This window comes from Ktedonospora formicarum, assembly GCF_016587355.1.
Lineage (GTDB): Bacteria > Chloroflexota > Ktedonobacteria > Ktedonobacterales > Ktedonobacteraceae > Ktedonobacter > Ktedonobacter formicarum.
The window spans coordinates 288,358-396,070 of the sequence record NZ_BNJF01000006.1 but is presented as its reverse complement, the minus strand read 5'-3'; the positions used below and the strand labels follow the sequence as shown (position 1 = coordinate 396,070).

At 51.7% G+C, this 107,713-nt stretch carries 98 protein-coding genes and 5 pseudogenes (1 of these 103 cut by a window edge); 49 read left to right on the top strand and 54 right to left on the bottom strand.

Translation table 11 applies throughout. From position 1 onward, the window contains the following. Positions 1-191 precede the first annotated feature (191 nt). The gene (locus K3T82_RS39835; protein ID WP_220199044.1) at positions 192-1,034 is read left to right on the top strand and encodes an MBL fold metallo-hydrolase; all 843 of its coding nucleotides are present in this window, start codon (positions 192-194) and stop codon (positions 1,032-1,034) included. A 154-nt stretch (positions 1,035-1,188) separates the two neighbouring features. Here the strand turns inward: K3T82_RS39835 and K3T82_RS39830 are convergent, their stop codons facing one another. After that, on the bottom strand, positions 1,189-2,211 hold the full coding sequence (locus K3T82_RS39830) for an NAD(P)H-dependent flavin oxidoreductase (RefSeq protein ID WP_220199043.1): 1,023 nt from the start codon (positions 2,209-2,211) through the stop codon (positions 1,189-1,191). A 505-nt stretch (positions 2,212-2,716) separates the two neighbouring features. Here K3T82_RS39830 and K3T82_RS39825 point away from each other — a divergent pair. Both K3T82_RS39825 and K3T82_RS39820 read left to right on the top strand, forming a co-directional pair. Then, positions 2,717-2,941, top strand: coding sequence for a hypothetical protein (locus K3T82_RS39825; protein ID WP_220199042.1), 225 nt, complete (start codon positions 2,717-2,719; stop codon positions 2,939-2,941). Positions 2,942-3,661: 720 nt separating this feature from the next. Continuing rightward, positions 3,662-4,399, top strand: a complete 738-nt coding sequence (locus K3T82_RS39820; protein WP_220199041.1) for an SDR family NAD(P)-dependent oxidoreductase — start codon at positions 3,662-3,664, stop codon at positions 4,397-4,399. Here K3T82_RS39820 and K3T82_RS50525 read toward each other — a convergent pair. Next, positions 4,353-4,796, bottom strand: a pseudogene (locus K3T82_RS50525) (zinc ribbon domain-containing protein); the annotation flags it as partial. The gene K3T82_RS39820 and the pseudogene K3T82_RS50525 sit on opposite strands and share 47 nt — an antisense overlap. Positions 4,797-5,532: 736 nt before the next feature. On the opposite strand from K3T82_RS50525, the gene K3T82_RS39805 reads away from it, so the two are divergent. The 4 genes and pseudogenes from K3T82_RS39805 to K3T82_RS49450 all read left to right on the top strand — a co-directional run. After that, the gene (locus K3T82_RS39805) at positions 5,533-5,847 is read left to right on the top strand and encodes a PadR family transcriptional regulator (protein WP_220199038.1); all 315 of its coding nucleotides are present in this window, start codon (positions 5,533-5,535) and stop codon (positions 5,845-5,847) included. A gap of 433 nt (positions 5,848-6,280) precedes the next feature. After that, a complete protein-coding gene (locus tag K3T82_RS39800) occupies positions 6,281-7,030 on the top strand; it encodes a hypothetical protein (RefSeq protein WP_220199037.1) in 750 nt (249 codons plus the stop codon). A gap of 1,238 nt (positions 7,031-8,268) precedes the next feature. Continuing rightward, complete coding sequence (locus K3T82_RS39795; RefSeq protein WP_220199036.1) at positions 8,269-8,496, top strand: hypothetical protein; 228 nt, start codon at positions 8,269-8,271, stop codon at positions 8,494-8,496. A 361-nt stretch (positions 8,497-8,857) separates the two neighbouring features. Beyond that, positions 8,858-9,100: pseudogene (locus tag K3T82_RS49450) on the top strand (helix-turn-helix domain-containing protein); the annotation flags it as partial. Positions 9,101-9,701: 601 nt separating this feature from the next. Here the strand turns inward: K3T82_RS49450 and K3T82_RS48535 are convergent. The 3 genes from K3T82_RS48535 to K3T82_RS39780 all read right to left on the bottom strand — a co-directional run bounded on the left by K3T82_RS48535 (position 9,702) and on the right by K3T82_RS39780 (position 11,276). Then, entirely contained in the window at positions 9,702-10,166 is a 465-nt protein-coding gene (locus K3T82_RS48535) for a DUF998 domain-containing protein (RefSeq protein ID WP_236031849.1), read from the bottom strand. Then, a complete protein-coding gene (locus tag K3T82_RS48530) occupies positions 10,142-10,381 on the bottom strand; it encodes a hypothetical protein (RefSeq protein WP_236031850.1) in 240 nt (79 codons plus the stop codon). The genes K3T82_RS48535 and K3T82_RS48530 overlap by 25 nt, the downstream gene beginning before the upstream one ends. A 298-nt stretch (positions 10,382-10,679) precedes the next feature. Further along, on the bottom strand, positions 10,680-11,276 hold the full coding sequence (locus K3T82_RS39780; RefSeq protein ID WP_220199034.1) for a class I SAM-dependent methyltransferase: 597 nt from the start codon (positions 11,274-11,276) through the stop codon (positions 10,680-10,682). A gap of 181 nt (positions 11,277-11,457) precedes the next feature. Here K3T82_RS39780 and K3T82_RS39775 point away from each other — a divergent pair, with 181 nt between their 5' ends. Further along, on the top strand, positions 11,458-12,039 hold the full coding sequence (locus tag K3T82_RS39775) for a TetR/AcrR family transcriptional regulator (protein WP_220199033.1): 582 nt from the start codon (positions 11,458-11,460) through the stop codon (positions 12,037-12,039). Between the two features lie 369 nt (positions 12,040-12,408). Here the strand turns inward: K3T82_RS39775 and K3T82_RS39770 are convergent, their stop codons facing one another. Continuing rightward, on the bottom strand, positions 12,409-13,698 hold the full coding sequence (locus tag K3T82_RS39770; protein ID WP_220199032.1) for an MDR family MFS transporter: 1,290 nt from the start codon (positions 13,696-13,698) through the stop codon (positions 12,409-12,411). 43 nt (positions 13,699-13,741) lie between these two features. Between K3T82_RS39770 and K3T82_RS50520 the strand changes: the two genes are divergently transcribed. The 3 genes from K3T82_RS50520 to K3T82_RS39755 all read left to right on the top strand — a co-directional run bounded on the left by K3T82_RS50520 (position 13,742) and on the right by K3T82_RS39755 (position 15,811). Then, complete coding sequence (locus K3T82_RS50520; protein WP_420799396.1) at positions 13,742-13,963, top strand: zinc ribbon domain-containing protein; 222 nt, start codon at positions 13,742-13,744, stop codon at positions 13,961-13,963. A gap of 487 nt (positions 13,964-14,450) precedes the next feature. Then, the gene (locus K3T82_RS39760; RefSeq protein ID WP_220199030.1) at positions 14,451-15,413 is read left to right on the top strand and encodes an MFS transporter; all 963 of its coding nucleotides are present in this window, start codon (positions 14,451-14,453) and stop codon (positions 15,411-15,413) included. Next, entirely contained in the window at positions 15,338-15,811 is a 474-nt protein-coding gene (locus K3T82_RS39755; RefSeq protein ID WP_220199029.1) for an MFS transporter, read from the top strand. Before K3T82_RS39760 ends, K3T82_RS39755 begins: the two co-directional genes overlap by 76 nt. Before the next feature lie 181 nt (positions 15,812-15,992). On the opposite strand, the gene K3T82_RS39750 is transcribed toward K3T82_RS39755, so the two are convergent. The 4 genes from K3T82_RS39750 to K3T82_RS39735 form a co-directional block, all read right to left on the bottom strand. Next, positions 15,993-17,075, bottom strand: coding sequence for a protein kinase family protein (locus tag K3T82_RS39750; RefSeq protein WP_220199028.1), 1,083 nt, complete (start codon positions 17,073-17,075; stop codon positions 15,993-15,995). Between the two features lie 203 nt (positions 17,076-17,278). Beyond that, a complete protein-coding gene (locus K3T82_RS39745) occupies positions 17,279-17,839 on the bottom strand; it encodes an IS630 family transposase (protein ID WP_220197484.1) in 561 nt (186 codons plus the stop codon). Continuing rightward, positions 17,815-18,339 carry a helix-turn-helix domain-containing protein gene (locus K3T82_RS39740; RefSeq protein ID WP_220197992.1) on the bottom strand — a complete coding sequence of 175 codons (525 nt, stop codon included), beginning with the start codon at positions 18,337-18,339 and terminating at the stop codon, positions 17,815-17,817. The genes K3T82_RS39745 and K3T82_RS39740 overlap by 25 nt, the downstream gene beginning before the upstream one ends. Positions 18,340-18,414: 75 nt before the next feature. Further along, on the bottom strand, positions 18,415-19,242 hold the full coding sequence (locus K3T82_RS39735; RefSeq protein WP_220199027.1) for an alpha/beta fold hydrolase: 828 nt from the start codon (positions 19,240-19,242) through the stop codon (positions 18,415-18,417). 281 nt (positions 19,243-19,523) lie between these two features. Between K3T82_RS39735 and K3T82_RS39730 the strand changes: the two genes are divergently transcribed. The 4 genes from K3T82_RS39730 to K3T82_RS49445 all read left to right on the top strand — a co-directional run bounded on the left by K3T82_RS39730 (position 19,524) and on the right by K3T82_RS49445 (position 22,984). Continuing rightward, the gene (locus K3T82_RS39730) at positions 19,524-20,651 is read left to right on the top strand and encodes an RNA-guided endonuclease InsQ/TnpB family protein (protein WP_220199026.1); all 1,128 of its coding nucleotides are present in this window, start codon (positions 19,524-19,526) and stop codon (positions 20,649-20,651) included. A gap of 144 nt (positions 20,652-20,795) precedes the next feature. Beyond that, positions 20,796-21,047, top strand: coding sequence for a hypothetical protein (locus K3T82_RS39725; RefSeq protein ID WP_220199025.1), 252 nt, complete (start codon positions 20,796-20,798; stop codon positions 21,045-21,047). 420 nt (positions 21,048-21,467) lie between these two features. Further along, positions 21,468-21,887, top strand: a complete 420-nt coding sequence (locus tag K3T82_RS39720) for a hypothetical protein (RefSeq protein WP_220199024.1) — start codon at positions 21,468-21,470, stop codon at positions 21,885-21,887. A 974-nt stretch (positions 21,888-22,861) separates the two neighbouring features. Next, positions 22,862-22,984 carry a hypothetical protein gene (locus K3T82_RS49445; protein WP_268886725.1) on the top strand — a complete coding sequence of 41 codons (123 nt, stop codon included), beginning with the start codon at positions 22,862-22,864 and terminating at the stop codon, positions 22,982-22,984. 268 nt (positions 22,985-23,252) lie between these two features. Here K3T82_RS49445 and K3T82_RS39715 read toward each other — a convergent pair whose 3' ends face one another. The 10 genes from K3T82_RS39715 to K3T82_RS39675 form a co-directional block, all read right to left on the bottom strand. Then, positions 23,253-24,542 (bottom strand): hypothetical protein, encoded by a 1,290-nt coding sequence (locus K3T82_RS39715; RefSeq protein ID WP_220199023.1) that lies wholly within the window; start codon positions 24,540-24,542, stop codon positions 23,253-23,255. 38 nt (positions 24,543-24,580) lie between these two features. Further along, positions 24,581-25,222, bottom strand: coding sequence for a response regulator (locus K3T82_RS39710; protein ID WP_220199022.1), 642 nt, complete (start codon positions 25,220-25,222; stop codon positions 24,581-24,583). 4 nt (positions 25,223-25,226) lie between these two features. Further along, positions 25,227-27,359, bottom strand: coding sequence for a GAF domain-containing sensor histidine kinase (locus tag K3T82_RS39705; RefSeq protein WP_220199021.1), 2,133 nt, complete (start codon positions 27,357-27,359; stop codon positions 25,227-25,229). A 129-nt stretch (positions 27,360-27,488) separates the two neighbouring features. Further along, positions 27,489-28,148 carry an MFS transporter gene (locus K3T82_RS39700; RefSeq protein ID WP_220199020.1) on the bottom strand — a complete coding sequence of 220 codons (660 nt, stop codon included), beginning with the start codon at positions 28,146-28,148 and terminating at the stop codon, positions 27,489-27,491. Positions 28,149-28,194: 46 nt separating this feature from the next. Next, on the bottom strand, positions 28,195-28,353 hold the full coding sequence (locus K3T82_RS48525; RefSeq protein ID WP_236031839.1) for a hypothetical protein: 159 nt from the start codon (positions 28,351-28,353) through the stop codon (positions 28,195-28,197). An 11-nt stretch (positions 28,354-28,364) separates the two neighbouring features. Beyond that, on the bottom strand, positions 28,365-28,859 hold the full coding sequence (locus K3T82_RS39695; RefSeq protein ID WP_236031838.1) for a hypothetical protein: 495 nt from the start codon (positions 28,857-28,859) through the stop codon (positions 28,365-28,367). Next, complete coding sequence (locus K3T82_RS39690; protein WP_236031837.1) at positions 28,832-29,809, bottom strand: WD40 repeat domain-containing protein; 978 nt, start codon at positions 29,807-29,809, stop codon at positions 28,832-28,834. Before K3T82_RS39690 ends, K3T82_RS39695 begins: the two co-directional genes overlap by 28 nt. Continuing rightward, complete coding sequence (locus K3T82_RS39685; RefSeq protein ID WP_220199018.1) at positions 29,748-30,050, bottom strand: WD40 repeat domain-containing protein; 303 nt, start codon at positions 30,048-30,050, stop codon at positions 29,748-29,750. The genes K3T82_RS39690 and K3T82_RS39685 overlap by 62 nt, the downstream gene beginning before the upstream one ends. A gap of 285 nt (positions 30,051-30,335) precedes the next feature. Then, positions 30,336-30,908, bottom strand: a complete 573-nt coding sequence (locus K3T82_RS39680) for a hypothetical protein (protein ID WP_220199017.1) — start codon at positions 30,906-30,908, stop codon at positions 30,336-30,338. A gap of 217 nt (positions 30,909-31,125) precedes the next feature. Then, positions 31,126-32,343 carry a WD40 domain-containing protein gene (locus tag K3T82_RS39675; protein WP_220199016.1) on the bottom strand — a complete coding sequence of 406 codons (1,218 nt, stop codon included), beginning with the start codon at positions 32,341-32,343 and terminating at the stop codon, positions 31,126-31,128. A 209-nt stretch (positions 32,344-32,552) separates the two neighbouring features. Between K3T82_RS39675 and K3T82_RS39670 the strand changes: the two genes are divergently transcribed. Next, entirely contained in the window at positions 32,553-35,177 is a 2,625-nt protein-coding gene (locus K3T82_RS39670; protein WP_220199015.1) for a tetratricopeptide repeat protein, read from the top strand. A gap of 52 nt (positions 35,178-35,229) precedes the next feature. Here the strand turns inward: K3T82_RS39670 and K3T82_RS39665 are convergent, their stop codons facing one another. From K3T82_RS39665 to K3T82_RS39645, 5 genes are all read right to left on the bottom strand, one after another. Continuing rightward, positions 35,230-38,511 (bottom strand): type 2 lanthipeptide synthetase LanM family protein, encoded by a 3,282-nt coding sequence (locus K3T82_RS39665; protein ID WP_220199014.1) that lies wholly within the window; start codon positions 38,509-38,511, stop codon positions 35,230-35,232. A gap of 98 nt (positions 38,512-38,609) precedes the next feature. Next, complete coding sequence (locus tag K3T82_RS39660; protein WP_220199013.1) at positions 38,610-38,819, bottom strand: mersacidin/lichenicidin family type 2 lantibiotic; 210 nt, start codon at positions 38,817-38,819, stop codon at positions 38,610-38,612. A gap of 57 nt (positions 38,820-38,876) precedes the next feature. Beyond that, a complete protein-coding gene (locus K3T82_RS39655; RefSeq protein ID WP_220199012.1) occupies positions 38,877-39,092 on the bottom strand; it encodes a mersacidin/lichenicidin family type 2 lantibiotic in 216 nt (71 codons plus the stop codon). A gap of 153 nt (positions 39,093-39,245) precedes the next feature. Then, the gene (locus K3T82_RS39650) at positions 39,246-41,399 is read right to left on the bottom strand and encodes a peptidase domain-containing ABC transporter (protein ID WP_220199011.1); all 2,154 of its coding nucleotides are present in this window, start codon (positions 41,397-41,399) and stop codon (positions 39,246-39,248) included. A gap of 41 nt (positions 41,400-41,440) precedes the next feature. Next, positions 41,441-42,004: a hypothetical protein gene (locus K3T82_RS39645; RefSeq protein WP_220199010.1), complete on the bottom strand. Its 564-nt coding sequence runs from the start codon at positions 42,002-42,004 to the stop codon at positions 41,441-41,443. A 163-nt stretch (positions 42,005-42,167) separates the two neighbouring features. On the opposite strand from K3T82_RS39645, the gene K3T82_RS39640 reads away from it, so the two are divergent. Further along, complete coding sequence (locus K3T82_RS39640) at positions 42,168-42,410, top strand: hypothetical protein (protein WP_220199009.1); 243 nt, start codon at positions 42,168-42,170, stop codon at positions 42,408-42,410. 523 nt (positions 42,411-42,933) lie between these two features. Here K3T82_RS39640 and K3T82_RS39635 read toward each other — a convergent pair. Next, entirely contained in the window at positions 42,934-43,971 is a 1,038-nt protein-coding gene (locus tag K3T82_RS39635; protein WP_220199008.1) for a 1-aminocyclopropane-1-carboxylate deaminase/D-cysteine desulfhydrase, read from the bottom strand. Between the two features lie 953 nt (positions 43,972-44,924). Between K3T82_RS39635 and K3T82_RS39630 the strand changes: the two genes are divergently transcribed. Further along, the gene (locus K3T82_RS39630) at positions 44,925-46,085 is read left to right on the top strand and encodes an MFS transporter (RefSeq protein ID WP_220199007.1); all 1,161 of its coding nucleotides are present in this window, start codon (positions 44,925-44,927) and stop codon (positions 46,083-46,085) included. Positions 46,086-46,836: 751 nt separating this feature from the next. Here the strand turns inward: K3T82_RS39630 and K3T82_RS39625 are convergent. The 4 genes from K3T82_RS39625 to K3T82_RS39610 form a co-directional block, all read right to left on the bottom strand. Beyond that, positions 46,837-47,049, bottom strand: a complete 213-nt coding sequence (locus K3T82_RS39625; protein ID WP_220199006.1) for a hypothetical protein — start codon at positions 47,047-47,049, stop codon at positions 46,837-46,839. A 462-nt stretch (positions 47,050-47,511) separates the two neighbouring features. Continuing rightward, positions 47,512-48,414: a GNAT family N-acetyltransferase gene (locus K3T82_RS39620; protein WP_220199005.1), complete on the bottom strand. Its 903-nt coding sequence runs from the start codon at positions 48,412-48,414 to the stop codon at positions 47,512-47,514. A 1,239-nt stretch (positions 48,415-49,653) separates the two neighbouring features. Then, positions 49,654-50,184, bottom strand: coding sequence for a class I SAM-dependent methyltransferase (locus tag K3T82_RS39615; protein WP_220199004.1), 531 nt, complete (start codon positions 50,182-50,184; stop codon positions 49,654-49,656). Further along, on the bottom strand, positions 50,181-50,807 hold the full coding sequence (locus tag K3T82_RS39610; RefSeq protein ID WP_220199003.1) for a hypothetical protein: 627 nt from the start codon (positions 50,805-50,807) through the stop codon (positions 50,181-50,183). The genes K3T82_RS39615 and K3T82_RS39610 overlap by 4 nt, the downstream gene beginning before the upstream one ends. 311 nt (positions 50,808-51,118) lie before the next feature. Between K3T82_RS39610 and K3T82_RS39605 the strand changes: the two are divergent. From K3T82_RS39605 to K3T82_RS39595, 3 genes and pseudogenes are all read left to right on the top strand, one after another. Continuing rightward, positions 51,119-51,730, top strand: a pseudogene (locus tag K3T82_RS39605) (Tn3 family transposase); the annotation flags it as partial. 44 nt (positions 51,731-51,774) lie between these two features. Further along, positions 51,775-52,359, top strand: a complete 585-nt coding sequence (locus K3T82_RS39600; RefSeq protein ID WP_220199002.1) for an IS607 family transposase — start codon at positions 51,775-51,777, stop codon at positions 52,357-52,359. Beyond that, positions 52,350-53,552 carry an RNA-guided endonuclease InsQ/TnpB family protein gene (locus K3T82_RS39595; protein ID WP_220199001.1) on the top strand — a complete coding sequence of 401 codons (1,203 nt, stop codon included), beginning with the start codon at positions 52,350-52,352 and terminating at the stop codon, positions 53,550-53,552. The genes K3T82_RS39600 and K3T82_RS39595 overlap by 10 nt, the downstream gene beginning before the upstream one ends. Before the next feature lie 290 nt (positions 53,553-53,842). On the opposite strand, the gene K3T82_RS39590 is transcribed toward K3T82_RS39595, so the two are convergent. After that, a complete protein-coding gene (locus K3T82_RS39590) occupies positions 53,843-54,769 on the bottom strand; it encodes an aminoglycoside phosphotransferase family protein (RefSeq protein WP_220199000.1) in 927 nt (308 codons plus the stop codon). A gap of 506 nt (positions 54,770-55,275) precedes the next feature. Here K3T82_RS39590 and K3T82_RS50515 point away from each other — a divergent pair. From K3T82_RS50515 to K3T82_RS39540, 9 genes and pseudogenes are all read left to right on the top strand, one after another. After that, positions 55,276-55,842 (top strand): annotated as a pseudogene (locus K3T82_RS50515) (recombinase family protein). Between the two features lie 151 nt (positions 55,843-55,993). Next, positions 55,994-56,344: a transposase gene (locus K3T82_RS48520; RefSeq protein WP_236031835.1), complete on the top strand. Its 351-nt coding sequence runs from the start codon at positions 55,994-55,996 to the stop codon at positions 56,342-56,344. A 1,076-nt stretch (positions 56,345-57,420) separates the two neighbouring features. Beyond that, positions 57,421-58,122: a reverse transcriptase/maturase family protein gene (locus K3T82_RS39575; protein ID WP_236031834.1), complete on the top strand. Its 702-nt coding sequence runs from the start codon at positions 57,421-57,423 to the stop codon at positions 58,120-58,122. Between the two features lie 132 nt (positions 58,123-58,254). After that, positions 58,255-58,455, top strand: a complete 201-nt coding sequence (locus tag K3T82_RS39570) for a hypothetical protein (RefSeq protein WP_220196565.1) — start codon at positions 58,255-58,257, stop codon at positions 58,453-58,455. Then, entirely contained in the window at positions 58,452-60,125 is a 1,674-nt protein-coding gene (locus K3T82_RS48515; RefSeq protein WP_236031833.1) for a recombinase family protein, read from the top strand. The genes K3T82_RS39570 and K3T82_RS48515 overlap by 4 nt, the downstream gene beginning before the upstream one ends. A 145-nt stretch (positions 60,126-60,270) precedes the next feature. Next, a complete protein-coding gene (locus K3T82_RS39555; RefSeq protein ID WP_338001104.1) occupies positions 60,271-61,287 on the top strand; it encodes a group II intron reverse transcriptase/maturase in 1,017 nt (338 codons plus the stop codon). Between the two features lie 184 nt (positions 61,288-61,471). Further along, a complete protein-coding gene (locus K3T82_RS39550; RefSeq protein ID WP_307811339.1) occupies positions 61,472-62,797 on the top strand; it encodes a reverse transcriptase domain-containing protein in 1,326 nt (441 codons plus the stop codon). 435 nt (positions 62,798-63,232) lie between these two features. Next, positions 63,233-63,454: a hypothetical protein gene (locus K3T82_RS39545; RefSeq protein WP_220198998.1), complete on the top strand. Its 222-nt coding sequence runs from the start codon at positions 63,233-63,235 to the stop codon at positions 63,452-63,454. A gap of 649 nt (positions 63,455-64,103) precedes the next feature. Next, positions 64,104-64,571 (top strand): SixA phosphatase family protein, encoded by a 468-nt coding sequence (locus K3T82_RS39540; RefSeq protein ID WP_220198997.1) that lies wholly within the window; start codon positions 64,104-64,106, stop codon positions 64,569-64,571. 20 nt (positions 64,572-64,591) lie between these two features. On the opposite strand, the gene K3T82_RS49440 is transcribed toward K3T82_RS39540, so the two are convergent. Both K3T82_RS49440 and K3T82_RS39535 read right to left on the bottom strand, forming a co-directional pair. Next, the gene (locus K3T82_RS49440) at positions 64,592-64,726 is read right to left on the bottom strand and encodes a hypothetical protein (protein ID WP_268886724.1); all 135 of its coding nucleotides are present in this window, start codon (positions 64,724-64,726) and stop codon (positions 64,592-64,594) included. Between the two features lie 299 nt (positions 64,727-65,025). Next, positions 65,026-65,589, bottom strand: a complete 564-nt coding sequence (locus K3T82_RS39535; RefSeq protein WP_220198996.1) for a hypothetical protein — start codon at positions 65,587-65,589, stop codon at positions 65,026-65,028. A gap of 381 nt (positions 65,590-65,970) precedes the next feature. Between K3T82_RS39535 and K3T82_RS39530 the strand changes: the two genes are divergently transcribed. Next, a complete protein-coding gene (locus tag K3T82_RS39530; protein WP_220198995.1) occupies positions 65,971-67,431 on the top strand; it encodes a serine/threonine protein kinase in 1,461 nt (486 codons plus the stop codon). A 59-nt stretch (positions 67,432-67,490) separates the two neighbouring features. Here K3T82_RS39530 and K3T82_RS39525 read toward each other — a convergent pair whose 3' ends face one another. Beyond that, positions 67,491-67,910, bottom strand: coding sequence for a hypothetical protein (locus tag K3T82_RS39525; protein WP_220199051.1), 420 nt, complete (start codon positions 67,908-67,910; stop codon positions 67,491-67,493). An 18-nt stretch (positions 67,911-67,928) separates the two neighbouring features. Here K3T82_RS39525 and K3T82_RS39520 point away from each other — a divergent pair, with 18 nt between their 5' ends. After that, positions 67,929-68,138 carry a WD40 repeat domain-containing protein gene (locus K3T82_RS39520; protein ID WP_236031831.1) on the top strand — a complete coding sequence of 70 codons (210 nt, stop codon included), beginning with the start codon at positions 67,929-67,931 and terminating at the stop codon, positions 68,136-68,138. 1,105 nt (positions 68,139-69,243) lie between these two features. On the opposite strand, the gene K3T82_RS49435 is transcribed toward K3T82_RS39520, so the two are convergent. Then, positions 69,244-69,558, bottom strand: a complete 315-nt coding sequence (locus K3T82_RS49435; RefSeq protein WP_268886723.1) for a transposase — start codon at positions 69,556-69,558, stop codon at positions 69,244-69,246. Further along, the gene (locus tag K3T82_RS39510; protein WP_220198992.1) at positions 69,461-70,423 is read right to left on the bottom strand and encodes an RNA-guided endonuclease InsQ/TnpB family protein; all 963 of its coding nucleotides are present in this window, start codon (positions 70,421-70,423) and stop codon (positions 69,461-69,463) included. The genes K3T82_RS49435 and K3T82_RS39510 overlap by 98 nt, the downstream gene beginning before the upstream one ends. A 299-nt stretch (positions 70,424-70,722) precedes the next feature. On the opposite strand from K3T82_RS39510, the gene K3T82_RS39505 reads away from it, so the two are divergent. Both K3T82_RS39505 and K3T82_RS39500 read left to right on the top strand, forming a co-directional pair. Next, positions 70,723-71,028 carry a hypothetical protein gene (locus K3T82_RS39505; RefSeq protein ID WP_220198991.1) on the top strand — a complete coding sequence of 102 codons (306 nt, stop codon included), beginning with the start codon at positions 70,723-70,725 and terminating at the stop codon, positions 71,026-71,028. Between the two features lie 102 nt (positions 71,029-71,130). Continuing rightward, positions 71,131-72,785, top strand: a pseudogene (locus tag K3T82_RS39500) (nuclease/transposase family protein). Positions 72,786-72,990: 205 nt separating this feature from the next. Here K3T82_RS39500 and K3T82_RS39495 read toward each other — a convergent pair. Continuing rightward, positions 72,991-73,578, bottom strand: coding sequence for a TetR/AcrR family transcriptional regulator (locus K3T82_RS39495; RefSeq protein WP_220198990.1), 588 nt, complete (start codon positions 73,576-73,578; stop codon positions 72,991-72,993). A gap of 164 nt (positions 73,579-73,742) precedes the next feature. Here K3T82_RS39495 and K3T82_RS39490 point away from each other — a divergent pair, with 164 nt between their 5' ends. The 3 genes from K3T82_RS39490 to K3T82_RS39480 all read left to right on the top strand — a co-directional run bounded on the left by K3T82_RS39490 (position 73,743) and on the right by K3T82_RS39480 (position 76,192). Further along, entirely contained in the window at positions 73,743-74,570 is an 828-nt protein-coding gene (locus K3T82_RS39490) for an SDR family oxidoreductase (RefSeq protein ID WP_220198989.1), read from the top strand. A 93-nt stretch (positions 74,571-74,663) separates the two neighbouring features. Then, the gene (locus K3T82_RS39485) at positions 74,664-75,578 is read left to right on the top strand and encodes an NADP-dependent oxidoreductase (protein WP_220198988.1); all 915 of its coding nucleotides are present in this window, start codon (positions 74,664-74,666) and stop codon (positions 75,576-75,578) included. Between the two features lie 281 nt (positions 75,579-75,859). Beyond that, complete coding sequence (locus tag K3T82_RS39480) at positions 75,860-76,192, top strand: hypothetical protein (protein WP_220198987.1); 333 nt, start codon at positions 75,860-75,862, stop codon at positions 76,190-76,192. Here K3T82_RS39480 and K3T82_RS39475 read toward each other — a convergent pair. Both K3T82_RS39475 and K3T82_RS39470 read right to left on the bottom strand, forming a co-directional pair. After that, a complete protein-coding gene (locus tag K3T82_RS39475; RefSeq protein WP_220198986.1) occupies positions 76,137-76,532 on the bottom strand; it encodes a hypothetical protein in 396 nt (131 codons plus the stop codon). The genes K3T82_RS39480 and K3T82_RS39475 overlap by 56 nt on opposite strands. A gap of 504 nt (positions 76,533-77,036) precedes the next feature. After that, entirely contained in the window at positions 77,037-78,014 is a 978-nt protein-coding gene (locus tag K3T82_RS39470; protein ID WP_220198985.1) for a WD40 repeat domain-containing protein, read from the bottom strand. Positions 78,015-78,863: 849 nt separating this feature from the next. Between K3T82_RS39470 and K3T82_RS39465 the strand changes: the two genes are divergently transcribed. Then, positions 78,864-79,349: a VOC family protein gene (locus tag K3T82_RS39465; protein WP_220198984.1), complete on the top strand. Its 486-nt coding sequence runs from the start codon at positions 78,864-78,866 to the stop codon at positions 79,347-79,349. Positions 79,350-79,371: 22 nt separating this feature from the next. Here K3T82_RS39465 and K3T82_RS39460 read toward each other — a convergent pair whose 3' ends face one another. Next, positions 79,372-79,746 (bottom strand): IS110 family transposase, encoded by a 375-nt coding sequence (locus tag K3T82_RS39460; protein ID WP_220198983.1) that lies wholly within the window; start codon positions 79,744-79,746, stop codon positions 79,372-79,374. Between the two features lie 161 nt (positions 79,747-79,907). Then, the gene (locus tag K3T82_RS39455; RefSeq protein ID WP_220198982.1) at positions 79,908-80,492 is read right to left on the bottom strand and encodes a hypothetical protein; all 585 of its coding nucleotides are present in this window, start codon (positions 80,490-80,492) and stop codon (positions 79,908-79,910) included. A 528-nt stretch (positions 80,493-81,020) separates the two neighbouring features. Between K3T82_RS39455 and K3T82_RS39450 the strand changes: the two genes are divergently transcribed. The 3 genes from K3T82_RS39450 (at position 81,021) to K3T82_RS50940 (ending at position 82,565) form a co-directional block, all read left to right on the top strand. Next, positions 81,021-81,689: a hypothetical protein gene (locus K3T82_RS39450; RefSeq protein ID WP_220198981.1), complete on the top strand. Its 669-nt coding sequence runs from the start codon at positions 81,021-81,023 to the stop codon at positions 81,687-81,689. Between the two features lie 235 nt (positions 81,690-81,924). Further along, positions 81,925-82,182: a transposase gene (locus K3T82_RS48510; protein WP_307811338.1), complete on the top strand. Its 258-nt coding sequence runs from the start codon at positions 81,925-81,927 to the stop codon at positions 82,180-82,182. After that, entirely contained in the window at positions 82,179-82,565 is a 387-nt protein-coding gene (locus tag K3T82_RS50940) for a hypothetical protein (protein ID WP_476630042.1), read from the top strand. Before K3T82_RS48510 ends, K3T82_RS50940 begins: the two co-directional genes overlap by 4 nt. A 38-nt stretch (positions 82,566-82,603) precedes the next feature. Here K3T82_RS50940 and K3T82_RS39440 read toward each other — a convergent pair whose 3' ends face one another. The 3 genes from K3T82_RS39440 to K3T82_RS39430 all read right to left on the bottom strand — a co-directional run bounded on the left by K3T82_RS39440 (position 82,604) and on the right by K3T82_RS39430 (position 89,049). Then, positions 82,604-85,900 carry a lantibiotic dehydratase gene (locus tag K3T82_RS39440; protein ID WP_220198980.1) on the bottom strand — a complete coding sequence of 1,099 codons (3,297 nt, stop codon included), beginning with the start codon at positions 85,898-85,900 and terminating at the stop codon, positions 82,604-82,606. A 38-nt stretch (positions 85,901-85,938) separates the two neighbouring features. Then, positions 85,939-87,243: a zinc metalloprotease gene (locus tag K3T82_RS39435; RefSeq protein ID WP_220198979.1), complete on the bottom strand. Its 1,305-nt coding sequence runs from the start codon at positions 87,241-87,243 to the stop codon at positions 85,939-85,941. A 132-nt stretch (positions 87,244-87,375) separates the two neighbouring features. Then, on the bottom strand, positions 87,376-89,049 hold the full coding sequence (locus K3T82_RS39430) for an XRE family transcriptional regulator (protein WP_220198978.1): 1,674 nt from the start codon (positions 89,047-89,049) through the stop codon (positions 87,376-87,378). Positions 89,050-89,205: 156 nt separating this feature from the next. Between K3T82_RS39430 and K3T82_RS39425 the strand changes: the two genes are divergently transcribed. After that, positions 89,206-90,342, top strand: a complete 1,137-nt coding sequence (locus K3T82_RS39425; RefSeq protein ID WP_220198977.1) for an RNA-guided endonuclease InsQ/TnpB family protein — start codon at positions 89,206-89,208, stop codon at positions 90,340-90,342. Between the two features lie 149 nt (positions 90,343-90,491). On the opposite strand, the gene K3T82_RS39420 is transcribed toward K3T82_RS39425, so the two are convergent. Beyond that, on the bottom strand, positions 90,492-90,716 hold the full coding sequence (locus tag K3T82_RS39420) for a hypothetical protein (protein WP_220198976.1): 225 nt from the start codon (positions 90,714-90,716) through the stop codon (positions 90,492-90,494). Between the two features lie 207 nt (positions 90,717-90,923). Between K3T82_RS39420 and K3T82_RS39415 the strand changes: the two genes are divergently transcribed. The 6 genes from K3T82_RS39415 (at position 90,924) to K3T82_RS39390 (ending at position 100,004) form a co-directional block, all read left to right on the top strand. Continuing rightward, the gene (locus K3T82_RS39415) at positions 90,924-93,053 is read left to right on the top strand and encodes a TOMM precursor leader peptide-binding protein (RefSeq protein ID WP_220198975.1); all 2,130 of its coding nucleotides are present in this window, start codon (positions 90,924-90,926) and stop codon (positions 93,051-93,053) included. 119 nt (positions 93,054-93,172) lie between these two features. Then, positions 93,173-95,170 (top strand): TOMM precursor leader peptide-binding protein, encoded by a 1,998-nt coding sequence (locus K3T82_RS39410; RefSeq protein WP_220198974.1) that lies wholly within the window; start codon positions 93,173-93,175, stop codon positions 95,168-95,170. Positions 95,171-95,190: 20 nt separating this feature from the next. Continuing rightward, positions 95,191-96,846, top strand: a complete 1,656-nt coding sequence (locus K3T82_RS39405) for a SagB/ThcOx family dehydrogenase (RefSeq protein ID WP_220198973.1) — start codon at positions 95,191-95,193, stop codon at positions 96,844-96,846. 141 nt (positions 96,847-96,987) lie between these two features. Next, positions 96,988-97,272 carry a hypothetical protein gene (locus tag K3T82_RS39400; RefSeq protein WP_220198972.1) on the top strand — a complete coding sequence of 95 codons (285 nt, stop codon included), beginning with the start codon at positions 96,988-96,990 and terminating at the stop codon, positions 97,270-97,272. 421 nt (positions 97,273-97,693) lie between these two features. Next, a complete protein-coding gene (locus tag K3T82_RS39395) occupies positions 97,694-97,879 on the top strand; it encodes a hypothetical protein (RefSeq protein ID WP_220198971.1) in 186 nt (61 codons plus the stop codon). A 124-nt stretch (positions 97,880-98,003) separates the two neighbouring features. After that, positions 98,004-100,004 (top strand): TOMM precursor leader peptide-binding protein, encoded by a 2,001-nt coding sequence (locus tag K3T82_RS39390; RefSeq protein WP_220198970.1) that lies wholly within the window; start codon positions 98,004-98,006, stop codon positions 100,002-100,004. Positions 100,005-100,352: 348 nt separating this feature from the next. On the opposite strand, the gene K3T82_RS39385 is transcribed toward K3T82_RS39390, so the two are convergent. From K3T82_RS39385 to K3T82_RS39355, 7 genes are all read right to left on the bottom strand, one after another. After that, complete coding sequence (locus K3T82_RS39385; protein WP_220198969.1) at positions 100,353-102,920, bottom strand: tetratricopeptide repeat protein; 2,568 nt, start codon at positions 102,918-102,920, stop codon at positions 100,353-100,355. A 182-nt stretch (positions 102,921-103,102) separates the two neighbouring features. Further along, complete coding sequence (locus K3T82_RS39380; protein ID WP_220198968.1) at positions 103,103-103,468, bottom strand: RNA-guided endonuclease InsQ/TnpB family protein; 366 nt, start codon at positions 103,466-103,468, stop codon at positions 103,103-103,105. A gap of 56 nt (positions 103,469-103,524) precedes the next feature. Continuing rightward, the gene (locus K3T82_RS39375) at positions 103,525-103,740 is read right to left on the bottom strand and encodes a transposase (protein WP_220198967.1); all 216 of its coding nucleotides are present in this window, start codon (positions 103,738-103,740) and stop codon (positions 103,525-103,527) included. 105 nt (positions 103,741-103,845) lie between these two features. Next, complete coding sequence (locus K3T82_RS39370) at positions 103,846-104,319, bottom strand: helix-turn-helix domain-containing protein (RefSeq protein ID WP_220198966.1); 474 nt, start codon at positions 104,317-104,319, stop codon at positions 103,846-103,848. Between the two features lie 258 nt (positions 104,320-104,577). Beyond that, the gene (locus K3T82_RS50510; RefSeq protein WP_220198965.1) at positions 104,578-104,817 is read right to left on the bottom strand and encodes a transposase; all 240 of its coding nucleotides are present in this window, start codon (positions 104,815-104,817) and stop codon (positions 104,578-104,580) included. Then, the gene (locus K3T82_RS39360; protein ID WP_220198964.1) at positions 104,727-105,278 is read right to left on the bottom strand and encodes a transposase family protein; all 552 of its coding nucleotides are present in this window, start codon (positions 105,276-105,278) and stop codon (positions 104,727-104,729) included. The genes K3T82_RS50510 and K3T82_RS39360 overlap by 91 nt, the downstream gene beginning before the upstream one ends. A gap of 139 nt (positions 105,279-105,417) precedes the next feature. Next, complete coding sequence (locus tag K3T82_RS39355) at positions 105,418-105,687, bottom strand: hypothetical protein (protein WP_220198963.1); 270 nt, start codon at positions 105,685-105,687, stop codon at positions 105,418-105,420. 334 nt (positions 105,688-106,021) lie between these two features. Between K3T82_RS39355 and K3T82_RS39350 the strand changes: the two genes are divergently transcribed. Next, a complete protein-coding gene (locus tag K3T82_RS39350; RefSeq protein ID WP_220198962.1) occupies positions 106,022-106,204 on the top strand; it encodes a hypothetical protein in 183 nt (60 codons plus the stop codon). Positions 106,205-107,105: 901 nt separating this feature from the next. On the opposite strand, the gene K3T82_RS39345 is transcribed toward K3T82_RS39350, so the two are convergent. Both K3T82_RS39345 and K3T82_RS39340 read right to left on the bottom strand, forming a co-directional pair. After that, positions 107,106-107,498: a hypothetical protein gene (locus tag K3T82_RS39345; RefSeq protein ID WP_220198961.1), complete on the bottom strand. Its 393-nt coding sequence runs from the start codon at positions 107,496-107,498 to the stop codon at positions 107,106-107,108. Between the two features lie 18 nt (positions 107,499-107,516). After that, positions 107,517-107,713: the end of a CdiA C-terminal domain-containing protein gene (locus K3T82_RS39340; RefSeq protein ID WP_220198960.1), read on the bottom strand. The gene runs 2,524 nt beyond the window's last position; only the last 197 of its 2,721 coding nucleotides appear in the window; its start codon lies off the right edge, out of view — the gene reads right to left on this strand; its stop codon occupies positions 107,517-107,519.

Genomic DNA, 107,713 nt, shown 5'->3' with positions numbered 1-107,713 from the left:
GTGACGCCTGTGGAGCAGGTGTTAGACGAGCGAAAGGCTTGCTGTCTGCACTGAAGCAGGAACCGAACACGAAATATGGCTCGTCCATGTTTGGGTAAGTTTCGGAGAACGGTGGCTCTATATCCAATGGCACGGATAATTCCTGGACTGCAACGGCCCTTGCCATTGGATGTGAGAAAAGAGGAGCTCATATGCCGACTCGCCGACCTCCGTTGAGCTACGATGTCTTCGTCTCGCCGGAAAAGCCGTTCGCCGCTCCGCTGCCCCGGTTCGGCGATACGCCGGCCTGGGATCCCACAACATCGACATTGATCTTCGGTGCCCGCGAAGCTGTTCTTGTGGACGCGCTCATGACCATGCGCGAGGCTACAGCGCTCGCCAATTGGGTAGCGCTGCACGATCGCCAGCTTACCACGATCTACATCACGCATGGCCACTGCGACCACTGGCTTGGCCTGCCCGTGTTGCTCGATCACTTCCCACATGCGCGTGTGGTAGCCACCGCCGGAACGATAAAGCAGATGCACAGAGGAGAGCAGAAAAACTCTTTCCTCGCGCGTTTTCTCGGTCAGATCGCCGACAGGACCGTGCAGGTCGAACCACTCAATGTAACCTCATTCGAACTCGAGTGGCGGCTCCTCCAAGTGATTGAAACCGGACACACCGACACCGTGGACACCACCTCGCTGTATGTGCCGGACCTGGGCCTGATCGTCTCAGGCGATGTTGTCTATAACCATTGCCACATGTACGTCAGCGCGACGACTGCCGCTATTCGGGCTGAATGGATTGGCGCCATTGACAAGCTGGCCGAGCTTCACCCTGCCGCCGTCGTCACCGGTCACAAGGATCCAACCTGCGGCAATCCGCCCTCGGTCCTGGCCGAGTCCCGCGGCTACCTCGAATACTACGGACAGCTACGCGAGGCAACCCTACCTGACCGTGAGCTGTTCGATGCCATGGTGAGCCGCTATCCCGACTGGGTCGGCCGCCAGGAGTTTCTGATACTCGGCCTTTCCAGAGCCACCGGCTGACAATGGCCGGCAGGGGTTGCCTAAACGGCAGGGTCCCCCTGCCGCTCGGCTTCAGAACCGTACGTGACCCATTAGGGGCATCCGGCTTGCATAACGATCTATCGATGCATTTGTAGCGAATGAGCTCACCATGTGTGAAACAGATCCAACCAAGCTATCCGCTGGAAGAACTCAAGATACCCATGAGCCTGTGCTCAATGATCTGCCTTGCCTCTTCCATCATCTCATGCACAATCTCACCAGCGGGTTTGATCTCCTTGATTAATCCGACACTCTCCCCAGCGATAAGAGCCATTTCCTCGAAGTCGCCAGTCGCATCGGGAGTGGGTGGAAGGGAAGAGAACTTCGGAAGCGGTACAGGCTTGCCTGCAAGGATCGTCTGCCCGATGAGCTCGATTGGTTCGGGAGGATAGACGACCTCCTGCTCTCGCATGATCCACTCATTGACCACACGATTGCGAATGACCCGCGTCGACTGATGAGGCCACTCGGGACCAAAGATAGTCGTGCGAACAGTATCGGAGGCTTGGGCCTCAACGATCCGCCGTTTGTACTCGTCGTGTGCATACGCTTCCCGGCTCGCCACCAGACGTGTCCCTACCCAGACCGCCTCTGCACCCAGCGCGAGCGCCGCAACCACTCCTCGCCCATCCGCTATGCCTCCTGCCGCAATGACGGGAACGGGAGCGATGGCATCCACGACGGCAGGGACAAGCGAGAGAACCGCCCCAGTGCTGCGATTGTGTCCCCCGGCTTCCGTCCCCTGCACGACCACCGCATCGACGCCGCAACGGACCGCCTCTTGTGCCTGCTGGAGCGAACCGACCTGCATCCATACCTTCACGCCTGCAGCTTGAAGGCGGCGGATGAACGCCTCAGGAGGATCGTTCCAGAAGAAGCTGATCACCGGGACCCACTCCTCAAGACAGACCTCCAGTTGCGCCTCCTCGGTGAACTGCGTGATGAGGTTCACGCCGAATGGTCTTGCGGTCATGGATCGGGTTTGTCGAATGAGTTCACGTAATCGATCAGGAGGGACCAGTGCTGCGCCAAGCGTGCCCATGCCTCCTGCATTCGAAACCGCGGCCACCAGCTCAGGTGTCGCCACAAAGCCCATTCCAGCACCAATACATGGAACCTCAAGTCCATACGCTTCAGTTAAGCGTGTCCGTAACATCTTTTGCTCCTTCTCTTGTTATTTTCCTACTTCCTTTGGCTCAACCGCTTATGTTATTCTTCCCTCTTTGGCATGATGCTGGCTCTGCCTTGGTGAAACGCTCTCTTTCGAGCTTACGCTCTCCGCAAAGGTGGGCCGTGGTCACCTTCAAGCGGTAGCTGAGGCAAAACGTATGGCAAAATCATTTTGACAATCCGCACCAGCCTTCACTGAGAGAGCTAGAAGTTATCTCAGGTAGTGCGTGAGCACCACATCCTCTCCTGTTATGCCCAAGCGCTCGTGAGACGGCCAACACCGCCTCAAGGTCTACGGAACCCACAGGCAACCGGCCAGAGGCGGGAGGCAAGGGGCGCCCTGAGAGCTGTTGGTAGCGTGCCTGTGCATAACGGCGACGATGGGCGTGGATATCCAGATGTGACGGCAACCTGGGAAAGATCCGCTCCTCACCAGTGCGCCCCTGCACTATTGCTTGTATCTGGCTCTCTTTCACAGCAAGGACCGGGACATGGCGCGTTTTCCCTCCTTTTCCACGCCACACCCACACCTGGATGCCTCAATCAGGCAGGATGATAACATCCGACACCCGAACCTCTCGCGCCTCTCTGCGCCGCAGTCCCGTGGCATCCAAAAACGTAAAAAGGCTGCCAGTTGGCGGGTTGGAATGACGCCACACGCTGCTCGGACTGGCGTGAACGGCGAATCGCCTCCCGCCGGCGCGCTGGCAGGGTGACCTGTTGCGCCAGTGTTGGCGTTGAGAAGAAGAGGCGTAACGCACTTCGTTCGGTGGCAAGTGTCCATGGGCTATAGCCCTTTTCGACACGTTCGCGCAGGTAGGCACACGCCAGTTCCTCTGTACGCCGATTGATGTCCTGTAAGTGACTGAGATGATACCTGGACAGTGAGCATGAGACTCACACCGCCTTTGCACTCCATTATTCGTACCGGAAGCGCTGAGCGACACGAGAGGATCTGTCTTACTTCGATGGGTGTATCTCATGGGTCTTTTACAGCTGGTAAAAGACTTACGACATGAACAGTTGCCCACCGATATGAGCAGTTCGGTTCATGACTGCAAGCACAGCCGCTTCAAATGCGGATCAGGCTCAATCATTTCTGTCAATTCACTGCGGTGTTGTTACGTTTTTGCTTGTCCTACGCGTGTAAATCTTGAGATGAAGCTGACGGAATCTCGTCCTTTCTTTTGCTGCGAGGCGATACTCGCAGCAGTAAGGGAACTGGTGGAATGCGGATAGAGGGAGCAACGTACCCACAGAATAATCACCAAATCCCAACAGCTTCATCTCAAAATTTACAACAGAAAAGGGATCATGCTGCTCAGTCACAACAGAAAACTTATCGGGGCTGGCAAGATCATGAGTGGCTGTGCCTAACATATGTGCTGGCGCATGACTTCACTGCCAGTAACTGGCAGTGAAGAGAGGAAACCACTATGAACAAGCTTGACGGAAAAATTGCCCTCATTACAGGCGGCACGAGCGGTATTGGCAAGGCCACGGCGGAGCAGTTTGTGCATGAAGGTGCATACGTCTTTATCACAGGGCGCCGCGATATGGCGTTGGCCGCTACAGTAAAGGAAATCGGAAGCCATGTAATCGGCGTCCAAGCAGACGTGTCGAACCTTGGCGATCTTGATCGCCTCTTCGCACAAATTCAGCGGGAGAAGGGCAAGCTCGATATCGTCTTCGCGAATGCTGGCATCACCCCCCTTGCCCCTTTGGGCAAGATAACGGAGGAGCACTATGACACGCTTTTCACCATCAATGTGAAAGGGGTGCTTTTCACGGTTCAGAAGGCACTTCCGCTGATGCCGGATGGCGCCTCTATCATCCTGAATGCGTCCGTCGTCGCCAGTGTGGGGTTGGAAGAGCACAGCGTGTATGCTGCCACAAAAGCCGCCGTGCGTTCGTTTGCGAGGACATGGACAACGGACTTAAAGGATCGGCACATTCGCGTGAACGCAGTGAGCCCAGGGCCTATCGACACGCCCTGGTGGCATACCAGAGCAACGGATGAGCAAGGCTTAAAAAGATGGTCCGAGCGTGTTCCGCTCGGCAGACCTGGAACAGCCAATGAAATCGCCAAGGCCGTGGTGTTTCTCGCATCCGATGACAGTAGTTACATCACGGGAGCAGAATTGTTTGTGGATGGCGGTTTTGCACAAGTGTAGGCCATGAAGAACGCAGGTGTAAATCTTGATCGGCATTGAGGTGATACCCACAGCAGCGACAGTGAAACACCGCTTGCGAACGCCGATTGTTTCGCGCTTGATGCCCACAGCGCGAGCAGGTTTGCGAGGTATGACGCGGATCGACACGCGCGACCACGATCCCACGCTCCTGCGCTTTGTAGGCAATGAAGCCGTACACCTGCGCAAAGGACCAGGAATGCAGTTTGCGTTGCCCTTCGCCTTTGCGATGTTGAACGCCTTCTCGAAGATTGGTCAAATTCTCAAGGACAATCGTTGCTCCTGGGGTCGTGCTCTGCACGATGCGTTTGGAGAGCACATGATCGCAGTCCCTGCGGAATCGCAACGCGCGACCAGACATCTTAAAAAGATGTCGTTTCGCACTTTTTGTTCCTTTGGACTGAAGCCTACAACGGAGACGAAACCGGCGACGCTCAACCTCTTTCTAGTGACGGGTGCCAAGAAACTGCTGGGTGGAGGTGACTGCAGGACGGATGAGTCCCAGGTCCACCCCGATCACGTCCTGATGGCGCTCAACCACGGGCTCAGAGACACTCGCCACCACATGCAACCACCACGTCCCGTTGCGGGACACCAGGTCTGCGGTGGCCGCTTGGCACACATGGTAGCGCTCGCTGAAGTGAGGAATGGTAAAGGAGAGGCTCATCCTGCCTTGCGTGGTGGAGAGACGAACCGTCTGAGTCTCCCAGTTGAGCGAGTAGGTATGAACGTTGTGCCGGATCGCACATGCTAGAGAGCAAGGGCAGCGAACAGGTTTGAAGATGGGAATGGGTTTTCCCTGGTTCTGATCTCTAGCAACGCTCTTGTGGTAGGAGGCGTCTCTCTTGGACTTCCAGGTCCAGGAAAGGGGCCAAAAATGTCTCGAACTCTTGGGATGCGTTTTTGCTCCTATTTTTACCCGATCAAATGTCATCATTTTGAAAAACGAGTTTTAACACGCTGTGACACTCGTGTCTTCTCGAGGAAGCACACAGAACACGATTGTTGCGCACTTGAGGACATTGACACGCCGTCCCCTTTCCTGTACAGTACGTCTTACGACATGTCAATAAGTGACATGTCGTAAGACGTACTGTTATGAGGAGGAACACGATATGGGAATGCCCGACCTTGGGCGCTTTTCGGATCCATCCATTCTGATTTTAGCCAGCATGGCTGGAAGGAAAAAGCATGGCTACGCCATCATGGAAGATATCGAAACCATGGCTCGTGTCCGACTAGGAACCGGAACGTTGTATGGAGCTATTGCGCGACTAGAGGAGTCTGGCTTGATTGAGGTGCTTCCCTCGGAGGAACGCGGACGGCGTCCCTATCGTTTGACAACGGCTAGAGTAGCCTTCCTACGCGAACAACTCACCAATATGGAGACCTTTGCCGCGCTTGGCTTGCGGAGATTGGCAACGCAATGACCATCTACAAGCTGCTGCTTCATCTGTATCCACGGGCCTGGCGAGTTCGCTATGAAGAAGAGTTTCTCGTCGTCTTGGCATCTCATCCTTTTCCTGCATTTGAGGGAATCGATGTCATTCGAGGGCTCTTGATGCTCATCTTCATCCGTCCCTTGGGACAACATCTCTGCCTCTGTCTGAACGAATTCCGCTGGTCCCCGTCGAAAGCGCACATGCGCTCTGGGTCATCTTCGGCTATACACTCGTTTTCGTCATCGCTACCCTTGTACCGACCTGGAAACGCGATGTGAAGGAATAAGGGAGAGCAAAGACAATCATACCACGGATGATCTTCAAGAAACGGGTGAGGGGAAAGAAGCATGTCGAGCGAATAGACCGTCAATAACTGCTTTCCCTTCATGTTGAGCGTATTCCTGGAAGGAGGATACCTTTTATGAACCGACTGCGTACCACAACGATCATCGTCTTTTGCGCCTACATTGGCGCGGTCTGCGCCGGGCTAGCCCTTGGGAAAATGGTTGAATACGATGACTTCACGAATCTTCTGCGGCACAACCCTCAGGTAAGTGGCTCCTATTGGACGCTCGGTGTAGGTGCGTTCACTGCACTCCTGGCGGTGCTTCTTGCTGGTGTGCCTCTCGTCTTTGCCGCAGCACGCTCTGCTCTTGCGACAAAACGCTGGCGCCGGCTGGCCCTTTTTGCCGTGCCGCCTCTCTCCCTGATTCTCTGGATTGGCGCTGGCGCTCTCACCGTCTCCCTCACACCTGGGGACTTTGTGTCGAAGCCGCTCCTGCTGCGTCTGGTGGTTGGTGGGGTCTTCGTCGGAGGGTTTGGACTGGCGACCATTGCCAGCGCTACAGCGATCTCCATCGCGGTCATCCGCAGCCCCATCAGCGAAACGTTCTTCCGCTTTGCTCGCATTCCTGCACTCATCACCACCCTGGCGATGGTGGTAATGGTGGGGGCAACCTTTGTTTGGGGGCTCGCGACCAGGGCGGCTGATCCGCAGCTTTTCACCGAAGACAACGGCCTTCTCGCGAGCAATACGACGGTTTCCTGGATTCTGATTCTGGCACTGATGGCGATTGCCACGACGGTTGCTATTATTGCGCTCATTTGGGGCAGCCGAGACGACGCTGGAGTTACCACCACCCAGGCCAGTACTGGTCAGACCGTGAGCTAACGCCTTGTGCTGGGAACAGCAACATCCAGAACTTGTGCAGCATATTTAGACAAGATGATGAAAAAGTGCGATGCGCCACGTAACTGATGCTGAGTTTCATGTAAAATGTCACTAGAGGCTGATGGAGATGTTGTGTACGTGTTGAGATGAAGCTGATGGAATTGAGTCCTTGCTTCTGTTGAGAGATGGTGCTCTCATGCGTCAAGAGCATTGATGAAATGAGGATGAAGAGAACAAATCATCCACAGAACAATCACCAAGATTCCAGCCTTTTCATCTCAACGTTTACAAGCGAGACAAACAGCCTCTATCGATCATACGTGATCTGAGCCGAATCTTTGAGCAAAGGGCGAATGTGCTGCCAATCATGGGCTGGTTCCCGGCGTTGATACCGTTGTTTGGGCATGAACGCTCCTTTCGGATACACCAGACACAACGACAGAAAAAGATCCGCTGATGAAACTCTTCCTACAGAGTAGCTTCCTTCTGTGGCAAGTGTCCATGGGCTATAGCCCTTTTCGACACGTTCGCGCAGGTAGGCACACGCCAATTCCTTTGTACGCCGATCGATGTCCTGTAAGTGACTGAGATGATAGCGTATACGTACCCAGTTGAGAAACTGCAGCGCGCTTTGGCCTCTCCCCGACTCTCTCCAATTGCCATCAGACAGTCAAAACGTTCCAGAGCTTCTTTGATCAGGCTTTTTCGATGCGCACGTCCCATGATGATTCCTTCCTTTCCACAAGGACATGGGTAGAGCCATGCACGCCCGACACCAATCGGTAGTCGGTTCAGTTGTTGTGCGTATGACGTTGCCTGCAAAGCCAGGCGAAGTGCCTACAAGACCTCGTGTCTGCATGTGGTGAGACTGGAGCTTTTGCCATCTAAACAGTCACGCCACACGGCATATATGCTCACCACGCGAGTGACGCATGGTGAGCATGAGGCTCGCACCATCCAGGTACGGCCACGCCTCACCAGTGTAGGTCGACGCATCGTGCATTGAGCACTCCCATGGAGCGCAACTGTCGAGGCATGAACCTGATAGTTGCACTCCATGGGAGTGCTCTGCAACAACAGCTGAACAGGAGGGAATATACATGAAAAAGAGGCAATAATGGGCATTGCATACATTGTGGCATCAATGGCAAGGTTATATGTACACCCCATTTCCGCCGTATTGAGGGCGTCGAAAATGGGAACCAGTTCAGAAAGGATGATCAGGGATTCACGGTATTTTGGCCTTCTTCTACGCGGCAAGAATGCAACACGCCGAACTGATAATGAACGAGTGTCGGCATCCATCAGGTAGATGCGACGATGCCTGGCTGGTCCGTTCACAGTTCGGCTTCTCCCATTTCTTCTACTGGGGCATGCCGGAGGTGCGTGATCCAGCACGCCAAGGCTACGCGCTACGCACTATCGACGGAGGCCAACTGCGACAAAAAGGCTCGGTGGAGCGATAGCCATAGGCTTGATGCGTCCGGTGAACAGGGCCAGTACATCCGCTGTATCCCACGCAGATCGAACGTACGCGAGAGCCCGACAGCTCCTAAAAACTGCAGAGTTAGCAACAGGCGTAGGAGCGCGGAGGCACTGCCTGCCAGCGGAAGGCGTGGTGGCTCCGATGGCAGGCAGTGCCTCCGCGCCTCCGAGGCCTTTGTTCCAAGCTTCACCACACTCCGCCGCCGGAGGCCCCTGTTTTTCACTCATGGGGAGGAAGGCGGCGCTCCTTTGGGGTTGGAGGGTGGGGATAGTTCCGATTTCTTCCTCTTGCAAAAGAAGAACATTCTATGAGCACGGTCAAACGCACCCTATCAGTATCGTTGCTACCCTACGAACGAACAGAAACAGCAACTCGCCCGCACCTTTGGCTGCTGTCGATATGTCTACAACTGGGCACTTGCGTTGCGCCAACAAACCTATCAACAGTCTGGGGGAGTTTGCCGTTATCCGAAACTGACCCAAATAAGGACAAGCCATATCTGGTGTTCGGTTCCTGCTTCAACGAACAACCTGCCTGGTTTCCCAGGTCTTACAGGATCTCCACAGGCGTACATTCCGACGTAACTCGCCGTACTTGCAATAAGTATAGCAGATGAGTCAAGGGCCTTAAATGTCTACAAATGGCAAGAAATGTTCATAGTTCAAGAAGCTAGGATCACCCCTATAAGGTGTTGGACGCACAGATAACTGTGCTCCGACACCAGGAACCTACCGCCTTTCTCTCCGAGGTGTCCTGTGGCCCACTGCAACAGAGCGTGCGACATCTCATACGAGCCTATACCAACTTCTTCGAAGGGCGCACCGCTCTCCCCACCTTCAAAAAGCGACACGGACCGCAATCAGCCACCGATACCCACACAGCCTTTTCCTACCAGGATGGAGCCCTCCGACTGGCCAAGGTGGACGCACCTCTTCAGATCCGCTGGTCACGCCCGCTTCCAGATGGGGCAGACCCCTCCAGCGTGACGGTCTCCAGAGATCAAACGGGCCGCTATTTTGTGGTGGTGCTGGTCGAGGAAGATCTGGATCCGTTGCCCAAGAAAGAGACGCACATCGGTCTTGATCTCGGCCTCACAACGATGGTCGTCACCTCCGACGGACAGACCTTCGCCAACCCCAGGTATGCCGCACGCGATAACCTCTCGCTGAGTTCTAACAGACGCATCTATTCGATAAACACGCGTGGGAAAGATCTGCTCATCAGGCGGATCGCCAGCAGAGCGATCCAAATGCCGCCGCCAATGATACCAATCCGTTCAATGAGTCCTGTTGGTCCCCCGTCTAACAATTTGGCGGTGAGGACGAAGGCAACATAAGAGGCAGCGACCAGCAGACCAGTAGCAACCGAATACCAGGACCAGCCTCGCCTTTCGAGCGCCGCATCACGCCGTGCCAGCACGAAGCAAGCCGCAATCAGCGAAGTGAACTGAAGCAGACCAAAGAGGATATGAATGGCTCCGTGAATGGTTAGCGCGCTCGACGCTCCTGGTGGGTAACCTAGCGCCGGGTCGGGAAGAATAGGTCCGGTGACGATGAAGGTGAGACCATAGATGCCGAGCAGGATGGGTCCCCAGGTGGAACCACGTCCTGTACGCAGGAGCAACCTCATCCCGATGGCAAAAGCGAGCAGGAGCGCTCCAGTGAAGATGTAGTTGGTACTTTGGATCCACCCACCATCCCCAGTTCGAGGTTGCTGTCGGGAACTATCCAGGCGTTGTAGCCAGGGCGTATGGCCCCAAGGATGAGAATGACAACACTGTTGAGCAACGGAGCAATGACACCGCAAGCCAGCAGCAGTCTCATCGCCGCTGACTGCTCTCCAGTACTTTGTGCTGAGGTTTCCATGTGTTTTTCTCCTTTGACGTAAGATGAGGGAATCATGATCGTGTGTTCCTTTCATAATTGCTTTGGTGAACAGGCTCCTCCTGTGAAAGTCGCGATCAGGGGAAAGCCAGACCAACTTCCGAGAGAGGTGAGCACAAGACGTAATCACACGTTTGTTCCATGCACGTCCACGCTGTGTGTGAAAAGGCGCAACATACATCAAGCATTTCCGAAAATCCAGACAACAAACAGCCCACGACCAGCACTCCTCTACCAACCACTTGCAGTGCCAAAGAGTCATGGAAGAAATCGGCGTCAATCATCTGCTTGCACGCGTCCCGATGGTGATACGCACAAAGCGCGCAACAGGGCCTGGCTGCGCCTCTACATCCAGACCCGCCTGTTCAAAAAGCACACGCATCTGCGTTGCACTATGCACACGTGGAATCAGCCATGCAAGCCAGGTGGATAAACTGAAATCAGCGAGAAGAAAGGAGCCACCAGGTCTCAACACTCGGGCAACCTCACGTAGGCCGGCAGCCTGATCCCGCCAGTGATGAAAAGAGATGGTCGAGAGCGCTAGATCGACCGATGCGTCATCCAGTGGTAATGCCTCACCGGCACCCATGGAGAAGCGCGCCTCTGGTGTGAGCTGGCGTGCGACTTCCAGCATTTTGTGCGCTGGATCGACCCCCAAAAGGTGTGCCTCCGGCCAAGAGTCATGCACTTTCCGCAAGAGTCTCCCGCTCCCACAGCCAATATCCAGCACACTCGCCGGTTTGAAGCGACTGGCGGCTTGATGTAATACGGCAGAGTGAACCGGATCAAACAGGCGTTGCTGCATCCAGGAACGTTCGTACGTCGATCCCCAGCGCTCGAAGAGTTCAACATCAAGTGTATGGTGCTTGCTTTTCATGTTCTATTTTTCTTCTTTCTACTTCTCTGTTCAAATTTGAGGAACAGCATGTTTGCTACCAAATATGCTATTCTCTAGAGAGATTACAAGGTAGGGTTCTCCCCAGCAAGTACAAAGGAGGGAAACCGTTCTCTACCGAACAGCCAGCCATGATTGTTCGTCAAGGAAAGAGGTGACATCCGTGAAACAGCAGAAAGCCGATCGTCGTTCCCAACGCACGTATCGCCTGGTGAGTTCTGCCTTTGCAGAACTCATGGTTGAAAAACCCTACGATGAGATTCTGGTGCAGGATATTTTGGATCGGGCAGACATTGGTCGTACCACCTTCTATGCCCATTATTTCGATAAAGAGGATGTTCTCAACACTATCATAGAACAGGAGCTGGAGCGGCTCACTCACCCGATTACCCATGCAACAGCAAGGCAACGGGTCGTGCCCAGCCTGGAGCTGTTTGAGCATGTATACCACTCTCAGAATCGACAGTTTCTGGCACTGATGCGAAGCCGTGCGGGCGAGCCCTTGTGGGAATCCTTGCAGGCAGCACTCTGCCGAGCGATTGAATCGGCCCTCTCCACCCTCTATGCAGAAAGACGTTCGCCGCCGATCCCTCTGCCAGTGGTCTCTGAGTACCTAGCCGGGTCCTTGCTCACCTTGCTCAAATGGTGGATCGAGGCTTCTATGCCCTACCCACCAGAACAGATGGAAAGCATTTTCCAACAACTGGCGCTGCCAGGCGTGTGGGCCATGCTCAAGGAAAAGTGAGCAGAATTTGGCAAACACGCCTGAGCCCTCCTCTAGGTGAGTCTCAGGCCTTTTGTAATGCTACAAGCTATCATTGATGATCATGGGAAAGCGGAAAAGTAACTCACGGAGGACCGAAGCACCACCTTTTATTTGCGATGCGCATCACGTTTATCTAACAATCACTCGTTCGCCAACTCCAGTTTAGGCTGCAATCGTCAGACCTGCCGCCAGCCTCTCTGCGCAAGAGGGATAGTGCTTTAGAGGGGAGATGCAAAAAAAGAGGAAGGGCAGATATCTTTAGAGATACCTGCCTTCATATGTTGCTTCATTAGCGGCGATGATGCTAGCGGATTGGGAAATATTCCTGAACTTTTTCCTCTACTACGGCTAATCCATCCGCCCGCCACTCACCTCTTCCAGGGGTCCTTCTACCGGGAGGAGCGGTTGCGCGCTCAGGGCCAGGTGTGCCTTGTGTGTACGGCGCGCAAATCCCATGATGAAGTAGCCTACTGCGACAAAGAGGCCGATGGCAAAGCAGCACTGCCAGAAGATGACCGAACCCAGGTGTTGCAGCGCGTAGCCACCCAGCACAGGCCCGATGACAAGCGCCGTGGCTCGTACCGTTTGGTAGATGCCCTGGTAGGTGCCACGCAGGTGCTTTGGCGCGATTTCCGCGATCAGGGCATTGGAGACGGGGTAGAAGAGGATTTCGCCGAGGGTCCAGATCAGGACGCCAATGAGATAACCGAGATAGGAATGCCACCAGCTAAAGACGCTCATGCCAAGCCCCAGGCAGAGCGCGGCAACGGCGATAGAGGTATTGGGCGAGCGCCGATTGAAGAAGGCCGTGAGGGGCAGGCTCACCACGACCACCAGCACCGCATTGAGCGCCATTACCGTACCATAAGCCAGGGGATTAAGCCCATGAGCCTGCATGTCAAGCGGCATAGCGGTGGCATGCTGGAAGTAGACCGCATCGAAGAGCAATCCCAGCAAGGCATATCCCCAGAGCCAGAGATCGGACAGGGCGTGGCGCAGGCGCTCAGGTTCCTCTGGATCGTCCCCGACTTTCGCTTTACGTGGAAGGCGCGTCTCCGGCAAGCCGAACCAGATCATGATACTGAAACAGAGCGTCGTCACCGCATCCCCCAGGAAAAGAAGAAAATAGGAGATAGGAGCCAGCAGACCAGCGATAACAGGACCAACAGCCGACCCGATGTTGTTCGCCCAGTAGCGCAAGCTATAGGCCTGCGTCAGCTTTTCGCGCGGCGTCATATCCGCGATCGCCGCCGAGGTCGCGGGTCGCGCCAGGTCGCTAAACAATTCGTAGAAGATGGCGAAAGCAATAATCAGGGGCAGGTTTGTAGCGAAACTCAGGGCCAGCATCAGGCCAGCGGACGCAAAGAGGCTGATGAGCATGGTCATACGGCGGCCCAGGGTATCAGCCATCATGCCTCCACACACCCCTGCCGCCAGCGAACCCAGGCCCATCAACGAGACCACCAGCGTCGCTTCGCTTATCGAGAAGTGACGCGCGGAGGTCAGATAGAGCGCGAAGAAGGGCATAACAAAATTTCCCGCACGATTAATAAAGGAGCCAGCGACCAGAAACCAGAAAGGGCGCGAGAATTGAAGATTTTTAAAGTAGTTTATGCAACGATTTAAAGGGGATTGCACAGCAGGTCCTTCCATAAATAAGTCAGGTCAAATACATTAATAAATGGCACAGCTTCAGTGTATAATCCCCAGGGATAGGCCGTCAAGGTTGAGAGGGCGGGTTACTCACGCCAGAAGAATTAGGAAGGTGAAGGGCATCAGTGTGGTGAAGGTAGACCCTTGCCACACCTGCCAGACCTGCTCGCGTTGTGGACATCAGGCGCGCAAGAAGCGTCGTTCTCAAAGCCTCTTCTTCTGTCCGTGCCTGTGGATTCAGAAGGCTTGAGATTCAAAGTGTTGTGGTTCAGGAAAAGTGGGTTCCCCAGGACGATCGAGATAGCTACAGTGAGTGAACCAGCCACAAGCATCCTGGGCAGTAAGTAATGGTCTCTTTGGCTTCAGCAATCGCTTGTTGAAGGGACTCCTGTGTGCAAGCACTTTTGCGGCGCAAGCAGGTTTTCAATGTGGGCAATGACATTTGACAGATGGGAAACTCCTGTGTTAAGCTCCAAGCATCGTTTCAAATAGCTAACAACAAGGATTGTAATGCAGCCATGATGAAACTACTTCACCTCTCCCTAACCTACTCTATACACACCCTTGCTCACTCTACCGGTGTGTTCGCGCCGCATGCGGCGCGAATCGAGGAGTAAGCAGAGAGGCAAGCTCTCCCCATTGAGATCTCTCCCCTCTTTTTCGCACCGCACCCCTCTTGAGATACGCTTGAACCAATTTCGCATCTCAACGCGGATGTCGCGTGTGAAAGGATTTCTATGTTTCCCCACTTTTCCAAACGCCTGCGCACCTTCCCAAAGCGCGCACTGCTCATCAATCGCAACTACACCTTGTTGTGGCTTGGTGGGACGATCTCGCTGATTGGCGATGTGCTGTTCACGATGATGCTCATCTTATGGGTCGGGACGCTGCTCGAGAACCAGAGCGCGGCTCCCCTTGCTGTCAGCGGCGTGGTGCTGGCAGCCGCACTCCCGGCCCTCCTGATTGGCCCATTCGCTGGCGTGTTCGTGGACCGCTGGCCCAAACAACGGACGATGCGCATTATGGATGCACTGCGGGCGGTGCTGGTGTGCTCCCTTTTGCCGATAAGTCTCCCGCTCCCGCTGCCACTCGCTCTTAGGCTCACCATCATGTATCTTGTGGTGGCAGCCGTTAGTGGTCTGAGTCAGTTCTTCACTCCGGCAGCCAAGGCGATCCTCAAAGAGGTGGTCCCAGAGGAGCGGCTGACCCGCGCTTCGGCGCTGACCGTCGGGGCTGGCGTGTTCAGCTGGGCTATCGGGTCTACCTGTGCCGGCATCTGCTACGTCTCATTGGGAGCCGGGTGGGCGATTGCCTTGAATGCTGCCTCGTTTGCCTGTTCCTGGGTGTTGGTCGGGCGCATGCGCGTCTCTGCTGCGGCAGAAAGGCGCGCGTCAGCCCACCCCACATCACTGCGGCGCGTCCTGACGGAACTGCGCGAGGGGTTGCGCTTCATCGGGGGCCAGCTCCAGCTCCGCACGCTTCTGCTTACCGAGAGCCTGTTTGCCTTTGGATGGGGCATTGTGAGCGTCCTGGCCTTCTTCTACATCACCCAGAATATTCATGTGCCCGTGAGCCTGTTTGGCCTCTTCAGCGCTGTACCAGCCATTGGGGCATCCTGGGAACCTTGCTCGTTGATCGTGCGGCGGGAAAATTTGGAGCAACCAGCGTCTATGCTCGCGCGCTTCTCTTCGCTGGGGTGATGATCGTTGTCTCAACCGTCCCGAATCAGGCGATCATTGACCTGGTGGGTTTCACGCTCATTGGTATTGCCACGATGCAGGCAGAGGTGCTGGTTGGACCCCTGGTCCTCTTTGCCACGCCAGAGCAGATGGTGGGCCGCGTCTTCTCCACCTTGGGAACCGTCACGACCCTCTCATCATTGCTCGCCACGTTCCTCAGCGGGTTTGTGGGTAGTACGCTGCTGCAAGGGATCGTCGTCCATCTGCCCACAGGTGAACTGAACGCGATCAACCTGCTTCATATCGGGGCTGGAGTTCTCATCTTTGTGGCAGGACTGCACGCCTCTTGCCAGTTCAGAACACTTCACGAGCGTACTCAGAGGCACAGGAAGGCAGATCACCACCCAGGCACAGAGTGAAGCATCTTGGCAGGAGATCTTGTAACACAAAAGCGCCAGACCCACGATATCCCCTCACCCCAGCCAACTTGAGAAAATCGGCGCGGGGTGAGGGACGTTTCCACGGACGCTCCTCGACATTCCGACTCAGATGGGAGGAAATCGGGGACATATTGCGCGACCTGCCACCACCCTTTCACCATCAAGGATGCACACGTTGGATTTCATCGGCTGGGAAAGGTACCGTTCGGCTTTCCCCGTGCAATTTCCAATACACGTCGTTCATGATGGCTGCGATCGGTGCGTAGCGTTTGATGGTCGCCGCAATTGAAGGTGGTATGTTGATAGGATCGGCGCCCTCAGCATATCGGCGGATATATTCGTTGCGGACGCTGGCACTACGCGCATCCGTGTAGACCATGACCAGCCAGTTGACCAGTTGTGTGAGAGTGTAGCACTCGTCATGACGCATGTGGAGACCGAGAAAGGCCACCTCAACCTCAGAAAGTTCGAAGCGCGGGGATGTGGCTAGGCCGAAGTCGGCAAAATAGAGATGCCGACCGTCGGTGAGAATATTGTGGAAATGTGTGTCAAAATGCAGCAACCCCATCGCCTTCATAACCGCTATCCCCGTTTGCAAGCCTCGCTCCACGCTGGCGATGGCTCGCTCAATCGCCTCACCACCAAGAGCAACCTGTGCTGTGAGCCATTGCTGGAGGTTCTGCGGGATGTATTCGAGAAACAGCACGACCTGGGCCGATGCTCGCGCAATCGCCTCAAGCCGCTCGCGCACCGCTGGGGAACCGTCCCAATATGCAACCATACGCTCTATTTCTGCTTGCTCATCAGACATTGGCGCTTGCGTCGGAGATGGCCCTGGCATCACGCGCCAGTGATACAGCAGCGGGAAGCACTCGCATTGCCTTCCAAGCACCTCGTTGGTCGTCATTACATGTGTGGCCAGTTCCCGCCACGCGCCAAATCCGGTCGATCCTACGCCGTACTGGTAGAACGGAGGAAGATGGAACAGATTTGCTGTGGACAGGCTATTTTCCGGAAGTCGTTCCCGATCGGTGAGGGGAATACTCTTGGCAAAAACAGGCGTGCCCTCGATGTCCAACAAGACCGATGTTCCACCGATACCCGACCCGATACGCTGCGCTGATGCCACGAGGAGACAAAGCCGACGATCGCTCAAGAGGGCCAACGAAGTGGAAACGATCATAGACCGAGCAAGGCGCGCCTCATAAGCCATGTCCCGGAGATCGGATGAATGTGTTGCCAATTTTCCTCCTCTTTCCAACTGATAGTAGCGCGATTATATCATACACAGTGATGCGATCTCCTTGGGCATGAGCAGCAGCGTGAGGACTGGGTTCACGGCAGAGGAATTGAACCAGACCGATGCACAAACACACAAGACGAACTATCTCATGAGGAGTACGGCGATGATGGAAATGTCCACGCTGCTTGCTCTTCTAAGTACACTCAACTAACTTTTTGGGCATTGGAACCAATCACTGACAGCATTTTTTCCGGGCACTGGTTAAAGCGGTCGAAGCAATCTTGGGCCGCCGTCAGCAGTGCCTGCTTGGTCTCAAACAATTCACAATGGGTAACTTCGCGACGAAAATGCCGCCAGAGCATTTCAATAGGATTGAGCCAGGGGCTATAGGTTGGCAGATAGAGCAAGATGAGCCGTCCAGCTGCCGCTCGCACAACTTCTTCCACTTCATCATCCTCATGCGTACCAGCATTATCCCAGGCGACATACATGGTTCCAGTTGGATGCTTCTCAACCAGGACTTCCAGCAACTGAGCAATCTCCTTTCGGCGCTTGCGACGCTGAAACTGGACCACCGTTTCACCCGTATGATAGTTCACAGCTCCAATGCCATAATACTTGTCCGGCTGCTTGGGCGTTGGGATCATGACCTGCCGTCCTTTTCGGCTCCACATCGCACGCAACGTTGGAAACCAACTGAGATTGAACTCGTCGGCATAATAAAAGACGTCTCCCTCTTTTAGACCGTCACGCGCCTCTTCGATCGTCTTTTTTTTTCCAGATACTCTGGATCAGGGCTACTTACTTTGTGTTGAGGACGCGAGAGCACGACCTCTCCGGCTTTGAGCACCTGACGCACGGTTTCGATGGACGCTCGAATGCCTGTTTGTTCTGCCATGTAATCGGCGAGCCGTTGCAATGTCCACATCGAATATGGCTGATCTAAGCTGCGGGGCCGACGCCGGACTGCTGCCAAGACCTGCTCTTTGTACGCTTGCGTGATCTTTGGCGGAGGACCAGGCATTGGTCGATCTTTCAACCCTTCAATTCCTTCCGCCATCCAACGTTTGAGCCAGTTGCGGACCGTTTGGGTCGCTTCCCGCACAATGGGAGCAATGACCGACACTCTCAGTTGCTGTTCTCCGGCGAGCAAGATGATTTGAGCCCGGGTACGCAGTCGCGGGTCTTTTGTCGTTCGGTACAGTTTCTCTAACGCTTCCAACTCTTCTGTTGTCAGGGACGGTATCTCCAGGGGCGCTCGCATGGATCCCTCCATTTTTTCTGACAGTTTACCTCATTTCACAAAACATTGCTTGATTGTACTTAGATGGCCTAGAACTTAGTGCAACTGCATAGATTCCTGTACTCGATCCAGCCATTCGCCTACCAAGGCATTGAAAAGCGGAGGTTGCTCAATCGGCAAATTATGGCCGGCGCGGTCCAGAACAGCGAACGTTGCGCGAGGATAGTTTTCCAGAATGCGCCACGCATCCTGGTATCCTACCGAGGCATCCTGCCGCCCTAAGAGCAGCACGGAAGGTTTAGTGAAAGGCTGTGGTAATGTGTCAACATTGAACGAATAGTCAACGCGTTGCCTGATCTTCATAAGAAACGGCTGATCAGCAATGCTTGCCCCGCTGAGCACCTCGTCTTGAAAGCGTTGCCAAGTGGAGTCATCCTGCACGACGGATACCGAGTCAAATTCTTCCGCGTCGGCTGGGGTGAGCGTTGACAATAACTGGGGATTTTTGACAATGACTGTCCGTGAGGGAACAGTTCGTCGGGAGCGGTCGGCAATAATCCCCGGACAAATGAGAGCCATCCCTTCAATGAAGTCAAACTTGCGGAGCAGGACTCCACGGGCAAGATATCCTCCATACGAATATCCGACAAGAAGAAAACGTTGTTCAGGAAGAACTGTATCGATAAAATCGATGACGACATCGAGCATGTCATCACTACTTTTGATCGCCTCTTTGCCGGGCGTTTGTCCCATACCTGGCAGGTCAAGGTAGATGCGTTGCCATCCATGAAGTTTCTCGAAAAGAGGTTCCATGCAGCCTTCCATCTGACGGTGATCACAAGAAAAACCATGGAGTAAAATGATAGGAGTCCCTGTTCCATAGGATTCATAGAAGAGAGGGCTATCGCGAACGATGCATTCCATGGATGAAAAATTCCTTTCTACGTTCATCTCTTGCGGCTTCGGATCGCATAGCGGCAAGCGAATTTCTCTCAGTATACGTTGCTGAAAGCATTGGCACAAGAAAAAAAGTATGCTCATAGCATCGTTCGCCAGCGTTTTTCTCCCTCTTTACAGAACGCCAAGCGAGAAAGCCCTGCTCATTGATGGCAGGGATGAATCGCCGCCCTTGTGTCTGTGTGTTTCCAGCTTCTGTCTGCTGAAAAAGAAGGGAACCAGAGAAGAGAAAGAGGAGCAAGGGCGCTATGCTGATCTATGAATACAAACTCGATGGGAAGCAGGCACAATTCACCGCCATTGAGGAGGCGATTCGCGTTGTGCAGTTCATTCGCAACAAGTGTCTTCGTCTGTGGATGGATCATCGCGCCACGAAGCATGACTTGCAGTGCTATTGCGCCATCCTTGCCAAAGAGTTCTCCTTTGCTGCTCGTCTCAATTCCCAAGCACGCCAAGCCAGTGCTGATCGCGCATGGTTCGCTATTGCTCGCTTTTATGAGAACTGCACACAGAAGAAACCAGGGAAGAAAGGGTTCCCGCGCTTTCAACATGACAACCGAAGCATGGAGTATAAGACCACAGGATGGAAGCTTGAACCCGATGGCAGACACATCACCTTCACCGATGGATGTGGCATTGGTCGCCTTCGTCTTGTGGGAACACGTGAGATTGAAACCTTTCCTGTGAAGCAGATCAAACGCGTCCGTCTCATCAGACGCGCCGATGGCTACTATGTGCAGTTTGCCGTACACGCAGAGAGGCACATAGAGCATGCCCCCACTGGCAAACAGATTGGCATTGATGTAGGGCTCAAGGCATTCTCTACGGACTCTGAAGGAGCAACCGTCGAGAATCCCCGCCAGTATCGCAAAGCTGAGAAACGTCTCAAACGGTTGCAACGCCGTCTCTGCAAGAAGCAGAAGAAGAGTAAGAATCGCCAGAAAGCCCGTCAAGCCGTCGCCAGAGCGCATTTGAAAGTGCAAAGGCAGCGCGAAGATTTTGCCCGCAAGCAGGCAAACGCGCTCGTCAGGTCTCACGACCTGATCGCCTTTGAAGACGTGCAGATCCGCAACATGGTACGCAATAGGCGCCTTGCCAAGAGTCTCCACGATGCAGGGTGGGGACGGTTTCTCTTGTGGGTACGCTACTACGCTGCCTTGCATCACGTTCCAGTGATTGCCGTCTCACCCCACTTCACAAGTCAAGACTGTTCAGCGTGCGGCACACGGGTAAAGAAAACATTGAGCGTGCGTACCCACATCTGCACCAGTTGCGGCATGGTGCTCGACAGGGATCACAATGCTGCCATCAACATCTTGCAAAAAGCGCTCAGTACCGTCGGGCAGACGGGAACTGATGCACCGCTGCGTGCATGAAACGCTTCTGGACAGGAGGGCCGCTACAGGGTCTCAGCCATGCGATCCTGCAAGCCACCTGGATGAAGGAAGAATCCCCTGTGCTTGAGCCAGGGGAGTGTCAATCTCAGAACAGAGGGAACAATGAGATCGGAGAAGGGAACAATGAGCATTGATCTTGAAGTTGGGATATTTATAGACCGTGCAGATGATGAAGATGACCCCTATGGCTTTTATGCTCACTATGAGCAGGAATTTCATGCCATCAATACCTTCCTGCGCTCAATCGGACTTTCTGTACATCATGAACCACGATCCCTTGCTGATGGAGGGCCAGGGTTTCATCGCAGTGCAAAAACAGAGTTGCGTGCATTCAAGGACATTGTCTGGGATATTGCAAACAAAACCAGTTTGTAGCTCCCTCATCTCGCCACACTCAGCATAGAAGATGCCATCTACCTCCCTCTCCTCTTTGAGGACGTTCTTGCATTTGCTGACCGCCCTCTTGGCTCTTCCTATCAATTATTTGCGGAATGCCGCCTGCTCGCAAAACTCCTGGGTATCTATGATGATATTGAATATGCGACCAACACGAGTGAGCGCGATCCTCTCGTTCTCCTGATAGAGCAGAGGTTAGATCTGACCGAGAAGGAAACAAGCATTCCCTTCTCACTACTCAAAAGCCAGATGCTCCATTGGTATCCTCTGCTCGCAGAAAATCCCTGGTCCGTGACTGGAACTGGTGGCTGTATGCATCTCTACGAAGCCGTAAAATTCTCAATCAAGCAGAATGCCGCTGTCGTCATACATTAGCGTCTTATCAGTACACTTGCACGTATGCAGCGTGAAGCCGAACGCCAACAACGGGCAAAGTTGCGCCAGCAGCAACAAGCCCTGGCCCAGGCTGCCAAAGCAGCTGCACAAGCACAGAAAGCATACGAGAAAGCTGCAAACTTAGAAGCAAAAGAAAGAGCCAAACTCTACGAGCAATCTCGCCTGGCCGAGGTACATCTGCAAAATGAACGCCTGGAAGAGACCATTACCTCACTTCAGAACCTATTGAAAGATACGCTTTCTCTTGATACCGCTATTGATCTGCAGAGCCTCAAACAGCCCTTCAATGAACCAGCCTTTCAGCCAGGCAATTTGGCCAGTATTGAGCCACCACCACCACCTCCCTTTTTCCCACCTGAACCACGTGGTTTGCAAAAAAATGTCCCAGGTGCCAAAGAGAGACATGCGCAAGAGGTCTTATGACTACAAGAAAGATACAGAAATCAAATCGCGGAGCATGCAGAACGCGAACAACGGCGCTAGTATTCTCTGGCAGGAGCCAGATCCGATCATGAGAAGAAGATGGATGCGCAACGATGCAAAGTTGAGGAACAGCATACAGAAATCGATGCATTCCAACGGGTCTCAATAGCGGCACACCATACGGCGACTTACGCCGAGCACTTGAGCGACACCAGGAATTGTCAGCAGGGGCTGTAGTTCACCTGGGCCGTGGGTAACGGCTTCTGCATACTGGCAACCTCCGTAAAAAGAAGTAACTATTCGATATCTCCTCTATGTATTTGAGCTGTCTTCAGAAGCTCCTTCCGCCATTTTGATTGCACTACTCATGAGTTGAAAGCCCAATGTATGGGCTTGATATGTAATTTATTATTGTCCAATACCCCTGAAGAATGTTTTGTAGTGCTTTCGCTGGAGCGTTCTGATAGAAATGTTTGCTAGCGTCTCGCTAGCAGCAATTAGAAATCAGGGATAGCATAAGAAAGGAAGGTACAATGCATCATTTTGCGGCTATGAAGGGCGTTTGTCGTCTCGTAGTATTGAGTACGGTGGTGGCAATGTTCTTCGTTGTTGGTATATCGTTACCAGCGTCAGCTACGAGTAAAGATGCAAAGCAAGGAGGGCCTCAATTCAACCCCAATTGGCAATCCATCAGTCCGCAGCCACAGCCAACTAGGTGGACGCTAGGCTCTTCAGATTGGCGGCTCCTCAACCCACAACCATTACCTCCCAGACGGGTTTTAGGCTCTTCAGATTGGCGGCTCCTCAACCCACAACCATTACCCCCAGACGGGTTTTAGGCTCTTCAGATTGGCGGCTCCTCAACCCACAACCATTACCTCCCAGACGGGTTTTAGGCTCTTCAGATTGGGAATCATATTGGCGGCAACGCTTCCCAAATTGGCAATTACACCCTTCGCAGGAACAAATGAAGAATGCGATTTGGCGCTCTTCATCCCCTGGTTATAGCGGCCCTTATGGTTGGGGCGGCCCAGGCACGACGTGTCCTCCTGGTGCCTATTGTTAATGCCAACACTGCTGGATACAACCCAGCATAAGTATCGTCGGCACAGGCGCTCAATTCAGAAAAGCCTCATGTGCCTGTGAGACATATGAGGCTTTTCAATTGGTTAACTTTCAAGCATTTTCTTTACTTTACCGCTTCTCAAGAGAGCCACTGCCAACTCATAGGTCCGTCGACAAAATGGACAAGCGCTTGCAGTTTTTTTGGCGCCAAACTCTCCCGAGAGCAATGGTTGAGGCGTTTCCAAACCGTTGGTTTGATAAGAAACCATATCGAAGAAAGAAAAATGGAATTGCCTCTTTTCAAGAATCCTTGTTCCTCGTCTCTGGTTGTTCAACGTGACGAGACAATTGCTCAATGCCCAGCTTCGGCGCGCACAACCACAGCGAGACATGCGCTGGCTGCATTGTCTCGTTGACCACTGCCAATACGTGCTCACCTAACTGCTCCAAATCAACTTCGTTGTGCAAGGTGGAGGCAAAGGTCGCCAGGGCCTTCTGCGCGTCATATTTGCGCCGGTAGAAGCGCCGGTCGATGACGTTCTGAATCCGGTGACGTAAGGGTTGGAAAAGAGCCGCAATCGCCATGGTAGAAAGCACAATGCTGACTGGCTGCGAGCTTTGCCTGGCGATGAGCCCGACCAGGCTCTCCAGACCGATCGTCAGGCCAATATAGAGCGCTGCCAGTATACCAGTGAGCAAACCGTAGACCAGGGTGCGATTGATGATGAGATCAATATCGAACAGTCGGTCGCGCAGAATGGCAATGCCAAGAAAGATGGGGATCAACATCAGCGCCAGATCGGCGCTACCTCCACCCACCAGGTTCCCCGCGACCTGCGAATTGAGCACGGCTGGTGGCAGGATAAAGACGAGCACGCGCGAGAGGATAAAAATGAGCATAGCCAGGACAAAGCCAAAAACCAGCCATTTGGTCTGCTGACGCTCTCGAAATGTTGAAACGCGACGATACCGGTAGACCTGCGCGATGATTGTGGTCAGAAGGAAGAGCAAAATCAAGGTCCCCAGAGGGCCACTATTGAGGTCGGGATCAGCGGTCATCACGCACCAGTACAACACGCTCAACAACGTGGGCCAGATCGTCCAGCGCGGCACAAAGCGCCCAGAGGGGAAGAGATAAAAGAACACAAGGAATGTGGTCTGACCCACGAGAAACGGCACGAAAACAATCAGATTCCAGACCAGGGAGCTTGAGGTGAAATCTGACTGAAAGCCATCCACAGCTCCGCCAAAGGTGAGCAGCGTCAGCGAGCCAAAGTACGCCATGCGATCATGGGAGCGCCGCCAGAAGAGCAGCGCGGCCATAGCCAGATAGAGGCCGATGCACAGGCCATTCATGCCGATGACCAGCGTTAGATAGAGCGCCTGCGAAAAGCCCAGGATGTGCAGTTCGCGGACGACGCCCGGCGTGAGAAAGGTTGACGCGATGGCAGCAGGCGCCGCCAGCACATTGAGCACGACAATCAGCAGGGCCAGGCTCACCCAGACCAACCGGGCAGCCAGCAGCCATTTCCCGCGCAGGTACGTTTTCGTGGCCAGATCTGCTTCACTATGGTTCTGTTGAATTTCCATCTGATTTGATCTCCCGTTTCTTCCCTGGTACATCAAAATTACAGACCAGCATCCTTTGCGCGTAGAATTGCCTGGGCGCGATCGGCTACCTGGAGTTTGCTGATGATATTGGAAACGTGGTTGCGCACACTTTTGGGACTCACAACCAAGCGCTCAGCAATCTCAGCATTTTTGCAACCCTGGGCCAGTAAGGCCAGGATCTCGCGCTCACGCTGGCTCAACTCGGGAAAAACAGGCGCGAGATGGGCGGGCTGTAACGTCGAGAAATAGCTGGCCAGTCTGGCGGCAATCGTCGGACTGAAGATGGCGTCGCCATTGCCCACCGCTCGGATCGCTCGCACCATATCCTCATGGCGGGCTCCCTTGAGCAGATAGCCGTACGCGCCCGCTCGCATCGCGGCAAAGACCAGATGATCGTCCTCAAACATCGTAACCACCAGGACACGAATCTGGGGGCTGCTCTGCGTCATCTGCCGGGTCGCGTCAACTCCCCCTATGCCCGGCATATGCACATCCATGAGCACCACATCAGGCTGGAGCTCGGCCGACAGATGGATCGCCTCCTCGCCATTCGTCGCTTCCCCCACGCATTCCATGTCTGGCTGAGCGTCCAGGAGCGCGCGAACTCCATCGCGAAAGAGCTGGTGGTCGTCTACAATGAGTACCGTTAATGCATCCATTTCTTCACTCCTTGGCACCCGCGCCTGTCTCAGCGCCGCGCACTTCCAAGGGGAGATGCGCGATAATCGCCGTTCCACAGGGCTGTATCTGTTTCAAGATAAACGAGCCTCCCAGCTCCTCCGCCCGCTCGCGCATTGAGATCAGGCCAACGCCAGTCGCGTGTGCCGCGTCCAGACCCACGCCATCGTCCTCGATCTCGATTTGCAGGCTTACATCGGCCAGGAGACGCACCCGGCAGGTGTGGGCGTGAGCATGGCGCAGCACATTCGTCACCGCTTCCTGCACGATGCGATACGCCGCAACCTCAACGGCAGCGGGTAGATGAGGCAGAGCGGGAGGCATTTCCACCGTCACCTTGAGCGCCTGCCCTTCGCCCCCAAGCCGGGCCGCGTACTCGCGGACTGCCCCTGAGAGGCCCAGTTCATCCAGCGCGGGAGGGCGGAGATTGTAGACCAGACGCCGTATATCCGCGATGATGAGCTCAATTTCGGACTCCAGCTGCCTCAGCAAACCATCGGTCACGACAGGATCGCGCTGATAGAGGGTGCGCACCAGACCCACCTTGAGCATGACCGCACTCAACATAGGCCCCAGACCATCGTGCAGATCGCGCCTCAACCGGCGCCTCTCCTCTTCTCGCGCAGATACCAACTTTTCCCGCGAACGCTGCAAGTCTCGGGTCAGATCCTGTAAATCGCTGGTCAGGCGCACCGTGCGGACCGCGACCCCGATTTGCAGAGTCAGATCATCCAGGAGGCGCACATCGGCGGGTGTGAGTGCGTCATCGTGTCGGCGAGGCGCGATCAGCAGTGTTCCCACCGGCTCGCTCTGATAGGTCAGGGGCAGGCGGAGCGTTCCCTGAACGGGCAGAGGGCCGATGGAGGCCGCCAGGGTAGCAACGGCTCCTTCTTTCACTTCAATGGCGGCATATGAAAGCTTGAGCGCCTCCTGGATCGTCGCTACAATCGCAGGCAGGACAGCATTAGCGTCCAGTGTCGCCTTGAGGCGCTGTCCCAGGCTGGCCAACACCACGTACGGCTCATCGCGCAGGCCATAGAGCAGTCGGTTCGCGCTCCGCTGAAGCCACCCGCGCAGGGGTTGAAACAGCACAGCTATCAGGCCGGTAGCGAGAAGCTCAATCAGCAGATTCCCACTGATACGAAAGAGCGTGCCCAGATAGCCAACCACCAGTACGTAGAAGCCAACAACGCACCCGGTTAGCGTGCCATAGACCAGGGTGCGATTGATGATGAGATCAATATCGAACAGTCGGTCGCGCAGAATGGCAATACCAAGAAAGATGGGGATCAACATCAGCGCCAGATCGGCGCTACCTCCACCCACCAGGTTCCCCGCGACCTGCGAATTGAGCACGGCTGGTGGCAGGATAAAGACGAGCACGCGCGAGAGGATAAAAATGAGCATAGCCAGGACAAAGCCAAAAACCAGCCATTTGGTCTGCTGACGCTCTCGAAATGTCGAAACGCGACGATACCGGTAGACCTGCGCGATGATTGTGGTTAGAAGGAAGGGCAAAATCAAGGTCCCCAGAGGGCCACTATTGAGGTCGGGATCAGCGGTCATCACGCACCAGTACAACACGCTCAACAACGTGGGCCAGATCGTCCAGCGCGGCACAAAGCGCCCAGAGGGGAAGAGATAAAAGAACACAAGGAATGTGGTCTGACCCACGAGAAACGGCACGAAAACAATCAGATTCCAGACCAGGGAGCTTGAGGTGAAATCTGACTGAAAGCCACCCACAGCTCCGCCAAAGGTGAGCAGCGTCAGCGAGCCAAAGTACGCCATGCGATCATGGGAGCGCCGCCAGAAGAGCAGCGCGGCCATAGCCAGATAGAGGCCGATGCACAGGCCATTCATGCCGATGACCAGCGTTAGATAGAGCGCCTGCGAAAAGCCCAGGATGTGCAGTTCGCGGACGACGCCCGGCGTGAGAAAGGTTGACGCGATGGCAGCAGGCACCGCCAGCACATTGAGCACAACAATCAGCAGGGCCAGGCTCACCCAGACCAACCTGGCAACCAGCAGCCATTTCCCGCGCAAATACGTTTCGGGTGGCTTATTCAGGCCAGTGCTCGTATTACTCATATCTGTCTTTCTCTGGCTTCGATTCATCGCTGAGTGTCTCCTTCCCTCTGCTCATCAAAACGTTAATACTCAGCTATTCTATCCGATAGGAGATACCTGTACAAGAAGCACAGGTATCTCCTCAGATCCACCAGGAACAGCCCCTCCCACGTCTGCTCAGGCACGCACCTCCACAGGGGAGCTGACCGGAGCTGTCTGGTTGCTGCTATCCTGCTGCGGTGTAAGCAGGTTGAGCCCAAACCCGGCCAGCGCGACCATGCCAACGACGGCAGGAAGGCTGGACAGAGCTTCGGGGAAGAACGGGATCATGCTTGCGGCACTGAGCACTAGGGTGGCCACCATCGTCCAACCGATCCAGCGGGGGAAGACGCGAGCGCGCAGCGAGGCAATAGCGAGCAGAAGAATGCCCAGCACCTGACCGACCATGCTGACCGCGAAGAATGGTATCCACGTCGCCGGGGGATTAGCCATGATTTCCGGCGCTATCTGGTGATCGGCTAGAAACGGAATAAAGGTGATTGAAGTGAAAGGGACCATAATACCCTGGAACAGGGTGACATAGAAAAGAAACAGAAAGCCGAGCAGGCCGACAACGCCCGCTCGCTTTGCCTGACGGAGATACATGCCCGGGAGTCCAACTAAGAGGAATATGGAGCCAAGGATGGTCACGACACTAAAGGTCATGGACAACGGGCTGATCAGTGTCTGGAGATCGGTGCCCGAGGCAAACGCGCTCAGAATATAGCCGACCGCCGAAAGCACAGCACCTGCAAGCAGAGCGATTCCGCTCAGACGATACGAAGTAGTAGTTGACATGAGAAATTTCCTCCTTCAAGAGATTGATCAAACAGCGGGAGATGGCTTAGGCACGCGCCTCCGCACTGGCGCTGGTCGTTGAGGGCTGCGTGGCTTCGCCCCGTTGAGGCTGGAGCAAAGCCAGGCCAAAGCCAACAAGAGCGCCGCACGCGATAACAGGCGTAAGATTTTCCAGCATGGGAGGGAAGAACGGCAGAAAGCTCAATATGCCTGCAATCAGAGTAGCAAGAAGCAGCCAAGCAATCCAGCGTGGAAAGACCCTGGCGCGCAGTGTGGCAATAGCCAGCAGAAGAACCCCAGAGTCTGTCCTATCACACTGACCATAAAGAAGGGCTCCATCGCAGGCGGAGGGGTGGTGGCCAAAGCCTGTATGGCAGAATTGGAGCTGCTGGCCATGAACGGGACAATTGTGATCGAGGTGAAAGGAATCAGAACGCCTTGCATCAGCATGACATACGAGACGCCCAGAAAGCCGAGCAGCCCCAGGACGCCTGCCTGTTTCGCCTGGCGGGCGTATACCCCTGGTAGCCCAAGCAGAACCAATACCGCGCCAATAAAACCAATGATGCTGCTCACCAGAAACAGCGAGCCGGTCAGTGTCTTAATATCTGTATCGCTGCCAAACGACTGAGTCACGTAGTAAACGACCGAAAGAATACCGCCACTGAGCAAGGCAATCCCGCTCAGGCGGTACGAAGTGTTTGATGACATGAGAAATTCCCTCCTTCAAGAGATTGATCGAAAACGTGATGGAGGTTGAGGCTTGCGTGACCTGCGCACCCCATCGCTCCTGCCTGTAACTGTAGCAGGTTAGGCGTCCCATGGTCGTCTGACAATGTCCTCAAAAATGTCCCAACTTTTTCGGGACACTTCTTGGGACGCTCCTGTTTGCTGGAGAGAATGTGCAAGTGGGGTCTGCAATATACTGACCTGCCGAGGCCGCTAGATGCAATATACTTGCCGTCAGGAGACCAGGATACGCAAACAGCGCCGCCCGTCATGGCGTCAGGATAGGTGGTGATGATTCTTCCGGTTATGGCGTTCCAGACCTGCGCTGTGTCATCGGCGCTGCCAGAGACAATGCGTTTGCCGTCAGGCGCCCATGAAAGAGAAAATACCCCGGCTGAATGCCCTCGATACACGGTAATGGGGGTTCCCAGGCTGGCATGCCAGATGCGCACGACAGGATCCTTGTCGCTAGTAGCAGCTGCAATGGAGGTCCCATCAGGCGACCATGTCACAGACTCCACCTTGTCCTGAGCCTGGTAGACCAGGAGATGGTTTCCGGTGGTAGCATCCCAGATCTGCAAAGTCTTATCCTCACTTCCTGAGGCGAGGCGTGTCCCATCAGGCGACCAGGCAACAGTGTATACCTGATCTTTATGACCATGGTATGTATATATCACATGCCCGGTTGTGGCATCCCAGACCTGAATTGTTTTGTCAGAGCTCGCGGAAGCGATATATTTATCGTCGGGGGACCAAGCTATTGCGCGAAGGGAACCAGTGTGACCACGATAAACTAGCAGTGTGTTACCGGTGCTGGCATCCCAGACCAGCACGGCATTATCCTTACCTGCTGAAGCAATACGTGTTCCATTATGTGACCAAGCGACTGCTTGCAGCGGACCACTTATTTGTTTCTCTGACTGTGAATACATGTTTGCCAGTAGTGGCATCCCAGACCTGAACAGTCCCGTCGTCACTTGCCGAGGCAATTCGCTTGCTATCAGGCGACCAGCTCACGCTCCACACCTCCTTACTTTGCCCATGATAGACATAAACAGGCTTTGGTTCTGTAGAACCGGGAGCATTGCCAGATGGTGTACATGCAACAATTGCACTGACAAAGAAACAACCCAGTAAAACGAGTAAATAGTAAGAAGCAAGCTGGTAACGCATACATCTTTCTCCGAGAAATCAGCTATTGTTGTTGTGGATTCGATAAAAAACGCCCATTGGCGGAAATTTTTATGGGCGCTTTGGTCTGAACTATATTGGGGTAGAAGATCCAAATTTCGCCACTTTGACGTATTATTTGCCTAAAAATGGTACTCAAACAAAATTTTTCCGAGAAATCGATCATTTTCTGAGTTCACCTAAAAAAGGTACGGTTATACGTCAAGAGTGGCGAAGTTATGGTCATTTTGACAAGGTCTTTGCGACCTGAAACGTTTGAGGTGCGTACTATTGGGCATCCTCAATCAATTCCTGGCGCGTTTGCTCATTCAAAAAACCCGCCAGCGGAAGCATATGGGTATAGCGGCTCATCTGGACAGCCAGCAAGACCATTCCCTGAATAACAGGAACGTGTCGCTTCATCCCCTCCTCAACAGAAAGTCCGAAAACAGCAGGCCGATACAAAAGGAAGCCTTCGACCAAATGTCTTGGCTGATAAAAACGTGTAGCGTACGCGCTGTTTCCGCCATACCAATCTGTGCTTAGTTCTTTGATATTGTCCCAGGGTGTGTAGACCTTATACCCAAGGCCATACAGGATCACCCCCTGCGAAGAGGTTACCAGACACACGCGCCGAAAACCAAGAAAGACGAGAATCCCAAGAGAGGCCAGAATAGCTGCCCCAACAAGCAGCACTGCGCGTGACGCTCTATCGATAGAAGCCATACGCAAAGAGAGCACAAGGAAGAGTATGCCCAAGCCAAGACCAAGGGCAAGCACAAACAGGTGCATAACCAGCCATATCCTGTTCTGCCGATACACTTTTTGTGGGACCAATGCTGAGGAATCAGTTCGAACCATTTTGTGTCTCCTTTATGTTCATAATTTTCCTCTGAGACCAGATTGACAAAGAGCGGGCTTTTCTCGGTGAAAAAACGCTGACAGTGTACAAGCTCAATGGTGGGGGGGGGATGAGCACACACCGTCGCTGCCTCCAGATCTTTCCGTTGCCGCCTCCAGGTCCTTCCGGGTCTGGAGGCAGTCATCTCTGTACAATACCTGCTTCGAAGAATGAAGCTTATTCGGGTTTCCAGACGTGGACTGTGTGGTCAGCGCTGGCAGAGGCGATATATTGGCTATCAGGAGACCAGGTGACCGCGTACACATAATCAGTATGGGCCGTGTAGGCGTAGACATGGCTCTTGTTTGGGTCCCAGACCTGGACCGTTTTGTCATAACTGGCAGAGGCAATGCGCTTGCCGTCAGGAGACCAGGCAATACTGCTGATGCTCCCTTTCTGCTGACTAAAAACGGTGCTTGTTTGACCTGTGAGCGCGTTCCAGATGCGAACTATCTGGTCATCGCCGCCTGAGGCGATCTGCTTGCCATCGGGAGACCAGGCGAGTGCGTAGACACGACCACTGTGTCCTTTATAGGTCTGTGCGAGACTCCCGTTCGAGGCATTCCAGATCTGAACGGTGCCATCATAACTGGCGGAGGCAAGACGCTTCCCATCGGGCGACCAGGCAATACTGGTGACATAGTTGGTGTGTCCCTGGTAGGTGCGAATGGGGTCACCTGTGAGCGCGTTCCAGATCTGGACCGTTTTATCATAGCCTGCAGAGGCGATGGAGTTTCCATCAGGAGACCAGGCAATGGAGAGGATCGCATCTTTATGGCCTTTATACGACATGACCCTCTCTCCACTGGTCGCGTTGAGCACGTCAACAGTGTCACTGCTCCCTCCACTGGCGACATACTTACTGTCAGGCGACCAGGCCACGGCGTTCACGATCGCAGAGTCCTGAAAACGTGCCTGTTTCTTCCCTGTTTCCGCGTTCCAGATTTGCACACTCTCATCATTGAGGCCACCAGAAGAGGCAATGAGCTTCCCGTTAGGAGACCAGGCAACCTGCCAGACGACTGAGGTATGCCCGCTATAGGTATACGCTTTGATGTCTGGAAGGTGGGGAACCGCAGGCGCATTGCTCTTCGATGTTGTGCTATTGCTCTGCTGAAGACGCGGGAGAACGAACACAAAGAGACTCCCTCCGATGATTGCCAGCAGGAGAAGGATCGTGATAATGAGGCCCGTTCGAGAGCGCTTGCGTACTATTCCAGGGGTATTCGTCGATGGGACAGTGTTGTATCCTGCATAGGCTTGTGGCGCGACACCAGAGCCGTTGTGGGGCTCTGGTGTCGGATGATATGGCTGACCACAGCGAGAGCAGAAGGTGGCGTTTGGAGCCAGAGCGGTTCCACAGGTGGCACATACACGCCCAGATGTTTGAATCATGACCCCTATCCTTTCAATGTCTGTCTGTCGTTTTGGTTGCTTGCGAATGATCACGTATGATGAATGGCAGCGTGCGAGAAACTCTTCACAAGAGGAAGTATGGCAGAGAAATTTGCTCAACAAGTATAGCAACTATGTGGCGTTTATAAGGCAAGAGTGTAGCAAAGACCGGTTGGCGTAAAGATGCCCAAAGAGGAAGGACACCGCACATGGCAGATGCGAAAACGAGGGTCACATCCACGAAGAAGCGTGCTGAGAAAGCAATGCCCAATCACCAATTAAAGGAGGCACGCCAGATGCGTGGTTGGTCCCAACAATATGTCGCGAACCAGATTGGCGCTGACTACTATTACCTGAGTCGTTGGGAGCGCGGCACCGCTTCGCCAAGTCCTTACTACCGGCAGAAACTCTGCGAACTTTTCGAAAAAAACGCCTATGAATTGGGATTCCTGCAAGAGAAACCTGTTGGAGAGGGGCTCGAAGGGGCCGTCGAGTCTGGAACGCTTCACCCCGCCCGAACGGAAGATATGCTGTATTCCTTCGTATTGCCTGCTACAGGTGAGCCCCTGGGTCGGGAGGACATGCTTGCTTCGCTGACAGCACAGCTCTGTTTGGAACCCGCACAGCGAATGTGTGCCCTCTATGGACTTCCTGGTGTCGGGAAAACGACGTTGGCGGCGGCCCTCTTCACGCAAAGCAGGATTCTCGATCATTTTCGCGATGGCTTTCTGTGGGCAAACGTGGGGACACAGCCCAACCCTCTTGCTGTCTTTAGTCGCTGGGGCCGTCTTCTGGGTATTTCGGATGCCGAGGCTGCAAGGTTCACAAGTATTGAAGCATGGTCACAGGCATTACATCTGGCGATTGGGAGTCGTCGTCTGCTGATTGTGCTTGACGATGTTTGGCGAAGCGAAGACGCGTTGGTCTTCAAAATCGCTGGAGCACATTGTGCATATGTCGTGACCACGCGCTTCTCAACGGTCGCACTTCAGGTCGCAGGAACGGGTGCGGTAGCCGTGCCAGAGTTGCCGGAGTCGGTGAGCCTGTCTTTGTTGGAGCGCCTGGTTCCGAGCCTGGTCGCCTGTGAACCGCAGGCTGCCCACAAGCTTATACGTTCAGTGGGTGGATTACCACTTGCTCTGACACTGGTGGGGAAATATTTGCAGGTAGAGATGCATAGTGGTCAGCCACGCCGCCTCTTTACCGCGCTGGCGCGTTTGCACACAGCCGAGGAGCGGCTGCGCTTAAGTGCTCCCCAGGCGCTCTACGAACGTTCTCCATCCGTATCGCACAATGAGCCCATTACCTTGCAGTCCATTCTCGCGGTGAGCGATCATCTTTTGCCTGCCGAGGCGCAAGAGACTCTGCGCGCGCTCGCGGTCTTTCCGGCGAAACCCGATACCTTTTCAGAGGAGGCTGCGCTTGAGGTGAGTCGCACGTCAACCAGCACGCTCGATATCTTGAGCGATATGGGGTTGATAGAGAGTGTCGGCATTGGGCGCTATACATTGCACCAGGTCATAGCGGATTACGCGCGTGTCCATCAGCGGTCACAGATTCCATACGCTCGCCTGGTTGCCTACTTTCTTCAGTTGGTGACTGCCCAGGAGACCGACTATGAACGTATGGAAGTAGAAAGCAACAACGTCCTGGCGGCTCTGGAGGCTGCGACCACGTTGGGCTTGCACGCGGACTTTATACAGCTGACACATGCGAGTATGCGCTTCTGGGTTGAACGCGGATTGTACGCGCTTGCCATGACGCACCTGGAAAAAGCCAGAGAGTTTGCCGAACGTGAACAGGAGACGTCGACGCTTCTCCGTATCCTCCTACACCTGGGAAATGTCGCCTTGAAGCAAGGGAAGTATGATCAGGCCTCTCAGCAGCTGCAACAGGGGCTGGTATTGATGCAGGGAGATGAGGATTGGGAGCTCACCTGTGACATGCAAATACTCCTGGGGCGCACGGCACTCTTTCAATGTCAGTACCAGTCTGCCGATGCGTATTTGCAGCAAGGAGTTGCACTTGCGCGTCAGCATGGTGATACGCAACGACTTGGTGCAGTATTAAAATCATTAGGGGCCGGGGCAAATGAGCAGGGCCAATATGCGTTGGCCGAAACTTACTTCAAAGAGAGCCTGGACCTGGTTCGTCAGGGGCAGGATGTTGTGTTGCTGATTGAATTGTTGACGTGTATGGGGCAGAATGCAAGCTTTCAGGGAGACTACGCGCAGGCAGAAGTCTCCTGGCAAGAGGCGCTTGTGCTTGCACGTACGATTGGATATCGGCATGCACTCTCGATCTTGTTAGGCAATTTAGGTGCGACAGCTATGGAACTGGGGCACTATGCGCAGGCGGAAGCCTATTTACGAGAAGCTCTGGCAAACTCACGCCAGATGGAAAATCGAGAGTTTGCCTGCGCTGATCTGGGGAATTTAGGGGCCGTGTTTCTGGAACAGGAAGAGTATAGCCAGGCCTATCGCTCTCTTGAGGAAGCGCTGGATCTGACGCGTCAGACAAAGAATATCTGGCTGCTCTGCGGGGTACTCAATTATTGGGGCGAGCTGCATCTTCGCTGTCCGAGCCTGGATATCAACATTGCGGAGATTGCATTTGGGGAGGTCTATGAACTCGCATCGGTCGGCTTGCAGGACTATAAGGCCGAGGCGCTCTTTGGCCTGGGACGCGTGGCCTTGCGTCAGGGAAATGTCTCTGACGCTCGTAGACTGGGTCAGGAGAGCCTTGCTATTCTTGACGTTATCGGCAATCGCACACGGACGAAAGTTGCTGAGTGGCTCAAGACACTACCAGCTCAAGAGACCGAGATCGAATAATGCCTCTGCCACTATTTGATCTCGATCTCTTGTGTGCACAAAACAGATGCGATCAGGAATTTTGAGGCGGCATCAACAGAAGAACCGAGGGGACCCGCTCAGGCTGAGCCAGGCGCAACAGTTCATAGCCTATGCCAGCTATACCAATCATGAATCCCGGCGTTTCGACCGCTAATGGGGTCCCACTCATCCAACCCTGGCGCTCTATACTCTCAAGGAGCATCGCTGTAAAGTGTTCCAAATGATGCTGATAAGAGGGTTTATGCAGCAAGGTTGCTCCCATCAGCAAAACCTCCAGGTTACCTAGATCACCATGACAAAGAGAGTGACTCAAACCGAAACCAGAACGTATAGTTGTCTCTACTGCACTTTCTATCTCTTGGTACATTTGGGTATCCTGGAAATGTCGCAGCGAATGCAAACGCGCCAGGCCAATACCTGCCGCCCCATGACACCAGGCGGTCATAAAGATATCCGCTGAACTTGCATTATCGTCTGTGCTATCGGTTGTATCGACTGTATTCCATTGACGCAAATCTGGCCAATTCTGCTTCTCCTCTGAGAACAGATGACGCTCATACTCCATAGCCTCTCTAGCCAGGTCACAAAAACGCGCTTCTCTAGTAGCGGTTGAGAGTGCGAACAGGCTATAAGCGATACCTGCCGCTCCATGCGCGAAACCGGTGAGCGGCTGCGGCATGGTCTTTGTACTCCATCCCTTTCCTCCCGGCATCATTTGTGCATGTGTTCCTAAGTGTTCACCACATTGTCGGGCCATTGAGAGCAACTGTGCAGATGGCGCAACTGCATACAGACTCAGGAGAGCGAGAATATAGCCCGCGGCTCCCCCAATGATATCAAATGTCTGATCTTGTGCGATATAGGGCGATAAAGCAGCCACTATCTCTTCTGCCTCACGGAAGAATGTCTCATCATTCCATATCTTTCCTACATGCGCATAGAGATAGACTGGCACACCCAGGCCCTCGAAGACCCCTATCCCTTTTTGTGTGAACGCCTGCATCTGCCGCTTTACCTGGAGTTGAAAGGTGGCAAGCCCGGCTCTGGCTACCGTGGTATAACGTGGCTCCTGCGTCAGGGCACCCAGGTAGGCAAGGAAGAGAACAATCCCTGCGGTTCCACTGTATAAACTCATATCAGCCGGCACAAGGCGCCATTCACGTTCTTGAATGGCGTTCACACCTAACCAGCTTGCACATCCATTATGAAAAAGCGCTTTCTCGCAAAGCCAGTCGCCAGCAGCGCGAGCGCCTGCCATGAGTCGCTCCATCGAGGCGGGGATCGCTGAAGACATCAGTTGTAAGTGTTGCCCTATCGCTGACGTTGAACCCAGTGCAGCAGTTGCAAAAGAGGACTTAATAATCCAGCATTGCTTTTCCAGATCTTGCTCATCCATTCCACACAGGCAACGTTGTACCGTTTCACTGCTTGGTTCCGCAAAAAATGCGGGGATGATTTTTCCACTACTTGTCAGTAAATCACGTGAACCAGGAGAGGTTGTAAAGTAAGGAATGTCGCCCTGACGCAGATCTTCCCTTTCAGCTTCAATGACACGCAAGAGGTCAGGAGCCTGCTCCACGCCTATCCATAAACGATCAAGAAGGCGCTCTCGGTCAAGCGCGTCTCGCAAGACATCAGGGTGAAAGCTCTCTCGGGCAAGCAAGCTATATATTCTGGTCGGACGCAGGACACAACGAATCTCATCATGGAGGAAGCGCGGCAATTGTTCATGAAGGAGCGCCTCTCGTTGCCTCTGTAACAAGCAGTACATAGAGCGAAAACCGAAGAGAACGCTTTCACAATAATCCTGTACGATAACATCGCGGTGGTGCAACTGCGGCAGATTATGTGCCGTGTTCAGGGGCAAATGCTCGTGCACAATCCGCATCTGATCAGTTTCCAGATCTTTCCAGGCCGGTAAAGGCGTTGGAGAGAACTGCCCCGCCTGCCCACCCAGCCCACTCACATCCACTCCTGCCCGCCCATTGGCAGACCAGAGACGATAAGGTAGCAAACCAATACGATAGACTGAGTACCCTATCGCCTGTAAACCTGCATAGTCTGGATGCGAGGAATCATCATCTTCAACACGTGGATGAAACAAGGCTTCCAGATCAATAAGGACGGGATGCTCTCCCGCTGCAATAAGATTCTCCGCATGAAAATCTGTCGCCTCCAGGGCATAGAGAAGTGCCAGGTAGGCCCCCTGACGCTGATAGAAGCGCTCAACTTGATCGCTCGAAAGGCAGGTTTGCGCTTCAATATACTCGACCCAGCCGTATGTTCCTCGATCAAGCACTTTATGTGTGCGAAAACCAAGCTCATAGCCTTGCTCATTCAGCCAGTTCAAAAGTTCCTGAAAGTGTTGATCGACCGCGAGCGATTTCGGCTTATAGACCAGTCGTAAGCCAGAATGAAAGGAGAGCACACGAACGCTGCGTCCACCGCGATGCGTATCTCCCACGCCTGCCTCTATCCCTGTGAGAACACCCGGATTATGACCGGGAGCAAAAGTACATTGGATCAGGCTCCAATCGGCGCAGAGGCGCTCTAAAAACTCCAGTTCGCAGGTTAGCCAGCGCTCAATTGTTATCGATAACTGACGTGCGAGGACACTATACTCTTGCAAAATGGGCCAGATACCGTCCTCCTGGCGTAGCTGTGTGATAAAATGCTGGAACCGCTCCTGCGCCGTTTCACCCACAAGCCTGCCCTCAATACGAGCCACATGCAGTTCAAGAACAAGGGTCCGGCTCACTTGCGGGAAGAGAAGCTTTGGGAGATGCGCGAACAGAAGAGGCACGATGGTCGTCGGATCAAAAGGCACTACCCGGTAACGACGGACCAGCTCACCCACGCCCTGCTCTAGCCTCTTCAGGCCAGGTTGGAGAAGGGCGTGAAGCACGCCAACGAACAACGTATCGCCCATGGATCCCTTCACATCCTCAAGGGGCAAGGCAGCCTCGCAAAATGGCTCACGTTCGTCAAAAGCCTTACGTAAAGCCTCAAGCCAGGGCGGCGAAGAGGAGAGACGTGTCTGAAGCGATTCTGGCGTCTCAGCGAGAAGAGCGAGTAAGTCTTCTTCGCTTAAGCCATCAAGCGCCAATCGATCTGCAAAGAACGTTCCTGCTTGGAAAGGAACTTGCTCCTGCCAGCGTGCTAGTTTCCACCGAGCTTTCTCAGATATAGGAACAGAGGCAAGTGAGGCTCGAGCAGGAAGGCGCTCATTCAATGTAAGCGCGTGATACCATGAAGCAGTATTCCACTCATAACGCGTGTGCTGCACCTTGGATGAAGTAGTCTCTCTCGTCATATGAGTCTCTCCAAAAACGCAGTGAGGCCAGAGCCACTGGATACGCTCCTGTATCCCTACCAGCAAAGGTTGGGGATACAGGAACCACAAGGAGCGGGTTAAGCTACAGTACAACTATTAGAGCACAAATCTGTGCAGCCTGCTGTACAGCTATCCGTCTCGTTTCGCGCTCCACCAACGACATATAAAAGTTCTTCATCAGTCAGTTCCAGATCACCTACCGGGTTTTCTGGGAAAGCCATTCCCTTTCTCTGAAGATTCTGGCGATACGCCTCGTCCTTCCAGGTGCGTACGATGTCGATGTTCATGTTTTTTACCTTACTTTTGGCGCATCAAAACATTTCCGAACAAGTGTTACTCATCAACTAACCACACATGCCGATGTTAGTGGCAGTGCGGGCAGTACAAATGAGAGTGCATGCATTGGTCGAGTTATCCATACCGCCCAGCACAAAAGTCAATTCGTCTTCCGTAAGCTCTAGCTCACCAATGGGATTGGCCGTGAGTTGGGTTGGTAACTGCTGTTGCAGCATTGCGCGATACTCTTCGTCTTTCCAGGCACGTACGATGTCGATGTTCATTGAAACTTTCCTTTCTGTATGAAAAACAGTAACAATCTATGGCAATGGTTGGTAAAAAGCCTCTGACTTTTCAGCCAATCCAATGTGCCGCTACATTAGTGAGAAACCTCAAGCAATTTCGTCTCTCCTTGCGCCTCCCTGGCCATCCCCAATTCACCTCACCAGCTGACTCTCTACCAGGCGAGCATAATACCCATCCTGAGCCAGCAATTCGGTATGCGTTCCCCTCTCCACGATAGTGCCCTGGTCCAATACTAGAATCAGATCGGCACGTTGTATCGTGCTGAGGCGATGAGCAATAATAACCTGCGTACAAGCCAGGGTATGAAGGTTGTGTTCCACTTCTCTTTCTGTCAGGACATCTAGCTGACTTGTCGCCTCGTCGAGCAGTAGAATGGAGGGGCAATGAGCCAGAGCACGTGCGAGTGCCAGACGCTGGCGTTGCCCGCCTGAGAGCATACTTCCTCCCTCTGAGACAAAGGTGTCATACCCCATAGGCATATTTGTAATATCTGCATGGATGGCGGCCAGAAGCGCGCTTCTCCTGATATTTTCAAGGTCAAGGGTAGGATCATGAAAGGCAATATTCTGGCGTATCGTACCGCTAAAAATACTTGCCTCCTGTATCACGATGCCGAATTGGCGGCGAACTTCTCTATAGTTCAAATCTTGCAAAGGAAGACCGTCGTAGGTAATCTGTCCTTGCGAAGGGATATAGAGACCAAGCAATAATCTTCCCAGTGTACTCTTCCCTGAGCCCGTGCGACCTACAATGGCGACCTTTTGACCGGGCTGGATCACGACTGTGATATGTTTGAGAACGAGGGGTGACTGCTGATCATAGCGAAAGCTCACATTATGAAGCGCGATTTCTCCGCGCAAACGTGGCGGCTTGCCCATTCGTGCAACCTCCTGTTCCGAATCAGCCTCCATGACATCAGTGATGCGCTCAAGATGAGCAAACACCGTCTGAAGTTGTTGCCCGGTACTAACCAGCGAGGAAAGAGGTGTCAGCACAGCCACTCCCAGGGCGTTAAGCGCCAGCATAGTGCCAATCTCCATGGAACCAGCCAGCACCTGAGCAATGCCAATCCCAAGCAGCATCAATGGAGCTAACATACGAATGGTAAAGAGCGAGCTCTCCACGAAAGCAGCCATGATACGACGGCGAGCGCTCAGATTGAGATGTTCAAAAAACAAGTTGGACCAGCGCTCCAGGGCGGATGTCTCCGCGCCTGCTGACTTCACAGTTGCAATTCCATACAACACCTCAGTTATATATCCCTGAGCTTTGCCTTGCGCCAACAATTCTCTTCCCGCCATCCGTTGCTGGACACGATGAGTACTCCACAGCAAACTTATTTGTACAAGTCCAAGTATCAGCACCAACCCGCCAAAGAGAGGTGCCTGCCAGAAGAGCAGGGCCAGGTAAACAAGAATAAGTAATCCATCAAGCAATGAAGACACAAACTGCGTACTCAGTGTTTCGCGAATGATACTATGACTCCCAAGGCGTACGAGTATATCGCCACTGGATCTCAGATGAAAGAAACGCAATGGTAATGATAATAGGTGTTCAACAAAAGATAACATCATTTGAGCATCAACGCGTGTTTGAAGATATACCAGTAATAATGAACGCAAGAATACTGTGAACCATTGTGCCAATACCAGTAGCAGCATACCTAAAGCTACTAATCCGATGACATTCACCATATGAAAGGGAATAAGTTGATCTACAGCAATTTTTGTCAATACAGGAACACTCAAGCCAAAGAGTTGAAGCAGCAAGGAAGTAGCAAGAATTTGTACCAGTGTTCCAGGGGCACATACAAGGTAGCGTTTGATATAGGAACGTATATCAATCTGAGCAGAAGCATGATGCGTTCTAAATTGTGTTCCAGGCTCAAAGAGCAAAACTACCCCTGTAAACCCGCGTGTGAACTCTGTCTGTGAGAGGTGACGCCGTCCAAACGCAGGGTCAATAACGGTGATTTGCGTTTTTGTCCAATGCTCAAGCACCAGAAAGTGATTGAATTCCCAATGCACAATAGCTGGCAGTTGAGCAAAGGGCATGTCCTTTAGTTCCAAAGAGACTGCGCGCACACGTAAGCCGTAGTTACGCGCAGCCTTCACGATACTTAACGCCGACAGACCATCACGTCCTATAGCGCAGCGTTCGCGGATTTGACTCACACTGACAAGCTGCCCATAATAACCGAGAATCATTGCCAGACAGGCCACACCACACTCTACGCTGTTCATTTGTAGCACCTGCGGAACGCGTCTTCTTCGCAATGGCCACATATCTCGCTCTCCTTTACTTGCTTTTTGAGTTCCACCCACCCTCATTGGAGCCAACCAAATCCGGGAAAGAGGGAAAGAAGCCGCCGCGAACCTACATAAATCTGGGCCTGAACCATACTTCCACCATAGAGGCGCGATGGTAACTCTTGTACTGGTCGTACCTGTACAACCACAACCGGGCCAACGATCAGTGAGCTTTGCGTTCCGGTCAATTGATACCTTTGCCTTACATCCACGGGGCTTTCTGCCTGGGACCCCACCTTAATGACCGTTCCCGCTATCGAGATTTGCTCTTCTGCTACCATACGGAATTGAACACTGGCTCCAACCTGCACAGGTGAGGACATAGAGCGAGGTAGAAAAAGAAGCACGTTACTCTTTTCGGGCCATACAACCTGATGTTCTACAACCCCAGAACAGTTTGTATATATTGGAACAGCAATACCCCATGCCAGCGACAGACCCACCAGGATCAAGCCTAACAGGAGCCAGAAAAGCGCAAAACTGGGAGGAGCCATCAAGCGAAGAAGCACATCCTTTTCGCGTCGCACACTATAGTTTTCAAGTGCGGCCTGGCGAAAAAAGGTGCGGCGTTCTTCAGACATAGTATTGACACCTTTCCAGAAACTTCTTTTCATAGCGACTTTATTTCTTAACAAGCATGGGTAAAGCATACAAGAAACCGGGCAGGTGGGGTATAGCAAAGATGAGGCAGGTATAAGGCAAACGTTGACTTGTGAGAGCGCTTCCTCTTCAGAGGAAGTGAACTTGCCTCACTTTCTTGGATCTTCCGCGAAGCCGGTGCTGGATGCCTTTAACGAGAGTCATGGTCGTCTCACCCGTCGCAGGGTGTTTGTGCATGCAGTCCCCACTGAGCTACAGGTGCTTGAAGACTGGCAAGGAACCGTAAGGTCCGCTGAGCAGAGACCGCAACCACTTCTGGAAGTCGACATGAGGCGAGGACACTGTGCATTCTGGCAACAAAAGCGTCGCGCCAGGAGCTTCAGTTGAACGGCTCATCCACTGCTCTGGACGCCGTTTGGGCAGAGATGGCAAGGTTTATCAGGGTGAATGGGAGAAGAAACCGTATACAGCCTGAAGAACATGAAGGGAAACGACTAGACAAATGGGGGTTTTCACGAGTTCCTCCTGACAGCAACTCCTCAAGGAACTACGGGCAGGAGGAACTCGTGAAAGAAAGCTTTATGTACATGAACGCTAAGTAGCAATCTCATCACACAGTCGGTTTTGACATAACTCAACTGCGCTTGCCACATTCTCAGATACCACACATCTGAAGGACTATCTTTTACTCGCATTTTACAATATGCGAGCATAGGGAAACATACACTAAGATCGTATTGAATGCCGAAGCGTGGGCAGAGCACACATTTGGGCTGGTGCATTTGCGAGATATGCGGCGGACGAGGCGCGCTCTTCAGGTACGGTGAGAGTGCTTGTACTTTTCTTAATGAGACAGGTGTTTCGCAGGAGACACAGGTCGCATTCCAAGAGATCCAGGCCTTCATTTTTCCTAAGAGTGAATATCGACACCACGTTTCTTGAGATGTCTACCTAGTTCGTCGGCATAAGCAAAGAGAACTGGGGCTCCGCCCGAATGTAACAAAAGAATCTGCTGCTCAGCCGACCACCGTCCTGCGGCTTGATGAGCCAGAAAACCTGCCATCATTTTACCTGAGTAGACGGGATCAAGGAGAATGCCCTCGGTTTGCCCCATCAGCAGAAGAGCATCTAAGCACTCTTCTGTAGGATCGCCATATTCACGACCGATAAACTCATCGTGAATCTCGAATTCACCACGTGAGCATCCTGGATCACAATGAAGCAAAGAACAGAGCGCTTTCCACCATGTTTCCAGCTTTTCGTAACAGGATGCCCGCTGTTGATTGACGCTGATGCCAATGAGAGGACAGGTAATACCTTGTTCTCGTAGAGAGAGAAGTAAGGCTGTAAAGATGCCACCAGTTCCAAAGGGGGTATAGATTGCATCTACCCGGAGCTCTTGTTCTTCCATCTGACGAACAACCTCAAGCCCACAACGGATATACCCAAGGCAGCTATGTGGAGTTGTTCCACTGACAGGGATGACATAGGGTTTTCTCCCCTGAGCACGTAGTGACTGGCAGACGTTCTGAACATGTGGCTCCAGATCCCAATGATTGAATGTCTCAACGAGATGGACATGGGCACCCATCAAGTAGACCGTCAGGAGATTGCCCTGCAACTGCTGATACTGATCACGGCTCAGAATCACGACGCAATCCATGCCAACCTTGCGAGCGGCCGCCGTCGTTAATCGCGCATGGTTGCTTTGTGAGCTGCCGCAGGTCACAAGAGTGTCAGTGCTTTGCGCAAGTGCACGTGCCACTTCGTATTCTAATTTACGTGGCTTGTCTCCCCCAAATGTGAGATCGGTCAAATCGTCCCGTTTGATGTAGAGGCGTGGACCAAGCTTTGCACTCAGCGATGGTAATGCTTGGAGTGGTGTGGGCAAACGCGTTAGAGGAATTCGGGGATAGCTCTCCAGGGCTTTTGCAAGAGATTGGTTCATATTTTTCTCCTGTTCTTTGGCACTATCACATTCTCGACGTTTCTCCTTGTAGTGGTTCTTCTATGGAAGAGGAAATGCCCATGAAACCAGCATTATACTGCCCTCATTGTCAGGAGCAAGTACATGCGACAATCATCCCTACAGAAAATGTGGAAGTCCCCAGGGTAAAACATTCTCTCAGCTCAATAGTGGTTGATAGCCCCGTGATGATTAACATGTTGGTCGTTCTATTCTTTCTCACCTTAAGAGAAACCAAATTTACGCCACAAGTATATCATTTTGAGTGTTCTATCCAAACAAGCAGGTTTCTCTTTTTAGTTCTAGCTTTGAGCCTCTATGCTTCCTATGGTATGAATGAGAGCGAGATTGTATAGATCCGCAACATTACCTGCCCTTGCTGAAGCAACAACAAGGAGCATTTGACTATGCATGGCTGGCCATCTAGATTGCCGAACATCTGCCTCGAGAGCTTATAGGTGACGCCTGTGCAGAGCGTGATGGTGGGATGCGTGCGCCACACCTCTCCCAGTGAATAGTGCGAGGTACGATCTCGCTTTCTTCTTTCCTTGGCTTTCACCATGGCTCTATCTGGGCGATGCCGTGCTGGTTCATTGAGCCCGCACGCTATCCAATCTCAGTAAATCGGCAGACTGTCCCTACCAGCTCACAGGTGCTGGAACTTCATCGTAATCACATAATGCTTCCTGATGTTATTGTGCTCTTTCGAGAGCACGCTGGAGATGAATAGTGCGTTTGTTTTTGTGTTTTGAGCCCGATCCTCCCAGGTTAAACGTGAAATATGTGGTGCGCATGGCAATCACTCCTTTCCTGAAAGGAGTCACGATCTCAGAGAAGAGGAATCGCTTCCTCTAGATGCGGAGAAAATGATGGACAAGAAGCGAGAGAAAGATACGATAAAGAGCCCTCCTTGGCTTTACATACGGACGCTTGGCATGATAGTACTCGTTGGTATCAATCTGCGGACGGCACTTCTGGCTGTCCCACCCATCGTACCATTACTCAGCCACGATCTTCATCTTACCTACACTCAGACAGGCCTGCTGACTTCGCTGCCGACGCTTGTCATGGGCGTCTCCTCATTGCCAATAGGATTGCTTATCGGAAGATGGGGAGGGCGTATCATGGTCGCATTTGGTCTCCTGCTGGTCGCACTTGGTGCTTGTTTGCGTGCTCTTTGGCCTGCCATCCTTCCGCTCTATTTCTTTACAGCGCTTCTTAGTTTGGGGAGTGCCTGTTCACAGACTGCGATCCCCGCGCTGATCCGCCAATGGTTCTCGACCCAGATTGGCTTGGCTACCGCGCTCTATAGCGACGGGCTGGTCATCGGAGAGACATTGGGGGCAATGCTCACAATCCCGGTGATGCTCAACTGGTTTGTCCGTGACTCATGGGCCAGCACCTTTGTGTTTTGGAGCATCCCTGTCGTGATCGCCCTCGCCCTCTGGCTGTGGCTGGTTCCGGCAAATATAGTCAACCAGAGGAGAGTGACCTTCAAACAGGCAGAACCCACTCCTCATAAGCCATCTCATCGATTTGGTTCTATCAATCCCTGGGTGCTTGGCTTGTTAGTTGGGGGAGCACAGCTCATCTACTTTGGGACAAACGCATGGATCGCTTCCTACAATCAGGCGGTCCATGCTCCAGGCCTTACATGGCTTGCACTTGGTATCTTAAATGCAGCACAGCTCCCTGCCAGTTTGCTTGCGACCCTGCTTGCACACAAGCTGGTAGGACGGAAACTCCCTTTCATTATCTGCGCATTGCTTTGCCTGATCGCACTGGTATGTTGGATATGGACACCAATCGTTCTCGAGCCTCTCTGGGCTGCGATCATTGGAGGCACAACAATCATCCTCTACACACTATCCATTGCTTTACCCGCGCTTCTGGCGAAACAGGAGGAAGTTGCACTCTGGACAGGTACCATGCTGACGGTAGGCTATCTCTTCTCGTTTCTGGGCTCATTCATCGGAGGCTGGCTCTGGGATATGGTTCATATTCCGGCGATTGCATTTCTTCCGTTGGCTCTTGCATCAGGAGTCATCCTCGTATTAGGTGTGCTTTTGCCCATACAGAGATCTCCCACCGCATAAAGTCTTTTACCGAGTTGGAGGTGATAGTCGTAAGTTGCGGGTTAAAAGAAATGACTCTGCTAAAACGAGAATGGTCATTTACTTGTTATCGAAGCAACTACAGCGTTTTCACACTATTATATTCAGCCATGTCATTTTCCTTAGAAATCTTCTTCCTCGGCCCAAAGAGGATACATAATCAGAAATACTGCTGGACTGGTTATATATCGCATAAACGATGCATTCTTAACTCCAGTGAAATTTCTACATTTCCAAACTGGACAAAAACGGGTGAATCTCATGTTATGGGTATCAGAGCCATTTGGCCTTTTCTTCTTTTTCGGTCGGCGATGACGGGTTTGCTCTGCGGCAAGTTTTTATGCGCTGGATCACCTCCTCCCCACACACGGGTGCGCCAAGTTTTTTTGCGCGAGTCAGAGCCCAGGCAACAAGCCACGACCAGGAATGGCTGATGTGGCCTTCCCAGAGTCCTCCCTCTCAAATCTGCGGAGGATTGACAAGGGATAAAATCTCGAACAAACGCACAGGGCAAACGCTCAGATGGCCTCAACAACGAAGAGGTTCCGAGAATGAGAAGGGAAAACGGAAGAGGAACAGATCAACAAAACGCGAGCGGACTCTCGACGTGCATGCGCCTGACTGGCGTATACAATGTCGAGAGTCCACCCACACTCCTGTTGCACAGTGCCTTGTTCAGCCGGAGACGGAGAGACTCGGCGCGATGCCGAGCGCCCTCCACTGTTTCAGGAGGTCAGATCCGGAACACGAAGCCCCGCTTACGCATCGCCGCCGCCAGAGCATTGGCCTGCTCCGGCTGTTCCTCGAACAGCACCTGAGACCTCTTATCGGCGTCATCGATGGGCAGCTTCATCAGCTCATCGGCCTGCTCCTCTACCGTGAGAGGAAACAGCTCTTGTGCGCGGTCACGCTCCTTGTTGATCATGTCCCGCCATGAATCACTCATCGCGATCTTTCCCCTTCGATTGGATGGGCATGACACTGAGCAATCGGTGGTCTCTCCTTCACAATGCCTGTGGGAGGGCACGTTGAAGGGGGTTCATCTTGTGAGAGGCATGACCACTGTCCTCTTTTGGTCTACCAGTGTCCTCCGCGAGGTCTCAACGATCAAGACACACGAGAGAACCAGCGGGAATGAACCACAACCCGGTCACCCTGGAGCCTGCATGCAAACCGCAAACTCACTTCCTTCGATGGTGACAACCGAAATACTCGTACGCTTAGTATAGAAGGACTATTGGACGAAAGCAAGCTCGAACCTTCCTGGTGCGCTCACCGTTTGCAAAAAAACTTGCCGCACCCCCCACACACCGGTCGATGACGAAAGGACGAACAAAATAGATCGCCTGTAAAGCACAAGATTGTATGAGCAGAATCTGATGATTTACAGGCTCTCTCTTCTATAAGCCTACAAGTGAGCAGGATCCCCTTCGATTACTTGATAGTAATCGCATGTTCTAATAGTACGGAAGCCACAAGATTCGTAGAGTCCGAGAGCATGAGCGTTCTTTGTCTCTACATCAAGAGCGATGTCAGACCAGCGTTCTTCAAGAAGCAAATCAACGATTGCTAGGAGCATTTGCCGACCGTAACCCTGCCCACGATAGGAAGGGAGGACACCAAAGGTCACGATATCGATCTTCTCACCAAAGCTGACAGTTCTGAGTGTCCCAATTGGCAACCCATCAAGCAGACCGATATAAAAATGTTGGTTATCCGCTGCAATAGCCTCCTTGACCCAGATTTGTATCGCCTCTTCAGATGCCCCAAATGCCTGTGAAACGAGATGGGCGAGGATTGGAACTTCAGTAGCTTCTGCGCGCCGGAGCTGTATCTGCTGTCCTTGTGACGATTGGGGGCATTTGATGTGAGCAGGATCAAGCACCATGCGATGTTCTGAAAAACGATATTCTCCCCTGTTTGCCGAGGCAAACGCTTTGCCGGAGGATAAGGCACCATCACAAACCAGCAGGAGGCCGCTCGCACCTCTCCGTCGCCAGACAGCCCTCGCTGCCTCAAATAGAGTCGTTCCTACCCCCTTACGCCTGTGATCTGGATGGACCATACCAAAGACCTCGATCTCTGAGTCAGGTCGGAGGTGTTGGAGGTAGGCGAAGCCAGAGAGGGTGTCACCCTGATAATGGAGTAACAGTGCTGGTTTGTTTCCTGATGGTGCAACCATCTCTTCCAGGGAAGCGAGAAAGTCCACCCCTTCATACAGGCGATAATCCTCAATCAGTCTGGCTATGTTCGCTCGATCACTTGCTGTAACCTCTGTTGTAATTTCACCTGTTACACTCTGTTGATTCATATTTTCTTCCTTCGCATTTTTAACGAATAAAGGCATAGCGCATCGAAGCACATAGCTTTGCCTCTGCTGTGCTATGTCGCGATTACTTGTTGGGGGTATCGAGAAGTGTGTGCAGTGTTGTTCATGCATATGCACGACCGACACATATCACTCAGGGTATCTCTGCTGAAGCGATTCTGCATTGAGCGTGATGTGGCACAAGGGAGGATAGGTATCCATTCCCTTATGAGGACAAGAAGTGGGAAGATGCCTTAAGAGAGTTGTACTGAGCTGTTAGCAGAAGAGGCACACAACTTGAAAATAGGGGGGTGTTTTCACTTTCCTTTGCTCCTCTTGTTGGAAGAAACGATGCTTGCATAGATTATATATAACATAGAGTATACCCAAAAGCAAGAGTGATCCAATGGGCTTCAAGGCCGTTGCAACGTCCCATCTGACACCCACGGCGTGCAAAAGAAGGAAAAGAGTTTTTGTCGGAGGCACCTTGCCCCCGACAAATGGCTACGTCCTTTGCAATTCTGCTCTGCTCATTTTGCCGATGGCTCTATTGTAGTACGAAATTTTTCCTGGCCTCTGTCTCACGCAAAAAACCTTGCCGCATCCCACGAGAAGCCTGGGTTGAACGTCCTAGCGTGAGTCTGTTCATCTCTCAGTCAAGAGGCAGACAATTCTGATGGTCGCACACCGTCGTACATCCCACTCTGGCATGCTTCAGGCGCAGGGGCTTGAGGCTTTAAAACAGGGAATTGCTTTCTCTCAGAGAGAAACAATCTCATGAAGGCCTCCACAAAAACGCATCAACGTCATTGCATTATTGTAAAGAAAAATACGCTTTCCCTGGGAGCTGTGATGCTAAGAGCGTGTTTTGGAAATAAGATAAAGCATCTTGGAAAGCTACTTTCGCTCATTTCACAACACACGCTCTGTCTACCATTCGAATACCTGATCCAAAAATTGCTCACGTTCTTTCTGCTTTGACGAGACTCAAAATCGTAAAAAATGGGAAGTGATAGCCGTTATCCGAAACTGACCCAAAGAGGGACAAGCCATATCTAGCGTTCGGTTCCTGCTTCAACGAACAACCTGCCTGGATCTACCAGGTCTTACAGGATCTCCACAGGCGCCCCTTCCGGTGTCACTCACCGTACAAGGAGCAATTCTCGCAGAAACGAGGGACGAACGCAAGAGCAACAGATGTCAACGGAAAGGGAGACTTGTCCACTCTTCAAGAAACTTGTTTTAACCCTCCGGAATTACTGTCTCTTCTCGGCGCTTGAAGCTGCCTTCAGGAGTCGGCACGTCTACCAGTTGCTGTAACTGAAATCCTGCGGAGATACTAGCGGCCAAATAGTCTTCCAGTGTCCGGTGATAAAAGTGAACCTTCACCCCCTCTTCTCTCATGCCTCGATACGGAAATGTCTGACCAGAAGCCGCAAAGTAATCAGTGAAATAGCCTCGCAGCATTAAGGAATACGGGTTGTTCATGAAAAGCACGAGGCGGCCTGCCTGTTTAAGTGCTGAGTGAAGAGTGGCAAGAAAGCCTCGGTAATCGTAGACATCATTGAAAACAAAAAAGCTTGCGATCAGATCAAAGTGGTCCTGATAGGCAGGCAGCGGTTGGCAAAGATCAGCCACCTGATAGGTTATGTTGCCACTCGGATCTTTGGCGCGGGCCATTTCAACCAGCCGTGGTGCAATATCTATGCCAGTCACATGGGCACCCCGACGCGCCAGGGCGCGTGAAAGATTGCTCTCTTCACTCTCGCTCATGCCATCGGTTCATAGGTGTTCCCTGTATTGCGAAAACGCACTTGCAGTCCATCAACACTCACCACAAGATCAGGATGGTAGGCATCGCCTGAGAAGGTCAGCGTTACGGGTGCAAGATCTGCTCCTGATCCAAGCAGGCGTGGCCCTAGGAGCAGATGGGTGTGCTCTGCATCTCCTCCTGGCACCTCAAAGATATACACCTTCCCTTTGAGATTGATTGCTGTGAAATGGGTTGGGATCGATGTATCGCGCTCGTGCCCCACAAAATGATCGATCTGGGTAGTGCGCGGCCGACCGTACTGGAGATCATCTTTAAGTGTTATGCCCCGCTCCATCAGGAATTGCGTGCCGATGGCGAGGAGAAGCGCGCAGAGCATTCCTATCCCTATCAATAATGGCCAGGAGCCGCGTTGCTTTCGCACGTTCGCGTGCGAGGGGAAAGCGGCCCGATGTTGCCAGGGAGGAACGTCGACCGCTGACAACGGTCGCGACCTGATCTTTGTCAGTTGAGACGCACGCGCGACCTGTACCTTCCCTGCTTTCTGTGTCACGCTCACGGAGTGACGGCGAATGACCAGGCTTCGAGGCGCGAGACGAGTTTCCCCTTCGATGGTGACAGGCATGGCAGCCCTCCTTCAATCTGTAAGGCACAACAAAACAAGGATAGAAATAAAAGGGTCTGAAGGATGAGAACCATGAGATGTGTGATCTAGGAGAAGCATACCTGATCCAGAGGAGTGGAGACAACCCAATTATCCACGAACTTTTCCAAGTGGGTGTGGAGAGGTTGTGGATAATTCAAGAAGGAAAAAACGCAATCGCCATGGTTAGATCTGTGCGTTCGACGTGACGTTTCTGGTTGCTTTTAGCGAAATGTGATTGGAGCTGATGAAGAAACACCTATCAGTCAGTTGGCGATCAAGGGGCGCTCAATGCCCTCATCGCCTCCCCTGTACGAGCGAAATACATAATTGAACATTGGGAAGAAATGCAACGTGTCGCTTCTTCCATTCGTCATGGGTCAGTCTTGGCCTCACTGCTCATGCGTCGGCTGCGTGTCTACAGTCGGCAAAACCGGCTTGCCACGGCACTCACCGAACTGGGGAAGCTGGAACGGACCTGTTTTCTGCTCGACTACTTCCAGGATGAAGCTCTTCGTCGTCGGATTCTAGTTGGACTCAATAAGGGTGAGGCGCTTCACTCACTGGCACGCCAGCTCTTCTCTGGCAAAAATGGAGAACTGTGGGATCGAGCGTTTGAAGACCAGATGCATCGGGCGAACTGCTTGCATCTGATTATGGCGGCCATCGCGGCCTGGAATGTGGTGTACCTTTCCCAGGCCGTCGAGGAACTGAAAAAGCAGGGCGAGGTCATTCCTGAAGAATATCTTCCCCATATCACACCATTGGGATGGGAACATATTAACCTCATCGGGCAATACAGCTTTACGCATCAATCAGGTCGTTCGCTGGACAGTCTGCGCCCGCTACGCTTGCCAGAGTTAGAAGAGCAAGAAAAACGTGTGATAAACGTTCGTAAGAAATAACGCCATATATTGACAAATAATGTCATATATAACACAATCGTTTCATGAAGTTAAGTCAATATGCGAAACAACAAGGCATTAGTTACCGAACGGCGTTTCGTTGGTGGCAAGCTGGGCAAATCAAGGGCTATCAAGCTCCTTCTGGGACCATTATTGTCGCTGCTGAAGAGCCAGCAACTCAGGCTGAAAAGACAGCCATTTATGCCCGTGTTTCGGCCAGAGAGCGTCAAGATAATCTCGAACGACAGGTTGAACGACTGAGTTCCTATTGTGCTGCAAAAGGCTATCAGGTGGCTATTGTTGCAAAAGAGATTGCATCTGGTGTGAATGATACACGCCCCAAGTTGCTCGCTCTTTTAAAGGACACAAGCATCACACGTATTGTGGTTGAGCATAAAGATCGCCTGACGCGCTTTGGAGCCAACTATATTCTTGCCTTGCTTGAAACGCAAGGACGTTCCATTGAAATTACAAATCTGGCTGATGATGACAAGGAGGATTTGATGGCTGATTTGACGGCCATCTTGTATTCATTTACCGCCCGGATGTATGGGCAACGACGTGCCAAACACAAAACCGAGAAGTTGGTCAAGGAATTGGAAGAAAAGGATGTAGAAGGATGCAACTAGTCGAACGGCATTGTATCCATCAGAGCGATGACCGTTATGCGGCTCTTGATAGAGCGTCCTTTGCATCCAAGAATCTCTACAATCTGGCAAATTATCATATGCGCCAGGCATTTATTCAGACAGGCGTCTACCTGGGATATGCTAACGTCTACCATCTGGTCAAACATACCGAAGCATATCAGGCCTTGCCGCGTAAAGTGAGCAATGATGTGCTTCGCTTGCTGGATAAGAACTGGAAAGCTTTTCGCAAAGGGCTTGCTGCGTGGTTTGATGACCCCAAGAAGTTTCTAGGACGCCCTAAGCTTCCCAAGTACAAAGACAAACAAAAAGGGCGCAATATCCTCATTTATGATCTTCAGGCTATCAGTAAAAAAGCACTCAAGAAAGGGATGGTAGCTCCTTCACAATTGGGTATTGAGATTCCAACGACACATCCCAAGGTCAAGCAGGTGCGTATTGCCCCTCGCACTGGCTTGTATGTGGTAGAGATTGTCTATGACTACGAACCACAGCAAGCGAACGTTGATCCTCTGTTTGTGGCGGGTATTGATATAGGATTGAACAATTTGGCCACGCTAACTTCAAACAAAGCAGGCTTTGAGCCTGTGCTTGTTAACGGGCGTCCCTTGAAAAATATCAACCACTATTACAACAAACAGCGATCACGCCTGCAAAGCCATCTGAGCAAATATGACCGTTTCAATTCTCCACGACTGGAATGTTTGACGAGTAAACGTACTCGCAAAATCGATCACTACCTGCATACCCAGAGTCATCGCATTATCGAGCGATTAATCTGGGAAGGTATTGGAACGTTGATCATTGGCAAAAATGATAGGTGGAAGCAAGAGATCAATATTGGGAAACGTAATAACCAACAGTTTGTGCAGATTCCTTTTGCTCGTTTTATCCACATGCTGACCTACAAAGCAGAGATGGTAGGGATACATGTCATTTGGCAGGAAGAAAGCCACACCAGCAAGTGCAGCTTTCTTGACCTGGAACCCATCTGCCATCATGAGTGCTATGTGGGCAAGCGCATTAAGCGTGGCTTATTCCGTACCAGTACAGGCAAACGGATCAATGCGGATGTAAACGGAAGTCTCAATATTATCCGAAAAGCAATCCCTAATTCCTTCGGGCAGGGGATAGAGGGCGTGGCAGTCCGTCCTGTGGGTGCCCCCACATACTGAGCAATGAATGTCAATGTTTAGGTGAACTGTATCCACAAAAGTGGAGATGCTTGAGACTTCCGAGACATAAAGGCACGTGAGGGAGGCCCCGCTCTCCAGTTCTTTCATGAACTGGAGAGCGGGGGCAAGCGTCTCACAAACCGTTCGTTTGATGAGACATCTCTCGCGTGAACAACACTCCTGATATTTCTGCCGTTGCGCGGTTCACGGCACGGGCAGTGATGCATGCACTGCAAATCATGCAGAATCGGACGCTCGGAAACAGGGGCGTAATGGGAGAGCGCCCAGCATCAAACGGTGAGACGCGAAAGAATTTCTGCACATCGAAGTACCCCCTGTGGGTTCATGCTCAACTGGTTATGCGACATCATACTCCACGCGTTGCGCACACTTTGTGCCAATCCCCATCCGCGTATGCGCGCTCGTTCCATTCCCAGTTCCTCGCTCAGTTGAGCAACGCGCCGGGCAAGCATCTGCTCCAGGTCGGGCACGAGAAGGATGCGAGGCAGAGGGTTAAACAACGAGGCCGCCACCTCATACCCGGGATCACCAACTACCCCCTTAGGATCAATAGCCAACCATGTATCACCTGAACGTAAGATATTATAGTGGTGCAGATCGCCGTGTAGCAGCATGGTTTGAGGAGCCGAAGCGCTTAATGTCGCGAAGAGATCCATCGCCTCGTCGACCAGGCGCGGCGGAAACGGACCATAGCCACCAGCATAGGACGCTCGGAGCTGCGTCAGGTCTTGCCCCAATTGCTCAACGGTCGGGAAGGTGTGCTCCCTGGGTACCGGTCGCCAGAGTTGACGCATAATTCCAGCCAGAATGGATGTAGCTTGCACATCCTGTTCTGGTACCAGTGACTCAAGCATGGTTCCCGGTTGCAAACGCTCCAGCACCATGACCTTTTTCTCCTCGTCACACTCTAGCAGACGAGCGATGCCTCGCCCATTGAAGATGCGCAATGCGGCCAGCCCATGCTCAAATTCATCGGAAAACGCGGATGTCTTCAGGATGACTGGCGTGCCATCCGCACAGATTGCTGGTGCCACATAGTGCAACGAGAGATTCTCAAACGGGGACAAAAGCGTGAGTTGCCAACGCTGGGCGTATTCCTCCAATAAAGAAGGGAGGCATTGAAACCAGGCATTGGCCGCCTCTGTGCCGTAGACCTCGCGCATAAAGTGAAGAAAATCTTCAGGCAGGTGAAACATCAAAAATGCTTCCTTTCGCACGTGCATATGATTGAGATGATGGAGAGCTCAAGAAGTGGCGCGATGCGAAGAAGGGATGACCTGTGCCCAAAAAGAGGAAAAAATGGGGAGAGCTTGTCTGTGCTCTTACTCCTCGCAGTGCGCCGCATGCGGCGCGAACACACCCGCAGGATGAGCAAGGACGTTCTTAATGGAGGTGAGTTGGAGGGAGTGTGAACGTTTCATCATTGCTTCATCGATATCCTTGCTGCTTGCTTTTTGAACAGATACGTAAATCTTACCACAGGACGTTTCTGTCCGTCAAGCGCCGTTTTCTTCGATCCACAGGGCATCTCACAATCGACCGGTTTTCTGCGACTTCCTGTTCTGTTTTTCTGGTATGAGGACACATCACATCAGCGAGCATGATGGAAAGCATTGACCAGTCGCAAAAAAACGTATCATAATCTCGCGTCTCAGTTTTTTGCTTTTGAGATGAGTAAGTGAGATTAACAGCAGAGTTTTGAATGAAGATTGGTTATATTCATGTCTCAAAGCACGAGCAGAACGAGTCCTTGCAGAATGATGCCCTCCAAGAGGCGGAATGTGAAAAGTGCTTTCGCGATGTGATGACTGGGTAAAATTTGAGCGCAAGGGACTCGATGAAGCGCTCGCCTATGTTCGACCGGGCGATACTCTTGTGGTTTGGAAGCTGGATCACCTGGGACGCTCCCTCAAGGATCTCATTAAGACATTGGATTTCCTCCAAGAGCGTGGAGTCGATTTTATCAGCTTGACCGAGAAGATTGATACGACCACACCGGGCAGCAAGCTCATTTTTCATTTGATGGGAGCATTAGCCGAGTTTGAACGTGATCTGATCCGTGAGAGAACCAACGCTGGATTGGCTGCGGCCCGTGCCAGAGGGCGTCAGGCCGCGAAAAACGTCTGATGGGAGGGTGGCATTGGCTCGACATCTCTACTAGGACTCGAAGCACTCGATTCATGGAATCTGTTCAATGCTTGAGATCTCTCGTGCCACCTTCTTCCGCTATGTGAAGGGAACCAAGAAAACGCCAGGACCGCAGGCGTAACGGGAAGGTTTAGACCCTCTTTTTACTCACTAGTTCCTTAGCGGGGAAATGGCGGGGAAAATATGTCGGGACCCCATCTACAGGTGACGTCATTGAGAACCCGAAGCAGTATCGCAAGGCTGAGAAGAGATGAGCAAAGGCTCAACAGGCTTTGTCCAGAAAGAAGAAGGGTTCAAAGAGACGTAAGAAGGCAGTTCAACAGGTGGCTCGTTTGCATCGCAAAGTGCGGAACCAGCGCAATGATTCTCTCCATCAGTGGTCACGCTGCTTGGTAAATACCTACGAAACGGTTGTCTTTGAGGGTATTGTGCCTGCCAACCTATCTAAACGAGTACAACCAAAGAAGGATGAGGAGACTGGCAAATATCTTCCAAACGGAGCTCGTGCAAAATCTGGCTTCAATACGTCGATCCTCGATGCTGGTTGGAGTCAATTCATCATATTCTGTGAGTACAAAGCAGAAGACGCTGGTACTCAAGTCGTGTTCGTTAATCCTAAATAGATGAGCCAAATATGCAGTAGTTGTGGAACCGTTCGTAAGAAGACGCTTGCGGAGCGTTGGCATTCGGGCGAATGCGGATTTACGCCCGTAACAGGGCATCATCTCAGCGGGAACTAATTCCTTACTTCCTGTGGGAATGGAAGTATGCTCAACGTCTCACTTACCCCCGAAAGGCAGGTAAGGACCATAGTATGACGCCAAGAGAGGAAGATCGAGGACTCCAGCAAGTCGGAGAGTCTTCCAGAGCAATTTCGACATGGTGAAAGCTACACTGCTTTAAGCCTAAAACCTAGCGGGATAAGTCGCGCCTGGTGGGAAGCTGGTGACACCCACCATCCCCTAGATAGCTTCTGGGCATCCGCAAGAAGCTATACCCACCCCAGGGGACGCAGCCTCAATAAGAGGTAAATGGTTTAAAAAGGACACCTACATCGAGAGCATCTGAATGATGTCTAAACGGGGATCGTCCGAGTCTGAACGCATCAAATCAAAGAAGATCGGATGCTATGGCAGAAGTGCCTGAAAATCAGACCAGATGACGGAGCGTCCGTAGTATTGCGCCCATGTGGCATAGAAGTCTCTGCCTCGGAAGAGGTATCACTGGAGTAATGTGATTAAAGCAGCATCTTATCTACTCTCACAAGAAAGTAGAGACACCTTTACCCGAAAGGCGTGAGGGGACAAGAGCATGATGTGAGTAAGGCCGATGAAGTTCGAGTACCGCGAGCCAGATGTCGGTCAGCTAGGTCGTGCGTGGTGAAGACCGCATTGTTTGAAACCTAGTCGTGGTGGACCAGGCGCAGCCCACAGGATACGGTATGATCGCCTGTGCTGGGTGTTGTAGGAAAAGCTACTATTTTCCTGCAAAACTCCCACCCAGACCAGCCCACAAGGAGTGGGAAACGACGGACGGGACACCTGAAGCACGAAGCGAGACTTCTAGAGCAACTTGGGGATGGCCTACAGCCCGTGAGGGCCAGGGTCACGGAGGAGTCGTAGTACTCTCTCATCAAAAGTTTTTTTTTTTTTGAGAAGGAAGGACTCTAGGGAATCTGCTTGAATTTGAGGAGGTTGACTTGGAGAAGTCACAAAAGACCTTACACAGACTTGAGCGCCTACGACACCTGAATACAGACAGGAACTGGGTAAATGATGACCTTTATCGATTACTGTACAAAGAAGATTTGTACATCGTTGCCTACGAAAGGATCAAATCGGCCCCAGGAAATATGACCCCAGGATCTGATGGAAAGACCATTGACGGAATATCCATGAATATGATCCAACAGATCATCGAGGAGATGCGAACGGAACAATTCCAGTTTAAACCCGTCCGAACCGTTTACATCCCCAAATCAAATGGGAAAATGAGGAAATTGGGGATTCCTTCAACACGCGACAAAATTGTGCAAGAAGTGATCCGTACCATTCTTGAATGTCTTTATGATAGCCCACATGGCCCCTACTTCCATGAAACCAGTCATGGCTTCCGCCCAGGCCGCAGTTGCCATACAGCCCTGCGAGAAATTCGAGGGAAATGGCCTGCTCTCAACTGGTTTTTGGAGGGAGATATTCAGGCGTGTTTCGACGCCATCGACCATGAGGTTTTAGTGAGCCTCCTTCGGAAGAAGATTCAAGATGAACGCTTCCTTAATCTCATCTGGAAACTCCTTCGAGCAGGATACCTGGACTTGCAAGAAGCGAGACACGACAGCCTGGCAGGAACCCCACAGGGCGGATTAGCCACGCCTCTTACAATGTTGCCAAAAAGGTTCTGAGTTTCGTGTATCAGAGAGCGATCCCGCGAGCTCAGCTGTGCGCAGCCTATGGAGATGGCTTTCATGGCGCACCCCTTGATTGCAACGGGCATCAAGCTGAAGATACGGGCACGCGCGATCTAGGAGCTCATCATGACCAAACGCGCTCGCAAGCAACCGATGACGTTGGAGGTGCAGGTCCTGTTTGAACCCAACCGCGAAGAACACCAGGTGCTGCATACAGCCTACGCCTTCCTCCTTCCCAGCGCGAGGCGACGACGGCTGACGCCTGCGAGAATCGAGGCGATCTCATCTGAAACCCAGGGGCAGGTGGGAGAAAGGAAACGTTCATGAACGATCTACAAGTGGCGATCTATGCTCGTGTGTCCTCCGAGCAGCAAAGCGAGACCAAGACCATTGACAGCCAGGTGAGCGAACTGCGTGCTTATGTCAGTACCCTAGGCTTGTCGCTTCCCAGAGAACATGAGTTTATCGACAATGGGTACAGTGGCGCGACGCTGATTCGCCCAGCCTTGGAGCAACTCCGCGATGTGGCCGCTGCTGGAGGGATTGACCGGCTCTATGTGCTCTGCCCCGATCGCTTCGCCCGCAACTATGCCCATCAGGTGCTCCTGCTTGAAGAGTTTCTCCGCGCGGGGGTCGAGGTGAATTTTCTCAATCGAGAAGTTGGGCAGACACCGGAAGATCAACTTTTGTTACAGGTGCAAGGCATGATTTCCGAATACGAGCGAGCGAAAATCATGGAACGCAGTCGCCGTGGCAAGCGGCACGCGGCACAGGCAGGCATGGTCAGCGTTTTGAGTGGAGCGCCCTATGGCTATCGGTACATCGGCAAGCATGAGGGGGCCGGCGAAGCGCGGTTCGATATCCTGTTGGAAGAAGCGCGTGTCGTCCGTCAGGTCTTCGCCTGGGTCGGACACGATCGCTGTTCCATTGGTGAGGTCTGTCGTCGGCTAACCGCAGCCAAAGAGCAGACGAGAACCGGCAAAACGGTCTGGGATCGCGCGACGGTCTGGGATATGCTCAAAAATCCAGCCTACAAAGGGATGGCCGCCTTTGGCAAAACGAGCGTTGAGCCACTGCGACCACGCTTACGCGCACAACGGGGACGCCCCATGCAACCCAAACGTGCTGTGAGCACCCAGGATGTTCCGCGTGAGCAGTGGTTGAGTATTCCCGTTCCGGCTCTGGTGAGTGAGGAACTCTTTGAAAGCGTTCAGGAGCAACTGCAAGAAAATCGACAACGTGCTCGTATTGGAGAGCGCGGGGCTCGCTACTTGTTGCAGGGGTTGCTTGTCTGTGGATGTTGCGGATATGCTTATTACGGCAAGCCAATTAGCCCAAGCGCGCGGAAAGGGCATCCGCGCAGCTATGCCTATTACCGTTGTATTGGTTCGGATGCCTATCGCTTCGGAGGCGTGCGGCTGTGCTGGAACAAGCAACTGCGCACAGACCTGGTCGATGAAGCTGTGTGGCAAGAAGTGTGCCAACTGCTTGAGGATCCTGCACGATTGGAACACGAATATCGACAGCAACTCCAGACAGCGGATATGGCTCCAGAATTGAAAGGGCTCCAAACGAGCCTGGGGCGGTTGCGACAAGGGATTGCTCGCTTGATCGATAGTTATGCCGAAGGCACCATTGACAAAGCCGAATTTGATCCCAGGATCACACGGATGCGTGAACGGGTCAGACAACTCGAAGCGCATATTCGACAGATTCAGGATCAGGAGAGTCTTGAGCAAGAGCTGCAATTGATCATTGGGCGGTTAGAAACTTTTGCCACGAAGGTGAGTGAAGGGCTGTCTCAAGCAGATTGGCTCACGCGTCGGGAGATGATCCGCACGCTGGTGAAACGCGTCGAAATTCATGAGGAACAGGTGAACGTGATTTTTCGGATTGATCCGACTCCTCCATCAAACCTATCAGGTGCTCGTACCCAAAGTTTGCAACATTGTAGGAGGCGTGGCCAGCCCAATCTTGGCAAACGTCTATCTCCATGAACTCGACGAGAAAATGGAAGAGATACGCAAACGCACGGAACGAGGCGGGGCAAGAAAACACCCCAATCCGCTTTGGAGAAAATTGTCAGCACAAAAACTACGCTTAGCTAAGAAAGGAGTAACGCGCACCAAAGAATTTAGAGCATTGGTACGTCAAATTAGAAGTATCCCTGCGGTAGAAGTGAACGATCCCAACTTCATTCGCATCAAATACCTGAGATACGCGGATGATTGGCTGGTCGGAATCTGTGGCCCTCGTACACTTGCGGAACAAGTGAAGGAAGAATTGAAAACCTTCCTGAGTCAACGTCTCAAGCTCACCTTGAGCGAAGAGAAGACCCAGATCACCCATGCCCGCAAAGAACAGGCCCACTTTTTAGGAACGCGATTAGCCATTGGCAGAGAAGGAGTCCAACGCGTCGTGACGACCAACAATGGCTCAGGCAGACCGATTCAACGTCGATCCACTGGCTCAGAAATCGTTATGACAGCTCCACGAAATGAACTGGTCAAGAAACTCCACGCCAAAGGGTTCTGTACAACTACAGGGCACCCAACAACGAAGCTCGCATGGATAGACCTCGACGCAGATCAAATCATTCCTCTTTTTAATGGCATCAATCGGGGGATACAGAACTACTACCGGTTCGCGGACAATTTTGGGCATCTCGCCCAGATCCAATATATCCTCAAATTCTCACTTGTGATGACGTTCGCAGCCAAATACAAACGCCCGGTCGGTCAAATCTTCAAACGTTTCGGCAAAACCCCAACCATCATGATCAAGGCAAAAGATGGAAAGAAAGACCGACGCGTTGCCTTCTATGCGAACAGCGACTGGAAAAAGCAACGCAATGGCTTCCAGATCGGGCAGGAGGAAGTGGACCGTCTCCAATGGAGCATTACCATGCGAACCCGCTCAAAACTAGGAATGCCCTGCTGTATTTGCAACAGTGTCCAACAAGTAGAAATGCATCATGTCCGCCATATTCGCAAAACAGGAGGCAAGAAACCTGTAGGAGTCAATGCGATCCTACAGATGCTGAACCGGAAACAAATCCCTGTCTGTAAGACATGCCATCAGAAGATTCATCGCGGAGATTACGACGGATTGAATCTCTCAGACTTGGCATACAACCCGTACAAACGGGAAAAAACGTAGGAGATTCCGTGAGAGCTGGATGCGGTGACAAGCCGCACGTCCAGTTCGGGAGGGGAGGGTTGGTGTTCTTGAGCAATCAAGACCTGGCCTTCTACCTCACGTCGGCAGGGGAGCAACGACCTGCTCAAGGAGTGCGGGAAAACTGCATACAGGGCCAAGGGACGCAGAATTTTCAGTTGTAAGCATGAAAGAGGAGCACATAGTGCAACAACCAAACGCACTCCTTACAACACTGAGCAAGATGACCATAAAACCAGAAGTCACATTCGACAAGCTGTTCCAAAAGCTCTTCAATGTCGAACTATGGCTCCTGGCCTACCAACGTATCGCGCCAAAGCCGGGCAACATGACTCCTGGGATCGATGGGGAGACCATAGATGGTGCAGGGCTGAGACTCATCCAGGATGCAATCGCAGATCTGAAAGCCTCAAGGTACAAACCAATCCCTGTCCGCCGTGTCTATATCCCCAAACCCAATGGGAAACAACGCCCGCTAGGCATACCCATTTTTCGGGATAAACTCTTGGGTACGGTGCTCAAGCTCATCCTGGAAGCCATCTATGAACCAACTTTCTCGAAACACTCACACGGCTTCAGACCAGAAAGAAGCTGTCATACGGCGCTTGAAGCGGTCAAACGAGACATGAATGGAGTCAGATGGTGGGTAGAAGGAGACATTAAAGGATATTTCGATAATGTCAACCACGATACACTACTGAGGGTATTGAGCAAAAAAATCACCGATAAACGCTTTCTTCATCTCATTGGGCAATTCTTGAAAGCCGGATACGTCGAAGATTGGAGGTATCATCAGACGTACTCAGGAGTTCCACAGGGAGGAACGCTCAGCCCTGTCCTTTCCAATATATATCTCAATGAACTCGACATGACCTATAACGCGGAAGTGAGAGGATTTTTAGGGTATTACTCGCTGGCAGACAATCTGAAGGACGCAGCAGGAGGAGTGCTCTGGATTACCATGACGAGCTTCTTCTGCACATTGGCAGGAAAACGAAAAAGCTCAATCAAAAAGGTCATCAAAAATCTCAAGAAAGGCCCAAACAGATATGTCATATCCCTCGAAAAGGAAGGGAAAGGAATAAAAGAGTATGAACTCGTTTCCTCTACCAAACAACTTCAAAAGGAAAAAGTGACATATGGAAAAATAGACCTTATCCCCAAAACGTGGGTGTACCAAAGCCGCAATGAACTAGGAAAACGCCTGTTGGCAACCGAATGTGAATGGTGCGGTATTCGAGGAAGTCAGGTTGAAGTACACCATATCCGTAAATTGGGAAATCTGCAAGGTAAGGCCCCTTGGGAACGCCAGATGATTGAACGACGACGCAAAACAATGGTGCTTTGTGTCGAATGCCATGATGAACTCCATGCAGGGACACTCAGTGAGAAAAAGAAAAAGCTCAGGAAAATTCGGAGAGCCGGATATGCAGAAATGTATAAGTCCGGTTCGGAGGGGGTTTCAGTGAAACCTGATGTAGCAATACATTAAGGCGCACGGTTACTACCCTACGCGAACTGGATAGAGACCACAATGCTGCCATGAATAGAAAAGCTCTTTGGCATGGACGGTGCCATCAGGAAGTGCAAGCCTCCTGAGAAGCCGCTAGGCTTTAGCCTATGCGGAGTCGTCACACTATTTGATCTCTATCTCTTGCGTGCACAAAACAGATGCGATCAGGAATACAGCCAGGTTCTCCAACATTTGGGTCGTCGAAGGCTTCCAAGGAGGCAGCAGGCTCACGTACACTAACAAACGTGTGATCCCTCTGGTGGCATGAGGCAGGGCGAAGCACCATGTCCACCAGAGGGATCATCAATAAATGAAATGCCTCTTGACTACAAGAAAGATGGATAATCAACATGAATCAGATACTTCGACGCTCCTCTCTCGCTGCTGGGCTTGCGGGTCGCAGGGATGGCACTGTTGCTTGCCTGTGCTTTGCTTCTGGGAGGAAATGCACTGTCTACGCGATCAACAGCAGCCCCGGCGAGCACTGAGTCAGTCGTCACTAAGGCTGCCCCCTCTTCACCCGGCATGTTCACACAAGCCATCCCGGCAAGTTTTGATCCCTATACGCACCTGCACGAAGGTGTCTACTGGCGTGATGCCCACACACGTCAGCAAGTGCAGCCGTTTGCTTGGTAAAGCAGCGTTAGCAAAAGCACTTTCTGCTAGCAGGAGGGAAGAAGCACAAGGAGAAGAGTGCTTCATCAGTTGCCTCTTCTCCCGCAAAAAATGTGTGAAAAGTATGTAAAAATAGTGAAAAAGGAGTTAAATTTTTTTGGCATTCCAGATCATTTCCAGTACACTCAGTTGCCAGTCCTACGCTGTGTGGGATCTGTCACCTGTTTATGAAAAGGAAGTGTTTCTATATCTCAGATGGTTCCTTCATCGCTTTAACGTTAAAGCAACTCAGCAAATAAAAGCACATCGTTGAGGATCCTGGGAAACGATGCTCTATGATGGTACCAAGAAACTGGTTCTCCATCACCTTTCGTGCAATGAAAAGCTGCCTTAAACCATTATGTTTGATAGATCGGCTATTTGAGCCAAGAGCAGAAGAGAGCTTCCTGCTTATAGTTGTGCTTAGCACGAAAGATGACGGAGAACCACAAAAGCAGTCAGTTACACATTTGTTCCCAAAAAATATAATAAATAAGAGATATTTGTTTTTCACAAAAGTTCTCTAGCCCGGCAAAAGAGAAGATGCAATATCTTCTGTATGATATGGCTTGTATGCAATTAATACCTTTTAGATAAATTATTGAGCACGAAAGAATTGGAGGCAACCCCCGTGGACATCATCCTGATCCGCCATGGGACGAAGATCCCGACTTCGCCAGATAAAGATGCTCCTTTAGCTCCCGAGGGACTGGCTGAGATTGATCACTTGAAGGAGCGCATGACACGCCTGGGAATCAACCCCGCAGTATACCTGACAAGCAAATACAAACGGGCCAAGCAAACGGCAGAGCGTCTTGCCTTCGACGCAAGTCTCATCCATACGCTGAACGCTCTTACACCTGACACTGACACTTTTAGTTCTGATGCGCAGCACATGCTTACCAGCATCTCTGCTGAAGCAAAAAAACAAAACATTGATCTGAACCAACAGGCAGTGATCGCTATTGTGGGACATGAACCACAATTAAGTACCTTGTTGAGGTATATGACCTCGAAATTAGAGATTGGCAAAGGCTCAGGTGTACCTGTTAAAGCCGATTCATTTGACGCGCTTATCAAGGGGAAGGGCACGCTGTAGCATTGCGTTGAATGAGTCTACTAAAGTGGTTCTATCATACCCATCTGCTCCATACTTCCGGAAGGAAATATATTATCTACGCGATCAGCTCCAGCCCCAACAGGCACAGGGTCAGTCGCCGCCCAGGCCACCCCCTCTTCACCCGGCATGTTCACACAAGTGATCCCTGCAAGTTTTGATCCCTATGCGCACCTGCACGAGGGGGTCTACTGGCGTGATGCCCAGCAGGTACAGCCATTTGCCTGGTGCAGCAGCGTTAGCCAAAGCGCCTTCTGCTAGCGGTAGAGGAGAGCCACAAGGAGAAGAGTGCATCATCCGATTCCTCTTCTCCTTGTACATGACCTGAGACATGGATCTGTCCTACTTTTGATGAAAAATGTAATTATTCTTGATCAGTCCCTTACAATTGTTTTTGGAGTTCTTGGTTAGTGTTGCTATCGGGAAGTAACCACTCCTAATCGACCTGGCTGCTTGGAGAAAGATCACCAAAACGGCCTTGTTCCTCTCGCTGCTTTTGCGCACGCATCTGCATCACAAAGGTTCGGTACGATTCCAGTACTGCCAATTTCGCCTCCAGTTCCGCAATCCTGGCCTCTTGTTGCAGCCTGGCTTCGACCAGGGTAGCCTGATTTTGCTGGGCTTCCAGAAGCTGCTGTTGAGCCGAGCGCAGACGCGCGACCAGTTGTGGTTTTTTGTAGCTGAGCAGCGGATCGCGATGCGCAGGCGTGGCTTCCGAAGCCTCGCGAGGTTTCCGCTTGTTCCGTTTCTTTTCGGCAATGAGATGGATACTGTTCGCTCGAAACAGCGCCAACGCCTCTGGGTTGCGATGGAGCGCGGCATAACGTAAATCACACTCGTCATAAATGGTCTGGACCGAGATTTCCTGCTTCTTCGCTTTTAGAGCATCAATAGCTGCCCGCAATCGCTCGACGGTAGCCAGACGGCGCGCAGCGGTCGACTGTTTGATCCCGACAAGCTGCGCCTCAGAGTACGTGTGAGGCAAGCGATGTTTCTTCATTCACTTGTATCACTTCTCTTTGCACATGGAGATCATGAAGAAATGAAAATCCTGAAACTCTTGCTCTATAAACATGTGCTATTTTGTTCACATACTATCATCTCTCTTCGAGCAAGGTCTCTCATGCTGCTTTTCTTTGGCATGTCCTACTGTCGATTGAATGCTCCCAAAAGCCTTGGCCTCTTGCCTTTCAGCACAAGTGGAAAACTCATCAGCAATGCGATATAATGATCGTAATTCTCTCAAAGAGCCTTGGGTTGGCTTGGAACTTTTTTTCATCATTCATCGAGATACCCATCATCTTGTTACTTTCTCTCTCTTTCGCCTGGATGCTCATAAAGAATACATTGTCTTACATAAGGCAATGAAAGTGGGGAACATATGGTCGAACACCATCGGATTGGGCAGCAGTTTGGCAATTACCGCCTGGAGCGTTTGCTTGGACGGGGCGGCTTTGCTGAAGTCTACATAGGCATCCATCTGCGCTTGCAACGACCTGCTGCAATTAAAATTCTGCATACCCACCTCTCAGAACAGGAGAGTGCCGCTTTCCAGCGTGAAGCCCAAATCATCGCCGGTCTCAATCACCCTCACATTGTGCGTGTGCTGGATTTTGATGTCCAACAAGGTATTCCTTTTCTGGTGATGGACTATCTGCCTCATGGGACGTTGCGTCAACGCCACCCACGAGGGGAACGCGTTCCTCTCCCGACGGTCCTCTCATATGTCAAAGAGGTGGCACAGGCACTCCAATACGCTCATGAGCACCGTCTCATTCATCGCGATGTCAAACCAGAGAATATGCTCATTGGGCAGCGCGGTGAGATTGTGCTCAGTGATTTTGGCATTGCTGCCATTGCCCACAACACGACCTCGCGAACGGCTCAGGAAGCTGTTGGAACGGCTCCCTACATGGCACCAGAGCAGATCCAGGCTCAGGCCCGTGCTGCCAGTGACCAGTATGCCTTGGGGGTGGTGGTCTATGAATGGCTTGCAGGAGAGCGCCCCTTCGAGGGCTCCTTCACTGAGATCTTCGCCAAGCACCTCATGGTCCCGCCTCCACCACTGCATGTAAAGCTCCCCACTCTCCCTAAAGCCGTCGAGCAGGTTATCTTCAGGGTCCTGGCGAAAGAGCCTGGGGAACGCTTTTCCGATATCACGGCCTTTGCCACTGCCTTGCAAGAGGCAATCGAGGACGGCGCAGACAGAGAAACAGGTGATAAAGAGGCCATTGTGTCTCACAACCCACCTATGCCTCATGCTCTCCTACCAACTACCATGCTCAAAACCCCATCCATACAGACACCATCGGTGCTCAACACAGAGGCTGTATCGTCGTCTGGTCCAACCCATATTCAAGGTGTTCATTCCACAAGAGTCTCGGTGCAACCTAGCAAAGAGCGTCCTATCGAGGCGGTCCCTGAAGAGAAGAAGCCACAATCACGCAAGGTCTTACGGCGAAATGTCATCATTGGTGCAGGGATAGGGATTGTCGCTGCGGGTGCAGGAACGGCATGGTGGTTTCTGTCCCCTTATTCTCTCGATGCTCTCATCTATCGTGGACATTCCTGGTCCGTAACAGCGGTGGCCTGGTCCCCTGATGGCAAGCATATCGCCTCTGCCACTGACGCTATTAACGGGATACACGTCTGGGATGCTGCTACCAGCTACCACCTCTTCACCTATACGGGGCATTCCAAGACCACTGATGCCGATCCTCCCTTGACGTCAATCGCCTGGTCTCCTGATGGCAAGCGTATTGCTTCTGGCGATGATAAAACAGTACATGTGTGGGATGCTGCTGATGGAGGCCATCCTTTCATCTATCAGCAAGAGGGGTGATCATAGCTTCTTGAACTATGAACATTTCTTGCCATTTGTAGACATTTAAGGCCCTTGACTCATCTGCTATACTCATTGCTAGTACGGCGAGTTACGTCGGAATGTACGCCTGTGGAGATCCTGTAAGACCTGGGAAACCAGGCAGGTTGTTCGTTGAAGCAGGAACCGAATACCAGATATGGCTTGTCCATCTTTGGGGAAGTTTCGGATAACGGTCCCTCCATAGGATCAACATCAGTGGCCTGGTCCCCGATGGCAAGCGCATCGCTTCCGCCGGGAAAGGTGGTGTACATGTCTGGGATGCAGTTGACGGTAGCCATCTCTTCGTCTATACGGGGCATGCTACTGATATACTGAATGAGGCCAGTCAGGCTGTATGGTCTCCTGATGGCAAGCGCATTGCCTCTCACGGGTTTGGGGGGCCGGTACATGTGTGGGACGCTGCTGATGGCAGCCATCTCTTCGTCTATAAAGGGCATACTGATACTGGGAATTCCATGCAGGTCACATGGTCTCCTGATAGCAAGCGCATTGCCTCTGGCAGTCCTGATGGTACGGTACATGTGTGGGACGCTGCTAATGGCAGCCATCTCTTCGTTTATAAGGGGCATCCCCATTATATAACCTCAGTGGCCTGGTCCCCCGATGGCAAACGCATCGCTTCTGGCAGTAATGATCATACGGTACGCGTCTGGAATGCACAATGATGCACCTCTGCATTCATCGGAGCCTCATGAACTATGCTGCAAATTTCATAGGGATACTTACATGAAGAGAAACAAAAGATAGAGCATGATACGAATGCCTGGTCATTACGAGAACTCTTCTATCAGGAAAAAGCAGAAGTAGTAAACAACGATTTGTTGCTGAAGGCACTAGGTAAAACACTTCGCTTCTTCTGGAATATGCGCTTAAAGCAGCTTTTTCCTGAGAAGGAGTTTATAATCAAATTGGAAGAGGCAATAGCAGGCAAGAATGGTTTAAGTATTACGATCTACGAAAAATAGCATTTCCGTGTGAAGTTTTTGCCCTTAAAAGGGAGGTGTACGAGAGATATTACGATCTTCTGATATCCATGGCTATGAAGCAAAAGGTATGGCCAGGGGTACTGATGGGTATTCTTATGAGCGAATATCTAGCACAAAAATGCAGGATACGGTAGCACGGATTATGAGGCGCAATTGAAAAACCGGAAGTATTCAGTTTGGATTGAAGCGGTACACTGGACGCCAGGGACATGGTCCTATGAAGATACTGATACTGATGTTATTGTTACATGGGAGGATGGAGACCGTTGAATTGCAACAGCAGTGATCTATAAACATATATCGACTCTGGTTGAGAAATATCAGAGGACTGGTGAAAATCTTCATGGAGCTTACCTATGGGTGAGCGATATGATTTTGGTGGATACTGCAACAAGGCAACGTATTGAAGAAATTATCCAAGATCTTCTTGAGTCGGGAGATTTTCAAGCAACATTTACGCAACTTCCTCCAGAGGAATAACACAGTGTGGATTTCTATCCTATTTTTACTTTTCCTCTTGCAAGGTATGGATTGACTCCAACAAATGACGAGTCAAATTTTAAGGGAGTTCTATGGAGCGTTTAGACTTGGATAATTTACTCGATGAGGCTGCCCATGCTTCGGCTGAAAGAGAAAAACAGATTATCTTTTTCTTAGTCCATAAAAACGGTCAAGTACTTCCTCTACTGAGAGAAACCGTTATCCGAAACCTACCCATTTGTGGACAGAGCCAGAAACGGCGTTCGGTTCCTGCTTCGACGAGCACTGCCTGGTACCCCGGGTCTTACGCACTCTCCACAGGCGTCGATTCCCGCGTAACTCGCGGTACTTCATCTAAGGCCAATGCCGCCAAGTTCCTGGCAGCATTAAAATCACGATCCGTCACCTTGCCGCAGCCCTCACAGACAAAGAGACGGTCAGATAACTGCAAATCCTCTTTCACCCACCCACACACATGACAGGTCTTCGACGACGGTTCCCAGCGTGAGGCCAGGAGCACCTCACAGCCTGCACACTGCGCTTTGTAGAGGATCTGCCGCTTGAACTCGTACATGCCCACATCCGCAATCGCTCGTGAGAGCCTGCGGTTCTTGAGCATCCCTTGCACATTGAGATCTTCCAGCACAATCACACGCGGTCGCTCTTGATCGGGCGCGGGTTCTCGCCACGATCTGAGACGTCGCTTTGTGGAGGGCATCTTGACGCACGTTGGCAATGCGGGCATGCATGCGAGCAAGGGTGCGTTGCGCTTTCTTGCGGTTGTTGCTCCCTTTCTTCTTGCGCGAATGCCGCCTGCACGTCCGTTTCAAGTGCGTGATCTTTTTCCTCAATGCCTTGGGATTGTCAAACGTCCTTCTATCAGAGACGACGGCTAACATCTTGATGCCCAAATCGACCCCGATCGCCTCACCGGTTGCAGGTGTTGGCTCGGCTTGCTCCTCATGCACGCAGATGGAGACAGACCAGTGCCCGCCATGCTCTGCGATGGTCGCAGATCCAACTTTGACGTTCATTGGCAAGTAGTCGAGCTCTTTCAAGCGAAGTAAGCCAAGCCGTGGCAACTGGATCGCATCAGGATACACCCGAATGGTTCCTGTGAAGCGTGCCCCACTGATGGCTTTCTTCCGGCTTTTGAAGCGGGGATAGCCACACTTGCCTTTCCATGTGCCCGCTTTTTTGAGACGACATTTGCGAAAGAAGTGCTTGAAAGCGGCATCCAGGTCACGCAAACTCTCTTGAAAGGCACACTTACTGACCTCGCGCATCCACGGCAGAGAGGGTTTGAGGGCATTGATCTCACGATGCAGATCGATCGCGGTGGGCGTTTTCAGGCCGGCCTTGTAGGCTTCCTGTTTGCGACGAAGGCCATAATTGTACGCCCAGCGAGAGGCGCCGGCATGTTTGCTGCAAAGCGTCTTTTGCACATTATTGAGGTCAAGTTCTACCTGATACCCACGTACCATCTTCTACGTTTCTTCCTTTATCGTGAATGTAGAACAAATATACCACAAAAGCCGCTGCTGTTGCAAGGGAAGATATGTGCATGTTTGCCCTTATATGTCTCTATTCTTGAAAACAAATTATAGCCCTCAAAAAATCGCCAAAATCGCGCTGGATTCCAGCTGTAAAGGTTATACGAGCTATTGGTTCACCACAGAATGAAGAGGCTCTTCCTGAATTAGTCCTTGATCAAATTGGCGATATGAACTCACCTGCAAGGCAAGAAGCAGTACAAACTCTTCTAGGCATGGAATGGCACGTTGTGACAGCTCATCTCATCCATGTACTTTTAGACCAGGGAAAAACCATCCAAGATTGGGAGTACTATGCTGAGGGTCTTTGTTCCATGCTTGGAAAGATACCCGAAGTATACGCTAGTCACTGTGCACCAGTTATTGCCTGGCTACTTAGCCAAAGCGACTTGCCAGCAGATTTTGATCGAGCTTATTTATTTGAGGCATTAAAAACACTCAGCAAGGATACCATTACAGAGAAGGTGGCGAGAAAGCCCTGCTCATTGATGGCAGGGATGAATCGCCACATCCGCTCTCGTGCGCGAATGGAATAGCGTCGTGTGTGTTTTTCAATAGAACTTGTGTTCTTCTCCTCGTTCTGGTAGAATAGGGAGATCAGCACGACGTATCAGTGGGAATGGAGAGAAGGAGCCGACATGCCTGGACCACGCCAGAGACAGCAGAAGCCACCTCCTAAGGAGAAGCGACCGGCAACGCCGACCTTTCTGCTCGAATTACCCCTCGTCGTTGATCCAGGACAAGTCACTCGACTCCGCGCTCACCTGGAAGCCGCTCGTCACCTCTACAACGCCATCCTCTCCCAGGGGCAGAAATGCCTGCGCCGCATGCGTACTGACGCTGCCTGGCAAGCAGCTCGCGCTCTTCCTCGCACGCAGAAGACCCAACGAGCAGCAGCGTTCTCTGCCTTGCGCAAGCAGCACGGGTTCACCGAGGCGGCATTGCATGAAGCAATCAAAAGCTTGCGCGTGGGATGGATTGCCGAACACATCGAGGCGGTGCTGGCCCAAACGCTGGCCACCCGCGCCTATCGTGCTCTCAATCGTGTCTGCCTGGGCAAGGCCAAACGCGTGCGTTTCAAGAGCCGAGGGCGAGGCTTCTGCAGCATCGAGAACAAGCGCAATGACACTGGTCTGCGCTTTGTGTTGCAAGCCCCCGAGGAAGGCAATGATGGGCATCTGCTCTGGAATGGGGACCATCTCCCAGCCCGTATTGATTGGCAGGATGAAGTAGTGTGTCATGGTTTGAAGCACCGCATCAAATACGCTCGCCTCCTCCAGCGTCCTGCCAGCAGCAAGCGAGCGGCTGGAGCCGATGCAGAAGGGAACCGCTACTGTGTGCAGCTCGCCTTAGAGGGCACGCCTCACCGCAAAGCGAAGCACACCGTTGGGCAAGGAGTCGTTGGCGCGGACCTGGGTCCATCGACCCTGGCGCTCGTCCCCCAGGAAGGGGAAGCCAGTCTGCAGGTATTCTGTGCGGAACTGGCTCCTGATGCCAAAGCCATTCGTCGCCTGCAGCGGCAGATGGATCGGCAGCGGCGAGCCACCAATCCCGAGCACTATGACGAGAAGGGGCGCATCAGGAAGCAGGGCCCCAAGAAGCGACCGTGGAAACAGAGCAAGCGCTACCAGGCGACGCGACGGCGCAAAGCGACCAAAGAGCGCAAGCTGGCGGCGCATCGTAAGAGCTTGCATGGGCGTAAGGTCCATGAGGTACTGGCACTGGGCAAGACCATCATCCTCGAAAAAATCTCCTACAAGGCATGGCAGAGGCAATTTGGCACGAGTGTGGGACTGCGAGCCCCAGGGATGTTTGTAGCACTGTTGAAACGCACCGCCGTGCCCCCTGTGGGGGTTGCAAGCACGGGCGGCCCCCTGGTGGCGCGTCCCCACACGCACCACGGCACTGAGCCAGTGGTGTCATGGCTGTGGCAAGCGAATGAAGAAACCGCTCTCTCAGCGCTGGCACCACTGCGCATGTGGCATAGGTCCCATCCAACGTGACCTCTATTCGGCGTTTCTGGCCGCCTATCTTGATCCGACACATCCCATCCCCTCGTGTGCCCGATACGCGCTCGTATTGGGAAGGTGCGGAGGCGCGCCTGCGGGCAGCACACGAGTGTCTCATCCAACGCGCGAGAGAGGGGCAGGTCCTGCCCCGAAGCTTGGGTCTGACTCGAGCCAGAGTGCGTCTGCCCGAAAGTCCAGGGGAACCACCACTAGAGCCAGTTCTTCTCGCCAAAGGAGAAGAACTGGAAGCGTGGGCCGAACCCCTGGAACCTCCGCTGCTTTAGCACGGAGAGCTTTCAGCATCTCTTTGCGGTCTGTGTCAGCTTCGCTGGTACTGGGCCTCTATACCCGCTATCGAGAACGTTCCAAGGTTGGCCCTCCCCCAACATTGCCTTTCGACTTTCCAGCGAAGCTGGTGCGCATGCGCGACCTAGCGCACGCCGTTGGAAAGCAGGATCGACTCCTCGCTGAGAGGTAGCACCCCATCTTTCAGTTCCGACTCGGCTGTGTTCTAATGCCGGCGATGACGAGATCGAGCATGCGGTTGGCCCCATCAGGATCGGACGCACGTTCATTCACCAGGGCAATTCCGTAGACGAGTCGGATCACGTCGAGCATATGGACATCCGGGCGAATCTCTCCTGCGGCCTGGGCGCGCTGCAAGAGGACTGCTCCCGCCTCGTGCATCGCTTTGTTCGCCTCATAGATTCTCGTTCCCGGAACATGTTTGGCAGCCATGATGGCTGCTCCCATGCTCCGCCCGAAAGCCGCGAAGTCCATTTGGAGACGAAGCCAGCTCATCAAGGCGTCGAAAGGGACCGGAGCGCTGGCGAGTGCTTCAGCACGCGCCCTCAATTCATTGGTCTCATCCAGAAACACAGCTTCAAGAAGATCCTGACGCGTGGGGAAGTGGCGATACAGCGTACCGATGGCGACCCCAGCCGATTTGGCAATGTCCTCCAGGACGATGTCAGCGCCACGCTCTGAAACCGCGACTCGTGCCGTGTTCAGCAGGCTGGCATAGTTGCGCTGGGCATCAGCTCGCATAGGGCGGCTGGCTCGTGCAGGCTCGTGCATTTCATGTTCCTCCGTTCTCCTGGAGATACTGGTCCTTGACAAAGTGAGGGTCCCTCCGTTATTATACGAGAGGGTAACCTGAGGGTCCCTCCGTTTAGCATAAGGAGGCATCCTCATTTTATCACAGTCACGATTCATTTTTCAGGGAGAAGGAGAACTTTCCTATGCGAGTTTTTGTCACAGGAGCAACAGGCTACATCGGTTCCGCCGTCGTCCGGGAGCTCATTGGTGCTGGCCATACCGTTGTCGGCCTTACCCGTTCAGACAGGGGTGTCGAGGCCTTGAGGGAAGTTGGGGCCGAGGTGCAGCGCGGTATCCTTAACGACCTCGACAGCCTGCGCGCCGCTACGGCGGCGGTGGACGGCGTCATTCACCTAGCGTTTGAGCACAACCTCTCGGACTTCGCGGCCTCGCTCACCACCGATCTGCGCGCCGTCGAGACGATGGGGGCGGCGCTCGCAGGCACAGGTAAGCCATTCGTGATCACCGCGCACCTCAACGGGGAGGCATCGGAGAACGCGCTACTCGCCCTGGCGGGAGTGCGATCAGTGGTCGTCTCTCTCTCTCCGTCTGTGCACGACGAGGATGACAGGCACGGCTTCGTACCGAGACTGATCAACATCGCACGCGCGAAGGGCGTCTCGGCCTACATCGACGACGGGTCCAACCGCTGGCCCGCCGTTCATCGCCTCGACGCGGCGCACCTGTACCGCCTGGCCCTGGAAAGCGCCCCGGCGGGGTCACGGCTTAACGGGGTCGGCGACGAGGGTGTCCCCTTCCACGACATTGCCAGCGTCATCGGCCGCAATCTAAACCTGCCAGTGGTCAGCATTGCCCGCGAAGAGGCAGAGGCTCACTTCGGCTCTTTTCTGGGCAACGTGGTGGCAAGCGATTTCCCGAGGTCGAGTGCCCAGACCCAGGAACTCCTGGGATGGCGGCCTGTGCATCCGGGATTGCTCGCGGACATCGAGCAGCACTATGTCAACAACTGAGATAAGGCTCAGGATCACTCTTTATGGCAACAGGTCGTGAGGAGAAACGGACCTGGAGATTCAGAAACAGTTCTCAAGAAATCGAGGGAAAGCATGAAAGCAATCGTTCTCCACGAGTACGGCCCCGCGTCAAATCTCGCCTATGAAGATATCGCAGACCCCAGACCCTCCGAAGGCTCAGTGCTCGTGCGCGTCGCGGCCACCAGCATCAACCCTGCTGATTGGCGGGTACGCTCCGGCGCAGTCAAGGACTTCATTCCCATAGCGTTCCCCTACATCCCCGGCCTCGACCTCGCTGGCACCGTTGTCGAGGTGGGCGAGGGCGTCACCGGTTTCGAGCCTGGCGACCGCGTCATGGCTGTGGCTCGGTATACCTACGCCGAACTCTGTATCGTCAAAGCCACCGACCTTGTCAAGATTCCCGATGGTCTGGAGATGACCACCGCTGCCGCGCTTCCACTGGTCAACGTCACGGGTGATGCGATGATACGGCTTGGCGCCAAGGTCCAACCCGGTCAGACCGTCCTCATCACCGGGGCTTTAGGTGGCGTCGGTCGCTCAGCGGTCTTCGCAGCATCGCAGATCGGGGCTCGCGTCATTGCTGGCGTTCGTGGCAAGCGACTGGGCGCTGCTCGATGCCTTCCCGGAGTGAGCGAGGCCATCGCCATCGATGATGATGCAGAGATTGAGAAACTCGGTTCTCTCGACTGCGTCGCTGACACCGTCGGTGGGGAGCGCGCCGGCCAGCTCCTTGCCAGGGTCAAGGAAGGTGGCACGTTTGGTTGTTTCCCAACGCAAAACCCGCGAAACGCTGCGCTGCATCCTACTATTCAGATCAATATTGTTATCGCGCCAGTCAACTCCGTAACGATCTTGCGCTATGCAGAGGCGGTACGCGATGGCAAGTTGACGATCCCAGTCGAGCGTATCATGCCGCTCGCTGATGCTGCCGAAGCACAGGCAATCGCCGAAAAAGGTGGTACTGCCAAGATTATCCTCACCGCCTGAACACGCGCGATCTGGAGTGCCCGCGACCGCCACGGTTTTCATCACCGTGGCGGTCGCGGGCCGTGATCTCTTCAATTGCCACGGTTCGTTCGGTGTCTCACTGGTGAACTGGCCAAGACATGATGGCAGGACGACGTTGCAAAGGCACTCTCAGCTGCTCCTCTTTTCAGAGATGGTCGATTTCAACGCTTTGCGCTGATGCGTGTCCGTTTTGCCTCAAAAAGTATGCTGATGCGCACCAATGTACGAGCCATATGAACCAAAATCAGGAGCATCCTCCCATGAACAGAAACACATTGAACGACTTTCGTCACAAGATGTATCGGTGCTTTGGGAAAGCCAGAGATGCCCTGTTCAATCTGGTCGATGCGCTCTCCAGCGAAGCAGCAGCTCACAGCTTTCCCGAATTGTCGTTCTCTCCATTCTTTGAGCGGACCTGGGCCAGCTTGTACGAAGCTCTGGAAGACGGTCAGATCGATTCAGCGCGGCTGCGCGAGGTGTTTGTGGACTTCGCGCCCCTGCCTCAAGCAGGTAAGTTCGTGTTTCTGGGTGGGAACATCAGGCGTGAGTGCGCACCCGTTGGCAGTAGGCTCGTGCCTGCTCAATGCCAATGAACCCGGCAAGGATCTCCTCGGCATCAAACCGTTGTCCAGAGAGGGAGGGAATGCCCCCAGGGGCAAAGGCAAGGATGGCGATTGCTTCTGCAAGCTGATTGAACAGTGCCGCCGTTTCGCCTTCTTTTTCACTGCGCAACAATACCCAGCCACCTCGTTCAACCAGCAGAGCCCCAAATTGCCGAGCCGTTGCCAGGTTTTCGCTGGTTGACCCTCCTCGCTCATACCAGGCAAGGACACGAAGTGGCACTGCTGCCTGTAACGAGATGGCAAGCAGCGATGAGGAGAAAGGACTCTGGTCTGAGGACGCTGAGGCCGCTGGTGGTGGCGAAGGTGGCATTCCTGATGCTGCACCTGACTGGTGAGATGGTGCATGAATATCGCGTTGCGGTTTTCGGAGTTGACGTGCGCATCTGTTTTTCGGACATCGAGAAGATTTCTTTTATGCTGTGACAACACACAACGCTTCATCCTGCGGCTAATAGCAAGGTGGAGCGTTATGCACATGATCTGGATGCAGGGTTAAAACAAGTTTCTTGAAGAGGAGACAAATATCTCTTTCCGTTGGCATTTGTTGCTCTTGCGTTCTTCCTTCATTTCTGCTATAATTACTCCTTGTACGGTGAGTTACACCGGAATGCACGCCTGTGGAGATCCTGTAAGACCTGGTAGATCCAGGCACGTTGTTCGTTGAAGCAGGAACCGAACGCGAAATATGGCTTGTCCCTCTTTGGGTCAGTTTCGGATAACGGAAACTTTCACGTCCAGTTACGTATGGTCGGCGATGAAGTCACCTTCATCGCCGACCATACGTAAGTTTACCCCTGAAAATTGGTGGGACCGATCAGGCCGGGACCATTGATTCCAGCGGCCAGATATGTACGGATCTATCAGCATCTCCAGCAGCCAGACTCTGACCATCAGGAGACCACTTGACACACTCAACAGCACCATAGGCTGCATTGGTCTGAAGAACAGAGAAGGTGCGCTCGGTGTTCGCCTCCCAGATATGAATCGTCTTCCCTCTTGCGGTTGCAATATACTGTCCGTCTGGAGACCAGGCAACAGCACTGCCCCCTCCTAGTTGGGCCATCGAGATATCCACAAGGTGACCGGAAGCACCATTCCAGAGCTTTATGGTTTGAGAGCCGGTAATCACCAGACGGGCACTGTCGGGGGACCAGGCGAGGCTGGTCAGGTAGTTGGTTCCCTGGCCGATTTCGGTGGTGCTGCCATCGCTCAGATTGTATAATGTGACCAGGTAGGTTAACTCCTGTTCGTGACTAAATCCACTACAGCCGAGGGAGGCAAGCCGGGTACCGTCCGGAGACCAGGCAATATCCTTAGTCGCTATTGAATGAGCTGTTTGATATTGGAAAAGCTCGCGCCCGTCTAGTACATTCACCACAGATACCCTTCCCCGATAGAGTGGGACGGCAAGACGTGTACCATCTGGGGACCAGGATACTGCCGAAACGGGATCGCAAGCCTCGCACATGGCCTTCTTCTTGACACTTCTTTCCAGCGAATCCGCTTGAGGAAACTGCCACAAGCGTACCATCCCGACTCTGTTAGGGCTCCTGTAGACCACCGTTCCAACCGCCAGGTTTTTCCCTGTTGGAGACCAGGCAACGGAGCCAACATAACCCACCCTCCCCCACTGAGCCAATTCATCTCTGGTTGAGGCCCTCCAGAGGACTACCCCATCCCTAGACGCGGAAGCAAGAAACTGACTATCTGGGGACCAGGCAAGGCTCTCAACGCCCGTACCTGCGCGAGGGGACGTGATTTTGTGTATGAATTGGATGTGCTGCTTTTGCATATGCTTATTTCCTTATCGCCTTCTAAAAAGTTTTTGGGAAAAATCACTTTCTGAAGGGAGAATAGCAAGAGTTGCCGGCGAGCACAAGGAAATGCTGCACACATAGCCAGATAGAGCCCGGTACCAACTCACTTTCTTCCTTCAGACAGAAGAGCGTCACTGTATTATTCTCGCGCCCATTCAGGTCACTTTCCTCTTCCAGCTTTCTGCTCCTGGCTGTAGACAACCCCCCATTGTAGAAAAGAGAGTGCACAAAGCGATTGTGTATTGGCCGCAAAAAACCTTGCCACCCCCTACCTGATGCCACCAAATTTCTGTGATTGTACTTAGGAGGCCAATGCCCCCCTGGGGAAACATTGGATCATCCATCTGCTTGATGAGCAGCACTGGTGACAACGGCTCTCCATCAACAGGGTACAGAGCTGTGGCGCTCGCCGTAACATGAAAAAGGTCAAGGATCGACAAAAGTTTCCCTCACATCCTCCACGAAAAACTCCTCCGCCAAAGGGAGAAGAACGGTGGGTTTTACGCGAGGGAGGATGGAAGCTGACAAAAGACTGAGACCGTGTTTTGGAATACGAGGCGGTCATGCTGCATGGCCAAAAGAGCAAGAGAGGAGAAGTTTTTTCTGATCGACTTCTGGTAGACTATCCGTACTTGCTCTTTGCGCGTACCCTCCAGGTGATGATGGAAGCGGCGAAGCAGACACAGCGATCTGACCATCAAACCAAAGGAGATGCCAGAACGCTGAGTATGAGTGAGAAAATGGGAGATGGCTCACTAGCTTCAATTGAAGTACTATTATATAGTAAAAATACTCCTACTAAATAAGAAGAAAGGAACATTCATATGAGAAAAATAGTAACTTTTCTTTGGTTTAACGACCAGGCAAAGGAAGCGGTAGATTTTTATGTATCGCTGTTTGAAAATGCAAAAATAATAAACACATCATATCTCACAGAGTCAGTGGCAAAAATAGCCGGAAAGAATGCCGGAGATGTATCAACAATAGACTTTGAACTGAATGGCCAAAACTTTACTGCGCTAAATGGCGGTCCGATGTATACTTTTAGTGAGGCTATCTCAATAGCGGTAAACTGCAAAACTCAGGAAGAGATTGATTATCTTTGGGAAGCGCTATCCAAAGGCGGCGAAATAGTTTCTTGCGGATGGCTTAAAGATAGATATGGCTTAACGTGGCAGATTATGCCGGAAAGTCTAGACATCATGATGCGTGATCCAGACATTGCTAAAGCCGATCGGGTTAGCACTGCTATGCTTAGTATGAGTAAACTGAGTATAAGCGAACTCGAGAAAGCCTACAAAGGCGAATAATAATTTAACTAATACTACTCTGTTAGTTTCGCCAAGGGCGAAAAGTGTTGATGTGTTGGGTTTCGATCAGCCAGAAGATGAGATCCTGAAAGCGTCGAGCGAGCATGTGTCTATGACAAGATGGAGAGGGCTGTGGGAAGATTCGGGTCATGAAAAATTTGCGTAAATTCAGGGAATAGCTCATCACAGAGCGCAATGAGTTTGTTCTTGCGCCTGTTTTTTCTCGGACCAACTCGTAGCGGTGACGGATCAACCCTTTGAGTTGCATCGCTGCTGGTGTTGGTGGGACGGCTTGACGAACCAGTTGCAGCTTATCTGCTACCTGGACGCCCAGTTCCAGTTGGCTGTAAAGATGATTCGCCAGGCCAAGAGCATCCCGTTTATCGGTCTTCATCATGCCTGCAGGCCGCGTTCGGACATGCATCAGATACAGGGAAAGATCCGCTCCTCACCAGTACGCCCCTGCACTATTGCTTGTATCTGGCGCTCCTTCCCAGCAAGAAACGGAACATGGCGTGTTTTGCCTCCTTTCCCACGCCACACCCACACCTGGATGCCTCAATCAGGCAGCATGATAACATCCGACATCCGAACCTCTTGCGCCTCTCTGCGCCGTAGCCCTGTGGCATCCAAAAACATAAACAAAGGCTGCCAGTTCGCGGGTTGGAACGATGCTACCCGCTGCTCGGGATGGCGTGAACGACGAATGGCCTCCCGTCGGCGCGCCGGAAGCGTGACCTGTTGTGCCAGCGTTGGCGTTGAGAAGAAGAGGCGTAACACACTGCGCTCAGTGGCAAGTGTCCATGGGCTATAGCTCTTTTCGATACGCTCACGCAGGTAGGCACATGCCAGTTCTTCTGCGCACCGATCGATGTCCTTTAAGCGACTGAGATGATATCTGGCACGTACCCAGTTGAGAAACTGTTCCTGGTAGACGGAGCGTGTTTTGTACGACAAGATCCTGCCTGTGGTGAATGCCCAGGTGGATTCCCCGGCACGACGGCAAAGCGCTTTGGCCTCTCCCCGGCTCTCTCCAATGGCCATAAGGCTGTCGAAGCGCTCCAGGGCTTCTTTGATCAGGATTTTTCGATGTACACGTCCTATGATGATTCCCTCCTGTTCTGCCAAAAATGGGCAGAGCAATGCTCACCCGACTCCAATCGGTAATTGGTTCAGCTGTTGTGCGTACGACGTTGCCTGAGAAGCCAGGCGAGGTGCCTACGAGACCTCGTGTCTGCTGTGTAGTGTGGCTAGAAGAGTTGCTCTCTAAACAGTCACGCCACACGGCATACATGCTCACCATGCGTCACTCGCGTGGTGAGCATGAGGCTCACACCACCCAAGGAAAGGGGGTATCTCACCTGGGCTTTGGTGCAGCGTGCATCGAGTGCTCCAGCAACAGACACCCTCTGAGGCATGTGCCTGATGGGTGGCGCCGCAAGGGAGTGCTCTCCAACAACAGCTGAACAGATGGGAAGGGAAATTGAGAAGAGGTGATGGGCTTTGCATGAAGAAAGGAGGTATCAATGTTGTGGTTGTCTGCATACCACCTTTCCTGCGTCCTCAATACAGTGGGTAACGACGGTGGCATGGTTTCACGTTTGTGTCAATGCCAATGGATGCGATACAATACATTGTCTGTTTTTTTGAGAGAAAGAGGAAGAGATGGGTATGCCAGGCGAGTCCCAAGAGGGACAAAGGATCGTATCCTCGATTCAGGAACATGTGGCACAAGTGCGGCGTTTGCTCGGTGATGCTCTGCCAGCCAGGGCGCTGTTCGAACGCTATAGGCCAGAGCGAGAGTGGTTTTTGCAACCTGATTGCGCCGAAGATATTCATGGTATCGATCACGAAGCACGTGTTCTGATCTGGCAAGAACTCTTGGCACGTCTGCTCATTAAAGGTGGCGCAGCACTTGATCAAGAAGCCTTGCGCTGGGCTGCCGCAACGCACGATACACAACGTGTTTCTCATGGCATCGATTTTCCCCATGGGCAGCGAGCAGCCGCCTGGGTCAAGCGACATCTTCTTCATCGCATCCCCGTAGATTCGCTTGATACTGTCCTATATCTGAATATCTGGCATGTGCCTTTTGATGATCAAGCACCAGAGATGACGCCCGAACTGGCCGTGTTTAAGGATGCTGACAGCTTGGATCGTGTGCGTATCGACGACTTGAATGCGCGTTATCTGCGCTGTCATTACTCACAGACGCTTTTACAATACCTGGCGCAGGAGCTGTTTGACCGGAGCGAGGCCAAACGCTGGAGTGAGGGATATGCCACCTTTGATTGCGTGTGCGCGGCGGCAATGGACATGGGGCTGATTCGCCCAGATTGACCCCGACCTCCATCCAATGAAGCATTTGAACGCATCGGCCTGTTCGTGCTCACGAGCGGCAACGGCGCTTGCATGTGCTCTTTGTATCCCCAAAGATGAACGAGCGTCACATCGTGCCGACACATATCGCCTGACGCTCTCTTCTCGTCATCAGATCGTCGAGTTGCTCCAGCACGTTTTGGTCAGTTAGCATTCTGGTGGAAGAAGAGATGGCGCATTTGTCATCCAATGAGCAGTGATCGGGGCTGACCTGGGTTTGACATCCTTTGTGGTCCTCTCTAACGGGGAAGTCGTTGGCAACCCCAGGTTCTTCCACAAGGATGAGAAGAAACTCGCCAAAGCCCAACGCCATCATGCCAGGAAGCAGAAAGGCTCCAAGAACCGAGAGAAGGCCCGTCTCAAGGTGGCTCGTTTGCATGCCCGTATCGTTGACCGCCGCCGTGACGCGCCTGCACAAGCTCTCGACCCGACTCATACGCGAGAACCCGTGTGATATGTGTTGAATCGTTGGCTGTGAAGAACATGCTCAAGAATGGCAAGCTCAGCAAGGCGATCAGCGATGTCGGATGGTCTGAGTTCGTGTCTCAACTCGGCTACAAAGCGGACTGGTATGGGCGAACGCTGGTCAAGATTGAACGTGGTATCCATCCAGCAAGCGCTGCTTCGCGTGTGGGAATGTGCTCGACGCCTTACCGCTTGAGATCCGTCACTGGGACTGCCCCCAGTGTGGGGTGCACCATGACCGTGATCCGCAACGCGGCCAAGAACATTGTGGCGGCTGGGCAAGCCATCCTGGCCTGTGGAGAGGCCGTCAGACCTGAGCGAGTTCCGTCTCGTTTGGGCAAGCCTCAGCGAAGCAGGAAACCCTCGAGGTGACTCGGGCAATCCCTTGCTCTTCAAGCATGGGGAGGATGTCAATTCTGATGGTGGCTGGTAAGATACCTTTGGCTACTTTCAAGCGTGTATTTCCAGCAAGCATAGACCTTTGTTTCCTGTTCTGGATTTATTCCTTGTAAGCGATTGAGATGCATATGAGCGAGACTTCTCAGTAGAAAATGCTCTGATTGCCATAGCTCTTTACGCAATGCCAATTCATGAAACACCTGAGCATTTTTTTGCAGTAGAGCAATATCGGACGCATTTATTTGTAGCAACGTTTCTTTCTGCTTCTTTACCTCTTCCGTAAAATATTGATTCCCTTCTGGCATAAAAAGCCCAAGTAACAATTTGCGCCTTAAGCGAAAAATATCTGCATATTCGTACCTATCCACGAGTTCTTGAGCAAAAGCAACGCGCTTCTCCCTATTCATCCCCCAGGCGGCGAAGAAGTGATCCAGACTCCATACCGCAGCAACGATAGAATCGAATGCCATGTGTTTAGCAGATTGAAGAGTAAGCAGATCACTCGCCATATTACTACTTGCACAAAAAATGTGTTCTATGAGAGGAAATGCAAGTGGACCACCATAACGTTCGACTTCTCGATTGTACTCCTCTACACGGACGCTCTGTATGAGCCCGTCACGGATCAGCTTTCGGCCCCATGCCAGAACAGCAAGAAGAAGTTGATCATGCTGTGAATGGGTTGCATGGAAACGTATTCGTACATGCGGATCTGGATCAGCATAACGAATAAAAAACCAGCAATCTATACGTTGTTGTTCTTGTAAAGAGATGACCAGGTTTTTGAGGGAGCCAGTGATAAGATCGTTCTGGCGCTTTGCTGGTATATAGAGCTTCAGTGACGTCCATTCATCCCCTGGTAACTGGCGTCTTTCCTCAAGACGTACAGCCAGATGAGGTTCAATGCGTTTCACATGCTTGCCTAAAAAATGTGTTGTATCGTTTTCTGTCAATGTATGGCGCAGAATGAGCGGAAGGATAATTTCGGCAACATAGGCTTCAGTGTTTGTATTCTGCAGCCAGAGGTGTTCTGCATCTGGAAACATTTCTTGCAAAAGGACACCGCTACTGACATGACTTTTACTGAGGGCACGTCGTAATTCAGCAAGAAAACCAGGATGCTCCAGATCAAGAAGAAAACGACTGTCATCCTCAACAAGATACACGAAACGAGGAACAGACCACTGGTTGCGCCATTGCTGTACACGAAGGAACCAGGAAGTATCTTCACACTCCAGGTGCTCTGGGAGGAGATCAAAAGCGCGTACTCTCCACTGAGCAGGAGAGAGCACAATCTGTTGGTAGATAACCCGAGGTAAAAATGGTGACGACCGGAGGCATCCCCAATCGAAGCCAGAGAGATGAGCATAGCCACTCGAAGAGGCATCGAGGAGAAAACGGCACAGAGGAGGTGTTCGCTCAATATTGAGCGCATGGCTTTGGCAGACCACTACTTCTTTTCCCAAACGGAGAGAACGAAGGTAGAAGCGGTCAGGGCGAACTCCAACGACAAGATCATCGAGAGAAATGCGATTCTCCGGCGTGACTGATGGCCATGTATTCATGACGATTTCATAGGAACGTAGTTGGGGGCGCAGCATAACATTCATATCGCGTTCCAGGGGGAATATATAATTAAGCTCAGCAAATACTACATCAGGGAAAAGTGCTTCTTCGGCCTTGATGTATTGTTTTAGAGCATCCAATTGTTTTTGGTTCATTATCTTATGGAAGCGCCCAAAAGTTCGCCCACCTGGCAAAAGTGCAGGTGGATTTGCCACAGCGAGACGCCAATTTCCAGTATCCAACGCCTCACGTGAGCGAGCGCAAATCTGAAAATAGAGTTCTACTGTACTGTAGGGAAGGGTATGAACCTTTGGAGTACACAATGCAAGCTGATCAAGCATGGACGCGTTCAACTCAATTTCCTGTACGCCCTTGTTGAGCGCCTCTGCGAACAAGGCTGTAAGAATTGCATCGTGTTGTGGGCCTTGGGAGGAAGCTAGAGTATGTGCGAAATGTTGCTGCCCTTCTCCCGTATATACATGTGGAAGGCCTAGTCCTATTTCCGGGCTGAGCAGTGTCAAGAGCGGAATTTCTGCATCCATACCATAGGTTTCTATGAATTTTTCATGATACTGACGGAGTGCACGGAAAGATGAGGAGAGGGGAGCTATACGTAACAATATTTCCGCCGCTTGAGATGCGGCATCACCTATTGCCTTGTTTAGGAGAGGTGCTTTGATGTTGATGGCAGTATCAATAGCATACGACGAAGGTCTGGTATGCCTATAGACCTTTTCCTGAGCCTCTCTCAATTGAGAGAGCGCCACAAAAGGATCTTCTGATTTCTGTTGATCTACACTGCGTGTAGATGTGACTACCTCACCAAGTGCCTGAGAGAGAGACTGCGCCCCTGGAATAGTCTGCAAGCGCTTAAGTACGTAAAGGAGAGGATCATTGTCAAGTAAGGAAGGACGCAGATCGGTGAGAAGAAAATCTCTATAGAGTAACGCTTGTAATATTCGATCAACTTGCTGCTCTGACATTTGCGGAAATGCCAGAAGGAGGCGACCGAGCAATGTATGATAGGGGAGAGGTCCTCCTATGGTTTGTATTAATTTTGTCTCCTGTAAGAGATACCTGACAGTTGGTGTTATCTGCAGTGTGGTCATGCGGATATTGCCATCTTTATCGGCATCTGTAAAAGGAATAACTGCTCTTGATCCGACACAATAGACAGATGGGTTGACTATGATATGAAGATGTGGGCGAATATCCTCATTCTGCTCCATGCTTTTCACGACTTCAAGGAGCCAACTTATATCCACGTTGCTACAAATTTGTTGCACTGGTTGCATCGCAACTTCTGCTGTTGTCTCGTCGGCCAGCATCCCTATAGCCATACCAGAGAATAAGCCAAAAGGAGTCGCACGAGTGCTCATACGCACAATGTAGCGTAAAAGGCTTGCATATACTCGCTCTTGACGACGAGAGGAAAAGGGTTGTTGCAGGTACTGCAGACTCTCAAAGAGAGAATGGCTCGCAACCAGGAGAGCCTGCGCAACTTCTGGACATTGTGCGACTGTTCTAAGCACCTTATTGGTTTCTTGAGCGACAGTTGCTAGAAGCTCCGCGAAATTCTCGTCATCCATCCTGTGGATAAGGCCATTCGCGGGAGCAACAAAGGAGCGGTAAACGTCGAAAGAAAGAACGGGGGTTCGTATCATAAAAAAGCCTGCTGGTGTATAGAGGGAACGTGCTTGCTGAGCGCTCTTGAGGGCCATCCTCTGGCTTTTTGACATCATCCATACGTCCCTTTCCTGTGAAGGGTATACACTACTTCTTATTTTCGTGTCCCGTAGTTATATGCACTGTCATACCACCAGAGCCAGAGTGGAAAGAACACAAAAAGTGCCATTGCCAAACAGAACAGACTATAGCTCCAGAGGCCGATAGAGCTTGATAAGATGATAGTATAATGCCAGCTTATAGATGCGATAAGAGAGGAAGAATAGGCAAGCGAAACAAAACCATAACAACCTAAAAAGAATTTTTCCCACCGTGTATGCCTAAACGTTTGCCTGCCCGGTGGTCTTTTGGTAATCCTTAGCGTGTAACTTATCTGTCGAATAGACGAGAAAAGGAGAAAAAAGGATTTACGCCTGAGGTTCTCAATACCAAGAAGGTCTGAGAGGAGATAATAGCCATCCAGCTTAAGAAGGGGATTAAAATTTGCCAGTGTGCGAATGAAGCCAACAAGAAGCATAAGTGTTATGCCGATAACAAACCAGTGAATATGAGAGGTAAAAGGCAGAAATAAAAGGGCACAAGAGGTCAGGAAGAAGTCCATTGCAATACCCGCTGCATGAGTGACAAGACGCTGGTGACGCCTGGAAAACATCCAGGCATCAGTAACATCGCAATACCAGCCGGGGCGGAAGTAGAATAAAGCCACGCCTATTCCCTGGACGCGTCCACCAAAATGTTTGCAGGCAAACCCATGTGCTAACTCATGAAGGGTACCAACAAAACAAAACAGTATCCATCCCAGGACAAGATATACCCAAAAATGAGCATTCAAAGTGGTCACTTCATTGAGTGTCGTTTGCAGAAGGGCAAAATTTTGCAAAGAGATAAAAAGCGCGCATGCATAGAGAATGAGTAAAAAAATCGCACACCAGGGCTGAAAAAGGTAGTGAAATCCGAATCGTTGATAGATACGATCCATCCAGGCATCGCTGGTGATGATATCCTTACGTATAAGGAGAAAGCGTTGCATAGAAGCTACCCAACCATATGCCCGTACGTGCTCTGATTTGACGTGCTGCAACGATGATGAGTGAGAAGCAAGCAGGCGCAAACGTGCAAGTTGATCAACGACATACTGCGTTTTTGTACTGTTTATAGCCAGCTCCAGGCTGATGTCTTCTACCGATTTGATCCCATCAAGAGCAAGCATAATACGGACTACTGATGCGCTTAAACGAAAGTAACGACCAGTTGTCTCATTTTTTACGACATATAACTGTGGTGAAATTTGAACATACGCCAGTCCCTTTTGTATTTGAGGATGCTGCCAGAGTTTTTCTTCTCCGTTTGGAGAAGAGGTGTCGGCCAATTTACCGTTATCATTGTTGAAGTCTCTCACTGTGCCTTTTTTCCTTCTCATTACTGAAGAATATTTCGGTCTGCGAAATAGTTTTTCTCTGGAAAGAGTCGGCCTAACCAGAGTATAAGCAAAATGCCTCCTGGGGAGAACGTCTCTCGAAGGCTAGCTCCTTTAGCTAGCCCCGGTTTCCCCAGTTCTCTTGGCTGATTCAAGAGAAGAGAGAGGTGAAACACCTTGCCCAATTGACCAGGTACTACCGTTTTTGCATTCAAAAGAATCTGGTGGTCTGAAACACGGACAATCGTCGTCTTGCTCGTGTGTATTCTGCTCCATGTGACCTGGTAGCATGTACCCTAAATGGTGAGTACTCTCTGGCTCGATAAGCTGCATAGGGCCAGAAAAATGCTCGTTTATGCATTCTCTTAACTGCCTGGTTATTGGTGAGGTGATATTCCAGAGAGTGATGAGCACCATACAGGCTTGTAGCTGGAGAGAGTACCGTTGATAAAAAGACGCTCTCTTCGATACCTGAGTATCGAGAAAGAAGTGGCTGAGTATATGTACTATTGTCTCAACCCAACGCCGCTGTTCCTGTGGATCCATCGATGCTTTAACGATAATTTGAACCAGAGGATGAACCGTAAGCATTTGTGTCTCAGGACAAACCTGTATCAGTGACGACCGTCGCAGGATTGATAAAGCTTCCTCATAGAGGAGTGGGCTGTTCGCATTCCCTCGAGATATGTGTGTAAGGCTCTCCAATACAAGCTCTTCAGGAAGAGTATCTGGATGGAGAAATGCACAGAAACGGAGGATCTCACGGGTTGCGGGAGAGGATTTTTCCAGTTCGTCGCATATGAGTGTCAGCATCGTACCTACGGAGTCTGGATGATCCAAACGACTCTCACCTCTTCTGTGTAGTAACATGGCCGGGTACTGTTGATACATAGCAAGATAGCGAGTGATCTGGCACCCTATTTCTTCGATATAGGTTCCCGCCTGATCAAGTGCAAGGGGTAAGCCGGAAACGAGCCAGGATAGTGTGTGGGCTGCCTTGATCTCGCGTGCACACCATTTCCGGGTGCTTGCCCTCCCTTGTATTCGGCGTAAGAGAAAAAGTGCGCCTTCCTCAGGGGTGAAGCCATGAAGCAGAATGTACTGAGCAACCTCTCCGAGTGAGGAACGTTGTGTGGTCAAAAGGATATGACCCGTCGCTTCAACTGGAATAACCTTGTTAATAACGTCCAAGTTTACGACATTATCTAAAATCACTAGCCACTCATCCTGATTCCGGAGCCATTGTTTTAATGTATCGCAAACACTTTCTTGCTCATGCTGACGCAGGTGGAGGGCATTTACAATACGTTTGCAATCTGTCACAAGTGATTCATGCGTATCAGCCTGTATCCAGATAATCAGGCGATAGACATTCCGAAAACGATACACATATTCAACGACCGTCTGTGTTTTTCCAATACCTCCCATTCCCCCTAACGCCAGAGCTGAGATCGATGTCATTTCGTTGTGTGTATGCAAAATAGTGGAGATGTGTGTAAGTAGCTCTTGCCGACCCGTAAAAAAGGGATTCCGTCGGTAGGGAACATTCCAGAAAAGAGAATGTCTTGCATTGATACACGCACTCTGCTTTTCTATAGGAGCGAGTCCTAATTCCTCCTTGCTCTTCTCAAAAAGCAAGCAGAGCTTCCTTACAAACTGCGCGCTTGGCGAAGAGACGCCACGTTCCCAGCGCCCCAACGTCTTGGGATCAGCAAGATCGAGCTGTTCAGCAACATAGGCTCTTGACCAACCATGCTTCTCGCGTTCAGACCGCAACGATTGATTCATCACATTTTTTCTTACCTGGTTCATCAAAACCTCCGCCTCTGGATACCCCTGCCCTTCTAGGCATGGGGAGGAAAGAGGCGTTCCTTTTTGGGGGCGTGGGGAGACTCTTCTCCCACACCAATTGACAAAACACGCTCTCTATGAGAGAGTATCTGTATGGATAGAACACTTGTTTTACAGCTTCAACCGACCCATGAGCAAGCCAAACACTTGCAGCAAACGGTGCAGGAGCATACTGCTTGCTTCAATGCCGTGGCCGATGAGGGCTTTACCTCTGGGTGCTGCAATGGGATTGAGTTGCACAAGCGCACCTACTATGATCTGCGTGCGCAGTATCCCCACCTGCCTGCGCAACTGGTGTGTGCCGCCCGCGTCAAAGCCACCGAAGCCGTCAAGAGTGCGCTTGATCGCCTCAAGAAGGGGCGCAAAGCGAGCGCTCCTCGCTCTCGTCTCTGTCCTATCCGCTATGACCAACGCTCCTACTGGGTCAAATGGAACTCGCACACCTGTAGCCTCGCCACTGTCGAAGGGCGTGTGCACCTCTCCTTCACGGTTCCCAAACATGCCCAGAAGTACATCGGTGGGAAGGTGTGCAGCGCTGATCTGTGCTCCCGCAAAGGGACATACACCCTGCACGTCGTCGTACATCTCCCAGATCCTCTTGTTCTCTCTTCTGATGACGTGATTGGTGTCGATCTTGGCCTCAATCACCCTGCTGTCACTTCCCATCGCCACTTCCTGGGAGAACGACGCTGGAAAGAGCAAGAGCTCCGTCTCTTCCGCCTCCGTCGCAAACTGCAAGCCAAAGGCACCAAGAGTGCGAAGCGCCACCTGCGCAAGCTCTCTGGCAAACTGTTTCGGCAACGCAAAGACCATGACCATGTCCTCTCCAAACGCATCGTCGAGCATGCCACTGCTGGTTCGACCATCGTGCTTGAGAACTTGACGCATATCCGTTCGCGTGCTCGCCTGCGCAAGGGAGAAGGGCAGCGCCGTCTCCATTCGTGGAGCTTTGCACAGTTTCACTCCTTTCTCTCATACAAGGCGCAAGAGAAAGGGATTGAGGTGGTGAAGGTGGACCCTCGCCACACCAGTCAAACCTGCTCTCGTTGTGGGCATCAGGCGCGCAACAATCGTCGTTCTCAAAGCCTTTTCCTCTGTCGCGCATGCGGGCTCAGCGTGCATGCTGACCTCAATGCCGCTCGCAATATCCGAGAGAAACACCTTGCCAGCCTTGGTACATCTTTGGCTGGTGGGTCGCAGTCAGACGGCCTCTCGTCTCAAGTGATCTAGCTTAGGGACAAGCCCCTTGCTTTAGCTATGGGGTATCTGACCCATATACAAAAGAGGCATACAATGAAGGGCGTACCTCTCCTTTGAGGGACTACACCAAGTGCTAGATCTAGTGTAGAGTGATCTTAGAGGCGAGATGAATATCACGTTCACTTATCTCGAAGATATCGTGCTAGCCCCTGCAAAATATCTCCTTCAACTTCATCCAGAATGACGTGACGGCAAAAATCGACCGGGGGTGAGTCCTTGTGGCGAGGAATGGCGCAGGTATACAGCTCGAAGAGGCCGAGAATCTTGCTGGTGGAGGCAGCTTTCTTGCCTTCGAGAATCCTGCTACGTGTTTGGTCGATGGCCTGCGTGATTAGGGACAGCATCCTCATGGCCTCGCGAAAGTGCCGCTGGGCTTCGGCAACATGTTGCTGGCTTGTGGGAAAGCCTTCGGGAAAGGTTTTGTGACAGGGGCTATTTCAGGGGCTAGCCTCTGGAGACGTTTCCAGCAAGTAAGAAGATCTTTTATACTTCTCACGAACCTTCACCAGTTACTATGGTTGTGCCTGTGTCATTTGGCAAGGAGGAAACTTGTGCAAGCCCTGGATATTCGCCCCAAAATCAATCAACACATAGCTTATATACTTGATAATGAAGAACTTCTCTTTGTAACTGATAAGCTATCTTTACGTTTCAAGGGGAAAGCTATTATTCGCTGGTTTGAGCGTTTTGGCCCTTATCTCAATGGAGAGTATACGCTGGAGGAGATCTGTCAGGGATTCAATCCTTCAGTACGTGAGCAAATTGCACGATTTGTTCACACGCTTATAGAAAAAGGCGTGCTTCATGATGTCATCCCTGAAGATGCCAGTTTGGTATCTCAGGCTGTCTCTCGTCACTTTCACTCTCAGATTGAGCTGCTCAATCATCTTACGCCAACACCGTTGCAGAGCTTCAATACCTTTCGCGAGAGTCGTGTCTTGCTCATGGGATCGGGCGATGCTTTGATCGCACTGAGTCTTTCATTGCTTCGCAATGGGCTGAAAACGCTTTCCATTTTGCCGACCGACCAAATAAATGATCACAAAAGCTACGTACCAGCATTGAATTCGCAGGTAGAGCATTTGCTCAAAAATGGGGTTGAAGCGAGTGTCTCTCTTATTGAGGAGACATTTCTGACTTCCTTTGAAGGCTTGAGGGACTACGATCTCGTGGTGTACTGCTCAGAGCGGAGTTCCCCGAAGATACTCTTTGAGTTGAATCGTCGTTGTGTTGATGAACACGTCGCATTTTTCCCTTCTTTTCTGTATGCAGGCACGTCTTTTATTGGTCCCTTTGTTTCTCCAGATAAGCCAACTCCATGTTGGGTATGTGCGCAGATGCGATTAACGGCCAATGAAACTGAGAAATACGGGGCAACATTCTGGCAGGCGCTTGCTCTGGGAGAAGGGCCCTGGCTTGAAGAGGGATCGGTCTCTTTTCCTGTCACACACATTCTGGGCAATACCCTGGCCTTTGAAGTGTTTCTCTCTCTTTCGGGCGCTCACTCTGCTTCTCCCGTTGGGAAGATGATCCAGCAGGACAGTGAAAGCTTAGAGGTGAGCAATGAACAACTTGTTCCCTATCCTCTCTGTCCTATCTGCTCGCATCCTGGCTCTTTCACGGATCCTCAGCAGTTGCTAGAGGTCGTTGCCGGGAATTACGATCGGCAGATGAACAGCCAGGAGCTGCTTGAGACGATAACTCCGTTAATTGTCCCTCATTTTGGTATCTTTCAAGCATGGCAAGATGAGCAGGCAGAACAATTACCGCTCAGGCGCGCGACACTGGTAATGGGATTTCCGCTCTCTTCATCCACAAGGCGGCAAGAGATAACCAGTTATAGCATAGAAAATTTGCGTGAGGCTCGTTGTTCGGCGTTCCTGGAGGCAACGCTCCGCTACAGTATGGCTCTTGCTGATACCAGAAAAATGCTTTGCATGAATACATACGAGCTTATCGATGCTCAGGAAAGAGTCATTGCCGAACAATCTCTAGCCATCTGGTCGGGCACTCACCTTCCTGATGCTGATGAGCGAAGGCAGTGGATACCAGCTTATTCCCTGAGTACAGAGAGCCTCTGTTGCGTCCCAGCCGCAGCTGTGTATGCATCCTTAGATCTCAATGGAGCGTTTGAGAAAACCGCTGCTGGTTTTGCGATAGGAACGACATTCCAGGAGGTGCTAACAAAGGGAACGCTTTCCGCTCTGGCGTATGTTCACATCACAGATGTTCTTGCAGGTCAGCAGCCACTCATCGAACTGACTGACGATGACCTGCCTCTCATTGATCCAGATGTCCTCTTTTTGCTGCGGAGTGCGCAACGCTTCGAACGATCATTTCGCATAGGGGAGCTTGTTCATACCTCTCCAATACATGTTGTCGTCATCCAGCTAGACGATGCAACTGCTGATGAGCGTGGTATCTCATGGGGGTATGGCCTTTCAGGGAATGACGCTGTCAAGATGGCGCTTGTTCATCTGGTCGCCCACCTCCAGGCACACAAAATGGGCCACAATTATGGCGGTAATGATACAGAACCCTTGCTAGAGCCGAAAGATATCGCTTCCACGGATTTTTTGTGGCAAAGACGTGCGGGAAGGATAGGGCAATCCCCAACCCCTTTGAGGTTCTCAAAAACTACCTACAGGAACAGAAGTATGAATCACTCTTCGTTGATATAACCCCCTCAGACATTCGAGCACAGGATGTGTTGATCAGTGGAAAGGTCTTATTGGCACGCCAGGATGCATCTCTCCTTTAACGTAAATACACCAGGCTGGATGATAAAAAGGAGTTTACAGTGTCGTACGTAATGCAGCAGAAAGACATTGCTATAGAGGCAAGTCTGAGTATACCCTCGTTTAATGAAACGCTCTCTCTCATCGAGCGGTATCTGACAGAACAAATCGCAGCCTATCGTCAGCAACTTTTGCTGCCCAAAGGGCAAACACTTATGTTCGATCTCTCCATACTTGACTTGTCGAAAAATGGCGACCAGCGAGCATCTACCAGCAGATGGCAGACCTATGATATGGTGTATCCCATTCGACTCGATCATGCACGCCTTCTTTTTGGCCCTCTCTATCGGCCTTCTCTCGGCGGTCCCTGTCCCCTGTGTTTAGAGCAACGCTGGAGCTTGAATCAAGCCTCCCTGATGTTGGAGCAAGGCGATGGGAGCCTGACCACTGCCCAGCGTATGCTTGCTACTGGACGCAGTCCCTGCCTGACTCCATTTACCCTGGAACTCATCTGGCAAATCACGGCATCTGTGTTCATGAGACCCATTGCTGAACACAGAGACACTCACCTGTATGCCCTTGAACTGGGATCGTCTACCCTTGCGAAATATCCACTCATTGCCGACTCGCTGTGTCCTGTTTGCGCAGAGGATCCTGCGAGCATCCCGCAAGGCCAGTTGCTTCATCTCTCATCACGTCCCAAACAGAGCGTTACTAATTATCATCCCATGAAAGCATCAAGCTATCATTTGCCTGAAGCTGCGTATATTAATCCCATCTGCGGGGTCCTTGGTACCGAGTATTATCTGGATGACGATCACACGATTGACACCCCCGTTCTGGGGCGGTTTGCTGTCCAGCACACTCATTCCTCCTCTTTCAAGGTTCATTGGGGAGGTCATGGGGGAAAATATAGCTTACAGACTGGCATGTTAGAAGGGCTGGAGCGCTATTCCTGCGTCCAACGAAGAGGAGAAGAAGAAACAGCCGTATTTGAGAGTTACAATAATCTCAATGCTCCTGCTTTACATCCTGCAGAGACGGGTCTCTATCAGCCAGCATTTTATCAAGCCAACGCCGACCATTTTACGGCATTTGATAGCAACGTCCCCATCCATTGGGTCTGGGGCTATTCCTTCCGCAAGGCACAACCTCTACTCGTGCCTGAGCAACTCATTTTTTCCGCCAGACGCAATGAACCCAAATTTGTGGGCACAAACTCAAGCGGGTGTGCCATTGGAGGGTCAGTCGAGGAGGCACTCTTGTTCGGCTTATTCGAGCTGATGGAGCGAGATGGACTCCTCTTGAGCTGGTATACCAAAACGGCTCCTCGCCGCGTAAATCTTTGGCAATGCCACGATCGCCAGATTCTGCATTTTCTGGATCGCTTTGAAAAAAGCGGCTACGATGTTCATCTTCTTGACACCAGGTTTGATCGAACCATTCCTTCCGTCACCGCGATTGCATCCTTACGCACATGCTCTTCCGAGCACTTGAAAATAGCGGTGAGTATCGGAGGTGGCGCAAGCCTCAATCCCGCAAAGGCGGTTCTTGCTGCACTGGCGGAAGCTGGTTACTGGATTGACAATGTGCATGTGGATGATCATCTTGAGAAGATGCAAGCACTGGCTCTTGATTATCGGAAAGTGATGTCAGTTGTGGATCACGGACTGGCCTATGGTCTTCCTGAGTCAGCTCCCAAGACGCACTTTCTTTCTCAGAATCCTCAGATTCGTTCTTTTGAGGAGTATTCGACTGAGCTGCTTGCGCACTGCCCACACACGCTTGATCTTCGAGATGATTTGCTTTACTGCATTCACAGCGTGCTTTCCATGGGTCTGGATGTCATCGCGGTCAACATACCCGGCTCCGAGCACGAACGAGCCGGGTTAAAGGTGTGTAAAGCCATTGTGCCAGGTCTGCTTCCAATCGACTTTGGAGGGATGAATGTTCGTGTTCTTGATCTCCCTCGCTTAAGGACGGCTCCGCGTGTCGCGGGCTATGTGGAGAGAGACTTTGATCCAGCACACTACAATCGTGATCCCCATCCATTTAGTTGATGCAAGAAGAAGAGGTCTCTATGCTTTCTCATGAGAAAGATATCTGCCGTGACTATGCGGAGGCGGTGTTTGCCAGGTTCAGGCAACCACTTGATGTATTTCCATTTGAACCTGATTGGCAGGACCAACCCTCCCATTTTAAGCTCTATCAACACGTCACACGTTTCCCCTTGCCCATCGAAAAGCGTACAGATACACATACTGTCGCACGCATTGTCCCTGGGATAACACAGCAAAGAGGGGAGGGAAAAACACTTTCATTCAATGAATTATCTACGCTTTTTCTCTTTGCGCATGGTTTGCTGAATCGGCGTATCTCTCTTACATGGAATATGGCCACAACAACATTTCCAGATGCCCTCTATGGCCGAGGGACCGCTTCTGGTGGTGGATTGTATCCTGCAGAAATATACTGGTCTCACGGGCCTGGGGCTTCGGTCCTACCCGGCATCTATCACTACGACCCGGCTCATCACGCTCTGGAACGTTTGCGACTTGGTGATAGCACTGACCGTATTCGAGCTGCCGTTTTCCACCACCCGGCAGCGTTAAACACGAATCAATTTCTTCTGATCACAGTGAACTTCTGGAAAAATGTTTTCAAGTACCGCAATTTTGGCTATCACGTCGTAAATCAGGACATAGGCGCACTGATCGCGTCTTTACACATGATTGGCTTGAGCATGCAGGCAGGTCTTCAGACGCTTCTCTGGTTTCAAGATGAAGAGCTAAACCACCTGCTTGGTTTGGAGACATATGTTGAGAGTGTTTTCGCGGTTGTCCCAATAGCACTCCATTCACAGGTTTCTCCATCCTCAACAGCAAAGAGAGCATCGAAGGACGCATATCAGAAGGAATGCGTATCAGAAGGTCACATGCCACTGATCACACCCCAAAGTTGGCAGCGTTCAAAAGTAGTGAAGCGCTTTCCCTATATGGAAACTGTTCATCGTGCAACGCTTTTGACACATGAGCCACGACCACGTCCGTCCGAAACACTCACGTACGAGACAGTGATGGGAGAAGAGCACAGTGAGTTTGTGCCCTTGCCCTCACCTGCTCTGGAGAGCCTGGATCGTAGTATTGGCGAGGTTATGCAGCAGCGTCGCTCTAGTTTTGGGCATTTTTCAAACCAGAGACCACTTTCTCGTTCTGAGCTCGCAACGCTCTTGTTTTTTGCAGCCATTGCACGTGGATATGCAACAGACCTCAAAAGTACTGACGGCACGCCTTATTTTACGCAGCTTATGGTGTTCATCAATCATGTAGAGGGGATAGAACCTGGTATCTATCATTATGATTGGCGACGCCATGGCCTGCTGATGGTGCGTAAAGGGGACTACACAGCCTTCCTTCAACAAAATTATTCTCTCCACAATTACAATATGAAGGAAATTGCAGTTGTCATCGCTATTATAGGAGACCTCTATCAGATGCTAGAGGTGTATGGTAATCGAGGTTATCGATTGCTGAATGTAGAGGCTGGTCTCGTCGCCCAAAGTACCTATGTGGCTGCCACGACATTACAACTGGGCTGTGGTGCAGTGCTCGGTTTTGATCATCTTGCAATGAATGAGGTGTTGCACCTCACACAAGGTGCACATTCGCTGCTTTTTCTCCTGGCTGGCCCTGAACGTTTCCATACAGCTCGTTTTGACGCCCGCTTCCTCTACTAGAGTGGTATTGAAACCATTGGTACGTCTTGAGCCAGGACAGAACATGGCTCATCCCGAATTTTGAGGGAGAAAGAGGCAAAGAGGGACCTCCTGAGAGAGACTGCGTTTGTGGTTAAACGCAGTCTCTCTCAGGAGGTCCCTTTGTTAAGACAGTATGACACCAAAGCTGCCGCCTCTCAAGAGATTGCCATCGCTTCAGAGGCGGTTGCGATCCGATTGAAGACCTTGCTTGACCCCTTATGGCGCTGGGCAAGAACACAAAATCTGGCAACACATTCGAGGCAAGCGAGCTCAGGAGCATCGCTTGATCTGGGATACCCGCTCTCTAGCATTACCCCCTTACAGACTCAATATTGCGCCAATGAGGCATCTATGATATGTATGACCATTGTGTCTTGTCGTGGCACGTTCTGGCAAGGGGCATGATCCCTGGCATCTGGTGACTAATGGGCTTGCGATAACTCTGGAGCAGGAGTGGCAGTTGGTGTTCGCATATGCACTTCGTTGGCAAATTGAACAGACTTTTCGGCACAATAAAATGCGAATTGGGTATGGAAAGCTCTCGTGTGTGGAAGGGGGATAATCGACGCAAATTGCTCTTAATGGTCACTTTAGCCTCCTCCATATTTGTCTAAGTTCTCAATAACAGTTGAGGAGAGCAGCGAATTTGCCATTGGGGCTGTTTTAATGGGCTAGCCTCCAAAGACGTTTTCAACAACGAAGGAGTCTTTTATACTTGCCCTAGTGGGATAAGAGTTGTTGAGCATGATGCATTTTCTTGCAAGCAGTGCTGCTGATACATCTTTGCTCTCCCCACAAAAATTAGTTAGTAAGGAGAACAATTGCCATGAATGAAGACAAGAAGTTACCATTTGCGCAGCCGTTAGAAGATGCCAAAAAGAGCTTCCTGGAAGATGATCTCAATGACCTGGAATTTGAGATCGAAGAACTGGAGACACGCCTGGCATTTACGGTGCCCACGGATGGTGGTGGTTGTGAGGGATGCTGTGATATGTGCACGAGCCAACACTAGGTAAATCTGTGAGCCACTTGCTCTATTGATGCTTTCGAGTCTTTGTAGAAGAGGTGCTTTTAGAGATGGATCTTCATCTCGGGGGCACCTCTGCTACATTGGTATATATATAGGAGCCTACAGTATGCCATACCTGACTCAGCAGAAATCCATTATCATAGAGACGAGCCTCAGTTCGCTTCCATTCAATACAACCCTCTCTCGCATTGAGCAATATTTGAGAGAGCACATTGCAACAAACCGGCAGCAACTGTTACAGCCCCAAGGGAACTTTGCCCTGATAGATCTTGCCATACTCGATCTCTCGAAAAGTGGCGACCAGCGAGCATCTACCAGCAGATGGCACAACTATGATATGGTTTTTCCCATTCGACTCGATCATGCACGCCTTCTTTTTGGCCCTCTCTATCGGCCTTCTCTCGGCGGTCCCTGTCCCCTGTGTTTAGAACAACGCTGGAGCTTGAATCAAGCCTCCCTGATGTTGGAGCAAGGCGACGCACTGAGTAGCCTGACCACTGCCCAGCGTATGCTTGCCACTGGACGCAGTCCCTGCCTGACTCCATTTACCCTGGAACTCATCTGGCAAATCACGGCATCTGTGTTCTCGAAACCCATTGCTGAGCACAGAGACACGCAACTGTATGCCCTTGAACTGGGCTCATCGACCCTTGCGAAATATCCACTTATTCCAGACTCGCTGTGTCCTGTTTGCGCAGAGGATCCCGCGAGCATCCCGCAAGGCCAGTTGCTTCATCTCTCATCACGTCCCAAACAGAGCGTTACAAATTATCATCCTATGAAAGCATCAAGCTATCATTTGCCTGAAGCTGCGTATATTAATCCCATCTGCGGGGTCCTTGGTACCAAGTATCATCTTGCTGAGGATCACACGATTGACGCTCCTATACTCGGTCGCTTTGCTGTCCAGCACACACATTCACCCTCTTACAAGACTCATTGGGGAAGTCATGGGAGAAAATATAGCTTACAGACTGGCATCCTGGAAGGATTAGAGCGCTATTCCTGGACCCGAACGAGAAGCGAACAAACAACTCTATTTGAGAGTTACAATAATCTCAATGCTCCTGCTTTACATCCTGCAGAGACGGGTCTCTATCAGCCAGCATTTTATCAAGCCAACACCAACCATTTTACGGCATTTGATAGCAACGTCCCCATCCATTGGGTCTGGGGCTATTCCTTCCGCAAGGCGCAACCTCTACTCGTGCCTGAGCAACTCGTCACTCCCACCAGACGCAATGAACCCAAATTTGTAGGCACAAACTCAAGCGGTTGTGCCATTGGAGGGTCAGTCGAGGAAGCACTCTTGTTCGGTTTATTCGAGCTGATGGAGCGAGATGGACTCCTCTTGAGCTGGTATACCAAAACGTCCCCTCGCCGCGTGAATCTTTGGCAATGCAACGATCGCCAGATTCTGCATTTTCTGGATCGCTTTGAAAAAAGCGGCTACGATGTTCATCTCCTTGACACCAGGTTTGATCGAACCATTCCTTCCGTCACCGCGATTGCATCCTTACGCACGTTCTCTTCCGAGCATTCGAAAATAGCCGTGAGTATCGGAGGTGGCGCAAGCCTCAATCCCGCAAAGGCGGTTCTTGCTGCACTGGCGGAGGCTGGTTACTGGATTGACAATGTGCATGTGGATGATCATCTTGAGAAGATGCAAGCACTGGCTCTTGATTATCGGAAAGTGATATCAGTTATGGATCACGGACTGGTCCATGGTCTTCCTGAGTCAGCTCCAAAGACGCACTTTCTTTCTCAGAATCCTCAGATTCGTTCTTTTGAGGAGTATGCGACTGAGCTCCTTGAGCACTGTCCACAAACGCTTGATCTTCGAGATGATCTGCTTTACTGCATTCACAGCATGCTTTCCATGGGTCTGGATGTCATCGCGGTCAACATACCCGGCTCCGAACACGAACGAGCCGGTTTGAAAGTGTGTAAAGTCATTGTGCCGGGTCTGCTTCCAATCGACTTTGGAGGGATGAATGTTCGTGTTCTTGATCTCCCTCGCTTGAGGACGGCTCCGCGTGTCGCGGGCTATGTGGAGAGGGACTTTGATCCAGCACACTACAATCGTGATCCCCATCCATTCAGTTGATGCAAGAAGAAGAGGTCTCTATGCTTTCTCATGAGAAAGATATCTGCCGTGACTATGCGGAGGCTGTTTTTGCCAGGTTCAGGCAACCACTTGATGCATTTCCAGCTGAATCGGCGAATCTCTCTTACATGGAATATGTCCAAAACAACATTGCCAGATGCCCTCTATGGCCGAGGGACCGCTTCTGGTAATGGAATTGTATCCTGCAGAAATGTACTGGTCTCACGGGCCTGGGGCGCGCGATCCTACCCGGTATTTATCACTATGACCCGGCTCATCACGCCTTGGAACGTTTGCTGCTTGGTGATAGCACTGACCGTATTCGAGCTGCTGTTCTGCAATACCGTGTCAGGGCTGCGGTGATCCATCTTCCTGGATAAATCGATCAAGCCAGAGCTGAACTTCGTTTGCGCGATAATAGCCGATATCAGTAAAGCATTGCAGGCTGTTACACGCATATTCACGGGCTTGCTGGGGCTTTGAAAGGAGCGCATATGCGCGAGCCAGTCCAAAGTAGATTTTCGCTGTTTCTTTTCGCGATCCATCAGGTGCTTCTTTCAGCGCTTGCGAAAAAATGCTGAGAGCAGCCTGCGGCTCCTGCCGTTTTAAATACAGCTCCCCCATTGCTTGGCGAAGATTGCAAACAAACCATGGATTTCCTATTTGCTGAGCTAACAACAGCCCTTCTTGTATATACGCTTCGCCCTCGGGAAGCGTATTTTGTTGTAGCGCCAATTCGCCAAGGCCGAGCAGCACATTGCACATTTGCTCACGGTGTTGTATACGCCGTGCCAGTTCCAGCCCTTCCTGTAAATAGGCCTGTGCCTGTGCATATTTTCTCAGTTCTGCTGACAAGGTACCAAGATTGACTAAGATAACACATATACTCCTGCGGTCACCGAGATTACGAGCGTATGCAAGCGCCTTTTGCCAGGCTTCATCTGCCTCCTCAAAATGGCTCTGGTCTGCTTCAACTGCTCCAATATTGATCAAAAATGTAATTGTTCTTGCATCACTTGTCTGTTGAGCAAAAGTAAGTCCCTCATGAAGATATGCCTGTGCAGCAGCATATTCACCTCTTTGATAAGTAACAGCTCCGAGACTATAGAGAGTACGACTGATCTCTTGTGGAGTCCCTGTCTGATAGGCGAGTTCTAGATTGCGTTTTAAATACTGTTCTGAGGAGGCATAATGGCCTTGCTTATAACACAATTCACCTAATTGATACAGTAAGGTAGAGGTTAAGAATGTATGCTGTAGTCCCTCAGCCAGGCATAAGCCCTCCTGCCATACCTGTTCGGCTACCTTGTACTGACCTAAGGAGATAGCATTCTTCCCTTGTTGTTCGAGTAGTTGCGTGATCCAAAGGGTCTGCTGAGTCTGGCGGATCTGGAATGCTACGTCATTGAGAAGGTTTTGTGCTAGCTCATACAGCCCCTGAAAAAATAAAGACTGAGTAAGGGAAAAGATTCCTTGCACAATGGCATCACTTAACTCTTGTGTGAATGCTATCTGTAATGCTCTGAGCATGGTCGACATTTCTTGCTCAATCCACGCATGATCATTCTGATGGGCTTGAATTGCTTGACAGAAATAGGTCGCGATACGTTTTTTTGCTTCCGGTTCCTTAAGATACAGGTTTGCATAGTCAGAGACAATTTGATGCAATTGATAGCGTTCGCCTTCAACCACTTCTAGCAGGCCGCTTGCTACAAGATGATCGAGCGTCTCAAGAGTGCTATTTGTAACAAATAGTGCTGTTTCTTCTGCAAAGGTATCTGGTTTGGCTGGAAGCAGAGAAAGAGCTGCAAGGGCACGACGTGAGGAGGCATCGAGGAGAGTCTCACTTAAATGAATGACGGAATATATGCTCAGCGGTTTATCTATAGGAAGACGCGGGTCTTGTATCAGGGCTGTTTGTGGATGCTCTAATGAGAATCGGCTCTCTGCCTGCTGTAATTGGGTCAATATCATCTGGACTCGACTACGACGCTGATGATAGGTTTGAGTCAGCAAATAGGACCCAATGAGTGAAAGTGCGAGTGGTAAGCCCCCAACTGCCTGGACTAACTGAGCGATAAAAGGAGTTTCTTGTTCTATCAGCGTTGGCATGTAGGAATGAAGGAGTTCCTCCCCTTCTTCTTGACTGAGTTCAGGGATGTGCCAGACATGCGTTTCTGCAAAACGGACTGCTACCTCTGGCAGACGCGTAGTCAGGAGATAACTGCAATAGGGACCACCAATCATATATGAGGCGGCATCTTCTAGATTCCATACGTCATCTATCACAATAAGCATACGTCGCTGCCCAATCAACTGGCGTAATGCTTGAAGCCATTCGGTATGGGTTCGCAAGGATGCTCTTTCTTTTTCGTGCAGTTTGAGAAGAAGTCCCAGGCGACTCAAATGGGTAAACACCTGAGGCTTTTGTCCAAGCCCGATCCATAAGATACCATCGGCGAAATGCTGTTGTATCTCTTCATCACAGGCAATGGACACACTGAGAGCAGTTTTGCCCGCACCCGGTAAACCGTGAAGAGCGAGAAATGGGCAATGCTCTTGTATGAGTCGCTTTTTTATCTGATGAGAGAGGTCATCTCTCCCTATTAATTTACGCATAGCGGATATATGCAGTGGAATGGAAGGATCGAAGAGAGAGAGCTGAGGATCGTAGGGATGAGCAAGTGATGGCAGTTCTGGTAGTCCTAAATCTTGACAACTTTTCCCGAAGAGCTCACATAATCGTCCTCGATAAACAGGTCCAGGAATTGTTACGCCATTTTCCCAGCGACTGACCATAAACGTTTGGGGAGCCTCTATCATATCTGCAAGCTGTTTTTGGGATAATCCTCTTTCCAAACGGGCCTGTTTGAGTAATGTATTAGGGAAGTACGATTGTGCTTTTCTATCAGGCATAATTAGCGCACCTCGCAGGTGAAAGATGGCTGGTACATCAGACCGTTCTCCGAAATTGACCCAAATATGGACAGGCCATACTCAGCATTCGGTTCCTGCTTCAGCGCAGAGAGCGAGCCTTTCGCTCGTCTTACACCTGCTCCACAGGCGTCACTTCCCGCAGAACTTGCGGTACGCTATGTTCATTGTGCCAACGCCGCGAGATTGATGGCGGCATTGGCATCTCGGTCCTGGACGTTTCCACACTCCAGACAGACAAAGACCCGATCCGAAAGCGTGAGCGCCTCATTGACCCACCCACAACAGGAACAGGTTTTTGAGGAGGGTTCCCAACGGGAAGCCAGCAGCACCTGCACTCCTGCCTGTTCGGCTTTGTAGAGGATCTGCCGCTTGAACTCGTACATGCCCACATCCGCAATCGCTCGGGCCAACCGGCGATTCTTGAGCATGCCTGCAATGTGTAAATCCTCGAGCACAATCACACGCGGTCGCTCTTGATCGGGCGCGGGTTCTCGCCACGATCTGAGCGGTCGCTTGGTGTAAGGCATTGGTACGCACATTGGCGATCCGGGCATGCATCCGCGAGAGGCGCTGCGCGGGCTTTCTAGCGATTGCGTGATCCTTTCGCCTTGCGGCTATGACGTCGCGAAGCTCGCTTCAACGCCGTGATCTTCTTGCGCAGCGCCCTGGGGTTCTCGAACGTACGTCCATCAGACAAGGTTGCCAGCTTCTTAATCCCCAGGTCAACTCCAATCACGTCGCCTGTGGCTGCCCGGTGGTCTTTCGCTTCCTCCTGTGTGCACAGATGGAAACAAACCATCTGTCTGCTTGCTCATGGATGGTGGCACTGCTAATCTTGCTGCCCAGAGGGAAATAGCCGTGCTCTTTGAGTCGGAGCCTTCCCAAACGAGGCAACTGAATGGCATCAGAAAACACCCGAATGCTCCCGGTGAAGCGAGCGCCACCGATGGCTTTCTTCCGGCTTTTGCGCGCGGGGATAGCCACACGAGCCTTTCCAGGTGCCTTCTTTCTTGAGCCGGCACTTGCGAAAGAAGTGCTTGAAGGCGGCATCCAGGTCACGTAATCCTTCTTGAAAAGCACATTTCGACACCGCATACATCCAGGGCTCAGAGGGTTTGAGGGCATTGATGTCGCGATGCAGATCGATGGCGCTGGGCGTTTTCTGCCCAGCTTTGTAGGTCTCTTGTTTGCGGCGAAGGCCATAATTGAAAGCCCAGCGAGCAGCCCCGGCATGTTTGCGACAGAGTGTCTTTTGCGCGTTATTGAGATCAAGTTCTCCTCGGTAGCCACGTACCATCTTCTGCTCTTCTTCCTCTGCGATGAATGTAGAACAAATATACCACAAAGTCGCTGCTGTTTCAAGGGAAGGTCTGTCCATGTTTGCCCTTTTTTGTCCCTATTCTTGAAAAGAAATTATGCCCCCAATGCAGTTGTTTCTTCCGCATTTTTCTGTTGAAAGCTCTTTCACACATTATTTTCATAGCCTAAAGAAAACGATCACGAATAAGGAATGAACACTAGGCAGCATATCAAGCCCTGTGCAAAAGGACAAAGTCCGGCTGAGCTTGCGATGCGGGTGGCACTATAAAGCTTATGAATTCTTGACTATGTGTAAGCAATCTGCCACGTACATTGCCTAGGAAGCAGCTTGACGTGCAACTGCTGCGTGGTCAGTGCCGCGATCCCTGCTGATGATCTCCACCTTCGGATGAATAGCGAACCATGTAGCCGCTGATTGGGTGGTTCGGTCTGATAGCACATCAACAACACGATGGTTGTCGAGATCTACGAGAAGCGTTCCATATTTTCGGCCTCGCCGAAACGCGAAATCATCGATCCCACGTGTGAGACTACTTGTGGCACAGGAGTTGGGCATGCCATAATGCGCCGAAGCAGGGTCGTAGGAGGGACAGATATCCAGACATGTGAGGCCAGCCGTGAGCCTACCTCACGGCTGGCGGCAAATCCGATTGCTTCAAGCGAATGGCACAAACGATTGGTGATCCGAGCCCATAGCTCAATGAAGTCTGGAAGACGTTCGGTAAAGATCAGCCGCGGGCACTGGGGTGTATCACAAAAGAACTTGCGCACCAAGAGTGAAAGCACCACTCGGCGACCTTCCCAGTAGAGGGCGCCAACGGTACGACGATATCGGCTATGTACACGCACTGCTTCCTGCTGGCAGAGAGAGCAACGCCCAGATGGAGAACAAACAATGGCAGAGATGACCAGGTAGTCCTCGTTCGGCGAAATGCTCTCATCGTCTAAGCTCAAGAGTAAAGAAAGAAATGCAGATAGTATCGTCTGATTATTTGGGAAATCCAGGAGAAAGAGCATAGTATGTTTGAGATTTTCTCTAGTATATCACATGCTTAAGGTTCTCTTTAGTATATCACTTGGCACAAACAAGCATGGGCTTCACCAAAAGTGATATTGCTGGCGAACCTTGGAGCAAACGATCATACTAAAAGATCTCCTATATCAAGAGGAAAAAGCCCACCAGAAGAAATTTGAGAGAAAACAAAACCTGCGTGGTATCCTGCACGAGCAGGTCAACGGATTGCCCCTCAATGTGTTCGCAGATCTGCTGCCAGTGAGGCTGCATGAGGGCCTCAAAGGTGGCATTGTCTTCATTGAGCAAGCGATACAAGGCCATCACATCCTTCAACGTCTGCATTGGGCCAGCAAGGAGGCCGAGGCATTCTCTGCCATGCGACGAGCCGCCTTGACGGCTCGTCCCATTCACCGAATATCCTTGAGCCTGGCTTGCCCAAACGTCTTTTGGGCCCAGCGTTCTGGGTCCAGGAGGTCTTGCGTGTTCATCTTCCTATTCTAGCAGTTTGTTAAATCCGTAAAAGAGACATATCTCAGGCCAGGGGTCTTACGACGCGGTCCGATAACCCCGTTGGGGCTACTCCAAGGGCCTAGCCTCCATAGACGTTTACAGCAACTAAGGGATCTTTTATACTTGCCCTGATGGGATAAGAGGTATCAAGCAAGATCCATTTTCTTGCAAACAATGCTGCAGATAGGTCTTTGACTTCTCCCATCAGGATTAGCTAGTAAGGAGGAAAATTGGTATGAATGAAGACAAGAAGTTACCATTTACGCAACCATTAGAGGATGCAAAAAAGAACTTCCTGGAAGAGGAACTCAATGATCTGGAATTTGAGGTTGAAGAGTTGGAGACTCGTTTAGCATTTTCGGTACCAACCGATGGTGGTTTCCCATGTTTTGGCTGTTGGGGCCAATGCGGTACGTGATCTTGCCTCGATCAGACATAAGGCATATAGAACTTTCAAAAAAATGACCACTACTGCAGGTTATGGAGCTTCTTCTTGACATGCTCCACCCTTGCCACCAGCAAGTCGGAGCGCGGACGATGCCGCCCTTGACGGTATCAGTTGACTGGCTCTCGCGCGTGCCGAGTCTAGCCTATCCGTCAAGGGGCGGGTCTGGCAGCATCGTTTGCCCGCATTCCAGCTTGCATAAGCACGCTAGGGACCGTTATCCGAAACTGACCCAAAGATGGACAAGCCATATCTGGTGTTCGGTTCCTGCTTCAACGAACAACCTGCCTGGTTTCCCAGGTCTTACAGGATCTCCACAGGCGTACATTCCGACGTAACTCGCCGTACTAGCAATAAGTTTAGCAGATGAGTCAAGGGCATGAAATGTCTACAAATGGCAAGAAATGTTCATAGTTCAAGAAGCTATGATCACCCCTTCGACCGAGCCTCAAGCTCCCAGAATGCTTGATGAACCTCTGGCTCTCTTTCCCTTTTGTCTTCGGAGAAATTCTACGACTCAACCTGTACAATGTGGTTCTCTCTGGGTCTTCTTTTGAGAGGATGATAGCGACCTGAGAGGTGCCGGTGATGAACATCGAAGCCTCCTTCCTGACAGAAAATGGATGCAGACACTCCTCCAGTGTATCGCATGATCGAATATCTTGAACAGTAAGACCTGGACGGGCATTGTCTCGTTTGGGCAAGCCTCAGCGAAGTAGGAAACCCAACAAGTGATTGTTGGAATCCCCTGCCCTTCCAGGCATGGGGAGCATGTCAACATAACATGCGTCATCTCTCTGAAGTACTCTCCTGGTTCTCTCCTTCCCCAGAGTATACCTTATGGGGTGCGGCAAGAATTTTTGCAACGTGTTGGTTACTCCTCGCCCACTGGGGGCTCAAACTTTTCCAGAAGCTTCTGCATATCCCAAAACAACAAAAGGCGGTACTTCCCCGTTTTTTTCAACGTCTCAAACACCCGATATCCAAGCGCTCTCTGCCGCGCCAGCTCCTCTTCGGGTTCTTTGAACCGTCTCGCCTCTATGTTGATGACATAGGGATACTTTTCGTAGGGCGAGTCATCCTCCTCATCAATTTCGCGCTCATAGACCCATATCCTGGCCTGCTCATCAGTAAATCTGTACGTGATATCATGATATATTGGATCGCTGTCGCGCTGAAACGAGAGGTGCAACAATTGCTCCAGATCCCCGATAAATTTTTCAAGCGGTTGGCCAGTCTTGACAAGGATATTGATCAACTCGGACATATGCTCATCCTCCTGGCATCAAGGAAAGCCTGTTTCGGTTTTATCAAAGCCATTTCCAATAATGCGAATAGAATCAACCCTTCCCCTGGTTATTGTTGGATGTCTCAAACGATTAAAAGCTCTTTGTGCTTCGTCCAGCGTCAATCCAGAACCCCTCGCATCGACAATGATATTTCTCGCCTGGCCTCCCCCTTTAATGGAGGCGGTTATAGCAT

Bases quoted from the DNA above. Each gene is read 5' to 3' on its own strand.
- K3T82_RS39620 (WP_220199005.1), bottom strand. From the start codon at position 48,414: ATGAATCAACAGAGTGTAACAGGTGAAATTACAACAGAGGTTACAGCA.
- K3T82_RS39715 (WP_220199023.1), bottom strand. From the start codon at position 24,542: ATGGAAATTCAACAGAACCATAGTGAAGCAGATCTGGCCACGAAAACG.
- K3T82_RS39425 (WP_220198977.1), top strand. From the start codon at position 89,206: ATGGATAGAACACTTGTTTTACAGCTTCAACCGACCCATGAGCAAGCC.
- K3T82_RS39660 (WP_220199013.1), bottom strand. From the start codon at position 38,819: ATGAACATCGACATCGTACGCACCTGGAAGGACGAGGCGTATCGCCAG.
- K3T82_RS39820 (WP_220199041.1), top strand. From the start codon at position 3,662: ATGAACAAGCTTGACGGAAAAATTGCCCTCATTACAGGCGGCACGAGC.
- K3T82_RS39485 (WP_220198988.1), top strand. From the start codon at position 74,664: ATGAAAGCAATCGTTCTCCACGAGTACGGCCCCGCGTCAAATCTCGCC.
- K3T82_RS39680 (WP_220199017.1), bottom strand. From the start codon at position 30,908: ATGGTTCGAACTGATTCCTCAGCATTGGTCCCACAAAAAGTGTATCGG.
- K3T82_RS39590 (WP_220199000.1), bottom strand. From the start codon at position 54,769: ATGTTTCACCTGCCTGAAGATTTTCTTCACTTTATGCGCGAGGTCTAC.
- K3T82_RS39780 (WP_220199034.1), bottom strand. From the start codon at position 11,276: ATGAAAAGCAAGCACCATACACTTGATGTTGAACTCTTCGAGCGCTGG.
- K3T82_RS39385 (WP_220198969.1), bottom strand. From the start codon at position 102,920: ATGCCTGATAGAAAAGCACAATCGTACTTCCCTAATACATTACTCAAA.
- K3T82_RS39675 (WP_220199016.1), bottom strand. From the start codon at position 32,343: ATGATTCAAACATCTGGGCGTGTATGTGCCACCTGTGGAACCGCTCTG.
- K3T82_RS39830 (WP_220199043.1), bottom strand. From the start codon at position 2,211: ATGTTACGGACACGCTTAACTGAAGCGTATGGACTTGAGGTTCCATGT.
- K3T82_RS39525 (WP_220199051.1), bottom strand. From the start codon at position 67,910: ATGCCCTTTATAGACGAAGAGATGGCTGCCATCAGCAGCGTCCCACAC.
- K3T82_RS39610 (WP_220199003.1), bottom strand. From the start codon at position 50,807: ATGCCTGTCACCATCGAAGGGGAAACTCGTCTCGCGCCTCGAAGCCTG.
- K3T82_RS39645 (WP_220199010.1), bottom strand. From the start codon at position 42,004: ATGTCTGAAGAACGCCGCACCTTTTTTCGCCAGGCCGCACTTGAAAAC.
- K3T82_RS39570 (WP_220196565.1), top strand. From the start codon at position 58,255: ATGACCAAACGCGCTCGCAAGCAACCGATGACGTTGGAGGTGCAGGTC.
- K3T82_RS39690 (WP_236031837.1), bottom strand. From the start codon at position 29,809: ATGTATTCACAGTCAGAGAAACAAATAAGTGGTCCGCTGCAAGCAGTC.
- K3T82_RS39670 (WP_220199015.1), top strand. From the start codon at position 32,553: ATGGCAGATGCGAAAACGAGGGTCACATCCACGAAGAAGCGTGCTGAG.
- K3T82_RS39350 (WP_220198962.1), top strand. From the start codon at position 106,022: ATGAATGAAGACAAGAAGTTACCATTTACGCAACCATTAGAGGATGCA.
- K3T82_RS39655 (WP_220199012.1), bottom strand. From the start codon at position 39,092: ATGAACATCGACATCGTACGTGCCTGGAAAGACGAAGAGTATCGCGCA.
- K3T82_RS39535 (WP_220198996.1), bottom strand. From the start codon at position 65,589: ATGAAGAAACATCGCTTGCCTCACACGTACTCTGAGGCGCAGCTTGTC.
- K3T82_RS39695 (WP_236031838.1), bottom strand. From the start codon at position 28,859: ATGTCATCAAACACTTCGTACCGCCTGAGCGGGATTGCCTTGCTCAGT.
- K3T82_RS39705 (WP_220199021.1), bottom strand. From the start codon at position 27,359: ATGAATCGAAGCCAGAGAAAGACAGATATGAGTAATACGAGCACTGGC.
- K3T82_RS50510 (WP_220198965.1), bottom strand. From the start codon at position 104,817: ATGCCCAACTCCTGTGCCACAAGTAGTCTCACACGTGGGATCGATGAT.
- K3T82_RS39510 (WP_220198992.1), bottom strand. From the start codon at position 70,423: ATGGTACGTGGGTATCAGGTAGAACTTGACCTCAATAATGTGCAAAAG.
- K3T82_RS39490 (WP_220198989.1), top strand. From the start codon at position 73,743: ATGCGAGTTTTTGTCACAGGAGCAACAGGCTACATCGGTTCCGCCGTC.
- K3T82_RS39665 (WP_220199014.1), bottom strand. From the start codon at position 38,511: ATGACGAGAGAGACTACTTCATCCAAGGTGCAGCACACGCGTTATGAG.
- K3T82_RS39760 (WP_220199030.1), top strand. From the start codon at position 14,451: ATGTTTCCCCACTTTTCCAAACGCCTGCGCACCTTCCCAAAGCGCGCA.
- K3T82_RS39700 (WP_220199020.1), bottom strand. From the start codon at position 28,148: ATGTCAACTACTACTTCGTATCGTCTGAGCGGAATCGCTCTGCTTGCA.
- K3T82_RS39475 (WP_220198986.1), bottom strand. From the start codon at position 76,532: ATGCCACCTTCGCCACCACCAGCGGCCTCAGCGTCCTCAGACCAGAGT.
- K3T82_RS39595 (WP_220199001.1), top strand. From the start codon at position 52,350: ATGCAACTAGTCGAACGGCATTGTATCCATCAGAGCGATGACCGTTAT.
- K3T82_RS39720 (WP_220199024.1), top strand. From the start codon at position 21,468: ATGCAGCGTGAAGCCGAACGCCAACAACGGGCAAAGTTGCGCCAGCAG.
- K3T82_RS39380 (WP_220198968.1), bottom strand. From the start codon at position 103,468: ATGCCTTACACCAAGCGACCGCTCAGATCGTGGCGAGAACCCGCGCCC.
- K3T82_RS39460 (WP_220198983.1), bottom strand. From the start codon at position 79,746: ATGATGAAGACCGATAAACGGGATGCTCTTGGCCTGGCGAATCATCTT.
- K3T82_RS39650 (WP_220199011.1), bottom strand. From the start codon at position 41,399: ATGTGGCCATTGCGAAGAAGACGCGTTCCGCAGGTGCTACAAATGAAC.
- K3T82_RS48515 (WP_236031833.1), top strand. From the start codon at position 58,452: ATGAACGATCTACAAGTGGCGATCTATGCTCGTGTGTCCTCCGAGCAG.
- K3T82_RS39370 (WP_220198966.1), bottom strand. From the start codon at position 104,319: ATGGACAGACCTTCCCTTGAAACAGCAGCGACTTTGTGGTATATTTGT.
- K3T82_RS39730 (WP_220199026.1), top strand. From the start codon at position 19,524: ATGCTGATCTATGAATACAAACTCGATGGGAAGCAGGCACAATTCACC.
- K3T82_RS39465 (WP_220198984.1), top strand. From the start codon at position 78,864: ATGAGAAAAATAGTAACTTTTCTTTGGTTTAACGACCAGGCAAAGGAA.
- K3T82_RS39800 (WP_220199037.1), top strand. From the start codon at position 6,281: ATGAACCGACTGCGTACCACAACGATCATCGTCTTTTGCGCCTACATT.
- K3T82_RS39360 (WP_220198964.1), bottom strand. From the start codon at position 105,278: ATGCTCTTTCTCCTGGATTTCCCAAATAATCAGACGATACTATCTGCA.
- K3T82_RS39835 (WP_220199044.1), top strand. From the start codon at position 192: ATGCCGACTCGCCGACCTCCGTTGAGCTACGATGTCTTCGTCTCGCCG.
- K3T82_RS39450 (WP_220198981.1), top strand. From the start codon at position 81,021: ATGCCAGGCGAGTCCCAAGAGGGACAAAGGATCGTATCCTCGATTCAG.
- K3T82_RS39405 (WP_220198973.1), top strand. From the start codon at position 95,191: ATGCTTTCTCATGAGAAAGATATCTGCCGTGACTATGCGGAGGCGGTG.
- K3T82_RS39390 (WP_220198970.1), top strand. From the start codon at position 98,004: ATGCCATACCTGACTCAGCAGAAATCCATTATCATAGAGACGAGCCTC.
- K3T82_RS50520 (WP_420799396.1), top strand. From the start codon at position 13,742: ATGGCACAGCTTCAGTGTATAATCCCCAGGGATAGGCCGTCAAGGTTG.
- K3T82_RS49435 (WP_268886723.1), bottom strand. From the start codon at position 69,558: ATGCTCAAGAACCGCAGGCTCTCACGAGCGATTGCGGATGTGGGCATG.
- K3T82_RS39480 (WP_220198987.1), top strand. From the start codon at position 75,860: ATGAACAGAAACACATTGAACGACTTTCGTCACAAGATGTATCGGTGC.
- K3T82_RS39735 (WP_220199027.1), bottom strand. From the start codon at position 19,242: ATGGAATGCATCGTTCGCGATAGCCCTCTCTTCTATGAATCCTATGGA.
- K3T82_RS49445 (WP_268886725.1), top strand. From the start codon at position 22,862: ATGCGATTTGGCGCTCTTCATCCCCTGGTTATAGCGGCCCTTATGGTT.
- K3T82_RS39470 (WP_220198985.1), bottom strand. From the start codon at position 78,014: ATGCAAAAGCAGCACATCCAATTCATACACAAAATCACGTCCCCTCGC.
- K3T82_RS39625 (WP_220199006.1), bottom strand. From the start codon at position 47,049: ATGAGTGATTCATGGCGGGACATGATCAACAAGGAGCGTGACCGCGCA.
- K3T82_RS39740 (WP_220197992.1), bottom strand. From the start codon at position 18,339: ATGCGAGCGCCCCTGGAGATACCGTCCCTGACAACAGAAGAGTTGGAA.
- K3T82_RS39550 (WP_307811339.1), top strand. From the start codon at position 61,472: ATGAAAGAGGAGCACATAGTGCAACAACCAAACGCACTCCTTACAACA.
- K3T82_RS39825 (WP_220199042.1), top strand. From the start codon at position 2,717: ATGGCGCGTTTTCCCTCCTTTTCCACGCCACACCCACACCTGGATGCC.
- K3T82_RS39530 (WP_220198995.1), top strand. From the start codon at position 65,971: ATGGTCGAACACCATCGGATTGGGCAGCAGTTTGGCAATTACCGCCTG.
- K3T82_RS39615 (WP_220199004.1), bottom strand. From the start codon at position 50,184: ATGAGCGAGAGTGAAGAGAGCAATCTTTCACGCGCCCTGGCGCGTCGG.
- K3T82_RS39375 (WP_220198967.1), bottom strand. From the start codon at position 103,740: ATGGTTTGTTTCCATCTGTGCACACAGGAGGAAGCGAAAGACCACCGG.
- K3T82_RS39345 (WP_220198961.1), bottom strand. From the start codon at position 107,498: ATGTCCGAGTTGATCAATATCCTTGTCAAGACTGGCCAACCGCTTGAA.
- K3T82_RS39725 (WP_220199025.1), top strand. From the start codon at position 20,796: ATGAGCATTGATCTTGAAGTTGGGATATTTATAGACCGTGCAGATGAT.
- K3T82_RS39600 (WP_220199002.1), top strand. From the start codon at position 51,775: ATGAAGTTAAGTCAATATGCGAAACAACAAGGCATTAGTTACCGAACG.
- K3T82_RS39630 (WP_220199007.1), top strand. From the start codon at position 44,925: ATGATAGTACTCGTTGGTATCAATCTGCGGACGGCACTTCTGGCTGTC.
- K3T82_RS48530 (WP_236031850.1), bottom strand. From the start codon at position 10,381: ATGGAAACCTCAGCACAAAGTACTGGAGAGCAGTCAGCGGCGATGAGA.
- K3T82_RS39430 (WP_220198978.1), bottom strand. From the start codon at position 89,049: ATGAATCAATCGTTGCGGTCTGAACGCGAGAAGCATGGTTGGTCAAGA.
- K3T82_RS39635 (WP_220199008.1), bottom strand. From the start codon at position 43,971: ATGAACCAATCTCTTGCAAAAGCCCTGGAGAGCTATCCCCGAATTCCT.
- K3T82_RS39495 (WP_220198990.1), bottom strand. From the start codon at position 73,578: ATGCACGAGCCTGCACGAGCCAGCCGCCCTATGCGAGCTGATGCCCAG.
- K3T82_RS39420 (WP_220198976.1), bottom strand. From the start codon at position 90,716: ATGCTGTCCCTAATCACGCAGGCCATCGACCAAACACGTAGCAGGATT.
- K3T82_RS39395 (WP_220198971.1), top strand. From the start codon at position 97,694: ATGAATGAAGACAAGAAGTTACCATTTGCGCAGCCGTTAGAAGATGCC.
- K3T82_RS39520 (WP_236031831.1), top strand. From the start codon at position 67,929: ATGCAGGTCACATGGTCTCCTGATAGCAAGCGCATTGCCTCTGGCAGT.
- K3T82_RS39710 (WP_220199022.1), bottom strand. From the start codon at position 25,222: ATGGATGCATTAACGGTACTCATTGTAGACGACCACCAGCTCTTTCGC.
- K3T82_RS39440 (WP_220198980.1), bottom strand. From the start codon at position 85,900: ATGATGTCAAAAAGCCAGAGGATGGCCCTCAAGAGCGCTCAGCAAGCA.
- K3T82_RS39805 (WP_220199038.1), top strand. From the start codon at position 5,533: ATGGGAATGCCCGACCTTGGGCGCTTTTCGGATCCATCCATTCTGATT.
- K3T82_RS39685 (WP_220199018.1), bottom strand. From the start codon at position 30,050: ATGCGTTACCAGCTTGCTTCTTACTATTTACTCGTTTTACTGGGTTGT.